At 38.5% G+C, this 115,343-nt stretch carries 85 protein-coding genes (2 of these 85 cut by a window edge); 43 read left to right on the top strand and 42 right to left on the bottom strand.

What is annotated here, in order from left to right:
* The 6 genes from B7C41_RS19210 to B7C41_RS19185 form a co-directional block, all read left to right on the top strand.
* On the top strand, positions 1-278 hold the 3' end of the coding sequence (locus B7C41_RS19210; RefSeq protein ID WP_085300590.1) for a sensor histidine kinase. The gene continues 1,003 nt to the left of window position 1, outside the view; the window shows 278 of its 1,281 coding nt (coding positions 1,004-1,281); its start codon lies off the left edge, out of view; the stop codon is at positions 276-278.
* Between the two features lie 278 nt (positions 279-556).
* Positions 557-1,804 carry an HlyD family secretion protein gene (locus tag B7C41_RS19205; protein WP_085300589.1) on the top strand — a complete coding sequence of 416 codons (1,248 nt, stop codon included), beginning with the start codon at positions 557-559 and terminating at the stop codon, positions 1,802-1,804.
* A 44-nt stretch (positions 1,805-1,848) separates the two neighbouring features.
* Positions 1,849-2,553 carry an ABC transporter ATP-binding protein gene (locus B7C41_RS19200; RefSeq protein WP_085300588.1) on the top strand — a complete coding sequence of 235 codons (705 nt, stop codon included), beginning with the start codon at positions 1,849-1,851 and terminating at the stop codon, positions 2,551-2,553.
* Between the two features lie 108 nt (positions 2,554-2,661).
* Positions 2,662-5,094 carry an ABC transporter permease gene (locus B7C41_RS19195; RefSeq protein WP_085300587.1) on the top strand — a complete coding sequence of 811 codons (2,433 nt, stop codon included), beginning with the start codon at positions 2,662-2,664 and terminating at the stop codon, positions 5,092-5,094.
* Positions 5,094-7,550 carry an ABC transporter permease gene (locus B7C41_RS19190; protein WP_085300586.1) on the top strand — a complete coding sequence of 819 codons (2,457 nt, stop codon included), beginning with the start codon at positions 5,094-5,096 and terminating at the stop codon, positions 7,548-7,550. The genes B7C41_RS19195 and B7C41_RS19190 overlap by 1 nt, the downstream gene beginning before the upstream one ends.
* Positions 7,550-9,967: an ABC transporter permease gene (locus B7C41_RS19185; RefSeq protein ID WP_085300585.1), complete on the top strand. Its 2,418-nt coding sequence runs from the start codon at positions 7,550-7,552 to the stop codon at positions 9,965-9,967. Before B7C41_RS19190 ends, B7C41_RS19185 begins: the two co-directional genes overlap by 1 nt.
* 84 nt (positions 9,968-10,051) lie before the next feature.
* On the opposite strand, the gene B7C41_RS19180 is transcribed toward B7C41_RS19185, so the two are convergent.
* From B7C41_RS19180 to B7C41_RS19160, 5 genes are all read right to left on the bottom strand, one after another.
* The gene (locus tag B7C41_RS19180; RefSeq protein WP_085300584.1) at positions 10,052-10,489 is read right to left on the bottom strand and encodes a hypothetical protein; all 438 of its coding nucleotides are present in this window, start codon (positions 10,487-10,489) and stop codon (positions 10,052-10,054) included.
* Between the two features lie 61 nt (positions 10,490-10,550).
* A complete protein-coding gene (locus B7C41_RS19175; RefSeq protein ID WP_085300583.1) occupies positions 10,551-10,760 on the bottom strand; it encodes a cysteine-rich CWC family protein in 210 nt (69 codons plus the stop codon).
* A gap of 22 nt (positions 10,761-10,782) precedes the next feature.
* Positions 10,783-11,787, bottom strand: coding sequence for a LacI family DNA-binding transcriptional regulator (locus B7C41_RS19170; RefSeq protein WP_085300582.1), 1,005 nt, complete (start codon positions 11,785-11,787; stop codon positions 10,783-10,785).
* A 93-nt stretch (positions 11,788-11,880) separates the two neighbouring features.
* Positions 11,881-13,416 (bottom strand): MFS transporter, encoded by a 1,536-nt coding sequence (locus B7C41_RS19165; RefSeq protein ID WP_085300581.1) that lies wholly within the window; start codon positions 13,414-13,416, stop codon positions 11,881-11,883.
* A 15-nt stretch (positions 13,417-13,431) separates the two neighbouring features.
* Positions 13,432-14,769 (bottom strand): GH1 family beta-glucosidase, encoded by a 1,338-nt coding sequence (locus B7C41_RS19160; RefSeq protein WP_211279556.1) that lies wholly within the window; start codon positions 14,767-14,769, stop codon positions 13,432-13,434.
* A 260-nt stretch (positions 14,770-15,029) separates the two neighbouring features.
* Between B7C41_RS19160 and B7C41_RS19155 the strand changes: the two genes are divergently transcribed.
* The 3 genes from B7C41_RS19155 (at position 15,030) to B7C41_RS19145 (ending at position 19,326) form a co-directional block, all read left to right on the top strand.
* A complete protein-coding gene (locus B7C41_RS19155; RefSeq protein ID WP_085300580.1) occupies positions 15,030-16,292 on the top strand; it encodes a sugar MFS transporter in 1,263 nt (420 codons plus the stop codon).
* A 115-nt stretch (positions 16,293-16,407) separates the two neighbouring features.
* Entirely contained in the window at positions 16,408-18,921 is a 2,514-nt protein-coding gene (locus tag B7C41_RS19150) for a glycoside hydrolase family 3 protein (RefSeq protein ID WP_085300608.1), read from the top strand.
* Between the two features lie 159 nt (positions 18,922-19,080).
* Complete coding sequence (locus tag B7C41_RS19145; protein WP_085300579.1) at positions 19,081-19,326, top strand: TIGR02922 family protein; 246 nt, start codon at positions 19,081-19,083, stop codon at positions 19,324-19,326.
* Positions 19,327-19,390: 64 nt separating this feature from the next.
* Here the strand turns inward: B7C41_RS19145 and B7C41_RS19140 are convergent, their stop codons facing one another.
* From B7C41_RS19140 to B7C41_RS19130, 3 genes are all read right to left on the bottom strand, one after another.
* Positions 19,391-20,875 carry a tryptophan halogenase family protein gene (locus B7C41_RS19140; protein ID WP_085300578.1) on the bottom strand — a complete coding sequence of 495 codons (1,485 nt, stop codon included), beginning with the start codon at positions 20,873-20,875 and terminating at the stop codon, positions 19,391-19,393.
* 13 nt (positions 20,876-20,888) lie between these two features.
* Positions 20,889-22,433 (bottom strand): tryptophan halogenase family protein, encoded by a 1,545-nt coding sequence (locus B7C41_RS19135; RefSeq protein ID WP_085300577.1) that lies wholly within the window; start codon positions 22,431-22,433, stop codon positions 20,889-20,891.
* Positions 22,434-22,569: 136 nt separating this feature from the next.
* Positions 22,570-25,557, bottom strand: a complete 2,988-nt coding sequence (locus tag B7C41_RS19130; protein ID WP_085300576.1) for a TonB-dependent receptor — start codon at positions 25,555-25,557, stop codon at positions 22,570-22,572.
* Between the two features lie 439 nt (positions 25,558-25,996).
* Here B7C41_RS19130 and B7C41_RS19125 point away from each other — a divergent pair, with 439 nt between their 5' ends.
* From B7C41_RS19125 to B7C41_RS19110, 4 genes are read left to right on the top strand one after another with little or no spacing between them, the layout of a single operon-like run.
* Complete coding sequence (locus B7C41_RS19125; protein ID WP_085300575.1) at positions 25,997-27,346, top strand: MFS transporter; 1,350 nt, start codon at positions 25,997-25,999, stop codon at positions 27,344-27,346.
* Complete coding sequence (locus tag B7C41_RS19120; RefSeq protein ID WP_143764489.1) at positions 27,347-29,755, top strand: GH36-type glycosyl hydrolase domain-containing protein; 2,409 nt, start codon at positions 27,347-27,349, stop codon at positions 29,753-29,755.
* A gap of 38 nt (positions 29,756-29,793) precedes the next feature.
* Positions 29,794-30,330 (top strand): gluconokinase, encoded by a 537-nt coding sequence (locus tag B7C41_RS19115; RefSeq protein ID WP_085300574.1) that lies wholly within the window; start codon positions 29,794-29,796, stop codon positions 30,328-30,330.
* A gap of 34 nt (positions 30,331-30,364) precedes the next feature.
* Positions 30,365-31,153, top strand: coding sequence for a sugar-binding protein (locus B7C41_RS19110; RefSeq protein ID WP_085300573.1), 789 nt, complete (start codon positions 30,365-30,367; stop codon positions 31,151-31,153).
* 38 nt (positions 31,154-31,191) lie between these two features.
* Here B7C41_RS19110 and B7C41_RS19105 read toward each other — a convergent pair whose 3' ends face one another.
* Positions 31,192-31,878, bottom strand: coding sequence for a transglycosylase domain-containing protein (locus B7C41_RS19105; RefSeq protein WP_143764487.1), 687 nt, complete (start codon positions 31,876-31,878; stop codon positions 31,192-31,194).
* Positions 31,857-32,348, bottom strand: coding sequence for a hypothetical protein (locus B7C41_RS19100; RefSeq protein ID WP_211279555.1), 492 nt, complete (start codon positions 32,346-32,348; stop codon positions 31,857-31,859). The genes B7C41_RS19105 and B7C41_RS19100 overlap by 22 nt, the downstream gene beginning before the upstream one ends.
* A gap of 360 nt (positions 32,349-32,708) precedes the next feature.
* Here B7C41_RS19100 and B7C41_RS19095 point away from each other — a divergent pair, with 360 nt between their 5' ends.
* From B7C41_RS19095 to B7C41_RS19070, 6 genes are all read left to right on the top strand, one after another.
* Positions 32,709-33,146: an SRPBCC family protein gene (locus B7C41_RS19095; protein WP_085300570.1), complete on the top strand. Its 438-nt coding sequence runs from the start codon at positions 32,709-32,711 to the stop codon at positions 33,144-33,146.
* Positions 33,147-33,159: 13 nt separating this feature from the next.
* The gene (gene glpK, locus B7C41_RS19090; RefSeq protein ID WP_085300569.1) at positions 33,160-34,644 is read left to right on the top strand and encodes a glycerol kinase GlpK; all 1,485 of its coding nucleotides are present in this window, start codon (positions 33,160-33,162) and stop codon (positions 34,642-34,644) included.
* 93 nt (positions 34,645-34,737) lie between these two features.
* Complete coding sequence (locus B7C41_RS19085; protein WP_085300568.1) at positions 34,738-36,693, top strand: DNA topoisomerase III; 1,956 nt, start codon at positions 34,738-34,740, stop codon at positions 36,691-36,693.
* A gap of 201 nt (positions 36,694-36,894) precedes the next feature.
* Positions 36,895-40,908: an ExeM/NucH family extracellular endonuclease gene (locus B7C41_RS19080; RefSeq protein ID WP_235839790.1), complete on the top strand. Its 4,014-nt coding sequence runs from the start codon at positions 36,895-36,897 to the stop codon at positions 40,906-40,908.
* 32 nt (positions 40,909-40,940) lie between these two features.
* Entirely contained in the window at positions 40,941-41,537 is a 597-nt protein-coding gene (locus tag B7C41_RS19075) for a PEP-CTERM sorting domain-containing protein (RefSeq protein ID WP_085300566.1), read from the top strand.
* A gap of 217 nt (positions 41,538-41,754) precedes the next feature.
* Positions 41,755-42,477, top strand: coding sequence for a substrate-binding periplasmic protein (locus tag B7C41_RS19070; protein ID WP_085300565.1), 723 nt, complete (start codon positions 41,755-41,757; stop codon positions 42,475-42,477).
* Between the two features lie 57 nt (positions 42,478-42,534).
* Here the strand turns inward: B7C41_RS19070 and B7C41_RS19065 are convergent, their stop codons facing one another.
* The 4 genes from B7C41_RS19065 to B7C41_RS19050 all read right to left on the bottom strand — a co-directional run bounded on the left by B7C41_RS19065 (position 42,535) and on the right by B7C41_RS19050 (position 48,326).
* The gene (locus B7C41_RS19065; RefSeq protein WP_085300564.1) at positions 42,535-43,161 is read right to left on the bottom strand and encodes a GNAT family N-acetyltransferase; all 627 of its coding nucleotides are present in this window, start codon (positions 43,159-43,161) and stop codon (positions 42,535-42,537) included.
* A gap of 183 nt (positions 43,162-43,344) precedes the next feature.
* The gene (locus B7C41_RS19060) at positions 43,345-44,400 is read right to left on the bottom strand and encodes an efflux RND transporter periplasmic adaptor subunit (protein ID WP_085300563.1); all 1,056 of its coding nucleotides are present in this window, start codon (positions 44,398-44,400) and stop codon (positions 43,345-43,347) included.
* 9 nt (positions 44,401-44,409) lie between these two features.
* On the bottom strand, positions 44,410-47,541 hold the full coding sequence (locus B7C41_RS19055; RefSeq protein WP_085300562.1) for an efflux RND transporter permease subunit: 3,132 nt from the start codon (positions 47,539-47,541) through the stop codon (positions 44,410-44,412).
* A 185-nt stretch (positions 47,542-47,726) separates the two neighbouring features.
* Positions 47,727-48,326 carry a short chain dehydrogenase gene (locus B7C41_RS19050; protein WP_085300561.1) on the bottom strand — a complete coding sequence of 200 codons (600 nt, stop codon included), beginning with the start codon at positions 48,324-48,326 and terminating at the stop codon, positions 47,727-47,729.
* A gap of 110 nt (positions 48,327-48,436) precedes the next feature.
* Here B7C41_RS19050 and B7C41_RS19045 point away from each other — a divergent pair, with 110 nt between their 5' ends.
* Entirely contained in the window at positions 48,437-49,330 is an 894-nt protein-coding gene (locus B7C41_RS19045) for a LysR family transcriptional regulator (protein ID WP_235839789.1), read from the top strand.
* 110 nt (positions 49,331-49,440) lie between these two features.
* Here B7C41_RS19045 and B7C41_RS19040 read toward each other — a convergent pair whose 3' ends face one another.
* Positions 49,441-49,995, bottom strand: coding sequence for an MBL fold metallo-hydrolase (locus B7C41_RS19040; protein WP_085300559.1), 555 nt, complete (start codon positions 49,993-49,995; stop codon positions 49,441-49,443).
* A gap of 26 nt (positions 49,996-50,021) precedes the next feature.
* On the opposite strand from B7C41_RS19040, the gene B7C41_RS20205 reads away from it, so the two are divergent.
* Both B7C41_RS20205 and B7C41_RS19030 read left to right on the top strand, forming a co-directional pair.
* On the top strand, positions 50,022-50,399 hold the full coding sequence (locus tag B7C41_RS20205; RefSeq protein ID WP_085300558.1) for a hypothetical protein: 378 nt from the start codon (positions 50,022-50,024) through the stop codon (positions 50,397-50,399).
* A gap of 257 nt (positions 50,400-50,656) precedes the next feature.
* Entirely contained in the window at positions 50,657-52,393 is a 1,737-nt protein-coding gene (locus B7C41_RS19030) for a formylglycine-generating enzyme family protein (protein ID WP_085300557.1), read from the top strand.
* Between the two features lie 29 nt (positions 52,394-52,422).
* Here the strand turns inward: B7C41_RS19030 and B7C41_RS19025 are convergent, their stop codons facing one another.
* Complete coding sequence (locus B7C41_RS19025) at positions 52,423-54,351, bottom strand: winged helix-turn-helix domain-containing protein (protein ID WP_085300556.1); 1,929 nt, start codon at positions 54,349-54,351, stop codon at positions 52,423-52,425.
* 3 nt (positions 54,352-54,354) lie between these two features.
* Positions 54,355-55,539 (bottom strand): BaiN/RdsA family NAD(P)/FAD-dependent oxidoreductase, encoded by a 1,185-nt coding sequence (locus B7C41_RS19020; protein WP_085300555.1) that lies wholly within the window; start codon positions 55,537-55,539, stop codon positions 54,355-54,357.
* A gap of 152 nt (positions 55,540-55,691) precedes the next feature.
* Between B7C41_RS19020 and B7C41_RS19015 the strand changes: the two genes are divergently transcribed.
* On the top strand, positions 55,692-56,240 hold the full coding sequence (locus tag B7C41_RS19015; protein WP_211279554.1) for a cytochrome b: 549 nt from the start codon (positions 55,692-55,694) through the stop codon (positions 56,238-56,240).
* Positions 56,241-56,645: 405 nt separating this feature from the next.
* On the top strand, positions 56,646-58,166 hold the full coding sequence (locus B7C41_RS19010; protein WP_085300554.1) for a DUF4397 domain-containing protein: 1,521 nt from the start codon (positions 56,646-56,648) through the stop codon (positions 58,164-58,166).
* Between the two features lie 149 nt (positions 58,167-58,315).
* Here B7C41_RS19010 and ftnA read toward each other — a convergent pair whose 3' ends face one another.
* From ftnA to prlC, 6 genes are all read right to left on the bottom strand, one after another.
* Positions 58,316-58,849 (bottom strand): non-heme ferritin, encoded by a 534-nt coding sequence (gene ftnA / locus B7C41_RS19005; RefSeq protein ID WP_085300553.1) that lies wholly within the window; start codon positions 58,847-58,849, stop codon positions 58,316-58,318.
* A 241-nt stretch (positions 58,850-59,090) separates the two neighbouring features.
* Positions 59,091-59,543, bottom strand: coding sequence for a peroxiredoxin (locus B7C41_RS19000; RefSeq protein WP_407919565.1), 453 nt, complete (start codon positions 59,541-59,543; stop codon positions 59,091-59,093).
* 274 nt (positions 59,544-59,817) lie between these two features.
* A complete protein-coding gene (locus B7C41_RS18995) occupies positions 59,818-61,752 on the bottom strand; it encodes a methyl-accepting chemotaxis protein (RefSeq protein ID WP_158089165.1) in 1,935 nt (644 codons plus the stop codon).
* Between the two features lie 136 nt (positions 61,753-61,888).
* Positions 61,889-62,680, bottom strand: a complete 792-nt coding sequence (locus B7C41_RS18990; protein ID WP_085300550.1) for a class I SAM-dependent methyltransferase — start codon at positions 62,678-62,680, stop codon at positions 61,889-61,891.
* Complete coding sequence (locus B7C41_RS18985; protein ID WP_085300549.1) at positions 62,670-63,383, bottom strand: DNA-3-methyladenine glycosylase I; 714 nt, start codon at positions 63,381-63,383, stop codon at positions 62,670-62,672. The genes B7C41_RS18990 and B7C41_RS18985 overlap by 11 nt, the downstream gene beginning before the upstream one ends.
* 5 nt (positions 63,384-63,388) lie before the next feature.
* A complete protein-coding gene (gene prlC / locus B7C41_RS18980) occupies positions 63,389-65,431 on the bottom strand; it encodes an oligopeptidase A (protein WP_085300548.1) in 2,043 nt (680 codons plus the stop codon).
* Between the two features lie 254 nt (positions 65,432-65,685).
* Here prlC and B7C41_RS18975 point away from each other — a divergent pair, with 254 nt between their 5' ends.
* The 4 genes from B7C41_RS18975 to B7C41_RS18960 all read left to right on the top strand — a co-directional run bounded on the left by B7C41_RS18975 (position 65,686) and on the right by B7C41_RS18960 (position 72,964).
* Positions 65,686-70,272: an EAL domain-containing protein gene (locus B7C41_RS18975; protein ID WP_085300547.1), complete on the top strand. Its 4,587-nt coding sequence runs from the start codon at positions 65,686-65,688 to the stop codon at positions 70,270-70,272.
* A gap of 96 nt (positions 70,273-70,368) precedes the next feature.
* Positions 70,369-71,721 carry a glutathione-disulfide reductase gene (gene gorA / locus B7C41_RS18970; protein ID WP_085300546.1) on the top strand — a complete coding sequence of 451 codons (1,353 nt, stop codon included), beginning with the start codon at positions 70,369-70,371 and terminating at the stop codon, positions 71,719-71,721.
* 83 nt (positions 71,722-71,804) lie between these two features.
* A complete protein-coding gene (locus B7C41_RS18965) occupies positions 71,805-72,272 on the top strand; it encodes a hypothetical protein (RefSeq protein ID WP_085300545.1) in 468 nt (155 codons plus the stop codon).
* 230 nt (positions 72,273-72,502) lie between these two features.
* Complete coding sequence (locus B7C41_RS18960) at positions 72,503-72,964, top strand: four-helix bundle copper-binding protein (protein WP_085300544.1); 462 nt, start codon at positions 72,503-72,505, stop codon at positions 72,962-72,964.
* Between the two features lie 113 nt (positions 72,965-73,077).
* Here the strand turns inward: B7C41_RS18960 and B7C41_RS18955 are convergent, their stop codons facing one another.
* Complete coding sequence (locus B7C41_RS18955) at positions 73,078-73,929, bottom strand: bile acid:sodium symporter family protein (RefSeq protein WP_085300543.1); 852 nt, start codon at positions 73,927-73,929, stop codon at positions 73,078-73,080.
* 82 nt (positions 73,930-74,011) lie between these two features.
* Here B7C41_RS18955 and menA point away from each other — a divergent pair, with 82 nt between their 5' ends.
* Positions 74,012-74,893: a 1,4-dihydroxy-2-naphthoate octaprenyltransferase gene (gene menA, locus B7C41_RS18950; protein ID WP_085300542.1), complete on the top strand. Its 882-nt coding sequence runs from the start codon at positions 74,012-74,014 to the stop codon at positions 74,891-74,893.
* 532 nt (positions 74,894-75,425) lie between these two features.
* Positions 75,426-78,176: a DNA polymerase I gene (gene polA / locus B7C41_RS18945; RefSeq protein ID WP_085300605.1), complete on the top strand. Its 2,751-nt coding sequence runs from the start codon at positions 75,426-75,428 to the stop codon at positions 78,174-78,176.
* 557 nt (positions 78,177-78,733) lie between these two features.
* Here the strand turns inward: polA and B7C41_RS18940 are convergent.
* Both B7C41_RS18940 and B7C41_RS18935 read right to left on the bottom strand, forming a co-directional pair.
* Positions 78,734-78,928 carry an Arc family DNA binding domain-containing protein gene (locus tag B7C41_RS18940; protein WP_143764481.1) on the bottom strand — a complete coding sequence of 65 codons (195 nt, stop codon included), beginning with the start codon at positions 78,926-78,928 and terminating at the stop codon, positions 78,734-78,736.
* An 84-nt stretch (positions 78,929-79,012) separates the two neighbouring features.
* Positions 79,013-79,876 (bottom strand): SPFH domain-containing protein, encoded by an 864-nt coding sequence (locus B7C41_RS18935; RefSeq protein WP_085300540.1) that lies wholly within the window; start codon positions 79,874-79,876, stop codon positions 79,013-79,015.
* 544 nt (positions 79,877-80,420) lie between these two features.
* Here B7C41_RS18935 and B7C41_RS18930 point away from each other — a divergent pair.
* Positions 80,421-83,270 carry a M16 family metallopeptidase gene (locus tag B7C41_RS18930; RefSeq protein WP_235839788.1) on the top strand — a complete coding sequence of 950 codons (2,850 nt, stop codon included), beginning with the start codon at positions 80,421-80,423 and terminating at the stop codon, positions 83,268-83,270.
* 213 nt (positions 83,271-83,483) lie between these two features.
* On the opposite strand, the gene B7C41_RS18925 is transcribed toward B7C41_RS18930, so the two are convergent.
* The 3 genes from B7C41_RS18925 to B7C41_RS18915 all read right to left on the bottom strand — a co-directional run bounded on the left by B7C41_RS18925 (position 83,484) and on the right by B7C41_RS18915 (position 86,335).
* Positions 83,484-83,861, bottom strand: coding sequence for a response regulator (locus B7C41_RS18925; RefSeq protein ID WP_085300538.1), 378 nt, complete (start codon positions 83,859-83,861; stop codon positions 83,484-83,486).
* Between the two features lie 195 nt (positions 83,862-84,056).
* Positions 84,057-85,580 carry a S10 family peptidase gene (locus B7C41_RS18920; RefSeq protein WP_085300537.1) on the bottom strand — a complete coding sequence of 508 codons (1,524 nt, stop codon included), beginning with the start codon at positions 85,578-85,580 and terminating at the stop codon, positions 84,057-84,059.
* 176 nt (positions 85,581-85,756) lie between these two features.
* On the bottom strand, positions 85,757-86,335 hold the full coding sequence (locus B7C41_RS18915; RefSeq protein ID WP_085300536.1) for a HutD/Ves family protein: 579 nt from the start codon (positions 86,333-86,335) through the stop codon (positions 85,757-85,759).
* 267 nt (positions 86,336-86,602) lie between these two features.
* Here B7C41_RS18915 and B7C41_RS18910 point away from each other — a divergent pair, with 267 nt between their 5' ends.
* The gene (locus B7C41_RS18910; RefSeq protein ID WP_158089164.1) at positions 86,603-87,136 is read left to right on the top strand and encodes an outer membrane beta-barrel protein; all 534 of its coding nucleotides are present in this window, start codon (positions 86,603-86,605) and stop codon (positions 87,134-87,136) included.
* 137 nt (positions 87,137-87,273) lie between these two features.
* Here the strand turns inward: B7C41_RS18910 and B7C41_RS18905 are convergent, their stop codons facing one another.
* From B7C41_RS18905 to B7C41_RS18895, 3 genes are all read right to left on the bottom strand, one after another.
* Positions 87,274-88,944 carry a M1 family metallopeptidase gene (locus B7C41_RS18905; protein WP_085300534.1) on the bottom strand — a complete coding sequence of 557 codons (1,671 nt, stop codon included), beginning with the start codon at positions 88,942-88,944 and terminating at the stop codon, positions 87,274-87,276.
* A gap of 563 nt (positions 88,945-89,507) precedes the next feature.
* Positions 89,508-90,128 (bottom strand): c-type cytochrome, encoded by a 621-nt coding sequence (locus B7C41_RS18900; protein ID WP_085300533.1) that lies wholly within the window; start codon positions 90,126-90,128, stop codon positions 89,508-89,510.
* A 229-nt stretch (positions 90,129-90,357) separates the two neighbouring features.
* Entirely contained in the window at positions 90,358-91,584 is a 1,227-nt protein-coding gene (locus tag B7C41_RS18895) for a c-type cytochrome (RefSeq protein ID WP_085300532.1), read from the bottom strand.
* A 197-nt stretch (positions 91,585-91,781) separates the two neighbouring features.
* On the opposite strand from B7C41_RS18895, the gene yihA reads away from it, so the two are divergent.
* On the top strand, positions 91,782-92,429 hold the full coding sequence (gene yihA / locus B7C41_RS18890; RefSeq protein WP_085300531.1) for a ribosome biogenesis GTP-binding protein YihA/YsxC: 648 nt from the start codon (positions 91,782-91,784) through the stop codon (positions 92,427-92,429).
* A 37-nt stretch (positions 92,430-92,466) separates the two neighbouring features.
* Here yihA and msrA read toward each other — a convergent pair whose 3' ends face one another.
* From msrA to B7C41_RS18875, 3 genes are all read right to left on the bottom strand, one after another.
* Positions 92,467-92,961, bottom strand: coding sequence for a peptide-methionine (S)-S-oxide reductase MsrA (msrA, locus tag B7C41_RS18885; protein ID WP_085300530.1), 495 nt, complete (start codon positions 92,959-92,961; stop codon positions 92,467-92,469).
* Positions 92,962-92,965: 4 nt separating this feature from the next.
* Positions 92,966-93,409 (bottom strand): peptide-methionine (R)-S-oxide reductase MsrB, encoded by a 444-nt coding sequence (gene msrB, locus B7C41_RS18880; RefSeq protein WP_085300529.1) that lies wholly within the window; start codon positions 93,407-93,409, stop codon positions 92,966-92,968.
* A 734-nt stretch (positions 93,410-94,143) separates the two neighbouring features.
* Positions 94,144-94,380, bottom strand: a complete 237-nt coding sequence (locus tag B7C41_RS18875; protein WP_085300528.1) for an RNA recognition motif domain-containing protein — start codon at positions 94,378-94,380, stop codon at positions 94,144-94,146.
* A 206-nt stretch (positions 94,381-94,586) separates the two neighbouring features.
* Between B7C41_RS18875 and B7C41_RS18870 the strand changes: the two genes are divergently transcribed.
* Positions 94,587-95,204: a MarC family protein gene (locus B7C41_RS18870; protein WP_085300527.1), complete on the top strand. Its 618-nt coding sequence runs from the start codon at positions 94,587-94,589 to the stop codon at positions 95,202-95,204.
* A gap of 40 nt (positions 95,205-95,244) precedes the next feature.
* Here B7C41_RS18870 and B7C41_RS18865 read toward each other — a convergent pair whose 3' ends face one another.
* The 3 genes from B7C41_RS18865 to B7C41_RS18855 form a co-directional block, all read right to left on the bottom strand.
* Positions 95,245-96,336 carry a hypothetical protein gene (locus B7C41_RS18865; protein ID WP_085300526.1) on the bottom strand — a complete coding sequence of 364 codons (1,092 nt, stop codon included), beginning with the start codon at positions 96,334-96,336 and terminating at the stop codon, positions 95,245-95,247.
* Positions 96,337-96,475: 139 nt separating this feature from the next.
* Positions 96,476-97,174, bottom strand: coding sequence for an exonuclease domain-containing protein (locus tag B7C41_RS18860; RefSeq protein WP_085300525.1), 699 nt, complete (start codon positions 97,172-97,174; stop codon positions 96,476-96,478).
* Positions 97,175-97,189: 15 nt separating this feature from the next.
* On the bottom strand, positions 97,190-99,031 hold the full coding sequence (locus B7C41_RS18855; RefSeq protein ID WP_085300524.1) for a putative nucleotidyltransferase substrate binding domain-containing protein: 1,842 nt from the start codon (positions 99,029-99,031) through the stop codon (positions 97,190-97,192).
* 316 nt (positions 99,032-99,347) lie between these two features.
* On the opposite strand from B7C41_RS18855, the gene B7C41_RS18850 reads away from it, so the two are divergent.
* The 5 genes from B7C41_RS18850 to B7C41_RS18830 all read left to right on the top strand — a co-directional run bounded on the left by B7C41_RS18850 (position 99,348) and on the right by B7C41_RS18830 (position 108,089).
* A complete protein-coding gene (locus B7C41_RS18850) occupies positions 99,348-99,599 on the top strand; it encodes a DUF4212 domain-containing protein (RefSeq protein WP_085300523.1) in 252 nt (83 codons plus the stop codon).
* Positions 99,599-101,335, top strand: a complete 1,737-nt coding sequence (locus tag B7C41_RS18845; protein ID WP_085300522.1) for a sodium:solute symporter family protein — start codon at positions 99,599-99,601, stop codon at positions 101,333-101,335. The genes B7C41_RS18850 and B7C41_RS18845 overlap by 1 nt, the downstream gene beginning before the upstream one ends.
* Positions 101,336-101,609: 274 nt before the next feature.
* A complete protein-coding gene (locus B7C41_RS18840; RefSeq protein WP_085300521.1) occupies positions 101,610-102,050 on the top strand; it encodes a hypothetical protein in 441 nt (146 codons plus the stop codon).
* Positions 102,051-102,481: 431 nt separating this feature from the next.
* Positions 102,482-104,407, top strand: a complete 1,926-nt coding sequence (locus tag B7C41_RS18835; RefSeq protein WP_085300520.1) for a methyl-accepting chemotaxis protein — start codon at positions 102,482-102,484, stop codon at positions 104,405-104,407.
* 235 nt (positions 104,408-104,642) lie between these two features.
* The gene (locus B7C41_RS18830) at positions 104,643-108,089 is read left to right on the top strand and encodes a hybrid sensor histidine kinase/response regulator (RefSeq protein ID WP_085300519.1); all 3,447 of its coding nucleotides are present in this window, start codon (positions 104,643-104,645) and stop codon (positions 108,087-108,089) included.
* 65 nt (positions 108,090-108,154) lie between these two features.
* On the opposite strand, the gene B7C41_RS18825 is transcribed toward B7C41_RS18830, so the two are convergent.
* The 4 genes from B7C41_RS18825 to coaBC all read right to left on the bottom strand — a co-directional run bounded on the left by B7C41_RS18825 (position 108,155) and on the right by coaBC (position 112,513).
* The gene (locus B7C41_RS18825) at positions 108,155-108,814 is read right to left on the bottom strand and encodes a response regulator transcription factor (RefSeq protein WP_085300518.1); all 660 of its coding nucleotides are present in this window, start codon (positions 108,812-108,814) and stop codon (positions 108,155-108,157) included.
* Positions 108,815-109,026: 212 nt separating this feature from the next.
* Positions 109,027-110,499 carry an aminoacyl-histidine dipeptidase gene (locus B7C41_RS18820; RefSeq protein WP_085300517.1) on the bottom strand — a complete coding sequence of 491 codons (1,473 nt, stop codon included), beginning with the start codon at positions 110,497-110,499 and terminating at the stop codon, positions 109,027-109,029.
* 71 nt (positions 110,500-110,570) lie between these two features.
* Positions 110,571-111,155 carry a nucleoid occlusion factor SlmA gene (gene slmA, locus B7C41_RS18815; RefSeq protein WP_085300516.1) on the bottom strand — a complete coding sequence of 195 codons (585 nt, stop codon included), beginning with the start codon at positions 111,153-111,155 and terminating at the stop codon, positions 110,571-110,573.
* A gap of 116 nt (positions 111,156-111,271) precedes the next feature.
* On the bottom strand, positions 111,272-112,513 hold the full coding sequence (coaBC, locus tag B7C41_RS18810) for a bifunctional phosphopantothenoylcysteine decarboxylase/phosphopantothenate--cysteine ligase CoaBC (protein ID WP_085300515.1): 1,242 nt from the start codon (positions 112,511-112,513) through the stop codon (positions 111,272-111,274).
* 85 nt (positions 112,514-112,598) lie between these two features.
* On the opposite strand from coaBC, the gene radC reads away from it, so the two are divergent.
* From radC to B7C41_RS18790, 4 genes are all read left to right on the top strand, one after another.
* A complete protein-coding gene (radC, locus tag B7C41_RS18805) occupies positions 112,599-113,276 on the top strand; it encodes a RadC family protein (protein ID WP_085300514.1) in 678 nt (225 codons plus the stop codon).
* Between the two features lie 464 nt (positions 113,277-113,740).
* Entirely contained in the window at positions 113,741-113,977 is a 237-nt protein-coding gene (gene rpmB, locus B7C41_RS18800) for a 50S ribosomal protein L28 (protein WP_077284236.1), read from the top strand.
* 9 nt (positions 113,978-113,986) lie between these two features.
* Entirely contained in the window at positions 113,987-114,142 is a 156-nt protein-coding gene (gene rpmG, locus B7C41_RS18795) for a 50S ribosomal protein L33 (RefSeq protein ID WP_070375415.1), read from the top strand.
* Between the two features lie 306 nt (positions 114,143-114,448).
* Positions 114,449-115,343, top strand: partial view of a metallophosphoesterase family protein gene (locus tag B7C41_RS18790; RefSeq protein ID WP_235839787.1) — the beginning only. Its footprint extends 917 nt past the window's final position; only the first 895 of its 1,812 coding nucleotides appear in the window; the start codon lies at positions 114,449-114,451; the stop codon falls past the right edge of the window.

Genomic DNA, 115,343 nt, shown 5'->3' with positions numbered 1-115,343 from the left:
TTAAAAATGCACAAGAGGCTGGCGCAAATAAAGTTGAGTTAAACTTCACTAAACAAGAACAATTTACCGTGATTGATATTGTTGATAATGGTCAAGGCTTTAGTCATTTAGAGAATCTTTTTGTCCCGCTATATACTACCAAGTTACAAGGACAAGGAATCGGACTTAGTTTTTGCCGTCGAGTTATTGAACAACATCATGGCATGTTGGAATTGCATAATAATGACGAGAAGGGTGTTACAGTGATGATTGTGTTACCTGTTCATGCGGAGAGCTAATGAGCTATTTTTCCGCTTTTTTTAGTAAAGAAAATAGCGATTAGTTGTAGAGAAAAAACAACTAGCCACTATATAAATGCACTCAATAAGAAGGCACTGTTTTCTTGTTTTGGTTGCTCCCAAAGTCCGATAACGAACTTTTTTGCAGTTCATTATCGGACTTTTTTGTTCTTTGAACTTAAGTTTTGTTTTATCTTTATGTTTTTTAATGTAATTATTTTTGGCATAAGAATAGCTATATAAAGCTGTGATGTAATTTAACAAAAGAAAATACGCATATGGACGTAGTTAAAACTAAAGCAAGAAAAAATCTAATTAATAAAAAAAATGTCAGTATTTTTAGTATTTCTTTAGTCATATTATTGCTTTTAATTTTTACTAAATCGACGCTCAATCAGGTGAGTATTGCAAAGAAAGAGCTATTGTTTGCCACGGTAAAAAATGGCGATATTGATGTTACTGTCGAAGGCTATGGCAAGCTAGCGTCTGAAAAACTACAACTGATCACGACATTAACCCGAGCTACAGTTAAAGAAATACGCTTAAAACCAGGGGCGAAAGTCTCGAAAGAAAGTGTCATTGTAAAGCTGGCTAACCCTGAGCTATTGCAGCAAGTTGAAAATGCTCAACAAGAGCTAGCACAAATAAATGCTAACTTACGGCAGCTAAAAGTTAACCAACAACGTGAGTTGCTTGATGAAGAAAGCCAATTGGCAGAATTAGAAGCATTGTTTGAAACGGCACTGTTAAGACGAAGCGCGGAAGAAAAGCTTGTCAGTGAAGGCATAGTTTCTCAACTTGCTTATAAAGAAAGTGTACTTAATGAGAAACAGCTTAGTAGGCGAATCGAGATATTACATAAAAGAGTTACGCAACTTTCAGTCGTACATAAGGAAGGCATTAATATTGTACTTGAACGCATTAAGCAGCAACAAGGTAAGTTGAATGTTGCCATTAATCGTATGGAAAAATTAGATGTTAAAGCCGGTTTTGAAGGTGTGCTACAAAAGCTATCTGTCACTTTAGGTCAAAGCTTATCACCGGGTCAAGAAGTTGCCTTAATTGGTAGTATGAAAGAACTTATTGCTTTAATACGTGTGCCACAGAGCCAAGTTCAGCATGTTGTGGTTGGGCAAAAAGTAGAAATTGACACCCGACAAGACAAAATAATGGGAATGGTTACTCGAATTGATCCTATCGTTGCAGACAACACGGTAGAAGTAGAAGTGTCACTACCAAAATCATTACCCAATAGTGCGAGACCACAACAAAACGTTGATGCTGTTATTACTGCAAAAACCCTACGCAATATCAAATATATCGCTCGTCCAGTAAATGCAGTAGCAAAAACTATTACTGAACTTTATCAAATTAATAATGCAGAAGACCAAGCGACTAAAGTGTCGATTGAGTTTGGTGAAAAAACAGGAAAGTTTATTGAAATTATACGAGGGGCTGATACCGATGACCGATTTGTTATTTCAGATCTAAGTAACTATTCCAACAAAGAAATTACGCTTAATTAAATTATTTAAGATGCGAATGTAAGCAATTAATAAAGGATGATGAAATGACAACAGCACTATTAACCATGAAGAAAATATCAAAAGTATTTGAAACTGAAGAGTTAGAAACCCATGCACTTAAAGATATCAGTTTTACTATCAATAAAGGCGACTACGTTTCGATATCAGGTCCGTCGGGTTGTGGAAAATCAACATTACTATCGATTATGGGCCTATTGGATGTATCGACAACCGGAGAATATTTTATTGAAGGAGTGAATGTTACCGACCTAACGCTTGATCAAGCAGCTGAAGTAAGAAATGCAAAAATTGGCTTTATATTTCAGTCATTTAATTTAATTGATGAATTATCAGTATTCGATAACGTTGCGCTTCCTCTGAGATATAGCAGTGAAAAACCTAATAGCAAAAAAATTAAACAGAGAGTTACACAATGTTTAGAGCAAGTGGGTTTATCACACCGTATTGCTCACAAGCCTAACCAACTTTCAGGTGGTCAGCAGCAACGCGTGGCAATAGCACGTGCGCTAGTTGCTGAACCGGCAATATTGCTAGTTGATGAGCCAACAGGAAACCTTGACTCTAAAAGTGGTGACTTAGTGATGGACGTACTAGAAAAACTTAATGAGTCAGGCACCACTATTTGCATGGTAACGCATGATCCTAGATATGCGGATATGGCAAAAACAAAAATTCAATTACTTGATGGCACTATTTTGCAAGCACCGCTAGTGAAAATAGCTAGCTAGTACTGACAACAATAGAATAAAACCATTAAATTTTAACGGGCTATCTCTAAGTGTTTACACTGACTTAGGAAGGCTCAGGAGCTAGGTTTTAATGCAGGGTAATGGAATATGAGTCTATATTTAATCAAACAAGCATATTTAAGTTTAAAAAATAAACCTGTTTTTATACTCGGTGTGGTTTCAACCATGGGTATTACATTAGGGGCTTTGCTGTGTGTATTAACATTGGCTTACGTGATGTTGTTAAAGCCGTTACCGTACCCTGAACAAGAACGACTTGTTAAAGTGATTTATTCACAATACGACGACCAGTTAATGGCAACAAACAATACTTTTATCCACCCTGCTGCAATCGAGCTTTACAATGAGTTTAATAAAAATAAAAGCATCATTAGCCATACTGCTATTTCATTTTATACCGAAGAAATAATAACCTCAGACCAAAGACAGCCGAAGGTGAATACACTTTATACGACACCTGAGTGGTTCAACTTATTAACACCGCCGATGGCTAAAGGACGATACTTTAGCCAAGAACATAGCTTGAATCATTATACTCCTGGTGCGGTCATTAGCTTTTTAATGTGGAAAAATTTATTCAATGGTCAAGACAATATTTTAAATGAAAGCGTCATTATTAATGGTGTTAGCCATCCGATAATAGGGGTCACCGCACCATCATTTTTTGAACCTCAACTATTTCAAGAGGGTCGTGCTAACCAGTTATGGCTCCCTTGGGATTATAATAATTCTGAATACCAACAATACTGGTTATTGCCAGATAAAAATATTGTTATGTTTGCAAAGCTGGCGCCAAAAACAAATATTAAACAAGCTGAACAGCTATATTCAAATATTGCGAATGACTATTATCATAGCCAAGTAAGCGGGCAGTCAGATGTCAAACACTGGACCATAAAGACTACTTTTACTCCATTGAAAGATGTGTTCATAAAAGATAATTATTATGTGCTCATGCTTTTATTGGCAGGAGCTATAGGCTTAGTGTTGATTGCAGCGAGTAACATTACCAATCTATTTATTGGTCGTACTGCCAGCTTGCATCGGTCTATAGCGATAAGCATGGCTATGGGGGCTAATAAACGGCAGATAAATGAAGCACTTTTTATTGAAGCTGTGTTATTGCTGCTTTTGTCGACTATTGCGGCATTAAGCTTATCAGAGCTTGGCTTTGAAGTTTTACGGTTAGCATTTACAGATCAGTTACCTAGGGTTCAAGAATTAAGTTTGCATGCCCTTGTAATTATTATTATCACTTTAATTGCTCTGTGTTTGGCTTACTTTTTTGTTAAATTAAGCATTAAAACCATTAATGCTACCTCTTTGTTGCAGGCGCTAACTTCTAGTGGCAAAGGGAACGCTAAGCAAATCCCTAGAGCTATAAGTTTTTGGTTGATGTGTAGTCAAATAATATTTTCAGTGGTATTGGTTTTTTCAAGTGGGGTCTTGATTAAAGACATTGTTCAACAATTAAGTAAACCTTTAGGCTTTAGTGCTAAAAATATTGTAGAAATGGAATTTTCTGTCGCGACTTTAGAACAGCTTGGTTGGGAGGAGTATGCAGATAAAGCAAAAGAGTTGGCTCAGCAGCTACGTTTATTACCTGAAATTGCAGAAGTAAGTTTTGCACGCACGCCATTAAATGACAATTTTAAATTTTCCGTGACCGATATTAAAACATCGAAAAAATACTATCCATTTCATCGTAATGTTGACCAGCATTATTTAGAAGTGGTGGAGCAACGCATACTTATCGGTACGGGGTTTAGTGAGCAAGATGTTAGTGACCAGACACCTGTTGCGTTGATCAATGAAGCATTTTCACAGCAACTAGCTTTGAACCATCTAGATGTTATTGGCCATAAATTATCTGTTGATGGCTCGCTGCCGTTTACTGTTATCGGCGTCATTAGCAATTTGCAATTGCCGACGAAACGGGAGGTTCCTGCTCGCTTTTATTTAACCAATTATGGTACGGCAACATACTTACTATTAAAACTTAAAGAAAATATGACGCTCAACCGAGCCCAAATAATAGAAACCTTGAATGATATTGATAGTCAATTTGCATTAACTAAGTTAGATAAGCTAAGTGATAGTATTAATGTCGTCAATATGAAGTATGTAGTGGTTATGACTACGGCTCTTATACTAGTTATTTTAACCTTAGTGCTCTCTGCTATCGGCCTTTATGGCATCTCAAGTTATTCAACTAGAATACGTCGTTTTGAGATTGGCACTCGTATAGCAATAGGTGCCAAAGGCAAAGATATTACTAATATGATATTTAAAGATAATATCGCTGCATTATCTATGGGGTTAATAATAAGTACGGTTATATTATTAGTTTTATATTTCAGCTTTAGTGACAACTTAACTGCTTATATCAGCATAGAATTACTGCCGTTGTTTCTTATGACACTCGCTGTCATTTCGTTATTTTCAATGCTTGCCTGTTATTTACCGCTACGACAATACATTAACCAACCAGTTATTCATGCTTTGAAGGGTAATGAATAATGAGCTTATTTACCTATCAACTAAAGCAGGCGTATTCAGGCCTGAAGCAAAAGCCGGGTTTTGTTTTCAGTGTTGTGTCCACTATGGGCATCACGCTTGGCGCATTGCTTTGTGTATTAACTTTAAACTATTTGTTATTGCTTGAGCCGTTACCTTACCCTGAGCAAGAGCGAATTTTTGTTGCGCAGCACCATATTATCGACGCTAAAAAGGAAACTCAAAAAGTTGCTTTTAGTTATCCAGGTTTGGTGGAATTATACAAAAGTAGAGTTGCATTTGAGCAGTCTGCAATGCTCTATTATAGCCAAGATGTGATCACTTCTCATCGTAATCAACCATTGGTTAATACGACCTATGTTACACCTGAGCTACATCAAATTTTAGCCTCGCCAATGGCGCTAGGTCGAATGTTTGAGGCGAGCGAGGCTTTAAACACCAATAGTCCTGTCGCTATGCTCAGTTATGTTACTTGGCAACAAGCATACGAAGGTCGTGCTGATATTCTGCATCTAAAAATAAATATTCGCGGTGTTAGTTACCAAGTTATTGGTGTGCTGGCTGAAAATTTTGTTGAACCGGAGTTGGCTGAAATTGGTCGTGAAACGCAGGTTTGGTTGCCTTGGGATTTCAATGTAGAGAGCGCCGAGAGTAGATATAACTTTGGTAATATTCAAAATAACTTTCACTTTATTGGCCAGCTAAAGAAAAGTGTTAATCAAAGCCAAGCGCAGCAACTAATAACTCCTTTGGTGAGTGAGCTATGGCAAGAAAAATTTGTTGCTAAGTTTGATTTTTTCCAAGGCTGGTCAGTTGATATGCGTGTTCGTTCGGTTAAGAACATAATGCTCGGCGAGAGTAAGTCTTTCGCGGTTATGTTACTTGCCGGTATTGTAGGTTTGGTATTGATCGCCTGTGCAAACATCGCTAATTTATTTATGTCACGTACTGCAGAAAAACACCGTCAAATGTCAATTCAAGCAGCAATTGGAGCCACTAAAAAACAATTGTTTAGCGCAATGTTGGCAGAAACCAGCCTATTAATGCTAATGGCTATTATATTTGCCTTGGTTATTGCCAAAACAGGTTTTTATCTGATGCAGCAATATTTGGGCGCGCTATTACCTAGAGTTAACGAGTTATCACTCAATCTAATCACGTTTGGTAGCGCTTTGCTGATTACTGCTATTTTGGCCTTATTTTTCGCTAAATTAACGACCAACATGATCAATTATCGCGGTTTAAATACTACGCTGCAAAGCAGTGGCAAGGGCAGTGGTTTACAGGTATCGAAAAAGACTCGCCAGATATTAATTGCTAGCCAAGTCGCCCTAGCGACATTATTGGTATTTGCCAACATCAGCTTACTTAAAAATGCTATGCGGACTATTAATGCACCGATAGGTTTTAGCACTAATAATATTTCGACTTTGGTTTTAAATTTATCTTCAACACAAGCCTATAGTCAGGAAGATGCAATACCTACTATGGCTGAGATTATGACAAAGTTGGAAGCCTTACCGCAAGTGGAATCCGTTGCACAAGGCAATTCACCTTTAGGTGGTTTTGGTATTAAAGCGCTTACCAAATCGACTGGTAATAAAAAATATACACCGTACTTTAAGAGGGTTGATCAACGATATTTCAATATGATTGAACAACCACTGTTACAAGGTGAAAATTTTACCATCATCGATCGCCGTGATAACAATAATAAGATGATTGTTAACCAAGCCTTTGCTCAACAATTAAAAGCTGATGGTGCTGTTATCGGTATGCTATTGCCATCAATAGGTGAGCCTGATTTTAAAATAGTTGGTATTGTTAAAGATATTACTATTCCCGGTGATACAGCTTTTGGCAGTGATGATACCGCTGCAAGTGTACCAAGAGTTTATGCTCCCAGTGGCCTTAGTGGCAGATCTTTTATGCTTAAATTTAAGCCAGGTCAGTCAGTCAGTCGGCAACAACTAGCCGCATTATTAGCTAAGATAGACTCAAGATACTCTGTTTTTAGTTTTAATAAAATCTCTGACAATCTTAATCAACGTTTATTTACTGAAATAACAACGGCCATTGCTACTGCAATGTTAGCGTTAATTACTTTTCTTCTTGCTGGTATAGGTTTGTACGGCATTTTAAGTTACAGCACACAAATGCGCCGTCTTGAATTAGGCACTCGTATGGCGGTTGGTGCAAAGCGGCACGATTTAACTTTAATGATCATAAAAGACAATGTGAACCCGATTGTTCTTGGTGTATTACTTAGCCTAATTACTTTGGTAAGCGGGTATTTTTTCTTTATTGATGCACTCTCGTTTTATATCACTTCGCAATTAATCCCAATGTTTGCTGTGACTATCTTTTTGATTTCCAGCCTTTCGCTTCTGGTTTGTTATTTACCGTTAAGAAAAATTATTAATTTACCTGCCATAAACAGTTTACGAGGAACTGAATAATGAATTCGTTTTTTTATCACATTAAACAAGCGTGGCTGAGTCTTAAGCAAAAGCCGGGCTTTGTATTCAGTGTTGTATCGACGATGGGTATCACCCTAGGTGCACTTATATGCGTATTAACATTGGCCTATGTCATGCTAATAAAGCCACTTCCTTACCCCGATCAAGATAGGCTCTTTCGGGTTGAACATCAGCTTATTAGCAATGAAGGGAAAGTAGATGGCGATGCGTACACGTACCCTAACTTAATGCATCTCTATAATAATCAAACGGTATTCTCTGAAAGCGTGTTGTCATATTTTGATGCAGCAGTGCTGACATCGATACCATCCGAGCCAATGATGACTATTTCGTTTGTTACACCACAATGGTTCGATCTTTTCGCGACTAAGCTAGCAAAAGGGCGAATATTTGAAGCAACAGAAAAGCTTAATAGTTATAGCCCTGTTGCCATTTTAAGCTATGAAACGTGGCAAAAAGAATTTGCCGGTAAAGACAATGTTTTGGGTGAAAAAATAACCTTTGGTGATAAAAGTTATCGTGTCGTCGGCGTAACTGCGCCTGATGATGTTGAATTGCCGTTAGCAGGACCTGGCTATAAAACTCAAATTTACCTGCCTTGGGATTTTAATCCCTTTACTGACGAACAGCGTAAATCTTGGGGGAATGATGATGGCAGTTTAACTTTCATTGGTAAACTTAAACCTGATTTAGTAGCTAACTTTTCAGCATCAAATATTAACCAAAAATTAACTCATCTGATTAACGAAAATTGGCAAAGTCATGTCTCAGACCGGCCGTTTTTTAAAGATTGGCGTATCAATATTGAAGTAAGCTTGGTTAAGTCTTATATCATCGGTGAGGGCAAACGTAGTGTTTACTTACTTATTATTGGCGCATTGGGGCTGGTACTTATTGCCTGTGCAAATATTGCTAATTTATTTGTCTCTCGCACGGCTGAACGTCAGCAACAATTGGCTATTAGAGCGGCAGTTGGAGCGTCTAAATCGCAATTATTTAAGACTATTATGGCGGAAATAGGCGTTGTTATGTTGCTATCGATGTTGCTAGCACAGGTATTCTCTTATGTCGGTTTTACTATATTGGCATACTCTCTTGGTGGTTTTCTTCCTCGACTAGGTGAATTATCACTAAATGCTTTCTCATTGTTAATATCAGTGAGCTTGTTAGTGCTATTAACGTTAATGTTTTCGCAGCTATGCAGAAGAATGATTAATTACCATGATTTGAATGCTACTTTACAAGCCAGTGGTAAAGGTAATGGTATTCAAGTATCCAAGCGAGTCAGAAATACCTTAATTAGTAGCCAAATAGCCATTGCGAGCGCACTAGTGTTTATCAATATCGTACTTTATATTGATGCCATGAAATTGGTGAAACAGCCATTAGGGTATGACACTGATAATAATATTGCTGTTGTACTGTCACTGACGAATATTGAACGTAGTTCACGTGCTGCTACCTTAACGAAATTAAAAACAGAGCTAAGAAATTTACCCCAAGCAGCAGCTGTTAGTCAGGCGATGAGGCCATCAATATTTGCTATTACAGCGTTGATGGGGGATGCAAATTCAGAGCGTTATACTGCCAAGCGAAAAGATGTAGACGAAAAATACTTCTCATTAATTAATCAGCGTCTAATTGCCGGTGAAAACTTCAGTGCCGCTGACATTAAAGATGATAATGACGTTATGATCATTAATGATACTTTCGCGCAGCGGCTTGCTCCTGACGGTAACGCTATAGGTATGACATTTAATAATGGCGTACGAATTATCGGGATAGTTAAGAGTATTAATGTCCCTGGTAGAATGCGCGCTGAGTCTCGATTTTATATGCCTGCAAGTCTTGCTCGTAATATGTTAATAATTAAAGTAAAAGCAGGACAAAAACTACATAGAGAAGAATTCATTAAGGTATTAAAGGGGGTTAATACTCAGTTGAGTTTATTTAGCTATGCAGCTTTAACAGACTATAAGAGTGAAAGATTGTTTGTACCGATAACAACATCGATTGCGACAGCAGTATTAGCAATTCTAACGCTACTTTTATCGGCATTAGGGCTGTTTGGTATATTAAGCTATTCTAGCCAAATGCGCCGTTTCGAAATTGGTACGCGTATGGCCATTGGTGCAAAAGGTCGTGATATTGTTCAGCTCGTTTTTCGAGATAATGCTGGCGCAATACTTTCGGGGATTTTGGTAAGTGCGATTTTACTTAGTACATTGTCTGTTTTGTTTAATGACAGCTTGATTCAATACATAACACTAACGCTAGTCCCCATTTTCATGGTGACATTAGGGGTAATTCTTAGCATTGCATTCTTTGCTTGTTATGTACCGCTAAGACAATATATTCGCAAACCGGCCATTCATTCATTACGAGGTAGCGATTAAGGAAATGCCGTAGTGGTAGCAATTGTATCGTATTATTACTCTACAATGGCTGCCGCTAAATGAGTAACCACTCATAAGTTGGTGTTAATTAAGGTTCACCATAATGCGCTTAATTAATTTGGTCATTAAGCTGGCTTGGGCTTGTTGCAATTCTGCTGCACTATAAGTTGTGTCTAACACTTTTATACGCATAGAATAGGTTGCACCATGTCCCCAAGGCCACCAAATAACAGCAAGTGTAGGTGTTTTATCAGAAGCAGGACGGGTGAAAATCAATTGTTCTTTATTTAGGCTGGCGAGCTCTCCAAGTTCTTCTTTTAATGTCTTAGGAGCTTTTTTAATGTTCTTTTTGTTCCATTCCTCACTGAATAACTCACGTAGCGTTGCTAATATACGATCTTTTTTTTCCCAAGAAAATTCAGCTAATAAAGCCGACATTTGCTCCTCCCAGCGCCACGTTAATTCATCGCCGAGCGGTGTCGTGATCGTGTTAAATGCTAAGTCTTGTTGAGTATATTGCACAAATCTTCCATGTTTTTAGTCATTTATTGAATTAACGATATTAACACTTTCACAGCACATGTTAAGACTTATTGACAATTTCCACGGCATTAAACTTATCAACACATTGTTGACAAATACATGATTTTCCAGATAACTCTTGCGGCACTTGTGCTAACAACTCACGTTTAATATCACTGCTAACACACCAACAAGCCGCTGCACCGTTAACGCCACATAAATTGTTTTGTTGACATAATGGGCATTGGCTCTGATCAACAGGTATATTCATAAGTAAAAGCTCAAAAGTACGTTTAGCGATGAATCAATTGCGTAGATTCACGCACAATGAGTGAAGGTTTAAATACTTGCTGAATTGTTTGTTCTTTGGTTTGGTATATCTGTTTTAATACCAACTTAGCTGCCATTCGACCCATTTCATTAACTGGATTTAATATGGTGGTTAATTTCGGATGAATATAGCGAGCAAAAATAACATCATCAAAACCAACAACAGAAAGATCTTCAGGTAAAGATAAACCGCGCTCACGGGCAAAGTTCATTGCACCAGAGGCCATTTCATCATTACCACATACTAAGCCGGTAAATTCTTGCTGTTGCGCCATTAAATGTGCGATACCTTCACTGCCACCGGTTTCTTTAAAGTCGGCGCTATAAAAAAGCTCTTCATTGAAAGTGATATTATATTCTGCCAATGCCCGTTTGTAGCCCTCAAATCTGGCTTTAGCATCAAACTTGTATTGTGGCCCGGCAATACAAGCAATGTCGGTGTGGCCTAGATCTAACAACGATTTTGTTGCTAAGTATCCGCCGAGTTCATTGTCTAAACTAATACATTGTTCGGCAAGGTTTTCGACATAGCGACTGATGATAAAAATGGGTGTTTTACCCTTACTTAATTCTTCTAAGTATTCATCTGAAACGGCTTCAACATGTAAGATAATAGCATCGCAATTTCTACTAATAAGAAATTCAATACCTTCTTTTTCTTTTTCTTCAATGCTGTGACCTGTAGTAACAATAATATGCTTGCCGGCAGACCTAAGTTCACTTTCAACTCCGGCCATCATTTCGCCAAAAAAAGCACCATGCAGCTCTGACACTAATAAGCCAATACTATTGCCTCGGCTAGACGCCAGTGACTGAGCAATTGAATTTGGCCGATAACCAAGTTCTTTCATTGCCAATAAAACTTTTTCTCGCGTTTTATCACTGACTTTCGCATTACCATTCATCACCCGTGAAACGGTGGCAAGTGATACCTTTGCTAATTCAGATACTTGGTAAATGGTCGCCATGATTTTCCTTTCGTTTCTCAGACTCAGTGTCAAAACTAAGCTTTGAATAATATCATATATAGTTGCACTTTAAATCGCTAGACCCGTTAATGATCAATTGTTTACTCGATTTTTCCGGCGTAATTCAAGCTCTTCACCGATTTGGCTATTTCTTTCACTACTCAGTGGGTAGAACAATATTAATAACGCGCTGAGTACAGCAAAAGCTGCGGGTATCCAGCTCATTAATAATTTCATCCCCTGTAGTGATGCTGATATGGTGCTCGAGTCCATGCCATCGTAGCCATAGCCAGCTAAGACCAATAATACTAAGGCTCCGGCAAAGCCACCACCAGTCTTTTGTACAAAGGTTCCTGCTGAATAAATTAACCCTGTAGCTCTGCGTTTATTTTTCCATTCAGAGTAATCAGCACAGTCACCCAACATAGTGAAATATAGCGTTGGAATCATAGCGGCAAAAAATTCTGCACAGCAGCCTAAAATGAAGATGGCAGTTATTTGATCGCTTGCTAACCAAAAGAAAGGAATGGTAAATAATGTACTGGTCAGCAAGGCGATAATTAATAGTTGGGGTTTACCCCAGCGCTTAGCAAGGTAATTAGTGCAAAGCGCACCTAAAATAGACACGAGCAATAACGCCACAAAATATTGTCCGGTCATCAATTCGTCGCCAATATAGTATTTGAAATAATACGCGATAACGCCGTATTTAATGCCGTTGAACATCATAGTGAGAAAACCAAGTGCTAACAGTATTAACCAAGGTTTATTAGTGAGTAAGTCAACCATATCAAGCTGAGTACTTGATAATTTCTCAGTTGGTGTTTTGATAAAACGTTTGATAATGAACCACATTGTTGCCATTACTAAAACGAAAAATGTCCCGCTGATCATATTGCGATAATAGAAAAACAAGCTCATGGCTAATAATGGCAAAATAATTAAAGGTAAGTTTTTCGTTAAGTCTTTGAGTTCTTGAGATAACCCTAAAGATTTTTGCTGTGGCGTAGTAATTCTTTCTTTTGTGCTGGTGAATGTAATTATCAACAAAAATACCAAAATGGCAGCAAACAAATACATAGTAGTTTGATAACCGACAGCATCATTACCTTGACCAAAATATGCAACTAATTTTGGTAAAAATCCCATAACTAATAAGCCACCAGCAAATGCTCCAGCAAAGCGAAAGCCAGATAAGCTGGTTCTTTCTGTATCAGAAGTGGTCATCACTCCCATTAATGCAGAATAAGGAACATTGTTGATGGTGTAGGCTAACGTTAGCCCAATATAAGTAAAATATGCGTAAGCAAGTTTGCCGTTTTCGCTAAAGTCTGGGGTGCTAAAACAAAGCACCATAAACAAACCTAAAACCGGGGCAGAGAACAAAATCCACGGACGAAACTTCCCCCATCGGGTTTGTGTTCTATCAGCAACCATACCCATAATAATATCGGTGACACCATCCGATAAACGCACAACTAAAAATAGCATCGCCGTTGCTGCTGCGGTTATGCCAAAAGTATCGGTATAGAAAACAGCTAAGTACGCAAGAGCACCACGCCACACTAAATTTGCAGCGGCATCTCCAACGGCATAACCAACTTTTTCAGAAAATGGGAGTTTAGTCATATTTTATTCTTATTATTAGTCTGCTCTTGAGGCTATCAAATTACGAAAGGCTAAACCACTGGCTTTAATAGTTCGAATTTGGGTTTTATAATCAACATGCACAATACCAAAGCGTTTTAAATAACCTTCAGCCCACTCAAAATTATCCATTAAACTCCAAGCAAAGTATCCTCGCACATCAACACCCTGAGAAATTGCACTGGCGACCGCATTAAGGTGTTGATTGTAATAATCGACTCGTCCTTGGTCGTTAACCTCACCGTTTATGCAGTGATCATCCATCGCCGCACCATTTTCTGTTATGTAAATTGGCGGCAGGGTATAGCGAGTGTTTAATGATATCAGTAACTCGGTAAATGCTTGTGGGTAGATTTCCCAACCAATATCGGTACGCGCAACATTAGGTAGTTGTACTTCTTCAAATCTATTGTCTAAGTTATGTCGATATACTGCTCGGGTGTAAAAATTTATACCTAAAAAGTCGAGCTCTTGCGAAATGATTTCCATATCACCGAGTAAAATATCAGGTTGCTGTTGCTTAGGTAATTGTTGATTAATGGCTGGATATGTACCATCCATGATTGGTTTTATGTACCACTGGTTAAAATAGTCATCGGCGTATTCAGCCGCAATTTTGTCTTTAATTGAGTCTGTTTCTGGGTAAGCTGGCGTAAAATTTAGCACTATGCCATTTTGTGTATTAGGACTGTGTTTTTTTAGTGTTTCTATCGCTAAACCATGTGCTAGCAATAAATGGTGTGCGGCTTTTTTACCATAGTTGATATCGGCGTGACCTGGTGCATGAATACCGGCTTCATAACCAAGGTAAGCGCTACAAAAAGGTTCATTTAGTGTTGCGTAAGAGTGCACTCTGTCACCGAATGCTACGACTGTTTTTTTCACATAATCTTGAAATTTATAAGCAGTATTACGATTAAGCCAGCCACCTTCATCTTCTATGTGCTGTGGTAAATCCCAATGATAAAGTGTGACATAGGCTTTAATGCCTTTCGCTTTTAGTCGGTCTAAAATGGCAATGTAATAGTTAATACCCGTTTGGTTTACGCTACCATCTTTTTTAATAATTCTTGGCCATGACAATGACAAACGGTAGGCGTCAACACCTAGTGAAGTAATAAGCTCGATATCATCTTGCCAGCGATTGTAATGATCACAGGCAACATCACCATTTGAATTATCAACAACTTTGCCGGGCGTTGCACAAAAAGTATCCCAAATACAAGGCAGTCTGTCAGCGACACCGCCTTCAATTTGAAAAGCAGCTGTTGCTACGCCGTAGGTAAAATTTTTACTGAGCATTGGCGAATTTACGGGGAGAGATAAGTTCATCATTTTTACATTGTCTTCTTTTAGTAAAATCAACACATTGATAATTAGCGTCGCTAAATCATTTTCTTAACGAGCAACTCTTTTCTGTAAGCGCTTACATTTCACTTGAAAAAATTTTAGGCTTCTGTAAGAATGAAATTCAAATGAAAGCGCTTACATTTGAAATGTTAGTGGCTAATAACTAAAAGGTCAACTGGTTTTTATTTAATCATTCTTATTTAAAGCTATGACCAAAATCAGCAGGTATCAGCTAAGGGGGCATGATGGTAAATCAATCAACACCATCGACAACACTAAATAATGGTAGTGATGAAAAAGATAAAGATTACCGTTTTGCGTTGACATCATTAACGACGCTATTTTTTCTTTGGGGCTTTATAACCTGCCTGAACGACATATTGATCCCGCATTTAAAGGCGGTGTTTAACTTATCTTATGGTCAAGCGATGTTAATCCAATTTTGCTTTTTTGGTGCGTATTTTCTCGTGTCAATTCCTGCTAGCAAAATTGTCTCAAAGCATGGTTTTCAAAAAGGTATTGTGATTGGACTTGTTGTCGCCGCTATAGGTTGTGCAATGTTTTACCCTGCGGCCACATCCCATAGCTATCCGGTATTTTTAGCTGCTTTATTCACTTTGGCAAGTGGTATTACTATTTTGCAAGTTTCTGCCAATCCTTACGTAAGTACGCTTGGCCCAACAGAAACTGCCTCTTCTCGTTTAACTATGACACAAGCATTTAATTCGCTAGGCACAACGGTTGCCCCTTTCTTTGGCGCCTATTTAATTTTAGATCAAGCTGCTAGTGCTATGTCGGCGGCAGAGTCTGCGCAATCAGTACAATTACCTTATTTATTATTAGCTGCGCTTTTGTTGCTGTTAGCGGCAATATTTTCATGGTTGAAACTACCAGCAGTTGAACAAGTAGACCTTGCTGATGCAACCGAAGAAAAAGTAAAAGGCAGCGCTTGGCAACATCGACATTTGTCTTTAGGGGCATTAGCTATTTTTGTTTATGTTGGTGCTGAAGTGGCAATTGGCAGCTTTTTAGTAAGCTTCTTGTCGCTAGAGAATATTGCTGGCTTAGTAGAATCTGAGGGAGCTAAGTATATTGCGTATTACTGGGGCGGCGCACTGGTTGGCCGTTTTGCTGGCGCAATTGTTATGCAAAAAATAGCGGCCGGTAAGGTACTAGCCTTTAATGCATTTGTTGCGGTTTTCTTATTGGCAATTGTTATTTGCAGTAATGGTGATATTGCCATGGTAGCTATTTTGTTAATTGGTTTATGCAACTCAATTATGTTTCCAACAATCTTCAGTTTAAGCTTAAGTAGTTTGGGAAGGTTGACTAGTCAAGGTTCTGGCATTTTGTGTTTGGCAATTGTTGGCGGCGCCATAGTGCCTTTAGCGCAAGGGTTTCTAGCTGATGAAATTGGTGTTCATACCGCATTTATTCTGCCGATGTTCTGCTATCTCTATATAGCTTATTACGGCGTTACTGGTCACAAAATCAATATACAAAAATAAAATTTCTATCATTTATTTCGGGAAAGTAATGACGATGAAAATTAATAAAAAACATGCTGTTAATAGTAAAGCATTTAAAAATAACAAGTTTCAAAGTGTAGTGGTGAAGCTTACTATGAGCTTGATTTTAGCGGGTGCGCTGGGGTGTGCTGATAATGAAAAAAAACTTGAAAAAAATAACATTCAAGCTGTTGATGAAGTTGCAGAGTTTTGGCCGAAATTGCCGCAAGCATTACCCTATGATGAAGCACTTGAGTTCAAGGTTAAGAACTTAGTTGCTGAAATGACCTTAGCGCAAAAAGTTGCGCAAATGATCCAGCCTGAAATAAGAGATATCACCGTTGAAGACATGCGAAAGTATGGCTTTGGCTCATACTTAAATGGTGGCGGGTCGTTTCCTAACAATAACAAACAGGCAACACCACAAGACTGGATAAAACTTGCAGAAGATATGTACCAAGCGTCTATTGATAGCAGTATTGATGGTTCAGCTATTCCAACTATGTGGGGTACCGATGCGGTTCATGGTCATAACAATGTTATTGGCGCGACGCTATTTCCTCATAATATTGGTTTAGGTGCAGCTAATAATCCTGACTTAATAGAAAAAATTGCTGCTATCACCGCGGCAGAGGTTATGGTGACCGGGATAGATTGGGTTTTCGCTCCAACCGTTGCTGTAGTGCAAGATGACCGCTGGGGAAGAACATATGAAGGTTATTCAGAAGACCCCGCTATAGTGAGAAATTATGCCAGTGCAGTGGTTAAAGGTTTACAAGGTTCACCAGATAAAGACTTTTTATCTAACGACCGTGTTATCAGTACCGTAAAACATTTTCTAGGTGACGGTGGCACAGTTGCTGGCGATGACCAAGGAGATAATATTTCAACCGAAAAGCAACTATTTGAACTTCATGCTCAAGGTTATATTGGCGGCTTAAATGCTGGCGCACAGTCAGTTATGGCGTCATTTAACAGCTGGCATGGCAAGAAAAATCATGGTAATAAATATTTACTTACTGACATTCTAAAAGATCGCATGGGCTTTGATGGTTTTGTGGTTGGAGATTGGAATGGTCACGGGCAAGTTAAAGGCTGTACTAATGAAAGCTGCCCACAGTCAGTCAATGCTGGCCTTGATATTTTTATGGTACCAACCGATGCATGGAAGCTGCTTTATGAAAATACTATTGCGCAAGTTAAGTCCGGTGAAATTGCGCAAAGCCGAATTGATGATGCAGTAAGTCGAATTTTACGAGTGAAATTACGTGCGGGCTTATTTGAAAAACCAAGTCCCGCAACTCGTAAGTTATCAGGTAAAACGGAATTGATTGGCCAAAAAAGTCATCGTGATGTTGCTCGTCAAGCCGTGCGAGAATCACTGGTTTTATTGAAAAACAATCACAATATTTTACCTATCTCGCCAAAGAGTCATATTTTGGTTGCTGGTGATGCGGCAAATAATATTGGCAAACAATCAGGTGGTTGGTCGGTTACATGGCAAGGTACAGGTAATAAAAATTCTGATTTTCCTGGTGCTCAGTCTATTTTTGACGGTATTAATCAACAAATATCTTTAACTGGCGGAAATGCGACACTGAGCGTTGATGGTAGTTTCGTTAAAAAGCCTGACGTTGCAATTGTCGTCTTTGGCGAAGAACCTTATGCCGAAGGTCATGGCGACCGAGATAATTTAGAGTTTCAACGTGGCAATAAGAAAGACTTAGCGCTTTTGAAGCGTCTTAAGCAACAAGGCATACCCGTTGTAGCCGTATTTATTAGTGGTCGACCTATGTGGGTAAATGCTGAGCTGAATGCTTCTGATGCTTTTGTCGCAGCATGGTTACCAGGTACAGAAGGTCATGGTATTGCAGAAGTATTGCTTAAAAATAGTGAAAATGAAGTGAACCATGACTTTTTAGGTCGCTTATCTTTTTCTTGGCCAGCAACGGCTGATCAAACGGCAACTAATCATTATGATGTGAATTATCAGCCGCTATTTAAATTTGGTTATGGTTTGAGTTATCAAGATAGGGTGATGGTAAGCAATGATTTTGATGAAACATCACAAGTTTCTCATGATCAATTACCAAATTTAGCCTTGTTTGTTGGTGCAGCAAAAATGCCATGGAAAATGCAATTAAAGTCAGGGGATGAAAGTGCTGACATCACTTCTAGCGTGCAGTCGCTCGGCGCGGTTACATTACAGACATTAGATAAAACGGTGCAAGAAGATGCTAGATCAGTATCTTTTGACGGTAGTAAACAGGCTAGCGTGGTGTTAACGAGCAACTTTCCTGAAGATTTACGCGCATATAAAGAAGCTAATGCGACATTAACATTATCGATGAAAGTCAATTCTGTGAGTAATGAGCAAATTTTGTTGTCTATGGCTTGTGAGCAGCAATGCCCAGGCTCAGTAAATCTGACAAAAGTGCTGCATTCTATGACGTTAGATAGCTGGGAAAACATCTCCATTGATTTGCAATGTTTTGAAGATGCTGGCGTAGACTTTTCACAGGTAACTAGTCCATTTCAGATAAGTACTACTGGGGTGGTGAGTTTGAGTTTTGCTGATATTATTATTGAGCCTAACTCCGCTGAAACCGCGACTATAAGTTGTCAATAGTTGCGAAAAATTAAGGTTAGTGTGTATCGGGTTTCAGCTAATATTATCTGTAACCCGATTACAATTTGTTGCAGTATCTGTTTATTTTTACAACAGTTTGCTTTTCTGGTTTAGTTAAAATAGCGCTATTATTTATGCTTAACTATACAGGGAATAGCCATGTTGACTTCTGTACCAGCAGACTCAAGCGCTAGAGAGGTAACTATTATTTACTATGGCGAACAGTCACTTGAACTGCAGCATAGTGTTGAGGTTTTCCCACTGCTTAATAATGGTCGTGTAGTTATTCCAGAAAGTTACAAAGAAGGTAAGTCTATTATCGCAGTCTGTAACGGGCGAGTAGAGATATTAAATAAATTTGGTGAACGTATTGAGTTTCCATCAAAAAACTCTCAAGCAATGTAATAATTTTTATCATTAAAAAAGCAACCATCGGGTTGCTTTTTGTGTCTTAAATCTGCGCTAAAAATCAGTTTGAAGGGCAGTAATGCTTAATGAAGTCATCATGTTCAGGCAATTTCTCAACAGCTTGAGTAATGGCTAATTTCATACTTGCTAAAAACTTATGAAGTTCATCATCGCTCATAACATTGGCTATTTGGTGATACTGCGTAGGTATTAAACCTTGGCCAAACATCACTTGTGTCCAAGAATCAACGCGGAAAATATCACCGTCATCTAGAAATACACGTCCTGTTTCTTTAAATAGAGCTATTTTATGCGCAAGTGATTCTGGTATTTCCATTTGCTGGCAGTGTTGCCAAAATTCACTGTCTTGGCGTTGGTTAACCTTATAGTGCAATACAATAAAGTCGCGTACAGCATTTAATTCTGAATCTAATTTACTATTGTATTCCTTAACGCCTGATTCTGTAACGCCGTTGTATGGAAATAAGCGTAGCAAACGTACAATCGCGGTCATGATCAGGTGAATACTGGTTGATTCCAATGGCTCAATAAAGCCGCTAGACAAACCAATAGCAACACAGTTTTTATGCCAGCCTTTTCTGCGGCGTCCGGTTTTGAATTTTATTACCCTAGGTTCAGTGATCGTTTCACCGTCAATATTATCAAGTAATAAGGTTCTCGCATCATCATCAGACAGATATTTACTGCAAAAAACTAAACCGTTACCGACCCTATGTTGCAGTGGAATTTGCCACTGCCAGCCCGCTTTGTGAGCGATAGAACGAGTATAAGGTTTAGGTTTTGACACTGACTTCGTTTGTACGGCAATAGCGCTGTCACAAGGCAACCAGTGTGACCAATCGTCATAACCGGTATGCAATGCTTGCTCTATTAAAAGGCCTCTAAACCCCGTGCAATCAATAAATAAGTCAGCTGATATGGTTTTACCTGAAGCTAAAGTGATTGCGCTAATATTACCTGTTGCTGGGCATTTATCGACTTGAGAAATTTTCCCTTCAACACGCTCTGTGCCTAACTTCTCGCTAAATTTACGCAAGTATTGTGCATAAAGTGTCGCATCTAAGTGATAGGCATAATTAATCGGCATATCTTTGCTAAGTGCGAATTTATTCTGCTTAGCAGCTTGTAATTCATAACAATATTCACCAAATTCATCTTTATGGCCACGCATTTTTCCATCGAGCCAAAAGTGGTGAAACTCACCTGCCCAGCACTCTTTACCCGTAACGCCAAATGAATGAATATATTCATCGTCCACTTGCCCCCAGTTTTCAAAACTAATGCCTAGCTTAAAGGTTGCATGTGTTGCTTTCATGACTTCTTGTTCATTAATACCGAGCAATTTATGAAAGTTTTTGATCGGTGGTATGGTTGCTTCTCCCACACCTACGGTACCAATCTCGTCAGATTCAACTAAGGTGACTTTAATGTTATTGCCAAGTAGCTTTGAAAAGGCGGCGGCTGTCATCCAACCTGCGGTACCTCCACCGGTAATGACAACATGTTTTATTGCAGTATCACTCATGCTTTATCTCTTACTATTGTTGTTGGCAGTAATGGTTTATTAATGCGCGGTTCGTTGGTAGACCTTGTTGAAATTGTTGTTTTTGTAATTGTACTTTTGCAAACAGTTGTTCTGCTATTTTGTTATTTTCAAATAAGGTTTGATGCTGATGTGACTGAGTATGGTAGCCCATGCCGTACAGTACATATTGGTAACTTGCTGATGGAAACACTTCTTCATTTTCAATAAAGTCATAACGACTAGGGGGCTGATATTTCCACAATTCTATTAATTCAGCGAGTCGATCGGGAATACTTACTGTCTGTTGATTATCACGCCAATAATCACTATCCCGCCTTTGGCTAAGCACATAATGCAATTTAAGGAATTCGATCACACGCTGCCAGCGGTAACTAAAACGACTGTTGAAGCGTTTAGCGGTAATATCCATTTGCTGGCGGGTTTGCGGTAATTGTTCGCTGATCATGGTGATTGATAGCTCAATCATTGCTAGTGCCGAAGCTTCTAGTGGTTCAATAAAGCCAGCTGACATACCAACGGCAACACAGTTCTTATGCCAGAACTTTTCTCGATAGCCAGGCATAAATGCCAGTTTTCGTACGCTAAGCTTTTCACTCTCTTCATCACCTATTGAGCTGGCGATATATTGGCGAAGCTGCTGCTCTGCCTCTGCATCACTAATATGAGCGCTAGAGTATGTGTGACCAACGCCTCGACGAGAAGGTAAGCCAATATCCCAAATCCAACCACTAGTTTGCGCAGTAGATAATGTTGCAGAAGCGATATTGTTTTGCTGAAAATAGGGGACTTGTGTCGCTAATGCACAATCATTAAACAGTATATTGTCTTGCTTGATGAGTGGGATATTAAAATGTTTATTAATCAATAAGCCCACGCTACCAGAACAGTCGATAAATAAATCACCTTCAATCGTTTGGCCATCTTGTGTGGCCAACTTCTCAATATCGCCTGATGGAGAAGAAACTATCCTTTCTATATGGGCAACTAGGTGTTTAACAGCTAACTTTTTGGTGCAATGCTTTTGTAAAAGGGTGGCAAACTTTCCTGCATTGAGATGATAGCCATAGTTAGTAACTGCGGCATAAGGTGGTGTAGCAATTTGTTTTGGCGCTAAGCCCATTTCACAGGTGTGATATTGAGCATTAATGGTGTCGGCAAAGGCTTGTTGGGAATGTGTTGCTTGCCAGTGCTTTTGTAAATCGATTTGGCTATAGCCTTCAGGCGTCATAAAGGGATGATAGTAAAACTCACCATCTTTCCCTGTTTGCCAATTGATAAACTTTGAGCCTTGCTTAAATGAAGCATCACATTGTTGAATAAATTCGAGTTCAGTAATGCCTATTTTGTCTAACGTGTTGCGCATTGACGGCCAAGTGCCTTCACCTACACCGATGGTTTTGACATTAGGCGATTCAACCAGTGTGATTTCAAGTGATTGCTGCTGAGCAACTTTGTGCTCTGCCGCAAGAACTCCAGCGGTTAACCAACCGGCACTCCCGCCACCAACAATGACTATTTTTTTAATGGGCTTATCCATCGTTATTACCTAGTGTGAATACTAATGCCAGTAAATATGTCTTTGATGCTATTTTTATAACCGCTAATCACGCATTTAATACTGTCATTAAAAATAAAAAGCCGCAATCATGCGGCTTTTTCATTTTTACTTTAGGTTAGAAAGTATAGCGAGCACCAATTGCATAGCGTGCACCTAAATCTTCCAAGCGCCAAAGTTGGGCTTGCGTTCGGCCATGAGTTCGAGAAGACTCTTCTGTAATGTTAATCCCTTCAAAGAATACTGATAACTCGTCATTTATTTCATAAGCAACGTTAAAGTCGATTTGAGAATAAGACTCAGTGTAACCCGGTTCATTAATATACTGTGCTTGGGTATTTAAGAACTTATCGCGCCAGTTGTAGGCAATACGTGCTTGAAAGCCACCTTTTTCATACATAGCCACAAGGTTAGCAGTATCACTTAAGCCTACCAAGGCAAACTGTGTAACGGTTGGGTCACCATTGTTATCAAAGCCGATATCGCCATTAACTGTAGTGTAGTTTGCTTGAATGCCGAAGCCACTATCACCAAAGAAATGTTGAATAGCGAATTCCATACCATAAATGTTAGCTTCTTTATTATTAACATATTTTGATACGGTAAAGTCCATTAATGGATCATCAGAGTTTGGCATAATATCATAAGTTTGCTCAAATTCTTCTGCGGTCATTGAATCAAAATCAACGCCATTTTCCATCGCAGCAACCATAGAGAATAGGTTGGTATCTGTTACTTGTAGGCCACGAGCTTCTAATGCAGCTTGCGCTGCTAAAGCGCGAGGGCCGGCAGTAGCATCACGTAATCCGTAAACATTTTCAGTGACTGGTTGGCGGCCGGTAAAGTTACTGACGCGTTTATCGTAAAAACCAATTGAAACATAACTCGTATCTTCAAAATACCATTCGGCAGAAATATCTATGTTATCTGACTCAAGCGGCACTAAGCCTGGGTCACCACTTGAGGCAGTACCTAGCTGGGCACCAGATAAAATGGTTGGGTTACTTGGACCACCAACACCACCAGGAGCTGCACTCAGTTGGTCATAACGTGGGCGGGCAATAGTTTTACTGTAAGAAAAACGAGCCTTAACATCATCGACTACTTCGATATCAAAGTCGAAGCTAGGGAGCAGGTGATCATAGCTTGCAGACCCTGAAAAGTTTTCCATGCTACCGCCATTCCTAACATTAAAATCGTTGTTACCTTCCCAAACAACAGCCGTCGGTAGTGCAATGTTGTCAGTAGACGTTACATCAGTACTGGCGTAACGTAAACCTGCGCTCAAGTTATACGGCATACCGCTAAGTTCACCAGCAAGTTCAAATTGAAAAAACACTGCGGTAACATCTTCTTCAATTTTACGATTAGTGTTGTATGGGTCATGTGATAAAAAATCAAAACCATAGTTATCACCAGCCCATGCACCAATGCGTGAAGCACTTCCGGTAACACCGCTAGAATATGCACCAGCACTGCTGTAATCATCAATCAAGCTTGGAATATTCACTGGTGTTAAGAAATCATCAGGCAACTCACCTGGATTTTCAACACCCCAGTTACCCATAGTATGACGAGTATTTGATTGTAAAGCGTGGCTTTCCATCGAGCGAGACTCGATACCAAACTCGATACTGCCTTCATCAAACTCATAAAGACCACTTAAACGAATTTGATCAATTTCGGTTTTTTGTGAAGCACGAGTTTTATCTAAAATAGAGGTACCAATGTCAGCATTGTCTAATTGGTTATTACAGTTTAAGCCTCTGCTTGCCGCGCAATCGTCAAAAGTCATTAGTAATTCAGGCAAACCATTGTTGAAGTTTACACCTTGAGCTGATGAAACATTGGCACCTAAGCCGGCATTTACCCAACTACCGTATTGAGCTCCAGGGCGGCTATCGGCAGAAGAGCTATGACCATCAAATATCATAGTGAATTGATCATTCACTTCGTATTCTAAATTTAAGCCAATAGATTTATTTTCATTGATTTGATTAAGCTCTTGTTGAGCTAAGCCAAGATCTCGAGGCGCTTGGTCTCGGCGTTCTTCGCTATAACCAATTGGCGTTTTAACGGTATTATCATCAAAAGTTAATGCTGATTTGTAAGTATCCATCCAAATAGATTGTTCTGCACGGTTAGCGTGAATATCTTGCTTTGAATAAGTGTAATCAAGTGTTGCTGTTAAGCTGTCAACAGGATGATACTGTAAAGTTACTTGGGCATTGGTACGTTCACGTTCATTGTCTTGAACAAAATAGCGTAAATCAGAAGGTAAAGAGAATAATTGCCCCGCAGCAGGCGCATTAGTTAGCACCGCAGGGGTTCCGTCTTGTTGCTGTGGAATGCTTGAAATATCGTCATATACATTAGTACGCCATTGATTTACAAAGGCGCCAGCGGCTGAACTATCGCGGCGTTGAAAATTAGCTGAGATAGAAGCACCAAAGCGCTCATCTTCATCAGTCCAGCTGAGTAACCCAGAAAGCTCAGGCGTAACATCACTACCCACACGATTCGTTGAGTCATGCATTGCTTTGGCACCAAAGCTTGCTTGCATGCCAGGGTTATCTAATGGCTTACCCGTCACAATATCAATGGTTGCGCCGATGCCACCCGTTGCAGTATCCGCTCGGCCAGTTTTATAAACTGAAACTGACTTTATAGCATCTGAGGAAAGGTTAGCAAAGTCAAAGGCACGCGTACTGTTATCACCTAATGACGCACCCGGCATAGTACGGCCATTTAGTGTGATCATATTGTAGTCTGGACCAAAACCACGTACGGTAACTTTACTGCCTTCGCCGTTAGAACGGTCAATTGACACACCCGTAATACGTTGTAGTGATTCTGCGAGGTTAGTATCAGGAAATTTACCAATATCTTCTGCTGATATTGCATCAACAACACCACTAGCATCACGTTTTAGTCTTGTCGACTCTTTGATACTTGAACGCATTCCTGTTACTTGAATGACTTCAATTTCTTTTTCTGCGTTACTCGCTTCTTCAGCATATATTGGTGCAACAGTGCTAACGCCTAATATTAGCGATAAGCTTGTTGCTATGCGTGACTTTTTATATGTTTTGTTATTCACTTGCATCTCCCCTCGAGACATTTAATCACATTCAACCTAGTTATTCATAAGTAATTTTGTAAGCGCTTACATTATGGGTTTTTTTAAAAAGGCTACTGATAGTTAACTTGCCTTTGTAAGCGCTTACATAAAGTTAGATGAAAAAAATATTAACGTCAATATTTTTTTGTTTATAAAATGAACTTTATTATTTATCTTGTTGATTATTATTGTATTAAATCTTCATTCATTGTAACTGAAATGTACAATTCATAAGCTTTACTTTGCCAAATCAAGGTGATTTCAAGTGTAACTTAAAATTTAAAATGAAAGCGCTTTCATTTTTTCCTATTATGTGACTAAACTAAAAAGCATAGTCAGTTCTCTTGTCGCATTGATACCCATGTGGCCGAGATTCACCTAGAAAATAGTTAGCTATTATTTATTAGTTATCAGGAATGTAGCAATGCAAGTCATTAAATTAAAAGAAAAAATATCATATGCCTGTGGTGATGTAGCGTCCAATTTTTATTGGCGAGTTTTTGACGTATTTCTATTCATTTTCTATACCGATGTTTTTGGTCTACATCCAGCTGCTGTTGGCACCATGATGTTAGTTACACGTTTAATTGATGCTTTTTCAGATCCGATTATGGGCGCATTAGCCGATCGTACACAGACACGTTTTGGCAAATTTAGACCGTATCTACTTTGGGGGATAATCCCGTTAGTGGCAGCTGGCGTATTAGTGTTTACCGTGCCTGATTTAGACAGTGACGGTAAGCTAATTTGGGCTTATGCCACCTATATTTTTATGATGCTTGCGTACACTTTTATCAACGTCCCATACGGTGCGCTACTTGGCGTGATGACGGGCGTAAGCCAAGAACGAACAACACTGACTAGCTTTCGTTTTATTGGTGCATTTTCAGGTGGTAGCTTAGTGGCTTACTTCACGCCAACGTTGGTGAATCAATTAGGCCAAGGTGATCAGGCGTTTGGTTGGCAATTAACCATGGGACTGTACGGTATTATTGCGGCAATTTTGTTTGCGATTAGTTTTTACAATACCCGCGAACGTATTGCGCCACCGCAAACGAAACCAACACCTATTCGCACCGATCTCAAAGATTTACTCAATAACAAACCTTGGCTGATTTTATTCAGCTTGGCGCTAATCGTGATGATGACAATTACGCTCAGAGCAAGCTCTGGCACCTTTTATTTTAAATACTATGTTGGCCGAGAAGACCTTATTGGTAGCTTCTCATTTGTTTACATGATAGCTCTGGCGGTAGGCGCTGCGTGTACGCCATTAATGACCAAGTTTTTTGATAAACGAACCTTGCTAACGATCCTGATGATTATTGTTGCCGTGCTTTCCAGTGCATTTTATTTTGTGGATAAAAGCCAGATAAATTTGATGTTTGCTTTGCAAATAATGATTGGCTTTTGTTTGGGACCCAAATCCCCACTGGTTTTTTCTATGTATGCGGATACTGCTGACTATTCTCAATGGAAAAATGGCCGCAGGGCAACTGCAATGATTTTTTCTGCCGCAGCTTTTGCTCAAAAACTTGGCGGTGCTTTTGCTGGAGCGATGATGGGCTGGCTATTGGCGTCATTAGGCTACGTGGCAAATCAGGTGCAATCGCTTGAATCATCCCATGGCATTGTTTTGTTAATGACCTTAATCCCAGGCTTTTTTGCTGTCATTTCAGTGTTAATTATTCGTTTTTATTCCTTATCAGATACCGAAGTAATCAAGCTACAAGAAGACTTAAAGCAACGAACGTCATTCGGGGAGTCAAATTAAATGATGAACAGTAAGCAAGAAATAGTGACACCGGTGCTGCCTTATCAGCATGATGTTGTTACTAAAAGAATAAATTGTTTTGACCCTGTAGCGATGAAATTTGCCAGTGGTTTTTTATGGAATAAAACCATGATGGTGCACATGAATTGTCGAGGCTATGCCGTTAGTCAATTTATGCAGCCTGAGCCTAGTAAATATTCGGGGGCACCGAATATGGAAGCAAAAACTTTTATGCAACCTGAACAAGGTTACTTTGCTCATCATCCCGGTCGATTTTTTTATGTGAAATGTCATGATACTGACGAAGTATTTTCAATACCTTACGAGCCTATGCGTAAGCCGCTAGATAAGTTTACCTTTTCTGTTGGGCTAGCTGACATTGTTTGGCGTATCGAACACCTTGCCATTGAATTTATTTTAACCTTGTCTTTACCGGTAGAAGGTTGCCATGAGTTATGGCAATTAGAGATTAAAAACCTCACTAATGATGTTAAAAATATCAGTATTTATCCGTGCTTTTCGATTGGCTATAAATCTTGGATGAATCAATCGGCCACATATTATCCTGACAGTAATGCCATTATTGCTAGCAGTGTTACGCCTTATCAAAAGCTTGAAGATTACGATAAATATCAGCAATTAAAAGATGATACCTTTTTACTTGCTGAGCGTAAGCCTGACAGTTGGACAACCAGCCAGCAATTATTCGAAGGTGAAGGGTCGATACAATTTCCTGTTGGCATCAAGGCGAAAAAGCTAACGCGCGACGAAGCCTGTTACGAAACCCCTATTGCTGTAATGCAATACGACGTTGAATTATCAGCACAAGAAAATCAGCAATTTAAGTTTGTGTTTGGTGCCTGTAAAAGTGAGCAAGAAGTCGGGGATATTAGACAACGCTATTTTGACAGCGAACAAGCATTTGAAGTAAGTCAGGGACATTATCAAGATTATATTCAGCAGTCACAGCAAAGTTTTAGTCTTGAAAGTGAAGATAAAGCATTTGATCAGTTTGTTAATCACTGGCTGCCTCGGCAAGTGTTTTATCATGGTGATAGCAATAGACTGACCACTGACCCACAAACGCGAAATTATTTACAAGATGCGATGGGCATATGTTTTATTGCGCCAGAGAAAACTAAGCAGGCTTTGCTAACTACGTTATCTCAGCAAAAGTTTGATGGCTGTTTGCCTGACGGTATTCTTTTACACCCTGATGCAGAAATTAAATATATCAATTTAATTCCCCACAGCGACCACTGTGTATGGCTGCCGCTTTGTTTAAAGGTATATTTAGATGAAACTAATGACGTTAGTATTTTGCGAGAAAAAATTGCCTTTAATGATAACACAACATTTCGTACTGTCGCTGAGCATGTTGAGCTTGCGCTTGATTATCTGCTTAATGCCACTGACGAGCGAGGTTTAAGTTTTATTGAACAGGGTGACTGGTGTGATCCACTCAATATGGTTGGCCATAAAGGTAAGGGTGTATCCAGTTGGCTATCACTAGCTACGGCTTATGCATTAAAGCAGTGGTGTAGCATTAAAGAAAACTATGGTTTACCTCAAGATGAAAAATTAGCTGAATATCAATATGCCGCACAGGCGTTGAATGACGCCGTCAACAAACATTTATGGGATGGCAGCTGGTACGCTAGAGGCATTACTGATGATAATAATTGTTTTGGTATTGCTGACGATGTAGAAGGGCGAATTTTCCTTAACCCACAAAGTTGGGCAATGTTAAGTGGTGCCGCCGACCAAATAAAAACTGATAACTTGTTACATGAAATTGATCAGCAACTATCGACGCCTTTTGGCCCAATGATGCTGGCGCCAAGTTACACAAAAATGCGTGAGGATGTTGGTCGTTTAACGCAAAAATATCCCGGTACGGCAGAAAATGGCTCAGTCTATAATCATGCCAGTGCTTTCTATGCTTACAGCTTGTTTCAAATTGGCCAAACAGACAAAGCGTTAGAAATTCTTCAACAAATGCTAAGCAGTGAAAAAGATGTTTTAGTTCGTCGACAACTACCAGGTTTTATTCCTAATTATTATCGTGGTGCCTATCAGCAATTTCCTGAAATGGCAGGGCGCTCAAGTCAGTTGTTTAATACCGGTACGGTAGCTTGGGTCTATCGTTGTATTATTGAAGAATTGTGTGGTTTAAAGGGCGAAGCTGGTTGTTTGATTATTACGCCTAAAATGCCTTCTCATTGGCAAAAAATGACAGTAAAACGCAAGTTTTTAAGTGCTGATTTTACCGTAAAAATAAGCCGTGATGAAAAAACTGAACAGCAAGTCACTCTTGTTGATGGCGTGCATGTTATGGAGAACAAAGTTGAAAATATTCAGTCAGGAAAACACTACTCATTAGTGGTGACTTTACCTCAGGTTAATTAATTTCACCGTTTAAATTATGGACTTTCTAGAGTAGTAATATGGCAAATTTATTTATTATTATGGGCGTCAGTGGCAGTGGTAAATCAACACTTGCTGAGCAGCTGGCAGACAAAATCGGTTATAGCTTTGTTGACGCCGACGATTTTCATAGCGATAACGCAAAAGAAAAAATGGCAGCTGGTGAAGCGCTCACCGATGAACTTAGGTCACAATGGATGCAGCATCTACAGCGTTTTTTAACCATTAAAGCTAGGCAAGAAACATCTGTTGTTTTAGCGCACTCAGGCTTGAAGAAAGTGCATCGCGATATGCTAAGAGTGTTAGGCTTTAAACCGCACTTTTTCTTCTTAGAGGGCAGTGAAAGTTTAATTGCTGAGCGTATGCAAAAACGTTCAGAGCACTTTTTTCCTGTGAACTTGTTACATAGCCAGTTTCAAACGCTTGAACACCCGAAACTATCACAAGAAAAAGGTGAAGAGCTAGATGTTAATATTATTAGCATTGAGCAAAGTATTAATGTGATAGTGACGCAAGTTGAACATGCCGCGATAAAGTTTATTACAAGTAGCACATAGCATTAATGATGCAGGTGAAATTCAGGATTTTAGTATGAAAACAAACAAAGTTAGTCGTTTAACTAAAGCGTTATTACTCAGTGGTTTGTCAATATTCGCAACAACAAGCCAAGCACTTGAAGCTAAGCAAACCCATGTGGCGCCTGCTATTGATGGCGTAATGGACTCATTATGGAAAACCGCAACATGGCAACCACTTAATCACCATATTTTAGGGGATATGCCCAGTGCTGAAGACTTTTCAGGGCGCTTTAAAGTGATGTGGGATAAAAACAAAATTTACCTTTTAGCGGAAATTCAGGACGATGTACTTTTTGATAATCACCCTGACCCATTAAATGCCTATTGGGATGACGATTGCTTAGAAATTTTTATTGATGAAGACAGATCAGGTGGCGAACACCAATTTAACTTCAATGCCTTTGCCTACCATGTGGCACTCGACAACCAAGCGGTTGATATTGGTTATAAAACTAAAGATGGCCAGCCTGATTTTATGTTGCTCAATGACCACCTTAAAAGTGCATGGAAGCGCCAAGCCACAGAACCTCATAAACTTATTTGGGAAGTGGCATTAGATGTTTACGATGACAGCTTTGATTACGTAACCACTAAAGCGGGAACTAAAAAATTTAATGACGCTAAACCAGTGACATTAACCAACAATAAAGAACTTGGTTTTATGCTTGCCTATTGCGATAACGACGGTAGTGCTAGTCGAGAACACTTTATCGGTTCAGTGGCTATAGAGCCTAAAAATGGTGATAAAAACTTGGGTTATAAAGATGCGGGTGTTTTTGCCCCGTTAACTTTGGTTGAGTGATTTGGAATAAAAGCGCTATATGAAGGTAATATAGCGCTCTAATAATTGGCAAAAAACTGATGGCTAAAATGTTGAGGAATGAAAATAGTTAATTGTCTTTTTTTCTTATTTACTTTCTGGATTAGATGTTTATTACGATTATCAAATTTTTCTAACCACTGATTGTTTTTTATAATAGGTTCCGGATATTTCAATCGAGCAATAATTGAAATAGCATCAGGATATTTGAGTTCATTAAATACTATATCGGTTGTATTCTTTAACCTTAAAACTCCTTGAGAATCCTGACCATAATAAGCAATACAGAGGTAAGCTGTAGCGATAGATTCTTTTTTTAACAAAGAAGATACATATACAGCAAGTAGTTGCTCAAACAGCTTTCGTTTTACGGTTCGCTGGTATTTACTAATAACTACACGAACAAATTGCTGCTCAATTGTACTAGCACCTTGAACTGAACCATTCAAAGTTTTTAATATTGCTCTGAAAAGGGCTATTTGATCTATTCCAAAATGTAAATTATGACGATGATCTTCAGCTAGCGTTAATGTAAGCAATAATTTTTTAGGAAGTTTAACATCATTATATTTAGAGGCTACTTCCAAGCATTTTATTACATCGTTTTTAAAGTCCCACCAATTAAACATATAAATTATCTTTGAGATAATGAGTATTGGCAGAGTCGCTAAAAAGTAACTTAATTTTAAAATAGCTCTCTTTGCCACTTAGATAGTCCATCTTGGTTTGCTACAAAAGAATTAAAGGCACCTTTAAGAGAGTTGCTGTTAGTTCTGATAAGTTCAAAGTAATTAGTCGATTCTCTTCCATTTCCTTGTTCCTTTATGTGGATATATATTTTATCTTTTGATAAGTAATTCAATTCATAATAACCGTCTAAATGACCGCGAGATCTTTTATCTCCAACATACTCACGCTCGCCGGTAGAGGAATTTTCATATACTTTCTCCACAGTACCTGAGAGTTTATTTCCTTCTCTCCAAACAATGGCTATATAGCGAAGAATCATTCCTTTATATGGGTTGTAATCACTGTTTACTGTGGTCATTTCAAAATACCATTTACCAGTGATATCAGGTATTCCAAAAAGTTTCTCTTTTAGTATAAAGAAAAACAACGCTAATATAGGGGCACTAATTAATGCGGCTATAACACCAGCGATAATATTTTCAATCAAGGCCAAATCTCCTTATACGGCTAATAGATTATTATGAAAACTTCGTAGTAACATTAGTCTCATATAATAATTATTAATATCACATAAATTCAAAGCTTTATGAACTATAAAAAATAAATTAATTCCTATCTTTAAATATTACAGAGAAGCTTTAGTAATATTAAACATGGGACTTAGCAATATTACCTTTATTATCAATACACTAAAGTACGTTGAATATGTTTAAGTTGATTCGCAACTCTTAACCTAGAATTAGCAATTAATTTCTCGATTACTCAACGTCAAACACGCATCTTGACCCTAAGTACTTAAATCCGCTACTGTTACTGGCAATTATCTTTATACGAATGCAGGAACATTATGGTTAATGTTGATGTGGTACAAACAATCGCCGCAGTGCCAAGTGAAGTGAGTAAAATATTACTCGATCATCAAAATGCAGGGCAGTTTTTTGATGCCAAATTTTCAATGGCAAAAACTGCTGATGAAGGTGAAGTTTTTGGCGGCAAAGGCGCTATTCGTAATTTAAACGTTGCCGGTGTTAAGTTTTCTGAACAAATATTGATCGCTAACGATAATCACATTCGCTACGCCATTGTTGGTGACCGACCATTGCGTGGTCATCAAGGTAACATCTATCTTGAGGAACAAAGCTCTTCCTCTACTTTGGTTCGCTATACTATTGTATGTGAAGCGCCTAAATGGCTGCCTGATAAATTGGTTGAGTTTTTATTGTCACAAGCGATGAAAAAAGCCTTAGTTAAAATCAATAAACATTTTCTAGCGCTGGCGAATTAAGAGAAAACTTGTAATGAAAACATCCTACCTGCTAGCAATCGACCAAGGCACAACCAGCAGTCGCGCTATTATTTTTAATGCTGCTGGCGACTTAATTGCCAGTGCCTCAGAAGAATTTGAGCAAATATTTCCTGACGATGGCTGGGTTGAACATCAGCCAGAAGCCATTTGGCAGACTACGCTTGCAACCTGTCAAAAAGTGATAGAAAAAAGCGCTTTACAGGTTGAAGACATTCTGGCAATTGGCATTACTAATCAACGTGAAACTACCTTAGTGTGGGATAAAGCCACGGGCGAACCAATTTACAATGCCATTGTTTGGCAAGATAGACGCACCGCTGAACGTTGTAAAAATCTAAAGAAAAACTCTGACATTGTTGAGCAAGTAAAAGCTAAAACAGGGCTACTGATTGATCCTTACTTTTCAGCCAGCAAAGTTGAATGGTTGTTAGATAATGTCGATGGCGCTCGTGAAAAAGCAGAAGCTGGACAGCTATGTTTCGGCACAGTGGATACCTTTTTACTGTGGCATTTAACCAAGGGAAAAACCTTCGCTACTGATGCCACTAATGCCTCTCGTACTATGCTGTTTAATATTATTGATAATTGTTGGGACGATGAGCTTCTAGCAATATTTAATATTCCTAAAACCATGTTGCCAGAAGTAAAAAACAGTGCTGATGACTTTGGTGTTACCGCAACTGAACACTTTGGTCAGCCAATCGCGATTAGCGCAATGATTGGCGATCAACAAGCGGCGTTAGTTGGTCAGGCTTGTTTTGACAAAGGCATGATGAAAAGTACCTACGGCACGGGCTGTTTCGTGATGGTTAACACAGGTAAACAAGCGCAATACTCGCAACATAAGATGTTAACTACTATTGCTTATCGCTTAGCTGGAGAAATAACTTACGCGCTTGAAGGCAGTATTTTTATGGCTGGCGCTACCATGCAATGGATACGCGATGGTATAAAACTGATTGATAATGTTGAGCAAAGCCAAGCCATTGCCGAGTCGATGACGGCTGAAAACCATGTTTATCTTGTGCCTGCATTTACCGGTTTAGGCGCGCCACATTGGCAACCTGATGCGCGTGGTGCCATTGTTGGGCTAACACGGGATTCTGGTATTACCGAAATTGTAACAGCGGCTTTGGCTTCTGTGGCCTATCAAACCCGTGATTTGCTAGGGGCGCTGCAGCAAGATGGTATCGATACCACGCAATTACGTGTTGACGGTGGCATGGTGATGAATGATTGGCTGCTACAGTTTCTTGCCGACATTTTAAACTTAGTAATTGAGCGACCGAAAGTAACGGAAACCACGGCATTAGGCGCGGCACTGCTTGCTAGCTTACAGCAAGGCTTGTTTGAAAATGTTGAGCAGGCGGCTAAATATTGGCAAGTTGAAAGTAAATACTCGTCACAAATGAGCGCTGAAAGTCGCGCTCGTCATTATCAAGGTTGGTTAGCTGCTTTAGATAAAGTGTTAGATTAGCGATTAGCTTATCGGTTAACTGTATAAATAAACAGTTTTAGGTGCTAAGCTTAAACGAGTCACTCATTTAACTCGCTAGAAAACGTATTTGCTTTGAAACTATATATTGCTGAAAAACCTAGTTTAGGCCGAGCTATTGCCGCGGCATTACCAAAACCACAGAAAAACCAAAAAGGCTATATTGAGCTAAGTAATGGTGATGTGGTGAGTTGGTGTATTGGCCATGTGTTAGAGCAAGCTGACCCTGAGCAATACGATGCTGATTATAAAAAATGGCAAATGCAGCATTTACCAATTATACCCACGCAATGGCAGTTAAAACCTAAAACGCAAACCCGCTCGCAGCTAACCGTATTGCGAAAACTGGTTAAGCAAGCGGATGAAATTATTCATGCCGGTGATCCTGACCGTGAAGGGCAATTGCTTGTTGATGAAGTAATTGATTTCTTAAAAGTATCTAAGGCTAAAAAACAACAAGTTAAACGTTTGTTAATTAATGATCTCAATCTACCTGCGGTTAAAAAATCTTTAGCCAATTTACGCAGTAATCAAGATTTTATGCCTTTATCAATTTCTGCGCTAGCGCGTTCTCGGGCTGATTGGTTATACGGTTTAAACTTAACTCGCGCCTATACTTTGCAAGGCCAAAAAGCGGGCTTTAATGGCGTACTTTCCGTTGGCCGAGTACAAACACCCATTTTGGGTTTAGTGGTTAGGCGTCAGCAAGAAATCGAAAACTTTGTCGCAAAAGACTTTTATGACGTTCATGCTCACTTAAAAACAGCTAATCACCAGCAATTTATCGCTAAATGGCAACCGAGTGAAGCGTGTCAGCCGCATATGGATGAAGAAGGGCGAGTGCTTAACCGTGCACTGGCTGAGAATGTTGTTAGCAGAATAACGAGTAAAAGTGCAGAAGTGACTTCGGTTAGTGAGCAAGAGAAGAAACAAGCCGCGCCATTACCTTATAGTTTATCTAGCTTACAAATTGATGCCGCGAAAATTTATTCGCTAAATGCGAAATTGGTATTAGATGTTTGTCAGTCATTGTATGAAAAACATAAATTAATTACTTACCCGCGTTCTGATTGTCGTTATTTACCTACTGAACACCATAGTCAGGCGAAAAGTATTATTACTATGTTGGCTAGTTCTAATGAAAGCTATGGAGAATTTGCCAAAAATGCTAATACAGCGTTGAAAAGTAAAGCATGGAATAACGCTAAAGTGAGCGCTCATCACGCGATAATACCTACTGAAAAATCAGCCGCTAATATTTCCTTAAACCCCTTTGAGAAGAATATTTATTTTCTGATTGTTCGACAATATATAGCTCAGTTTTATCCTGCCTATGTTTACAACCAGTCGAAAGTAGAGGTGTTAATTGCTGGTGGAACATTTCTAGCGAACGCGAAAACCCCGATAGCGCAGGGCTGGAAAGTGTTGTTTCAACGAGCAAAAAGTAAAACACGCAAAGCAGATGGTTCTGACCATAGTGCAGAGCAACAATTAACCGAGCAATCGCTACCTAAATTAACGAAAGGTGAACAACTGCATTGTAGTCACGGCGAATTAATTTCCCGTATGACACAAGCGCCAAAGCATTTTACTGACGCCAGTGTACTAGCGGCAATGACAGGTATTGCTCGTTATGTTAGTGATAGTACGATCAAAAAAATGCTACGTGAAACTGATGGTTTAGGTACTGAAGCAACACGAGCAGGTATTATTGACTTATTATTCAAGCGTGGATATTTGGAGCGAAAAGGTAAGAGTATTCATGCAACAGCGATCGGTAAGTCGCTGATTAATGCGTTACCTATTGCCGCGACATTGCCAGATATGACTGCTCATTGGGAAGCAACGCTGACCAATATCAGTGAAAAAACCAGCCGCTACGATGATTTAATTACTCCACTTACCGAAACATTACATGCCATGATCGCCCAATCAGAGCAGCAATCTTTTGCTGGTCTACCCAAAGTGCCCTTTAAGCGTAAATCAAAAGCAAAAAAGCGTGTGACTCGCTCAAAGCCTAGTGCAAAATAGCACTAGTTATTTTACGAATAAGCGAACTAAAAATATACATTTTCTAACTCATTGTTAGTAACAATAAACCTATTTTTAAATTTACTTACCAGTTGGTCAGTGATTAAAAAACCTTCATTTTTTCGTAACAATAACTTAACATTAGATAGACAGAATACCGATAGGTAATTTTGAATAATAATAATGTTTGGAGAGTATGTGGTGGATATTTTTTTACGGAAAAATTTCAGCAGTATTAAGTCGAATCTAGCTAGCAAAGCGGTATGTACTATTTTTACCGGTAGTGTTTTAGCTTCTTCTGTGGTTAATGCGGATGAAATATGGAGTGAAAACTTCGATGCGGCGAATATAGATGGTAAAGGCGCTGTTTTTAATCAAATAGATTTGAGTAATGTAACCAAGTGGTCAATTGATGTTAGTTCAGCGCAACTTACAGCAACGTCAGATTGGTTTAAAGTAAAAAGTGGTAAATTTGAAGGACGAGATCTAGACGGAGTTGCTATTTGGCAGTCTGAAGAGATTAATATTAGTGATATGGCTGATATTAAGCTGGCAGTAAGTCTGGCCGAAAGAGGTAACCATGAAGGTACTGATTTTGTTGATGTCGCTTACGCGATTGATGGCGGTGCTTTTGAAACAATTACTGATTGGCAAGGTAAAGGTAGTGCAGAGCATACTTTAGTTGATGACTTTACAAGTGAAGTTGTTTCAGCTGTTATTGCAGCAGGAAATTCATTGGTTATTCGCGTTAGTATGAAGAACAATGCTGGTTCTGAATATATTACGCTAGACGATGTTGTGGTTACTAGTGGTGCAGGTACTGTTGAGCCACCACCGATAGATCCGCCGCCAATTGATCCGCCGCCAGTCGAGCCTCCTGCAACAGGGACCATTGTAGATGCTTGTTTTAACTGCCCTGATTTAAGCAAAGTTGCGTCAGCTAGTGACTTTGTTGATAGCATTTATTATGCAGATGTTAATGCCGCGTTAGCAAATCAAGCAACAGCATCTAATTTACGCAGCGCAATTAATGGTGCGATTAGTATTAACCATAATGTATTGTCTTATTCGCAAGTATGGACAGCATTAACTCAGACTGATGAAGATCCACTTAATAGTGACAATGTTATTTTGTTGTATAGAGGTATTTCATTAGCAAAATTTTCTAACGGTAGTGGCCCACAATCATCGAATCCTGATAATTGGAATCGTGAGCATGTATGGGCAAAAAGCCATGGCTTTCCAAGCTCAAGCGCTGCTGCTTATACTGATATTCATCACTTAAGACCAACCGATATTTCAGTTAACTCTTCACGTGGTAATTTAGATTTCGATTACAGTGATAATAATCTACCTGAAGCCCCGCTGAATAAAGTTGACAGTAACTCTTTTGAACCTCGTGATGTGGTTAAAGGTGATGTTGCGCGTATGACTTTTTATATGGATGTGCGCTATGAAGGTGCTGATCCTCAAACACCTGATTTAACTTTAGTTGATATGCTAACTAGTACAGGCCAAGCAAGATTAGGTAAATTATGTGCACTGCTCGCATGGCACGAGGCTGATCCGGTTGATACTTTTGAGCAAGAGCGTAATAACCGTATTTATGAATTTCAAGGTAACCGTAACCCGTTTATCGATCACCCTGAATGGGTAACGCAAGTATTCACTAATGCTTGTGACGGTACTACGCCGCCAGATCCAGTTGATCCGGTTGACCCAACACCTCCAGACCCTGTTGATCCTACGCCGCCATCAAGTAATTCAGCATTGTTTATTTCAGAATATGTTGAAGGCAGTAGTTTTAATAAGGCGATAGAAATATTTAACCCAACTAATAGTGTTGTTTCGTTATCGGGCTATCAACTAAAACTTTATGGTAATGGTAATGACTCAGCAACCGTTACAGCGGACCTTTCTGGAGAAATTTTGGCGAGTGATGTTATTGTTGTTGGTTCTACGCAAATAGCAGATGACAGTGCCTTAAAACCATTAGTAGATATCACTAATAGCGCAGTTAACTTTAATGGTGATGATTATATTGAGCTAGTTAAAGATGGTGCAATAGTAGACTCATTTGGCATTAAAGGTGTTAGAACTACTTGGGGTTCTAATACCACATTAGTGAGAAAATCTTCCGTTAGTACAGGCGATACTAACGCCACGGATGACTTCATTGTTGCTACTCAGTGGGATAGTTATCCATCGAATACCTTCAGCTTTTTGGGCTCGCATAGCTTTGATGGTGTAATTATTGATCCAAACCCTAATCCAGATCCTGAGCCGGAACCTTCACTAATTGGCATGTGTGGCGATAGCGCTGAACTTATCAGTGGCATTCAAGGTAACGGTAATGCATCAACTATGGTTGGAAGCAATAAAGTTATTGAAGGTGTTGTGACCTCTGCAGTTGATAGTTTATCTGGCTTTTTCATACAAGAAGAAGCGACAGATACTGATACAGATACTGCAACATCAGAAGCTATATTTGTTTTCTTAAATGACCAAGGGGCTATGCCAATTGAAGGTTCACTTGTTCGCGCTAAAGGTGACGTAAAAGAGTTTTTTAACCGTACACAACTTGCTTTGACAGAAGGCCTTGTAGATTGTGGTGTGGGTCCCGCTATAACGGCAACTAATATCATTATGCCGATTGCTAATATTAATGACTGGGAATCATTAGAAGGTATGAAAGTTACGTTTGATCAAAAACTACATGTTACAGATACGTTTAACTTGGCAAGATTTGGTCAACTGAGTTTATCTAAAGGGCGCTTACTTATTCCAACGAACATTTATGCCCCTGGTTCTGAACAAGCTATTGCATTGGCTGAAAGAAATAGCCGTAATATTATTGTACTTGATGATAAAAATAACAGTCAAAACCCTGATTTTATTCCTTTTCCTAATGGCGGTCTAGATTACAATAATGGTGTTAGATTAGGCGATACAGTTGATAATATTGAAGGTATTCTTGATTACAGCTTCAATACCTATCGTATTTTACCTATTCAGACTCCAACGTTTTTTGCTAATAACGCACGAAAGGCATCACCTACCATTGGTTCGGCAAGCGAAATTAAAGTCGCTAGCTTTAACGTATTGAATTACTTTAATGGTGATGGCCAAGGTGGTGGTTTTCCAACAGCACGTGGCGCGCATACGTTTACTGAATTTACTCGTCAAAGTGATAAAGTAGTTGCTGCAGTTGCTGCCATTAATGCTGACGTTGTTGGTTTAATGGAAATTGAAAATGATGGTTATGGTGAGCTTTCTGCCATTGCGGATTTAACGACTAAATTGAACAGTGTGATGGGTGAAAATACTTATCAATACGTCAGTATAGATGCCGCTGGATTAGGTGGTGATGCTATTGCTGTTGGGATATTGTATAAGCCTGCGACAGTAACTATGGCTGGAAATACGGCAACAACCAATGAAGTGCCATTTGATTTTGGTAACCGTCAACCACTTGTACAGTCATTCACGTCAAAAAGCAGCGGTGAAGCATTCACTGTGGCTGTTAACCATTTTAAATCTAAAGGAAGTTGTGGTAGCGCTTCAGGTGCGAATGCTGATCAAAATGACGGACAAGCTTGTTGGAATGAGCTTCGAACTCAAGCGGCGACTAAACTTGTATCTTGGTTAAATTCGAAACCAACTAGCGTTGATACTGATAATGTTCTGATTATGGGTGATTTGAATGCTTACGGAAAAGAAGATCCTATCCGTAAGATTACAGATAGTGGATACCGCAACCTAATGGCTGAAAAACTAGGCCGTGGAGCATATTCTTATACTTTTGGCGGTAAAACGGGTTATTTAGATCATGCGTTAGCGTCAAATGCACTTACAGCGCTAATCGATTCTGTTGATGCTTGGCATATAAACGCTGACGAACCAAGAGCATTTGATTATAACACTGAGCGTAAGTCTGATAGCCAATTAGCTTCATATTATGGTAGTGATGCTTATCGAGCGTCTGATCATGACCCTGTTATCGTATCATTCACTTTTAGTACTCCAGAAGTATTGGTTGGAGATTTTGATAATGATAATGATATTGATATTGCTGATATTAGAATATTTGTTGGCATGCTAAGAGCTGGTGAAAGCTTTGATTTAAGCTACGACTTTAACAATGACGGTCAAATTAATGCACTTGATGCTCGTGGACTAATGCAGCGTTGTACCCGCAATCGCTGTGCGATGTAAGAACAATAATAATTACAAAAATAGGAAAAAAAATGAAAAAATTACTAATACTTTTAGCATTATGGTTTACCACAATATCAGCGAATGCTTCTTTAATTACTATTGATATCGAAGATAAGGCTTATGGTATTAATGATAGCTTAACGGCCAATATATATATTTCAGAACTTGAAGATAGTTTAGGTATTCAAGCACTAGTTTCAGGGTTCACGTTTGATTTTAGCTTTCAAGAAAGCTTGCTGAACTTTGAGCGAGTGATGTTTGGTAGCAATATTGATGTAGACCCAACCTTGCCTAGCTTTCGAACTGATGCATATATCTCTGGTCAACCTTTTACGGTAGCTGAAACATCATTTGCATTCTTCTCTGATTTAGACCTTGCACAAAGTGGATTAAATCGCTTTTTGCTAGCATCAGTTGATTTTACTGTTTTAGGCAATGGTTTAGCCAATTTTGCATTGAATAACGCTAATGCTTTTGATAACTTTGCTTTGCCGCATAGTGTTGTTGACACTAGAGGTGCGAGCGTACAGTTGGGCAACCAAGTGAGTGTACCTGAGCCAAGCTCAATGGCCATTTTTGCTTTAGCAATGATGCTGTTAGTATCTAGAAAATTACGTAGAAGTTAGAAAGTATACTTGTTAGCTAATTTATAAAGCCCCTTATTTTAGGGGCTTTTTTACATGCCGCACTTTCATTGTCGAATTATTTAGATTCAAATATTAGCAGTGTGCTTAATATTTAATCACTCCTTATGTTGTTTCACATCAATATCAATGCCGAACTTATTAGCAGTTTTCTATATATGCCATATTATTAAAATAGAACTAACTTTTTAAGGACATTATGCGTGCTATTCTGCTGAGAATTTTAGTTATATTTTTTTTCTTTATGAATTCTAATGAGGCTAGAGGTGAAAATAGGTTTTCATTTTGTTTTGAAGTTTGGCAGCCTTTTTCTTCTGTCGATGAGCATGGTTTGGCAAATGGCCGAGATATCGACTTTTTAAAAAGTGCATTAGAACCATTTGATTATCAATTAACGTTTATTGAGTTGCCTTTCAAACGTTGTTTGAAAGAAGTTCAACAAGGTAATATCGACTTTGCATTACATGTTGATGAAACTGATGGAATAAAGTTAATCGATTACCCGATGGGAAGTTGGGATTTGCTTTTTGCTTATAAGAATGAAAAAACAGCAAGTTTACCTTTTAATAGCAATAATAAGCAGAGTAAAATTTTGATTGCCCGTGATTATACTTATCCGAAAGAAGTGATAGATAAGCTGATGGCTATGTCAGTTGAAATTCTCAATGGATCTTTTTATACCAGTACTTCAAATGAAGTAAAAAACTTATTTAAATTAGTCGAATCTGGGATGGTGGACGCTATATTAGTTGATAAAGCTTGGGCAGAATATGAACTATTGAGGCAAAACATTAAGATCACACTTGCAGATACCTTATTATATTCTGAACCACAGTTTATCGGTTATAGAAAAGGTAACGAAATTAATGCACAACTGCTAATACAAGCTTTGAAAGGTAAAGCTATAAGGGAAAGTAGGTAAGCACACTAGCGCTTTACTAATGTGCAGAATTTATTACCTATCCAGAATTGAGGTTACTTATAAAATAGTTTGCGGACTAGCAATGAATACTTTAAATAGTAAAGGCTCTTCAAGCGCGCTGTCATCAATGGCGACATTGGTAAAGCCTGACTTCGTTAAAAAGCTTGTTAACGCTTCTTGATTAGCATCACTTTCCGATAAATTGAGCGCTTGGTAATAAGCCTTGTTTTCTTCTGTTTCACAATCATCAGCGTCAACAAATAAATGCATCGGCATACTTAATATAGAAATAGATTGAGCTTTCGAATAGTGCTGTGCAATTTCATTAAGCAAAAACTTTGCTACACCTTTTTGGCGGAATTCAGGCAAAACACTAATGGCTTCAATCAGGATATGATTTTTCGCTTTTGTATCTGTTTTTACTTGTAGCTGTTCTGCTAAGTCGGCGGCGATGTTTTGCTTTTTAAAATAAACATTGAGCGGCACTTCCCAGTCAGTTCCTCCTTCCTGAGCGAGCAATTCATAACTTTCATCAGCACCGCGGTGCTTATTTAATGTGATGATATCAACTTCTGCTTTGGCAATTATTTGGCCGTCATTATTTTTGACATTGATTTCTTGCATCAATTGCCAGTCGAATGCGCTTTTTATTTCTGCTTTGTTAAATTCTATTGTTAAATTCATTATCTTTCAGTGCTCTACTTCACGGTGAAATATCACGTGGTAAAGCAGCTACCTTTAGTTTATTGGAGTAGAAAGGTAATTTTTCTACTTATTCAAATATTATGGCGGCGTTTATACCATTACTCTGCCTTCGACGCCATAAATTGATGTTAAATTAAGCAAGGTAAAGTCGATTTGATAAGCTTACTGCACTAAAACTTTCTGCCCTTGAGTTAATCGTTCAGCGCCACGAATGGCAACTTTGTCGCCATGCTTTAATTCACCCTCAATACTCACACGCTCAAATGTGCCGTTACCAACAACTACAGGTAAGCGATGTACAGTATTTTCCATATCAATCTTTACCACGTACGTGCCATCTTTACGTAAAATGAGTGCATCGCGATGTACGGTTAAACTTCGGCTACTTGCTTGAATGGGAACGGTAACTTTCACTAACTGTCCGCTTGCCCAAGATTTATTTAAGTGTGATGGAATATTAATTCTCACTTCAAAAGTTTGCGATTTCGGATCGGCACTAGGAATGAGCGAGGTGACTTCTGTATTAATCAATTGCCCGTTTGCACTGATATCTAAACCATGACCTTTACGCACATAAGCGAGGTATTTAATCGGCACATATAAGCGAACTTCTAACTGTTCTGTGTCTAATATTTTTAGTAATAAATCACTGCGATTTACATCGCTACCTGCGCGAACAAGACGTTCGGTGATCACACCTGAAAAGGGTGCTGCTACGGTGGCACGTTGAATTTGGTCTTCTATTTGTTGTAACTTTAAATCAGCAATTTCAATATCTGTTTGTGCTAAATCGTATTGAGATTGGGTTTGATCTAATTGAAACTGTGATGCTGAATTACTTAGCTTCAATTTTTGTAAACGCTGTACTTCGTTCTCTAAATATCGAACATTAATTTTTGCGCGTTTTAGTTGTGCTTTTTGCTCAAGCTGCATTAATTTTAATGGTAATAAATCCATTTTTACCAATGCATCACCTTTTTGAACTAGGGTCCCCGGTTCGGCAAGCCATTCAATACGGCCGTTAACGCCTGCGGTTATTTGAATATGTGAGCGGCTGTAAACGGTTGCCATTAAATCTGTCGATGCTGATAAATTCATCTCGGTTACTTGATCAACTTTGACAGGCTTCGGTGGTGGGCTTTCGGCGGCCACACAACTACCCGCAAGAAAGACAGTGGCACTAAGTAAGTTGGTAAGTCTTTTTGTTATGGTAAGCATGGTTTTTCCTTAGTGATTACTTGCTAATGGCGTAGGGTCAGCGTTAAGTTTAGCGACATTGTCGTTACTATTTGGTTGCGCATTACTTTGTTGGGTATTGCTTTCACTTAATCGTAATAAACATGGAAATAGCACTAAAGTAAAAATGGCGCTGATGGTCATGCCGCCAACAATTACCGCTGCTAAACCGCGATAAATTTCACTACCTACCCCTGGCATTAGCATTAGCGGCAACATACCAAATAAACTGGTTAATGTGCTCATGTAAACCGGCCTTGCGCGAATTCGTACGGCTTGCGCAACGGCTCTGCGCGTAGGTAAGCCTTGGCGTTCACCTTCGCGAGTTTGGTCAACTAATAAAATGGCGTTGTTGACCACTAAACCAAGTAAAATAATAAAGCCAATCATAGTCATTAAATCGAGTGATTGGAATGTAAAAAGGTTGAGCGCATTCAATGCTAATACGCCCCCCGCGACAGCCATTGGCATCACTAGCAATACTAACAGGCTGTCTTTTGCTGACTTAAATAACGCTGTCATCAATAGAAAAAGTATAACCAAAGCTAGAATGAAGTTTTTTAACATATCATTAATGGCTGCGGCCATTTCATTAGCGTTACCACTTAATAAAATGGAAGAATCTTCAGGTAATAATGCGTTCATTGATGGCATAACATTTTCTTGAATAGCACTTAGTGCTTCTTCAAGTGACATATTGGCCGGCGGCGATACTTGTAAACTAATCGTGCGCTTGCCATCAACACGACGCAATTGTGTTGGGCCGGCAGTACGGGTAATTTCTGTTAATTCACCAATAGTTTGTACACCAGCAAGAGGAGAATGAATGGGTAGTGAAGCTAACTCGTCAGGCGTTTTCCATTGCTCTCCACGTAAAATAACGTTAACTCGCTCGTTACCATCAAAATATTCACTAATAAATAAACCGCTAGTATAGGCGCGAATAGCGTTTGCGACATCTCGACGTGTTAAGCCTGCTTGAGAAATTCGCTGATCATTAGGCACTAGTTTTAATTCAGGCTCTGACAAGCTTAGCCCTGGATTAGGAAATGCCGTTGTATCAGGCATATTTTTATTTACTGCATCTATGCCTGCTTGTGCTACAGCCATCAAGCTTTCAATATTCGGCCCTTTAATATCAATATCAATAGTACGACCGTTACCGCCACCTGAAACATTGATCATTGAACCTCGGAATAAGAAAACTTGTGTATCAGGTAAGTTAGAAAAAACATTGGTCTTTATTTCTTGCATTAACTCTTCAACACGCGTTGGGTCGTCGGAATAAACAAAACCGCCTGTTGCACCTGAGCCGAAAGAGTAGAAGTTATAGCTTTTAATTTTTGGCATTTTCTCGCCTGATAAATAAGGTGCTAAGCGTTCTTTAACTAAGCTGGCGAATTCATGCTCGATAAAGTTAACGTTTCCGCCTGGGGGCATATTCAAACTATAGAAAAAACCATCAGTTGGCGCCCTAGGCATAAAATCTGTTTTTGGCATCATTAATATGGTCACCAATATTGAGCCGCCTAACAATGCTGCTATCCATGTGAAACGCTTGATAGTTGAATTGGTTAAACGCATCACTAAATTAGTTAACTTTTCCCAGTAATGCGCGTAAGGGTCGAGAGTTTTGTCAGTTTTAAGCCAATACTTACTGGCAATAGGAATAATAGTAATAGCGGAAACTAATGAGGCAATAACCGCGATAGAAAGCGTTAATGCTAAATCAGAAAATAGCTGTCCTTCAATACCTTTCATAAAAAGAATGGGCAGAAATATTGCGACACTTGTTGCTGTTGAAGCAAACAAAGCGCCCGTTACTTGCAAGGCACCGCGCATAACTGCCTTACCGCTATCCATACCTAGGCTGCGTAATCTAACAATGTTTTCTTGGACGATGATGGCGGCATCGAGCACTAAACCAACAGAGAAAGCTAAACCCGCTAGAGAAATAACATTTAAGCTGCGATCAAATGCTGCGAGGGCAATGAACGACACCATTAAAGACACAGGAATAGTGGCAGCAATAATCAATGTATTACGTATACCGCGTAAAAATAACCACAGAATAATTAATGCTAGCAATACGCCCAATCCCAAATTGTTTTGCACCAGTTCTAGGGCGTTTCGAATATGTACTGAAGCATCGAAACTCAGATCAATAACTAAGCCTGCTACTTTCATTGGGCCAGCATTAAGCTCTTTAATGGCGATATTTATTTCATCGAGCAGGGCAACAGTATTCGCGTCGTTTTGTCGTTTTAAGGTGAAATAATATGATGGCTGACCACTGCGTAAGTTAAAACCAAAACGATCTACTAAGGTATTCTCTACTGTGGCAATGTCTTTTAAGTAAATAGGGCGGTCACCACTAAAACTGATGATCATTTCTGATAAATTTTCAACACTGTACTGACCCGAAAAACGAACGGTATATTGACGTCGGCCAACATCTGCTACACCGGCAGAAACATCGCTAGCGCGAGAAATGGTTGCACTAATGTCGGCGATTGATAAGCCTAATGAAGCAGCGCGTAATGGGTCAAATGTAATACGTAACTCTCTTGGGCGAGAACTATTTAAATTGACTTGTCCCATGCCAGGAATACGTGCAAAACGTGGTTTAACCACGTCCTCAATCAACTTTTGATACATACCTAAATCTGAATTTGGATTGTCAGGTAAGGTTTTAATCATTAAAGAGGCAGTATTTGGGCCGCCTCTGCCGCCGCCTGCTGAAACAACGGGTTCAATGGCGTCTAGCGGTAATGGTGGTGCTTGGTTGAGATTATTAATTACATCGAGCATGGCGCGTTGCATATCAGCACCAACATCGAACGTTAAGGTAATATTGCCGAAACCACGTTGAATGCTAGTGGTGACTTTAGTTACACCTTGAGTGTTTTTTACAACATTCTCAATCGGTTCAATAATGACCGACTCCATTTCTGCAGGTGCTGCACTACGCCAGCCAGTCGAAATAGTAATTTGTGGTTGTTCAATATCAGGCGTTAATTGGATCGGAAGCTTAAAAACACTCATTAAGCCAAATACCAGTACCAACGCGACTATCACGATAATGGCAGCTGGATTTTTTAAAGCGTTACGCGTTAAATTCATTCTACGATCTCAATAAACTACATTAGCGAGATTATAAAATATCCGTGCTGTTTTGCGTCTTATATTAGGCTAAAGTGCAGATTTTTTGCGATAAAAAGCACTTTAGATACATTTATTTACATTCGTATATTTTTCACCGTAGCAATGTACGAACTAGAAAATTTTTCTAATCTGTACGGGATAAATTATACGTAGTCTGTAACGGCAAGTGTTGTACCGCTCATAGTACCTGTGACAGCTGCAACATAAGCTTTGGCTGTGTCTTTTGCAGATAAGCCGTCTTGTGTATCCATACCCATCATTGCCATAGTTTCTTTAACAAAAATAGGCGCTACGGCGTTTATGCGCATGTTTTCTAATTCTAAATTGGCCGCTTTAATAAAGCTTTCTAAAGCACCGTTGGCCATGCTGATAACGCTACTACCTTGCATCGGCTCTTGAGATAAAACACCAGAAGTAAGGGTAACTGAGCCATTGTCATTCAGGTAATTTTTACCTAAACGCATTAAGTTAATTTGTCCCATCAATTTATTATTCAGTGCAAGGTCGTAGTCTGCGTCAGTTAATTCAGCTAAGGCAGAAAAGTTTGCTAAGCCAGCGGTAGAAACAATAGCGTCAACATTTCCTACTTGTTCAAACATTGCTTTGATAGAGGCTTGATTGCCGATATCAACACTAACATCACCACCAGAATAATTTGCTGCTATAACGTCGTGTTGGTTTGCTAATGCTGTCGTTACTGCTTTGCCGATAGTACCGCTTGCGCCAATAAGTAAAATTTTCATCTTTATCTCCAAGTGTTTTAAGGAATTAGGTTTTCAATAATTAAGCTTGAAACAAGTATATTTAAGATGTTTAATGAGATAAATAATGATAAAAAGAAATGATTGTTCTCATGAAGAGAAAGATAGACTTACTTAAAGCCATGAATACTTTTGTTATGGTGGCTGAAAAAGGCAGTTTTAGTGCTGTTTCAAGAGAACTTGATATTGTCACCTCTGCGATCAGCCGTCAGGTTTCAGATCTTGAAGCGCACTTTTCATGTCAATTTTTATATCGTACCACCAGAGCTATGCACTTAACGGCCGAAGGGAATCGTTACTTAGAAGAGTTTAAAGAAGTGTTAGGCCGAATATCTACTCTTGAAAATAGTACCCAACAGTCAGATGCTGAATTATCTGGACAACTTACTATTTCAGCGCCACGAGGCTCAGTGTCACTTGGTTTTTTAAAAGTAGCCAGTGAGTTTATGGCAATACATCCAGAAGTTAAAATATCTTGGTTGTTTCTCAATCGCTTTGTCAACATGGTGGAAGAGGGCGTTGACTTAAGCGTCAGAATTGGCGAATTGCCAGATTCAAGTTATATCGCTAGACGATACGGTGATATCAAAGTAAATTTTGTTGCTAGTCCTGATTATTTAGCGCGCTATGGTGAACCCATACATCCAAAGGAACTTGTAGAGCATAGGTGTATTACCGACAGTTCAAATCGCTTACCCAAACGCTGGCGATACCAAGAAAATGGTAAAGAAGCGAATGTAGCGGTAACGAGTCATAATGAAGCGAATGATGGTGACATTGTCGCCCAATTGGCAGCATATGGTAACGGCATTGCCTATTTACCCACGTTTTTAACCCAAAGTTATTTAGATTCTGGGCAGTTAATACCGATACTTAAAAACTATGAGTTTGATAGAGTGCCAGTGTCGCTGGTTTATCCTGCAAATCTTATGATGAACCGAGCGTTAAAGAGCTTTGTGAATTATTTGCTTGAGAATAAAATATAACTGAGTTCGCTTTTGAAATGCTTCGAAAACCATGCTGCATTTTAAATACAACACGGTTTGACGTAATTAAATTAATAACAAAGGAAGTTTTTAATCTAAATTGCTCAATTTTACTGTTCGGTATTGCCAGAAAATAACCGTTTTATTAGCTGGTCTTTAGAAGGGCGGCTTAACACCAACGCTTTATCTATCTCTGCTTGGTTCAATACTCTGGCGTGGTGGGATGATACATATTGATCTACTTTAATATCCAACTGATTGATTTTATTTACTAACACATCCAATCGATGATAAGTGTCAACACTTGGCCAGCCATTGGGAGAATGTAATTCAGTTTGAAAACTACTGCCAAACATATCTTCCGTAAAAATTAACTTATGGTCAGGTAGATAGAGCGCTAAATTATGCTTAGCGTGACTATTCGGCACATCAAATAGCATAACTTTGCCGTCGGCCAAGTAGCTCGCCTCTTTTATTCGCACAAATCGATTGTCAGCTAGAGGCTCTTGCAAGTGCTTTCGCACAGCGATTATGTTAGTTGGGTGAATGACTAAATTTGCCCCCTGTTTTACTACATCGTTAAGTCCCATCATATGGTCAGTATGGTGATGAGTAACAATGTGTTGCGCTATTGGCTTATCATTACCGGTAGTTTTTCTCAGCAAGGCTAAATGATCCTCAGCCTGGAGGTTTGTATCGCTTTGATTTTCAGAAGAAAACGTTACGCCCATTTGGAATCAATCAAGTTGAAGGAGCTTGGGTTTATCATAACCAGCTAATTTATAGCAATGTTTACGGTGAAGTCTTTACTCGTTCATTAGATGAAAATGATACTGAAATAAAGCGATTAGCAAAGCTAAATGGAAAAGCTTTATTAATTCATGAGTCGTTTATTTATAGTGTTAATCCGGACAGCTTTATATTGAACCAGTACAATTTAACTGGCCAATTTATAAAGCCAATAACCCACCTAAATGCATCTTCATGGAGAATTACTGACTTAAAAGCTGATCAACTACTGCTGAGTCAGTTCATTGCAATTAATCATGACATAGTGATGTTACCGTAGTGACGCCAGTGAAAAATTGTGTTTCGCTTTAATTTAATCTCCTACACTGTCGATTTTTATCTTTGATCTTGGCAAGTTACGGACTTCAATCATTATCTAGTCATCACAGATTCTATGATACTAGCACTTTAAAACAAGTAACCACCTGAAAAATATACTTAAAACTTTTTTAGAGAAACAATAGATAAATTTTAAGATGAAGAAAGTTAACTCTCTTAGCCTATAGCCAATTAAAACTAAAAGCTTAGAGGAAACAGATGTTAAAAAAATCATTTTATGAGATTGCGTTAAATGCAACCGTTAAAACCCTGCTTATTGGCATGGGTTCAATTTCGACTACTTGGGCACAAGACTACATTGCTCCATCTATGGTGAATATTCCAGCTGGTAGCTTTATGATGGGTAATGATTTAGGAAAGAAAAACGAGAAGCCTCGACATTCTGTATCTTTGACAGCCTTTCAAATGGGAAAATATCCAGTAACAGTCATTGAGTTCGAGAAATTTGCTCATGATACAGGGTTTCGTCCTAAAAAAAATTGTAATGATACACTTAGTGAAAACTGGATGGGGGCCGCCGAGGAAGGTATCACGGCTACTTGGGATAACCATCGTTATACTAATAATGAATACCAGCCTGTCACGTGTGTTACCTGGCAAGATGCTAATGACTATGCAAAATGGTTGAGTAATAAAACAGGCGTGCAATATCGTTTACCAACAGAGCAGGAGTGGGAATACTCTGTTAGAGCCAATACTTCGAGTAAATTTTTCTGGGGAGATGACCCTAATAATACTCAGGCGTGCTCATACGGGAATTTTGGCGATCAATCGAGTGAGTATTTTGCCTCTAGACAATACGGCGCGAGTTACGTGGGCTTTATCGGTCATGCAAACTGCGATGACGGCGAACCATACAACGCTATTGTTGGTTTATATAGACCTAATCCTTTTGGTCTATATGATATGGTGGGCAATACCCTTCAAATATTAGGACAATGTTACTACCCCGGTTATCAAGCACATTCTGATAAAGAGATGAGAGTTGATAAATGTAAAGATGTATCTATGCGGGGTACAATTTGGCATTTTGTTCCTGACCGACATACTTTACGATCTGCCTATAGAAAAACACGGAAACCAAGTGCTGCAATTGGATTTCGTCTAGCCTCTGATGGTCATAAGGAAGAAACAGAAAAATCAGCTGTAACATTTGAAGCACGCTTAAAGAGTGCACAAAAAAAACACTTAGTAAGTAGAACAAAGCTACTGCCAATACCTAATGTCACTGAGCTAATAAAAAATAAAAATGCACCTAACAATCATACATTTGAGCTCAACTGGAATGTGAGTAAAGATCTACGAATAACGAGTTTTGATATATATAAATCTGCCAATTCATTTGGACACTTACTGGGAGGATTCTACCAACAGTATTACGATAAAGTTGCGACCGTACCAGCCTCAAGTACTAGCACTTTAGTTGACTTACCTGAGTCAGGCGGAAGTTTTCGAATTGTTGCAGTAGCGGATAATTTAACGAGTTTACCTAGTACGCCTGCTGTATTCGTTAAGTCGAAAAGTCTAGATATTCCAGGGCGTATTAACATGTTTGAGACTTCGAATTTAGAGAATCTGCATCTTAAACACAGAAAAGCAAAAGGTGATAAGCCGGAGTTATATTATTTAGTGAAATATACTGGGGCGGAGCAATTAGTATCGAAAGCTGAATTCAATATTGATGTCAAAAAGTCAGCTTGGTACAACTTAAATTATCGTGGAAAAATTGGCTCGAAAGGTGAGTTTTTTAAACTATGGCGAGATAACCAGCTTATAGGGAAAGTAAGTTATGACCCTAAAATTGACGATAAAATATCTAAACGCCATAAGGTATTCTTAGAAAAAGGTAATTATACAATTGAAATGAATGTGGTTCGTGAAACTCCGGATCGTTGGTATATGGATTGGCTTGAATTTACAGAAATAAAAGGCTAGTTATCAGCTAACTTAAAGGTGTCACAGAATTAAAAGATCGCAACACCTTTTAGTAATTTTAACCTTTTAAGCGCAAATTGGTTATCTCTAAGCCATCGGTGGTTAGCATTTTGCTTAATATAACTAACGTATTGCGGCGGATTAGTAATATTGGAATTTTGCTCTGAAAGCGTTAATAGTAGCAGTGCGGCATTAAGCGCGTCTTGCACGTCATAGTCAATTTGGGCGCGCCTAAATGCTTGAATAGCAGCTTTTACTCCTGTCGCACTATCTTGTTGAGCAAATGCTATATGGGCTTGTGTCAGGGAAATAAAAGAACGACGTTGCCACGGCTTAATCGTTGTTTTGGCTTTATCCCATTGTTGCTGTGCAATATGAGCATCGCGTAAGGCTTCAGCAGCATAATAAAATTTGTCACTATATAGAGGAGAAAAAGGTTGTTGTAAAACAGCGCCATATTGTAAAAGTCTTTCTTCTAGCGAATTAGCTGCAGCAGCCAACGTATAAAACATGGGAACTTGATGCTCATTACCCAGCTGGTGCAGCGCAAATAATTGTTTGGCCGAATCAAGTTCATTACGCATTAAGGCTAGCTGATTATTTTTTGATGCTAACGATGATTGAACAAGATGTGCCAGCATTTCCTGCAACGGTTCATTGCTTATTCTCGCTTTATTAATCGCTAAATTTAGCGATTTACGAATCTGGGGATAATTGTTGTTATGCACTTCATACCAGGCCTGCTCTATTCGAGTTAAGGACTCAAGGTGTGGTAGGTTTAACTTATTGAAAGCATTAATTGCCGTAGTAATGTGTGGTAATGCGCTTTGCCAGTCAGTATTTCTTAATGCAACTTTAATTTTTAACAGGTTTAACAAACCGATATTTAATTCATTGGGTTCAGACTCAAGCATGGTATTAGCCAATGCTGCAGCGCGGTCTAGAAAACCTAGTTGGTAGTTTTTGTTCGCCAATTGAGACATTACCAGTAAATTTTCATGTGCTTTATTATGTAATGCAGTTAATTTTGATAGCGCCATATGTTCAGATTTAACTGAAAAATACTCGCTATCAGCAACTAGAGTGATTAATTGATTGAGCTGCTTAACGCGATCGATTTGACTGACAGCATAAATGTAGCCTTGCCAGCCTCGATATTTCCCCTGTAGATAAAATCTTAATACACCACAGGTGCCCACATCGTAAAAGCGTGTTGCCAAAATTAGCGTATTGGGTGTTTTGGCTTGGGCTTGCCAAGTGTTAAATGGTGAATCAAACAAAATCTGATTGCTTGGTCCATGTAAAGGAAATCGAATTTCTAATTGCGGATTATTTGCGATGACATTCTTTATATGGCCTGCCTTTGCAGTGTCTTTATATTCAAATGGCAAGACAATAAGAGAGGCTTTCGTTTCGAATTTTTCTTGCTGAGGATTTAGCCAAAAGACGTAAGTCACGATAGCCACAAGCAATAAACTAAGCAATAATCTTTTATTGCTCCAAGGTGACGTAGTCTTATGCTCATCTTTCATAGAGCTGTCGGAAAGTGGATGATCTAAATTGACTATTGGTCGTGATGTAGCACTTAAGTTATCGTCAGATACAAGGTCTTGGATTTGTTCTGTTTGACATATTGCTCTGATACCTTGACCCGGATCATCGGCAGCAACTGTTAACGGTAGTTGCCATTGGTAGCCTTTTTTAACAAAGGTTTTAATTGCGTCGTTACCAAAAAGTACCCGCAAATAACTAATGTTTTGAAAGACAACTTGCTCAGTAACTACTCTGTCAGGCCATACGTATTCTAAAATTTCAGCTTTATTATGAATCTTATTAGGTTCAGATAAAAATAATGTTAATAAGCGCGCAGGCTTTTCATTGAAGGAGCGTGTACTGCCATCTTTTGTTAAGATTTGCTGCTCGGAATCAAATTGAAATTTTTTAAAGCTGAATATCATAAACTAACATGCCTGCCCGCACGCAGCACCTGAGCTCCAAGCGAATTGGAAGTTATAGCCGCCAAGCCAACCTGTCACGTCAATCACTTCACCGATGAAAAATAAGCCCTTGGATTTTTTTGCTTCAAAAGTTTTGGAAGATAATTCATCAGTATTAACGCCGCCTAAAGTCACTTCTGCTGTACGGTAGCCTTCGGTGCCATTGGGTTTTATTTGCCAATTATGCAGATATTGACCTAAGTAAGTAATTTCGTCGTTGCTGATCTGGTTAATAGCTTTATCTGAAATATCTTTTTGTTTTACTAATGCTTCAATAAAGCGTTTAGGCAATACGGTACTTAATAGATTTTTTAGTGATTTTTGTGGGCTAGTTTCACGCCATTCAGTTATCAAACTGTCAATAGATGATTCTGGTAATAGGTTTATGGTTACCGCTTGGCCCGCTTGCCAGAAAGAAGATATTTGTAGTACGGCTGGGCCTGATAAGCCGCGATGAGTAAACAGTATATTCTCTTTAAATGTAGTACCATCTTCACTGAATATTTCAGTAAAGATGCTAATGCCAGATAAGCCATCAAACTTTTGTTTATCGTGTTCATGCAAAGTAAAAGGCACTAGTGCAGCGGTTGTTGGCAGAACACTTAAGCCAAATTTTTCAGCAATTTTATAACCCATAGGACTAGCGCCAAGTTTTGGCATAGTTAAACCACCAGAGGCAACAACTAAAGATTCACATTGATAACTTTCGCCACTGGTTTGCACTATATAACCTGTTTCATTTTTACTGATGGCAATCACTTCGCTACGCATGGCGATATTGACACCAGCCCATTCACATTCGGTCAGCAAAATATCAACGATGTCTTGCGCGCTATCATCACAAAATAATTGGCCTAAGGTTTTGTGGTGATAATTAAGGCCGTGACGGTCGACAAGCTCAATAAAGTCTTGTGCGCTATAACGGCTAAGCGCCGATTTAGTAAAGTGAGGATTTTGGCAAAGGTAGTTTTCTGGGCCAGCGTTTTCGTTGGTAAAGTTACAACGCCCGCCACCTGAAATTAATATTTTACGGCCAGGTTTTTTCCCCATATCAACGACTGTGACACTACGCCCTCTATAGCCTGCAGTGGCAGCTGCCATTAAGCCTGCTGCGCCTGCACCAATAATAACCACATCAGAAAATATCAAGGGAATAACCTAATTTATACGTTGAAAAGGCGGCATTATACGTGAGAAGGCTGATGAGCGCGAGCAAGGTTAAGTCGCTAACTTTTTTAACCTGAACTTAACCTTTATCTTGTTATAATGGCTTTAAATTAGAATTCTGGAGGGAATTTACCGTGAACGATACACATGCAACCTTGTCGGGTACAACTAAACTACTACACATTATCATTGCCTTGGGTATGATTTCATTACTAGCCGTTGGTATCATCATGAGTGAATTTGAAATATTTGCTTTGTATGATCTACATAAGTCGTTTGGTGCTATTATATTTGTATTAGCACTGGTACGCGTTTTATGGCGAGTTAAGAAAGGCTGGCCAAGCGCTGTTGGCGCAATGAACAAAGCACAGCACACTATTGCCAAAGCTATTCACTGGATACTCATTATTTCTACGGTACTTTACCCGTTGTCAGGTTTGATGATGTCGATTGGTGGTGGTCATGGTTTAAGTCTTTTCGGTTTAGAGCTGATTACTGAAACACTAGACGCTGCTGGTGAAACTGTTGCATTAAATGGTGCTGTTGGCGGTTTAGGGCACGAAATTCACGGCTTAATTACCTATTTTGTAATCGCTGCGATCGTTTTACATATTGTTGGCGCATTAAAACATCATTTAATTGATAAAGATGAAACCATTACTCGTATGTTTTCTTTGAAGTAATTAAATATTAACAACTCCTAAGTAAACTCTGGTAATGAGTGGCAGAAAGAAATTTTTTTGCCACTCATTTTTCATTTTAATACATCCACAAAACCTTATTTTTGTTTTTAAACTCAACTCTTCATGGCTAACTCTTTTGCATTAAAACTTCTGATATTATCTTTCGCCTTTTTCACAACGTGTTATCTACATTATTTTATATGTTTTCTTAATCCCTTTATTAATGAGTTCTGTCAGGAAAAGTATAATTAAGTAAAGAAGTGCAAAGATGAGAACAATAGGAGAACTTATCCATAAAACTCTGCTCTACAACATGCTAATTCGGCCATATTATTGGCCGGGAGCATTGGTTAGCTGCCAGTATACTCTGTGCAGTGATGGCAATTAATTTTAATGGAAAAAAATATGAGCTCTAAATCCTGCGTATTTTCATACATATCTTCTTCAAAAGTACTTTTACTTGCATCTGCTATTGGGCTAATTAGCTGTGGTGGAAGCGATGACAGCTCGAATGTTGGTTATGTGAAGTTTTACAATAGTTCGAAAAATGCCCCTGAAATAATTCTCACCATTGATGAAGACCTTGAGTCAGACGATAACGACGACGATGAAAATTTTGAAGTTACGTTTAACGGTGTTGAATATACAAAGTCGTTGAGTAATTTTGAAATTGATACTGATAGCTATTTTTATGAAATGGGCTGGCAAGATGAAGATAGTGCTGACCGTGATGACTTAGAGCTTATTGCCGAAGGGGAAATTAACGTATCGACAGATACCATTCAACTTTTAGTGTTAATTGATGATGTAACGTCACCACAAGTTGAAACTTACAGTATTGCAGTATTAGATGATGATGAAGACGAAGATAACGACTTATTTAACTTACGAGTGTTAAATTTACATCCTGATTCAGAGGGTGTTGATGTTTATATGTCGGAGTCAGATGAAACTTTTAATGAAGCATTATTAGTTGGTAACTACAGCTATAAGCAATTATCTGACAATCAAAAATTTGATCAAGATAACTATATTTTCTATATCACCAAATCAGGTACAGAAGAGGTGCTATTTACTTCAGATGATATTGATTACGCCTACCCGTCACAGTATGTGATGATAGTACGTGAAAATACTGGCTCAGGCACTTCAGCTTATGCAATGGATCAAATGTCGAACTCGTCAATTACCGAATATTTAGATACAGATTCTGAAGCAAAGTTTCGTGCTTACAATGCAATTAAAGCGCATGAATTAATTCCTAACTATACAGGTACTTTTGACGTGTATATTAATGGTGTTGATGAAGAATCAGAGATTAGCAATTTAGAACGTGGTACTTATAGTGCAACACAAGAAATGGAAAAAGGAGACTATAGTTTAGACTTATTAATTCCTAATACGTCTGAGCCGTTGCTAAGTAACCATCTATTAGGTTTGGCAGAGAATACTAACAAAACGATATTTTTCTACTTAAATGAAGAAGACGTTGACCATGATGGCGATGGTGACGTTGATGAAAACGATGACGGTATTGTTGATGAAATTGAAGTGACAATTCATTCACTAGTTGTTGATAACAGCACCCGTGAAAGTATTTATGATCATCAAATCACTATGGTTAACTTAGTTGATAATGATGATTTTAATCTAGTAACGTTTTACTTCGTACGTAGCGACGAAACCATAGAAACGGCTTTATATAATCGTAATGCGGTGTATACCCAGCCTGAGTCTCTTAATTTGCAGAACAATACTTATCGAGTCTTTGCTATTGCAGAAGTTGATAGCAGTGAAATTATATTATCAAGTTTTGAAATGATTCTGGACGAAGAGTCAGATGAACTGTTTTTAGTGGTCGAAGATGATGCCGACTCGCCAACAGGCTATCGCATTGAGATGATTAAACAAACAGAAGATGAGTAAATATTAAGCGCTAATTATCAGCGTTAACTTTTTGGTAGAAATGAAAAAGGCTTGCAGCTGATCCCGGCAAGCCTTTTTTATGTTCAGGATGAACGGTATGACGCGATCACATGGATGTGACAAAGCGTTGATGTTCAACAGAACGAATTTTATTGAGCTGCTACATCGGTCATAATGCTGCCACCGCTACCGACTTTTGCCATTTCTGCTAAATCTTTATCAACAAAAAATAGCGCATGGCCATCGTGTCCAACCAAGTTGATTTTATCTAGAACACTCTTAAACAAGGTTTCTTCTTCGTGCTGTTCAGCAACATACCATTGTAAAAAGTTAAAAGTAGAATAGTCCTGATTAGTAAATGCTTGGTGTGCCAAGCTATTAATGTGCTCAGTTATTTCACACTCATGCTGATAGGTTTTCTCAAATACATCAGCTAATGATTCAAACTCATGTGGTGGCGCATCAATGCTACCTAGAATTGGTAGTGCACCAGTTTCACTCACGTAAGTAAATAGACGTGTCATGTGATCCATTTCTTCTGCAGCATGCTTACGCATGAACATAGCTGCACCTTCAAAACCTTTTTCTTCACACCATGCACTCATTTGTAAGTACAAGTTAGAAGAATAAAACTCTAAGTTAATTTGTTTGTTTAATTGCTTAACCATTTCAGGTTTTAACATTGTGCTGCTCCGTTGTGCGTTTTATCACATAAATTATTTGCGCAGTATGCGTGATTATTTATCCATATTCAAATCATAAATTACAAAATCCCTTATAAAACAAGGGCTGCGAGAAAACGCGAATTGTTTTTATTTATATTTTTTTAACTATTTAATTGCCTGTGAGTGATTAAACATGGCTATGAAATGAGCGTAATAATCAAAAGGGAGCATATACTCCCTAGATAGCTTTAACAAAAATTTATAACTGATTTAGTATCGTTTCAGCTTTACTGACTTCAAACTCTTTAGGCTTTTCAACGTTCAAATTGGTAACGACACCATTGTCGATGATCATGGAATAACGCTGTGAGCGCAGGCCACCAAATGCAGCCGTTTCCATTTCTAAGCCGAGTGCTTTGGTATAGCTGCCATCGCCATCAGCTAACATCATTAAGTTTTCAGCATTTTGTGCTTCGCCCCATGCTGCCATTACAAAAGCATCGTTAACCGATAAACAAATGATAGCATCTATACCTTTTGCTTTTAGCTCGTCAGCTGACACGACATATCCAGGTAAATGGGCTGCTGAACACGTTGGTGTGAAAGCACCGGGAACGGCAAACATAACAACTTTCTTATTAGCAAAAAACTCAGCGGTATTGTGGGTGATCATTTCACCGTTTTTTAATTCTTGCAGCTGTCCAACAGGCATTGCCACGTTTTCTTGGATCATAATATTTCCGTTTTAGTTGTGTTAGTTAGTACGGGGTAAACAAGAAAAGGCTTTGACGGCGTTACATAAGCCATTACAGCATGAGCACAACCTTTACAAGTAGCTCTTGGTCTATCGATAATATGGATAAATTCACGCATACCCCCGTTAGTTTCACCAAAGATTCTGCCATATTGATACTAGCCTAACAACTTTTCTATTAATTATATCGTGATGAATTCAGTTGAACGTATGGATGACCCAGTGTGAAAAACTAACTAGCGTGCTTAAGTGTTTCACTAATACCTGAAACATGATTGTTGACATCGTATGCGATGGTTTCTGCTAACTTTTGTGATTGACTTACTTCTTGGTCGACATTAGTCATTGCGGTTTCAAAGGTAATGAAATGTTTTCGCTGTAAAGTGATTTGTTCTAAAGTATTTAATGCCACTTCAGCTGAAACTTTGGCTTGCCCAGTCACTTCAATCGCTGTTTTTTGCAGCTCATCAGCAATACTTCGTTGATTTGTCGATGCGGTCTCTATATCAAAAATTGTCGTTTGTATAGAGTTAGTCGCATTTTGTAATTGCTCAAGTTTGGCGGAGATTTGTTGTAGCGATTGCTGAGTTTTACCTGCTAGTTGTCTGACTTCATCAGCCACTACCGAAAAGCCTCGGCCATGCTCACCTGCTCGTGCTGCTTCAATGGCTGCATTTAACGCTAATAAGTTTGTTTGATCAGCAATAGCCGCAATAACGTCGACAATAGTAGTAACGCTATTTACCGATTGTGATAGTGAGGTAATTGCCGTTTTACTTTGCTGTGCAGCGATATTGGTCGATTCACTCGCTTCAAGCACTTGTACAACACGACTTTGACTGGCTTCCATCGCCTGTTGGGTCGCTTGCGCATTGCCAACCACTTGGCTTGATAAGTCATTCACCGTTTCCGTTGCTTGCCCTAGCGCTGACATAATACCTCGTGCACCTTGTACATGCTCACTGGTACTTGTTGAGGATTGATAGATATTTTTTACTTGGCTATCCATGGCTTTTAATGCTTTGGCAACCAAATCTAATTGATGTGACTTTTGACGATCATCGTTGGCTAATTTATTGACCATTTGATTAAAGCTAGAGGAAATTTCACCTAGTTCTGTTTTTACTGAAATGCCTTCAATGTTATCTACTTTTCCTTGTTCAACCAAAGCAACGAAGCTGTCACGCAGCTTACGTAAAGGATTTAAAATAACCGATCTTTGTAGCCAGTAATTAGCGACTAGGAAGACGATTAAAAATGTTGTTAATGCGCTAACAACCTGCATTAATTGCTGATTTAAGGCTTCTTGTTCTTCGATGACATGAGTTTCACCTGTGAGAATGATTTGTTCAAGTTCAGCGACATCATTGATTAACTGTTTGATGCCAGCTTTGTTGCTATCACCAAGTGCTAAGGTATTCTCTAGTTCGTTAATATAACGGCCGGCTAGAGAATTAATTTCGCTAATTTCCTCATCAGCAAGGTCTTCGCTATCTTCTTCGTCAGCAAAAAAATCATCCTCATCTACTTCCGCATAAATGGCTAAACTTGGCAGTCGGCTTAGTTGTTGTGTCAAGGTGTTTAGTTCGTTAGATATGGTATTGATGCGGCCTTTATTGTTTAGGTTGCCTGAGAAATACTTTTCTCGGGCGCTAATTAATTCATTCAAGCTCGCTGAAATTTTATGTACTAAGACTAGGTAAGTAATTTTTTCTTCGCTAGTGATTTTTACGCTTTGTTGAGCGTACTGTGCAATGGCGTGGTTAACGGACAGCATGCTTTGTTCAGCATTGTGAATGAGTGCTAACGGATCACCACTGAGTTTACCTAAGGCACGATATTTCGTCTTAATATCATTTTTTAGTTTTGCAGTTTTTTGCGCAATATCTTTACTCAATTTTTGCAAATTTAATTGTTTAGCGAGCTCATCAATATCGGTTAATTGTTGTTGGGCAGGGGTGAGTAACCCGGCATCACCAGATTGTAAATACTGCGAAATCGTGCGGTAGAAGTTTACCGTGGTTGCTGACTTAAGTTTTTGATAACTAGATAGGTGCGCTTTGCTTGCCGTTAAAGAATTGCCAACATGATACATAGTCGTCAAAAAAACGATAGCAAATAGGCTGATCGCTACCACGGATATTTTTGAAAAACTTGAAACTCGCACTGGCATCCAACCCTGTCACTAACGCATTCAAAAGATGCTGAATTTTCACGTTTTTATGTGACAGTTAGGTTACGGTTGCATGACACTAATATGACAACTTTATTGCCAGTGCTAATAAAGTAATACAGGTAAGTGATTAACTTTTCTTTGGGATCGCTTGATTAACATAAACATCAAAACGGTTCTTTTTCATGTTAATACTGGTTGATGGTTTCTTGCCGTCTAAAGGTGGGGCATAACTTGGGCGTTTTACGACTACGCGATACTTGGCTAATGCTATAGCTGGCGCGAGTAAGTTATCGGCATCAAGATCCTCACCGACAAGCGATTGAAATACGCGCATTTCTTTTTTAACTGCGGCAGATTTTTCTCGGTGTGGATACATAGGGTCGAGGTAAATAACGTCAGGCGCTATTGCTAAATTCATATTCTCGATAGAAGAAGAATTAATTAAACTCATTCTGTCGGTAATATCATTAATTTCTGTGCTTAGCTTTGCTCTTGCTAAGCCATCTTCAAGCAATGCCGCGACAATGGGCATACGTTCCATCATGGTGACATTACAGCCTAAAGTGGCCAATACAAACGCGTCTCGCCCTAAGCCTGCGGTGGCATCGAGCACGTTAGGGGTGAAACCATGTTTTAAGCCGACAGCTTTGGCAATGTCTTGACCACGGCCACCACCAAATTTGCGACGATGGGCGGTTGCTCCATCAACAAAATCTACACAAATTGCGCCTAATTTTGGCTCGTCTAGTTTACTTAGTTCTAAGCGTTGCATATTCACTTGCAAAGCAAACAACAGCTCGGGATGATTTTTGATTGCTGCAATATCGCCGATATAGTTTAGTTGCCATTGTTTGGCTATTTTTTTAGCTTTTTCCGTATCAACGGAATCAACATAGGCAACGGCAATATTATTTATCATTAGCAATTTCTTCTACATGAACATAGTTATCACCAGTAGCATAGGCAATAAGGCGGCTTAACTGTCCGAGTGACAGGTCACATTGCTGTTGCCAGCTATTAAAACTATTTTGAATAGCTGATAAGCTAGATTTAGTTTGAATACCACCGCTGATAGTATCATGGGCACGGAAGTAGGCTTCAACATCGCGGCTTAAAATAAAGGTGTCTTTACCCAAAGTTCTTAAGGCATAAGGGCCAGTATTACCGCCAAGGCGTTGTCCGTGCTTTTTCAAGTGCGCCCATAAACCAATAATGTTATCGCTTGGCCATTGGGCAATAAATTCAGCAAAGCTATGACCATTCTGGCTTTCCTCAAATATCATTTGGCCGTTAGCTTTAATGGTTTTTACTTTATTAAAGTTACGAATTATTGCCGGATCGCTAGCTTTACGTTCCATCATTTCTTCTGGCATCATTAATATTTTTTCAATATTGAAATTGAAAAAGCTGTCTTCAAAGTTAGGCCATTTATTTTCTACCACGCGCCACACAAAACCAGACTGGAATATTTTTTTAGTGAATTCCGCTAATATTCTATCGTCGCCAAGTTCGGGCAACAAATGATCTTGTTTGCCTTCACCCAGTAACAAGTTGAGTTTCGCTACGCCACCTTTACGAGCAGCGGCGCGTTGATAAATGTCATCAACCTTTTCTAAAGCCATCAATATTATCCTGTGATACCGCTGTGGCGTAATAATGCATCAATTTCTGGTTCGCGGCCTCTAAAGGCTTTGAAAAGTTCGCTTGGCTCTTTTGAACCACCCATTTCTAACACGTTAGTTAAAAAGTCGTTGCCAACTTGTTGATTGAATATACCTTCGTCTTCAAAGCGAGAAAAAGCATCACTTGATAACACTTCAGCCCATTTGTAGCTGTAGTAACCAGCTGAATAACCGCCACCAAATATATGGCCAAAGCTATGCTGAAAGCGGTTAAATTCTGGCGCTTTTACTACTGAATAATCATCGCGTACTTGGTTGAGTACTTGTTGAATTTCGTCGCCTTTTTCTGGTGAATATTGCGCATGCATTTTGAAATCAAATAAGCTGAATTCAAGTTGACGGATCATTTGCATGGCAGATTGGAAATTTTTCGCCGCTAACATTTTGTCTAGCATGGCTTGCGGTAATGCTTCACCTGTTTGGTAATGACCAGAAATAAAAGCCAGTGCTTCTGGCTGCCAGCACCAATTTTCTAAAAATTGGCTTGGTAATTCAACAGCGTCCCATGGCACGCCGTTAATACCCGAAACACCCGCAGCGTTTATTTGCGTTAGCATGTGGTGAATACCATGACCAAATTCATGAAATAGGGTAACGACTTCATCGTGAGTGAATAATGCCGGTTTATCACCAACAGGGCCGTTAAAGTTACAGGTTAAGTAGGCAACAGGATATTGAATGTCGCCATTGCTTAGCTCGCGTCGGCCAACACAATCATCCATCCATGCACCGCCACGTTTCTTTGAACGAGCGTATAAATCTAGATAAAAGCTACCGCGCAATTGCTGGTTTTTATCAAAAACATCAAAGAATTTTACATCTTTATGCCAGGTGTCTATGTCTTGTCGTTCGGTAATATTTAAGCCGAATAAACGATGTACAACTTCAAGTAAGCCCGCCACAACTTTGTTTTCTGGGAAGTAAGGGCGTAGTTCTTCATCAGAAATAGCGTAGCGTTCTTGCTTTAATTTTTCGCTGAAATAAGGTAAATCCCAGGCTTGTAAATCACTTTGCTGAAACTTCTCTTCAGCAAAAGCTCGTACTTCAGCTAAATCTTGCTGGCCTTGTGATTTAGACTTTACGGCAAGGTTTTCTAAAAAGCCGATAACCTCACTAGTATTGTTGGCCATTTTTGTTGCTAATGACTTTTCTGCAAAGTTATCAAAACCTAGCAGTTGAGCAAGCTCATGACGTAGTGACAATAGCTCAGCCATAATTGGGCTATTGTCGTATTCACCACCATTTGGACCAATATCTGAAGCACGTGAAACAAAGGCGCGATACATTTTTTCACGTAATTCGCTATTGTCGCTATAAGTCATTACCGGTAAGTAGCTTGGAATATCTAAGGTAAATAACCAGCCTGATTTCTCTTGTGATTGTGCCAATGCTTTTGCTGCTTCTTTAGCGCTTTCTGGCAAGCCAGATAATTCAGCTTCATCTGTTACATTGACGCTAAAGGCTTCAGTGGCATCAAGTAAGTTATTACCAAATGTAGAGCTTAAATCGGATAAGCGTGTGGCAATTTCACCGTAACGTTTTTGGTCTTGCTCGTTAAGTGCAATACCTGATAATTTGAAATCTCTTAAGGCGTTGGTGATAACTTTTTGTTGAGCAGTCGTTAATTCTTTAAATTCATTACTTTCACTCAATTGTTGGTAGGCAGCAAATAACCCGGAATGCTGACCAACAAAAGTACCGTATTCAGATAAAAGTGGTAAACATGATTCATAAGCTTCACGCAGCTCATCACTATTGACCACTGAATTCATATGTGAAACCGGAGACCAAAGTTTACCTAATACGTCATCAACTTCATCAATAGGTGTAACTAAGTTTTCCCAAGTAAACTGAATGTTGCTAGCAAGCACATCAGCAATAGCTGTTTTACAGTTTGCTATAGCTTCTTCAACTGCAGGCTTAATATGTTCTGGTTTGATTTTAGAAAATTGCGGAAGTTGGGTGTTTTGTAACAATGGATTTGTCATAGTTGGTACAACTGAGTCAGTAATTATAAAACATAGATTTGGGCAGAATTATTAAATTCAAGTGACGATGTAAGACTCTATTGCGGTTAGCTAAATTATAAAGTTTATGCTGACACTAAAATAACTGTAAATATTGTCACTTTTCTTGTTTAAATTATTTTTTTTAATATTTTAAGTGCCATACTAAATTTATTATGTATTTGTTACATATAAGTTTGTAGTTTAGTTGTTACTAAGTTGAGTTTTTAAAAAGTATGCTGTGTATCCTACGATTCCCTTTCATCACTTTAATCTGTTTATGCTGCTTTACTTTTGCGGTAAGCGCCAAGATTAACAACATTGTTTTAGATCACATTACTGTTGAAGATGGCTTATCTCAAGCAAGTGTTATGGCGTTAGCACAAGATAAACAAGGTTATCTTTGGTTCGGTACTGAAAATGGTATTAATATTTATGATGGCTATACCTTTTCTACCTTATTAGGCCCAAACGAAGATTTTCATAAATATAGTGTTAATCATCTTTATGTTGCTAGTGATGGTGTAGTCTGGATAGCGCTGTTTGATAAGGGACTGTATACCTATGACCCTGAAAGTAGTGAATATGACTTAATTATTGACTCATCTTCAGACAGTAAAGGGCTTAATGTTTGGCGGGTTGTTGAGGATAGGAAAAACAATGATTTTTGGTTTGTTACTGAAAACACAGCATTACATTATGACTCGGTGTCCAAATCCATAAAACGGCGTATTGATTTTTCTGATTATTTTAGCAATGTCGATACTTTATATAGCGTGAGTGTTGTTAATGAGCAGGTCTTATTTGCTAGTCGAGCAGGATTATTTGTTTATGATTTGGCACTAGAGAAGTTAAAGAAATTTCCAAATATTGAACATAGTAATCTTTCAGGAACTAGTTTTAATCAGGCTGAAAGCGGCAAGGTATTTAGTGCTACGTTTATAAACGGGCGCTATTATCTTGGTACCAATGATGGCGTATTTAGTGTTTCTAATGAGGATGTTGTTGCATTTTTACAGGGTAAAACGTCTGATCTTTCTTATTATATAGAAATTGAAAACATTTCAGTTTGGCAACTACTCACTTTTGAAAATATTATATATATTGCAACAACTTCAGGGCTATATCGTCTGGGGCCTCGCAATCAAGAGAGTGAGTTCTTATTTAAATTCAGTGAATATTTTCAGTCAGTCGCTGATGATAATATTATTAGTTTGTTAGTTGATGATAATGGTCAATTATGGATGGGTTCGCAAAGTTCAGGGGCATATAAATGGGATCCTAAAACAGAAATAGTAACAACCTATGTGCATGATAATTCAAATGAAAACAGTTTATCCAATGGTAATATTAATGCTATCGCATTAGCCGAAGATCAAAAGTTATGGGTAGGTACAGATGCGGGCCTTAATTTAATCGATGTAGAAAAAAATCTTATTACACGATATATAGAGGATAAGCAGAAAAAATCGGCTTTTACGAAAAGTAATATCTATGAAATTGAAAAAGACTATTTGGGAAGACTCTGGCTGTCGACAGCAAGCGGTATTAAAATTTTTGATGGTGATAAGAAAAAAATAATCAACCCGAAGTTCCCTCAAAAGACCGAAGAACTGCTGGAAGTAAAAGATGGCTGGGCAACAATAGAAAGCTTAGGTGAGTATATTTGGGTAATATCAGATCTAGGTATTCATAAGGTTCATGCAAGAACGGGAGCAATGGAAAAAATAGCAGGCCTGCCAGACTATTTTAACAGTGAATATGTTTGGCATATTATGGCGTCGTTTTCAAAAAATCCCAATGATGTTTTGATCTCTACAACCGATACATTATGGCAGTATAACCACGTAAGTCAGCAACTAACTCAAGTATATCATCATGAAAATATTTCTAAGGCAGGTTATAGCTATATTGACCGCTGGGCTCAAGATAGCAATGGATTAATTTGGCTTTCATATTCACAGGTTGGATTATTAGCGATAACTCCCGATGACTATCAGGTGAAATATTTTTTCAATGAGCACAATAGTATACTTGATGTGAACGTATACGGCGTGCAAGTCGATAGCGCTGACAATGTATGGGTTTCAAGTCATGGAGGGCTCTTTCGCTTACGCGCTGCTGATAAAAATATACGCCGTTTTACTAAATTAGATGGTTTAGCGAGCTCGGAGTTTAATGCCGGAGCTTTTTATCAGTTGCAAGATGGTCGATTTGCTTATGGCGGTATTTCTGGCGTAAGTTTTTTTGATCCCATCGCCCTTGATAATAAAAACAATGCTGTTAACAATACTGTCAGTATAGTAAATGTGGATACGTTATCTCGCCCTCTTAATACTCCACATACTTTTCCAAATAATTATCAAATAAACTTAGCGCATGATGATTTTGGTATTCGTATTGATTTCAGTAGCTTTTCTTATGGGCATATTGAAAGCCCTATATTTAAATATGGCTTTATTGATGGGGTATCTTTCCCTGAAACTCTGCACAATTTTGTTACTTTTCCGCGTTTAGATTCTGGTGAGCACACGTTTAAAGTGCAAGTTAAATCAGTCGTCACTGGGCAATATTCTCCTCCGGCTCTTATTCGACTTAATGTTAACTATGCCCCTTGGCGATCGCCATTAGCGTATAGCTTCTATGTTGTTATATTTATTATCGCAATAACATTATGGTTTAGAAGTCGGCAATTGAGACAAAATGAACTTGTTGAAGCCCATAAAGAAGTTAAGTATAGAGAGAATCGTTTGCAGCTCGCCTTATCAGCGAGTAATAGTGATGTTTGGGATTGGACAGCGAATACTGATATTATTTTTGCTAAGCGTTTTGTAGATGAGCTTGGCTATCAAAGAGAAAATTACGCTATTAGTTTTGCGCATCATGTCGAATTTATTCACCCTGAAGATCAGGATGAGTTTGTCGCCAAATGGCAAGTCTTTATTGCTAACGCTGATCCTGAAGGCTTTTTTGAATGTGTATATCGATTAAAGTGTGCTAATGCCCATTGGACGTGGTATCGAGATGTTGGCAAAATTGTTGCTTTTGATAAGTCCGGATTACCTTCTCGTGTAACAGGTTCATATAGCAATATAACGGAGTCAAAAGTTATTCAAGAGCGGGCTCAATATTATGGCGCTGCATTTGAGCAAACACGAGATTGGGTGTTAATTTTTGATGAAACGTTCGAAGTTGGTCGCGCAAACAAGTCAATGTCTGATGTTTTCGGTTGGACGAATGAGGAGTTAGCCTTATCTAAGGGAATACCTGGTATTTCAAGGAGTCGAATTGAACACTATCGTAAATTGCTGCCTGTAGTATTAAAGCAAGGCTATTGGCGTGGTGAAGAATTAGTTAAAGCCCCTAATGGTAGAGAATATCATGTCATTATTAATATCAGTGTTAGTACTAGTATAGAGCACCAAAAGACACTTTTTATTTGCGTTTATACGGACATCTCGGCGCAAAAAACTGCTGAAAATGAACTACGTATTATGGCTAATTACGACCACCTAACGGGTTTGCCTAATCGAAGTTTGTTACTTGACCGTATTGAACATGCGACTGCGTCTTCACGCCGAAGTAAAGAACCGATTGCATTGTTTTTTATCGATCTTGATCGATTTAAGCAAGTAAATGATTCGTTAGGACATGAATGTGGTGATTTATTGCTAAAAGAAGTGTCTAAACGTTTATCAACATCGTTACGAGCCGACGACACTCTCGCTCGAATTGGTGGTGATGAATTTGTTGCACTACTTGAACGTTTTCGTAGTGCAAATGAACTTGCAGGTATAGCGCAAAAGTTTATTAATTTAGTTCAGCAACCTTTTAAACTAAATAATAATGTTGTCAGCATTGGTGCTAGCATTGGAATTTCGTTATATCCGAATGATGCAGATGATTCAGAAGAACTGTTTAGAAACTCTGATGTTGCGATGTACCATGCAAAGCAATTAGGGCGTAATAATTACCAATTCTTTACAGAGCATATGAACAAAGAAGCAAAGCAGCGCCTTGCGAAGGAAACAAACTTAAAACTCGCTTTTACCAATGAAGAATTTTTTAATGTTTATCAACCAATTATTGATGCATACACAGGAAAATCAGTTGGCGCTGAACTTTTAATGCGTTGGAGTCATGATAATACCGTGGTATCTCCTATAGAATTTATTGGCCTTGCGGAAGAGTTGGGCCTTATTATTCCGATGACCGAACAAGCGATCATACGGGGTTTCAAACAGTTGAAATTATGGCGTGCTGAAAGGCCTAATTTCTATTTGTCCGTTAACTTTTCAGCAAAACACTTTAGTGATAAAAATTTAATCTCTTCTATAAAAAAACAGCTCGATTACTTTGAATTACCCGCGAACGCATTGAAAATAGAAATAACGGAAAGTGCTTTTATTTTTGAACCAGAAAAAGCGATTAAAACCATGAATGAATTACATGAAATGGGAGTTTTACTTTCACTTGATGATTTTGGGACAGGTTTTTCATCATTGAGTTATCTGAAACAGCTGCCGTTGGATATTATTAAAATTGATCGAAGCTTTGTTAGTGGCATCGGTATTGAAAAAACAGATGAAGCAATCGTTGATGCAACACTCGTATTAGCTAAAAGTCTAAATAAGTATTGTATTGCTGAAGGTGTCGAAACAAAAGAGCAATTAAATTATCTAGTTGACCGACAGTGTCATTATATTCAAGGCTACTTTTACTATAAGCCTTTATTGGCTGATGAATTTTTAGAAAAATTAAAAGAAAATACTGATGAAATTAAAGCCGTAATGCTTAGGTCTGACTCTAAAGCTAATTTATAATTAAATTTTTATCATACAAGCTGTTGGTTTTTTATATTTTGCACTCATCTATATTTAACAGATACATCGACATTACAAGAACATAAGGTAATAAGCATGACACAACATTTTGACTATATTTCAATTGGTGCGGGTAGTGGTGGCATTGCTTCTGCAAATAGAGCGGCTCGTTTAGGTAAAAAAGCTGCTGTTATTGAAGCTAAACACATTGGTGGTACTTGTGTAAATGTTGGTTGTGTACCTAAAAAAGCTATGTGGTATGCCGGGCAAATTGCTGATGCTTTGCATTACGCTAATGACTATGGTTTTAAAGCGCGATTACAAGGTTTTGATTGGGGGACACTAGTCAAAAACCGTGAAGCCTATATTGAACGTATTCATGCTGCTTATGCGCGTGGCTTTGCCAGTAATGATGTTACTGTGATCAATGGTTTTGCTAAATTTGTTAATAAAAATACCGTGGAAGTTGATGGTGTTTTATATACCGCAGATCATATTACCATTGCTACCGGAGGGCGTCCGAGCCGGCCTAATATTGAAGGTGCAGAGCACGGTATTGATTCTGATGGCTTTTTTGCATTAACTGAGCAACCAGAGAAGGTTGCCGTTGTTGGTGCGGGTTATATCGCTGTGGAGCTTGCTGGCGTTATGCACGCATTAGGTAGTGAGTCACATTTACTCGTGCGCAAAGAGAAACCATTACGTGGCTTTGACGATATTCTTAGTGATACTTTGGTAGAGCAAATGGCCAAGCATGGCCCAACATTACATACTATGAGTGTACCAATACGTGTTGAAAAGCATGCTGACGGTAAGCTAACGATTCATTTAGAAAACGGTAAATCGATTGGGCCTGTTGATACTTTAATTTGGGCAATTGGCCGTGAACCAGCAACTGATAACATTAATATCGAGGCTACTGGCATTGAACTTAATGAACGTGGCTTTATTCCAACTGATAAGTATCAAAATACCAATGTAGATGGCATTTATGCGGTAGGTGATAACACCGGACGCGCACAACTAACACCTGTTGCTGTAGCGGCGGGTCGTCGTTTGTGTGAACGTTTATTTAACAATAAACCTTACGAACATTTAGATTATTCGAACATCGCAACCGTTGTATTTAGTCATCCAGTAATTGGTACAGTCGGTTTATCAGAGAAAGAAGCGATTGCCGAATATGGTGAAGAGCAAGTGACTGTCTATAAATCTCAATTTACTGCTTTATACCAAGCAATCACTGAAGATTACCGTGATCCAACTCGTATGAAGTTAGTGTGTGTTGGTAAAGAAGAAAAAATTGTTGGCATACATAGTATTGGTTTTGGTAGTGATGAATTACTACAAGGTTTTGCTGTGGCAATGAAAATGGGCGCTACTAAGGCTGATTTTGATAATACTGTTGCCATTCACCCTACATCGGCGGAAGAATTCGTTACTATGTAATTCTGAAGTTGTTAGGATTATGTCGATGACGCTGTGTTTTAGTAAAACACAGCGTTTTTAATTTCTGAAAAGGGTGTTCAAACATGAGTGCAAGAAAATACTTATTGATAACGATGCTAATGCTTAATGGGATGTTAAGCACACTTGTATCAGCAGAGGAACATCAGCACCATGCAATGAATAAGCAAACATTACAATTGGATCATGGGAAAAAGTGGTCAATTGATGAAAGTTTGCACAAGGGGATGTCGAATATTCGCCAAATGTTAATGCTTAACCTTGATGATATTCATTATGACAAATTCTCGAAGCAACAATTCTTAATGTTAGCAAATAAAGTTGATCAGCAATTAAGCTACTTGTTTGAGCACTGTAAATTACCAGCGCAGGCTGACGCACAGTTACATCTGTTACTTGCTAAAATTATGAAAGGTAGTGGTTTAATGAAAGGTAGCGAAAATCCAAAGTATGGAGCAATTCTACTCATTCAGGCATTACAAGATTATCCTGTGTACTTTGATGATATAAATTGGCAAAAAATTACTCATTAATTTAATGCTCTCTATCACTAGAGTGCTTTTGGAGATATTAATATTTATTATCAATATAAGTAATAAGTGCTCATATTATGTGCTTAACATAATATGATAAGCATCATTTTTGTATTGTACTGCCAATAATGTAATTTTATATTGTTAGGCTTATCTCAGTAATATCACAACGAAAAATTAATCATTGATTGTTAGTACGCGGTAATGATGCTTTAAGAGTGGAGTAATTTATGACAGTTAAGAACACACGGAAATCAGTTTCACGACGCAATCTATTAAAAGGTCTAGCAGCGACAACAGCGGTATTAGCTGCTTCACCCGTACTTGCAGGCAAAAACCATAGTCACCATCATCATGTTTCAAAAATTAACAAGACAATTATCAGTATTGCAAATGAATGTGCGCAACATGGTGATGAATGTGTAGCTCACTGCATAGAATTATTTAAAACGGGTGATACATCATTAGCGAAATGTGCTGATACGGTTAATGAAATGATAGTGATGTGCCGAGCATTAGCGAAAATGGCGACTTATGAATCACCGCAACTTGTTGCTGTGGCTAAAATTTGTATTGATGTGTGCCAAGTGTGTGCCGATGAATGTAATAAACACGCTGATACCCACGAAAATTGCAAGGCTTGCGCGGAATCGTGTGAAGCTTGTATTAAAGAATGCAAAAAAATAATTTAAGGCCAAAATCTCTTAACAAAGAGGAGTTTGATGCTCTTCTTTGTTATGTACCCATGTTATTTGAGGCTGTATTTTCAAATGATCTAGATACATAGTTAAATTGAACCACTTTTTTATTTTCTCTGTACCCACCATACAAAGATAAATACAGGAATATTCATTAATAGACCATACATTAACGGTATAACGGCAAGTTGTGGTTGATTTATAATTGTAAAGGCAACCATCATTGCGGTGCCTGCATTTTGTACGCCCACTTCGATAGCAATTGTTTTTATATCCTTAGCGCTAGTTAATATCATTGTACTAATACCATAAGTAATAAGTAGCGAAAAGCAACATAGAGATAGGACAGCAATACCATTAACTGTTGCCATTTCTAATACTACTTTCATATTGGTTAACAGTAATAAAATGACAATGGTCAGCATCGTGCCTGCTGCCACTCGTTTTATTATTTTTTCATAATTTAGAACCGTTTTTTTAAAGCGATAACGTAATAACATTCCAGCAAGTATAGGCATTACCGTAACGACAAAAAGCTTCTTAATAACAATCACGAGTGGGAGTACAAAAACTTGTTGATCACGGCCTAAAAATTCAACATATATTGAAAAAATGATTGGTAAGCTAAAAGGGATAAAAATGCTAGTAATGGCTGTTAAAGTTACACTTAACGCTACATTGCCTTTGGCTAAATAGCTAAATAAATTTGAAGTCGCTCCGCCTGGGCATAATGCGAGCAGTAATAAGCCAGAACTTGCTATGGGAGATAAAGAAAGGCTATAAGCAATAATAAGAGCAATAGCTGGCAATAATACTAATTGTAATATTAACCCTAGCAGGGTCACTTTAGGGTGAAGGAAAACACGTTTGAAATCATTGAGCGACAAGCTTAATCCCATCGCTAACATAATCGCGGCGAGTACAACGGGTAGTAATACCTGAGATATAACTTCTTGCATAAAAACCTATTTGATATTTAATGTCAACGTAAGATAACCTTAATAACGTTAAGGCCTCAATAGTAAATAAAACATAAGTACAATGAAATATTATCTCAATAACTGGTGGCTAGCTATTCGTCCCAAAACCTTACTGGCATCAATTGGCCCTATTTTATTAGGCACATCATTGGCAACAAGTGAAACTCAAATACACTTTGGTATATTTGCTGCGGCGTTGATTTGCGCTATATCGCTACAAGTTTCAGTTAACCTTGCTAATGATCTTTTTGATAGTTTGTCTGGTGTAGATAATGAGCAAAGGCTAGGCCCAATAAGAGCAGTGCAATCAGGTTTAATTTCAGCATCAGCGATAAAGCTTGCATTAGCATTGGTATGCGCGATTGCTGTCGTATCGGGACTATACCTCATCGCCATGGGAGGTTATTGGATATTATTACTGGGTATATTGTCATTTTTAGGGGTTTTTGCTTATAGCGCAGGACCATTTCCACTGGCATCGAATGCTTTAGGTGAAGTTACCGTATTGATTTTCTTTGGCTGGGTGGCTGTACTTGGGAGCTTTTACTTGCAAACGGGCACCATTTCAATAATAGCTTTTGGTTTAGCAACGAGTGCAGGTTTGTATAGCTGTGCCATTATGTTAGTCAATAACATTAGAGATATTACTACAGATTGGCGAGCAGAAAAGCACACCTTAGCTGTTGTTGTAGGAAATAGAAGGGCAAGAACTTTACTTGCAGTACTAATTGTGGGGGCACTCGTTGTTCATTCAGTCGTTGCCATGCAGGTGTCAAAAATGCTGTTATTGACAACCATTTTGTTGGTATTACCAAGCTATCAGTCGATTAAAATGGGTTTTTATTTACAAAAGCAAAGTTTGAATCAATTACTCACTAATATTGCAAAATTAGGTTTTTCATATTGTGTTTCTGTTGCACTTATTTGGATTGTTTTTATGTAACTGGTTCCCCTAATTGTGGCAATTAACTTAATTAATAAAAATCTTTATTTTTGCTCTATAATTTTTTTGATAAATAAAAAAAGCAACTAAATTTTGATTACTATAATTGTGCTAGCCCTTGCTAAATCTTGCTTATGTTTTTTTGTTATTTAAAGGTGTTATAAAACTGTAAAAATAATTTAATAATTGTCTGGTAATAGCACTGTTTTCTGTTAATCTCTTAGCTCGCTAAATTTTATTGTTCGTTAATTGAACAGATAAAATTACGCACAGATATTTATTTATCCACATAATAAAAAAATAATAATAAATATATAAAAACAATTCTCTAGGTATATTTTTTTAACTATTACAATGCTTTGTAGCTAGGTTGACGTAAAGTTCAGCAGTTCTTTATAGTCTTTATTCGCGCTTTTCAACACACTTATCCACAATTTTCGTCATTTGATGTGACTAAATATAATGAAGTGCTAGAGAGAATTTGCCGATTATGGCATGCTTAGCCAATCTTTCTTCTAGTCAAAAAATTATCATGCCAACTTCTGACCAATCACCGCTAATTTTAGTCGATGGTTCATCCTACTTATTTCGTGCATATCATGTGCCTTATTTGCAAGCTTTGTCGACATCTGACGGGCAACCTACTGGCGCTATAACTGGCGTATTGAATATGCTAAAAAGTCTAAAAAAAGACTATCCCAATGGTAATGTTGTGGTGATTTTTGATGCTAAAGGAAAAACCTTTCGCAATGATATGTACCCAGAATATAAAGCTAACCGTCCGCCAATGCCGGATGATTTGCGTAGTCAGATTGCGCCACTACATGAAATTATTACTGCAATGGGTTTGCCACTTTTAGTTATTGGCGGTGTAGAGGCCGATGATGTGATTGGCACTTTATCTAATCAAGCGACCGCATTAGGTATGGAAACGGTTATTTCAACCGGTGATAAAGATATGGCGCAGTTGGTTAACCAACACGTGCGTTTGATTAATACCATGACTAATGTCGAAATGGATGAAGCGGGCGTTGTAGAAAAATTCGGCGTTCGTCCTGATCAAATTATTGATTACTTAGCCTTAATGGGTGACAAGGTTGATAATATTCCAGGGGTAGAAAAATGTGGTCCTAAAACTGCGGTTAAATGGCTAACCGCCTACCCTACGTTAAAAGAAGTGATGGCTAATGCTGATCAAATTAAAGGTAAAGTAGGTGAGAATCTGCGTTCAGCTTTAACGCAATTACCGCTGTCGTTTGAATTGGCAACGATTAAGCTTGATGTTGATCTTGAGCAATCGGTAGAAGAAATAAAGCCTGTTGGCGCCGATTTAGAAACTTTGAAAGCATTATATGAAAAATATGAACTAAGACGATTGCTCGCTGACTTAAATAATGGCGATAAAGCTGAGAAAAGCGATAGCGCGGAAGTTGAAGATAGTAGCGATGATGAAGTCGCTGAAAGTAATATTGATGTTGAGTACGACATTGTACTCAACAAAGCTGATTTTCAAGGCTGGTTAGATAAGCTGACTAATTCAGAGGTGTTCGCCTTTGATACTGAAACAACCAGTGTAGATTACCAAAAAGCTGAATTGGTAGGTTTATCATTTTCAGTTGAAGTAGGTAAAGCGGCTTATGTACCCGTTGCACATGATTATGAAGACGCACCAGAGCAACTAGACAGAGACTGGGTGTTGGCCCAGCTTAAGCCTTTACTAGAAAGTGAAACACAAAATAAAGTCGGACAAAATTTAAAGTACGACGCTAATGTTTTATCTCATTATGATATTGCGATGAAAGGCATTACTTTCGATACCATGATTGAGTCGTACTGTTTAAACAGTGTTGCTACTCGCCATAATATGGATGCTTTGGCAGATAAGTACCTTGGTTATAAAACTGTGCATTTTGAAGATATTGCCGGCAAAGGCGCGAAACAGCTAACTTTTAATCAAATTGAAATTGAAAAGGCAGGGCATTATGCCGCTGAAGACGCTGATATTACGCTAAGGTTGCATCAAGCAATAATGCCAAAACTAGCCAAAAGCAGTAGTCAACTTTCAGTATTTAACGAGATAGAAATGCCATTACTACCTGTTTTGGCTCGCATGGAACAATATGGCGTTTTGATTGACTGCGATATGTTAGATCAGCAAAGTCATACTATTGGTACTCGCTTATCTGAACTAGAAATTGAAGCGCATAATATTGCCGGAAAAAGCTTTAACCTTAGCTCTCCTAAACAGCTACAAACTATTTTATTTGAAGAGTTAAAAATTCCAGTATTGAAGAAAACCCCGAAAGGCGCGCCTTCGACAGCAGAAGAAGTGTTGCAAGAGTTAGCACTTGATTACCCGTTACCGAAAGTGATTTTAGAAAATCGAGGCTTAAGTAAATTAAAATCTACTTATACTGATAAACTGCCTTTACTGGTTGACCCTAAAACGAATCGAGTACATACCTCATATCACCAAGCGGTAACAGCAACAGGGCGTTTATCTTCGACCGATCCTAACTTACAAAATATTCCAATCAGAAGTGAAGAAGGGCGTAAAATTCGTCTTGCCTTTATTGCACCAACAGATCATAAAATTGTTGCGATAGATTATTCACAAATTGAATTAAGAATAATGGCACACTTGTCTGATGACCCAGGCTTAGTTAAAGCGTTCTCTGAAGGTAAAGATGTTCATAAGGCTACAGCAGCGGAAATATTTGCTGTGCCATTAGATGAAGTGACTAGCGATCAACGTCGTAGTGCGAAAGCGGTTAATTTTGGCTTGATTTACGGCATGTCAGCATTTGGCTTGGCTAAACAGTTAAATGTTTCGCGTCATACCGCACAAGAGTACATGGATAAGTATTTTGAGCGTTATCCAAATGTTTCGCAATACATGGAAGATACTCGCCAGCAAGCTAGCGACACTGGCTATGTTGAAACGTTATTTGGTCGCCGACTTTATTTACCTGACATTAAATCTAAAAATGGTATGCGCAAAAAGGCGGCAGAACGTGCCGCGATTAACGCGCCAATGCAAGGCACAGCTGCCGATATCATTAAAAAGGCAATGTTGTCGGTTGATGCATGGATACTGGAACAAAATGATCCTCGTATCAAAATGACTATGCAAGTTCACGATGAATTGGTTTTTGAAATACATCAAGACATTGTGGAAGAAACTACCGCTAAATTAGTAGATATAATGAATAATGCGGTTGAAATGAGTGTGCCACTGATTGCAGAAGCTGGTATAGGTGAAAATTGGGAGCAAGCACATTAACGTTTAAGAAAACTTTAAGGGGTTATTAAGTGCCACTTGAAATTTATTTAGGGCTTATACGTTCTAATATTTAGCACCAATTGACCCCTTCATGGTGTGATTTTTTATAGGCCTCTAGATTGAGGCCTTTTTTTATCACAAATTATTGCCTTCAAACTCAGTGTTTCCTTATCTATAAATTGAGTTCAATATTAATACCGCACTATAACTCCATATACAGAATTTTCTTTTATCAGAAAGCTGGAAAAATATAACAAAAAAATATGATGTAAAAAAACTACAGAATTACCTTTACAAACTTAGAGTTCTTACTCTATAATCGTTTTGTTCCTAACACGAACGCTTGTTGTAATAATTTGTATATTTTAGCTTTCCTCATAGCTTATAAGCCGAGAACACTAGTTCTCGGTTTTTTTTTATCTATGAAAAAGTAAATTCTTAGTGCCTGTTACTACTGAGTTACAAAAATAAGAGCATCCTCAAAAACCTAGGATGTAATAAAATTACATTATGCTGCTCGGCCTGAGAGTTGATGAAGTATCTTGTCACGATTACTTTTACTCTGCCTTATCGATTGGATCTATAATAGCTTCTATTTTCATGGGCTTACTACGTCCTGATTTACGCAAAGCGTCTCGTAAGACATATTCTATTTGGGCATTTAAACTACGTAATTCATCGTCAGACCAACGTTGCATAGCTGCCAATATTTCTTCGTTTATACGTAATGGGTATGCTTTCTTTGCCACGATGAACCTCTAATTAATGGTATACCAAGTAGTATTTGGGCTCGCACAAAACGAGCTCCATATATTCTCAAATGGTTTGAGTATATTTTAATACAAACTACCAGCATTAACGATAGGTTGTGCAGCTTCATCAGAGCAAAGTACGACAAGTAAGTTGCTCACCATTGCGGCTTTTCGTTCAGCATCAAGCTCCACTATATTCCGTTCGTCTAAACTATGTAGCGCCATTTCTACCATGCCGACAGCACCTTCAACAATTTTTGTGCGAGCAGCGATAATAGCCATTGCTTGTTGCCTACGTAGCATAGCATTGGCTATTTCAGGTGCGTAAGCCAGATGGCTAATTCTTGCTTCAATCACTCTAACACCGGCCTTGCCTAGACGGTCTTGTACTTCGCCTTTTAATGCATCAGAAATTTCAATAGGGTTACTACGTAAAGAAATACCTTCTTCTTCATGATGATCATAGGCATAGCTAGTGGCTAGGTTTCGCAATGCGGACTCACTTTGAATGGATACATAGTCTTCGTAATCATCAACTTGAAAAATAGCTTCAGCAGTATCAACGACCTCCCAAACAATTACGGCGGCAATTTCAATTGGATTACCGCTTTTGTCATTCACTTTCAATTTACTACTTTCGAAGTTTCTGACTCTAAGAGATACGCGCATTTTGGTATTAAATGGATTAGCCCAGCGCAAACCTGATGAATGCACCGTGCCCGAATATTTGCCAAAAAGTTGTAAAACACGACCTTCTTTTGGATTAACCATAAAAAAACCAAACCATCCAATAAAAATCACAATGTTAGCTATTAAACCCAGTATTGTTAGGGCTGGGTTATTGGGTAAAGAATAGATCGTTAGGCTTAAAGCGCTAAGTTGTACTAGAAATAGGACAACAATAAAGCCAATGCCGTTTGGTGCTTTTACTTCTTTTTCTGTAAACATATCGTTTTCCAGTAATTTGTTTTTAGTGATATCATTTTGATATCACTTTGGTGTTTTTGCAAGTTTATTTTTCAATGAGGTCATTAAGTCAATAAATTTGAATATTTAACTCTTTATTAATCAATAGGTAATATAAGTGAATTTCATTTAGGTGATTTTGATCAATAACTGGGTTTTTTCAACTGATATTATCATCGTAGGTTTAAACAACGGAGAATGATTATGGGATGTTGTGGTGGATGTGGTGGCGAAGGTCACGAACCAGTAGCAGAGCAAAAAGAAACTGAAGAAGCAGTAGAAACAACTGAAGAAGATTGATTTTTCAGCGTATCGATAAAAGAAGCAGCATTGGCTGCTTTTTTATTGCCCAAAATTTATGTTATTGGAAAGCCATCGTCATAAATTCCGGTAAAATGTCATGAAATTTTACATAAAAATGTAAAGCTCTAGCTCAATTGCAGAACTAAGCTATTGTGCTTGTAATCAATATAGATATTATTATGACAACTTAAAGTAGTAGTACGATTAAATTGAGGAAAGTGTTTTGAAAAAATGGACGTTACCGCTGTTACTAACTTGCTTAGTAGCCTGTGAAAATACTGAAATTGGAAAAATAAATACGCCTAAGGCGCCTGTTGCTGGTATGACTTTTGTGGAGGAAGTGGCATCAGAAGCAGGAAAAACGGTGATTCCATATCAAAAATATGTGTTGGACAACGGCTTAACGCTAATTTTACATCAAGACAATTCAGACCCTTTAGTGCATGTTGATATGACTTATCACGTTGGCTCTGGTCGTGAAGAAATCGGTAAATCAGGCTTTGCACATTTCTTTGAACATATGATGTTTCAGGGCTCTGAACATGTTGGTGATGATCAGCATTTTAAAATGGTTACTGAGTCGGGCGGTACTATGAATGGCACGACGAATAGTGATCGTACAAACTATTTTCAAACCGTACCTGCTAGCCAATTAGAAAAAATGCTTTGGCTTGAAGCTGACCGTATGGGATTTTTGGTAGATGCAGTTACACGAGAAAAATTCGAAGTACAGCGTGAAACAGTAAAAAATGAACGTGGTCAAAGTTATGATAATCGTCCATACGGCCTATTACGAGAGCGTGTTTCACAAGCGATGTACCCTGTTGGACATCCGTACTCTTGGCAAACAATTGGCTATATTGATGACCTAAATCGCGTTAATGTTAATGATTTGAAAGCATTTTTCTTACGTTGGTATGGCCCTAACAATGCCACTTTGACTATTGGTGGTGATATCAATGTTGAAAAAACCTTGGTAATGGTAAATAAGTACTTCGGTAGTATTCCACGTGGCCCAGAAGTCAAACTGCCTGAAAAACCAAGCTTTACTATTGCTGCCGATCGCTATATTTCACTAGAAGACAATGTTCATTTGCCGTTAATTTATATGTCTTACCCAACGGTCAGTGTTCGAGATGAAGATGAAGCACCGCTTGATTTGCTTTCAAGTATTCTAGGGGGGGGGAAAACATCGCTGCTTTATAAAAATTTAGTGAAAAATCAATTAGCAGTGCAAGCCTCTGTCAGTCACCCTTGTGCTGAATTGGCCTGTACTTTTAACCTGTTAGCGCTGCCCAATCCAGCTTCTGGCAAAACCTTGGCCGATATGGAAAAAGTTATTCGTGATACTTTGATTGAGTTTGAAGCGCGCGGCGTTGAAGACGATGATTTAATTAAAGCGAAGGCCGAAATGGAAGCGGGTTTTATTTTTGGTTTACAAAGTGTTGCTGGCAAAGTGAGTCAACTCGCCGCCAATGAAACTTTCAAAGGTAATCCAAATTATATTGAGCAAGATATCACGCGTTATGCCAATGTCACGAAAGCCGATGTTATGCGAGTTTTTCAAAAGTATATCAAAAATAAGCATGGCGTTATTATGAGCATTGTGCCGAAAGGCAAGCCAGAGCTTGTGGCAGCGAAAGACAATTTTAGTCCACAAGAGCGTATAATTCCTGAGCAAAAAATCACATCAGATGCTGATTTACAAGTCCGTAAAGCGAATGATAATTTTGACCGTAGCATAGTGCCAATAGCGGGGAAAAATAAAGCCGTTGAAATACCTAAAATGTGGCAGGAAAGCTTTGCGAACGGTATGGAAATTCTTGCTACCCAAAGCTTGGAAACACCAACAACATCTCTGCTAATAAAAATTCCTGCTGGCCATTACTATGAAAGTAAAGAAAAAGCCGGTACAGCATCACTACTAGCGGCTTTGTTGAATGAGTCTACCCGTAAGCGTAGTGCTGAGGATATGAGTAAGGCGCTACAAAAATTAGGTGCTTCTGTTGGAGTTTATGCCGGTAATCGTTATTTAACAGTTAACGTAAATACCTTAACTAAACACTTGGATGCAACATTAGCGTTGGTTTATGAAAAACTTACTGCTCCGGCATTTTTGGCAAGTGAATTTGATCGTAATAAAAACAATGCCATTCAAGGTGCTATTAATAGTAAAAAAGATGCAGGTTATTTAGCCTCTACCGCTTATCGCCAATTGCTTCATGCAGATAATATTGCCGCTACATCAGGTCAAGGTTCGGAGTTGTCACTAGCTAATATTGAGTTGGCTGATATTAAAGCGCTTTATCAGCAGCAAGTGGTCGCGAACGACAGCGAAATCATCTTGGTGTCAGATCTAGACAAAACCCAAGTAATAAAATCGTTAGCTATCTTCAAGTCGCTCAGTGGTGAAGGGAAAAAGCTTGAGCTCACGTTGCCTGCCTCAACAGCTAAAATGGGTGTTATTTATTTAGTGAATAAAGACAATGCTGCGCAATCAGCTATTCGTATTGGTAAGCGAGCGCTCACTCAAGATATTATTGGTGAATACTATAGAACTTACTTGATGAACTTCCCTTTAGGAGGTGCTTTTAATAGCCGTATTAACTTAAATTTACGTGAAGACAAGGGTTACACTTATGGTGCACGCTCTTATTTCTATGGTGATAAATTTTCTGGTGCATTTACCGCCAGTGCCGAAGTTAGAGCGGATGTGACTGATAAGTCAATTGTTGAATTTGTTCAAGAAATTCAAAATTATGCTGATAAAGGCATTAGTGATGAAGAGCTAGCATTTATGCGTAATGCGATTAATCAAAAAGATGCCTTAAAGTATGAAACGCCAGGAAGTAAACTCGGCTTTCTAGCGCAAATTTTAGAGCATGACTTAACAGCTAATTTTGTTGAAAAGCGTAATAATATAGTCGCAAATATAAGCAAAGAAGAGATTAACGCCTTAGCGAAAAAACACTTAGATCTAAGTCAAATGCTAATGGTAGTCGTTGGTGATGCAAAAACGTTAAGACCGCAGTTAGAAGCATTAGGCTATCAAGTGATAAACTATGAAATCTAAATAACTTGAACGATAAAGGCCGCTAATTAGCGGCCTTTTTTATGTACAGGATGTACGGTCAGTTTTTATGTTCCCGACAAAAACTAAGTACCTATATCCATGTAGACAGTAGCGCAGGTGAATGGAAGCCCTTTACCGTCTATGGCACCACAACATTAATATATCGCTATACATGAATGTATATTTTAGTGGGTTTTGAATAAACAAAAAATTTTATGCGAAACGTTTAACTACACTGATTAATTCATCCGCACAAAACGGCTTAGTTAAATACGCACTAGCCCCTAAATCAGATGCTTGCAACTGATCTGCTTCATCGTGAGAGCCGGAAAGAAATACAATGGGAATATCGGTGCGACTTGCGACGGACTTAATGCGTTTACAGCATTCAAAGCCATTCATTTCAGGCATTTGAATATCTAAAATAATGAGGGATGGTTTAAAGGATGTGAGTAAACTTAATGCTTGTGGACCTGATTTAGCGGCAAAAATTTTGCAGCCCAATGGCTGAATAATATTCGAAACAACACGAATATTGGTTGCACTATCGTCTATGATAAGTATATCGGTGTCTAAGTCATTAACTTCCATGAATTCATCATCTTAATTCCTTTAATAATAATAATATAGGTACAATTTGTATTTAGCAACACCGATTAGTTGATAAAGTCGAAGATAAAAAATTAATCACCTTCAATGTGTCAGTTAAAGGTGGCTTTAAGAAGTATGTGAATAAGGTTACTGCAATTTTTTAGTACGATAACCTTATATAAGTAAGAAGTTTGACTATTTTTTGCTTGGGTATTTTGCTGGCGTTTTTTTATCAGGTAACGTTGCTTGCATAAACTGACGAATGTCTTGATTTGCTGCTTCTAAATCTTGATAACGTAAATACATCATATGGCCACTTCTATAACCCTTAAAGGATAATCTATCTTGCATTTTACCGCTTGGATCGAGCTGCCATAAGGTATATTTAGCGTCGAAGTAATTGGTTGCCCCATCATAATAACCAGATTGAATCATGACATTTAAGTATGGATTTTGTGCCATTGCTAGACGTAAGTTTTCACCAGTTTTATTCTTGCTTCTGTCCCAAGGATGAACATTGCCAAACATGTTATATTTAATGTCAGTCTTATAATTTAGCTCTTCACGTAAATAGTAATTAATTGCGGGTGTGAAGCTATGTAGCCATGAGGTTAATTCTGCATTGTAATCTGGGCGACTGCCCGTTGCTTTTTCATCGATACCTAAATAACGAGAGTCTAATCGCCCAACTGTTTGCTCGCGATTCCGTAATAGTTCTTTCCAAAAGTATGAAGCTTCAATATCTAAATTGTTACGTAAAACTTCTTGAACTGATAGGCCAGAATATTTTGCAACTTGCTCAGCAATTGCTTGTTTGTCTGGTGCAGAAATAAATCCACCTTTGGCTAAAGCGGGTAAATATTTTTCAACAGTAAACTGCTCAACTTCGGGCAATATATCGAGTAAATCTTGATTTTGTAGATTCTTAGCTAGCGCTTTATGGTACCAGGCGGTTGCTGTGAAATAGGGTAAGCGATTCGCTGCTTTTACTGGTCCATCACGTTTAATTCCAATATCAGTTGGCGACACTAATATGACTCCGTTTAAATACATCCACTGACGCGATTGTAGTTCTAAAGCTAAGCCCGAAACACGTGTAGTGCCGTAACTCTCGCCAATAAGGTATTTCGGTGATTGCCAACGATTGTTGCGAGTGACAAAGGTGTTTATCCATTCGGCTAAATATTTTACGTCGGCATTAACACCAAAAAACATTTTCTTTTGTTCTGCTTTTGTTGGCATTTTGCCATCTTTTTTCGGCAAAATACGCGAATAGCCAGTATTAACAGGGTTCACAAAAACAATATCAGCAGTGTCTAAAATAGAAAAATCATTAGCTTTCACGCCATATGGCTGCAATGGGAAACCTTCACTGTCAACATTAAGTACTTTAGGGCCAGTGTAAGCAACATGCATCCAAACTGATGCAGAACCAGGGCCACCATTGAATGAAATAAGTAGTGGTCGTGCTGCTCTATTTTTTACTTTTGAGCGTTGATAATAGGTATAAAAAAGTGTGGCGGTTGCGTTGCCTTCTTCGTCCCAAACAGGCTGAGTGCCTGTTGTTGCACTGTACTCGAATGATTTCCCATTAATCTTAGTTTTATGACTACTGGTACTACTTTCATCAATAGCAACCTTGCGTTCAAATTCGGCATTGGCAAGTGGAGACAAAATTAATAACAGGCTAAATACGGGTATCAAACGGCTAATTTTCATAGCATTATCCTTAATAAAAGATTTTAAACTGTACGTCAGCCTACGTTAACGTGAATAAAAAATCATAATTAAAAGTTAGAAGGGCTATTTATAGCGATTAATAACCCTACTTTTATGCTGTGGTGATAGTCTGAGGCGCTTTACGTGTATGAGAAGTATGCAATGAGTTGAAAGGATTACCTGCAACGATTCAGGTAAACGATAATAATACTTTCACCACTGACATGTGTAGATTGACTTTTTAGGTCACTGATTTTCATCAAATGCCCTGCAGGTAACGTTTTATTCTCTGCGATGTCAGAAAAGCTAAGTTCTGCAGCTTTGTATAAGCTATAAATAAAGCAAAGGTCGCTTTTCTCAAGTGTAATATTTTCAGCTTTTTTCTGACAATCTACGATGGTACGATAATCTGAAGTACGGGCAATAACATTAAAATCAGTTATTTCGTTAGTATGTAAGTTGCCTACTGTTTTGTCACCACCATCAAATGTCGCGTAATCGAGCAAGTTAGTTAACTTATCGATTTTGCTATCATTGTGCTGTAAGTTTATGCCATCACCTGCAACTAAAATTAGATTGCGGGTATAGCCAGAAAAATTAGAAAATATCCCATCCTCAACTACACTTGCCATGCTTAAACGCCAGCTAAAGTCATCTAACGTACCACCTGAGTTGATGGCCATTTCTATGGTTTCTCCCTTACCATTTTTCCATGCTACGGTTCTAAATTTTTCTGGCTCAATAACTTCTATCATTGGTAAGGACCTTAACTATTTCTGTTGATTTGATTCAATTCTATATCTCAAGATCATAGCCTGAATAGCAGTCGACTGTCAGCGCTTAGTTGGACTATTTATTTCTCATCATGTTGCTTGAATTTTATTAAGTGTAATGCAACTTAGTGACGAATTAATATTTTGTTACGCTTATTCCGCTGTAACCTCTCTCTGATTATTGATTAGCCAAATGTGGTTTGTTAGCATGCGAGCTTTCTTATGCTCGAGAATCAATCAAAGGATATTATGGTGTTTAAAAAGTTTCTATTTGCATTACCGCTATTAACTTTACCGTTAACTGTTTCTGCTAATTGGTCTACTGGTGCAGGTTACCTTAGCTTTTCCGACGAAGAAGATGGAACAGAACTTTCTCTTGCTGCAATGTATGGCTCCCTCGCTTATGAATTTTATCTAGAAGACAGCTCTCTTTCACTTGTACCTGAATTACGAATAGGCACGGGTATTTCTGATGATGATGTGAAAATTGATTTTGGCCCGCTCAATGGCACAATTAATGTGGAAATGAAGAGCTTTTACAGCTTTTCTGTTCGTGCTCAGTATAACTATGACAATGGTGTTTACTTATATGTGGTGCCTTCATATGCCAGCGTTGATCTAGAGTTTAGTGCTTTTGGTGAGTCAGCAAGTGATGACGACGGTGAAGTCGGTTTTGGTGGAGGTTTTGGTAAAAAAATCAATGACAACACTAGTGTTCAGTTGTCTTATGAAATTTATGATGAAATTGAAGTGTTCACAGTTGGTTTTAACTATCAATTTTAATTAACCCGCGTTTACTTAATTGCTATAACGAAAGGGAAGCATAAGCTTCCCTTTTTCAGTTCAGGACGAAGGGCATATCCTTATATGACAATGCATAAGCGTGTATATGTTCAAGCTTAACGCTCATTTTTTTGTTACTAATTACCTAGCAAATTAAGCGTATTTACATAAAAGTTTGCATCGACTTTAACTTGGCTATTTTTAACTTCCAAGCTCATTTTTTCCCATTGACTAGTAGGTGACAACCATTGAGTTTTACCTGCAATGGTTATCTTAATCGGCATATCAAAACCATCAATAGCATTACCCCAGCGATATTGCATTTCATTATTCTTAACAAAGTATTCTAACGTCGGAATACGAATATCTCGTAAGTATTGGTCGAATATTTTACTAAAATCTTTACTTGCTTGTTCGCTAATATAACTTTCAACTTGTGCAGAATCGGTAATGCTGTGGTAAAACTTTTCGTTTAAGCCACGCAAAATTTCACGCCAGGTCTCGTCGTTATCAATAATTTGGCGAATGGTATGTAACATGTTGCCGCCTTTATCGTACATGTCACTAGAGCCTTCCTGATGAACGCCATATTTACCGATAATAGGGCTTTTGTTTTGAATGTTTAAACGCTGACCACGAATGTATTCAAATGCTTTTTCTTGATCAAAGTGATACTCCAAAAATAAGCTCTCGGAATAGTTAGTAAAGCTTTCGTGGATCCATAAATCAGCAACGTCATTATGGGTTATGTTGTTAGCAAACCATTCATGACCTGACTCGTGCACAATAATAAAATCGAATAGCATACCAGGGCCAGCTTGGCTTCGGTCTTTGCCTAAATAACCATTTTGATAACCGTTACCATAAGTAACCGAGCTTTGGTGTTCCATGCCTAAATACGGTGCTTCAACAAGTTTAAAGCTGTCCTGATAAAATGGGTATGGGCCGAACCAATGCTCAAATGCTTCTATGGTACGTTTTGCGTCTTTGAATTGTGTTTTGGCTTTTTCTAGATTATCGCGTAGGACATAATAATCCATATCAAGTTGGCCTGATTCACCGGCATATTTCTCGCCAAAATGCACATAGTCACCAATATTGATATTGATACCATAATTGTTAATTGGGTTAACCACTTGCCAATGATAGGTTTTGGTTTTTGCTTGTTTATTATGATCAACCTTAATTAAACGGCCATTAGAAACATCCATTAAGTGCTCAGGTACTTCAACGCTAATCAAAGCGCCATTATTTGGCTCGTCGTAAGCGTGATCTTTATTTGGCCACCAAATACTGGCACCCAAGCCTTGGCAAGTTGAGGCAATAAAGTCTATGCCATTATCATCTTTTGCCCAAGTGATACCGCCGTCCCATGGCGCACGAATTGCTTCATGAGGAATACCGGAAAAATGCATGCTCAGTTGATATTCTTGACCAATTTCTTGCTCTGCTTCTAACTTAATAAAATAAGAATAGCCTAATTGTTCAACAGCAAGCATTTTGCCGTTTTGTTCAACTTTAGTGAGTTGCATCGGTGGCTGTAATTCAATTTGTAGACGTTTACTCTCAGACAACACTTTGTATTTCATGGTGTTGGTGCCAGCAATACTTTTACTTTGTGGGTCAACAGCAATATCAAGGTTGTAGTGAGTTAAATCCCACCATGCGCGCTCTGGCGTTATTGTGCCTCTAAATATATTTTGCTGATGATCATCTATAGCACGTTTAGGGAATAGCTCTGCGCTAGCACTATTGGTGCTAAGCAGGCTAGAGATGATAATTATTGAAGAAAGTAATGTCTGTTTCATTTGAGCAGTACTACCCTAATGGCATAATAAAATTTGCCTCTGATAGTAGCAATGATCAAATACTTAGCACAATGGTATATTGTATTTAATTTGTACTTGTTTAAATAAATATAATGAAATTGAAAGGAACTTGTACATGAATGTAAGCACTTAGTTTTTCAGGAACCAAAAGCTGACCGTGCTTCGACGTGCATGTTCTTACAGGATGTAAGTTATTAGAGTAATGCAGGAGCAATTACCGAGATGTACTAATACCTTGAAAGACAGGAAGTCTGGGAGAGGCCTGAACATCGTCACTCTTTCACATCGACATAAATGGATGTATTAATGCCATGGAGTCATAGATGACTATGAGTGGCCCTGTGATCGTGTTATTGCCTACATGGATGTAGGTACTTAGTTTTTGTCAGGAACCAAAAAACTGACCTTTTATCCTGAACATATACGCTCTTGTACATCCATGTACTCGCGTTATACCGTTCATCCTGAACATAAAAAAGCAGCGATAAACGCTGCTCATTCCGAATAACTTTGCTAAAACGCTAATCGATTAGCGCTAGTTATTATTTTAGTGAAGACATATATTGCGAAAGTGCGGCAATTTCTGCATCGGTTAAGTTTGCCGCAACACCTTGCATCATACCATTCATGTCGTTATTGCGAGAACCATTACGGAATTTTTCTAACTGACTTTTTAAGTAGTCGGCGTTTTGGCTAGCAAGAGCAGGGAAACCTGCGCTAGACATGCCGTTGCCGTTAATGCCGTGACATGCAACACAAGCAGTTACTTCCATTTCAGCGTTACCACCTAAGTAAAGTTTCTTACCATGTGCATTATCGCTACCGTCACCAGTAGTTGATTTTTGGCTTGCGTAAAAAGCGGCTACGTCAGCCATGTCTTGCTCGCTAAGTGTCATTGCCATGCCACCCATTACTGGGTCAACACGACCCGATGCACCGCCAGATGTCATACCTAATTTAAAATCAGCAAGTTGCTTAACCAAATAGCTAGCGCTTTGTCCTGCTAATTTTGGATACATTGGCACTAAACTATTGCCGTCAGTACCATGACAAGCAGCACACATAGCTGTTTTGCTTTTACCAGCTTCGGCATCGCCTTGGGCTGCATTGGCAGTAACTACTGCACTTAATCCTAATAAAACAGTAATGATAAGTTTTTTCATGGGTTAGTCTCTGCTTGTCGTTATACGATAAATTGTTTGCTATAAAAAATAGCTAGATACATTACTTTTGTATTCTACACGAATTTCATGATTGTGAAATATTGGTGTTAAAAAAGCCAGTTAAATGTTTAATAACACGTGCATAGATCAATAGTAGTTGTAGTAACAAAAAAGCAGCGATATTCGCTGCTTTTTCTAATGTTGACTAAATCGGTAATTTTTCACTAAATTACTTCATTGCTGCCATGTATTTCGCTAATTCGTCAATATCGCTTGCTGAAAGCTTAGAAGCAACACTTTGCATCATGGTGTTGTAATCATTATTACGCTCACCATTTTTGAATTTCATCAATTGTGCTTTTAAGTATGCTTCGTTTTGCCCTGCAATAGTTGGGAAACCTGCTTTATTCATGCCTTTACCATTCGCACCATGACAAGCAGCACAAGCAGTAATTTTGCGTTTAACATGACCACCAAAATAAAGTTTCTGACCAATATCAGAACCGGCTAAATCTGCAACGACAACTTTTTGCGCGGCAAAGTAGCTAGCGATTTCTAGCATGTCTTGCTCGCTTAATGCTGCAGCCATAGGCGCCATCACTGGGTCTTTACGTGTACCAGCTTTAAACTCTTGCAATTGCTTAACAATATAGCCAACGCTTTGACCCGCAAGTTTCGGATAAATAGCAACTGGGCTGTTACCGTCTGTACCATGACAAGCTGCACATACCGCCGCTTTAGTTTGACCTGCAATAACTTCTGCAGTTACTGCTGCTACTGGCATTACTTTGCGTGAAACCACGTTAGCAACGGCAGCGGGGTCAGCAAAATAGGCAGCCATATCAGCAATATCGTCTTCAGTCATGCCACCAGCAAATTGATTCATTGCGTAGTTAACACGGTCTTTGTTTTTGAAGTTATTCAACTGCTTAGCAATGTATTCAGGATGTTGGTTAGCTAAGTTAGGGTAAATTAATACATCGCTGTTACCTTCACTACCATGACAACCAATACAAGCACCAATGCTACGAGAAGCATCGCCTAATTCATATAAGCTTTTACCAGCTGCTGGGTTAGGTACGTAAGCAACAGGTGCGGCACTAGCGGTTGCACCTGTATCTGCGGCACCACTATCAGCAGTAGCAACACTGCGTGGTAAGCCTGCAAAATATGCCGCAACGTCAGCCATATCTTGTTCAGATAATGGCGCAGCCATTGAGCCCATTAAAGGATCTTTACGGTCACCCGCTTTGAACGCTTTTAATTGCTTAACAATATAGTCAGAATGTTGACCCGCTAAGTTAGGATAAGTATCAGTAGAGCCAATACCATTTGAACCATGACATGCAGCACAAGCGGCTGCCTTAACTTTACCTGCGTCAGCATCACCCGATGCAGCCACAGCAATATTAATGCTTAATAGTGTTAAAATTATCGAAGTTAAAATCTGTTTCATAACAAAACTCTCAACATGCTTTAGTATTTTTTATTGAATGTATTCAATAAGCCGAAAAAATTGGCGACATCATACACTATTCACACACTTTATAGGGGGTTTTAGCGAAAAAAATTGCCTAAAGTCTAATACAATTGCATCTTTAGTGAGAAAAAGCGATATAATACGTTTTTTATTATTATAGTTGGACCTTAACCTTGTCATCTACAGCCATTCATCTGACCAAAGCGACTTTTACCATTAGCGCACCCGATATTCGTCGTTTACCAGCAGATAGCGGCATTGAAGTGGCATTTGCCGGTCGTTCTAACGCTGGTAAGTCGAGCGCATTAAATACGCTTACTAACCAAAGAGGCCTTGCACGTACCAGTAAAACTCCTGGACGTACACAGCTTATTAATATTTTCGAAATTGCTGAAAACAAACGCTTAGTCGATTTACCCGGCTACGGTTTTGCTAAAGTGCCAATGGAAATGAAGAAAAAATGGCAGAAAGCTTTAGGCGAATACTTAGAAAAACGTGAATGTTTGAAAGGTTTAGTGGTACTGATGGATATCAGACATCCATTAAAAGACCTTGATATGGACCTTATCAAATGGGCTGCAGAAGGTGACTTACCAATTTTAGCCCTACTAACTAAAAGTGATAAACTTTCTCAAGGTAAAGTAAGCGCGCAAGTATTAGCTGTTAAAAAGCAACTAGCAGACTTAAATGCCAACATTAAAGTACAAGCATTCTCGTCATTAAAACGCACAGGCTCAGACCAAGCCAATGCAGTTATTTGTGACTGGTTTCATGATGAAAACATTGAACCATTAAACGAAGAAGTAATTATTGAAGAATAGTCGCTAAATTAACGACTACTCTTCGAACAATAGTTTATTATTCTGGTAATACCCAATCAGGTCTTGGGAAATGGCACGTGTAACCATAAGGCACGTGCTGTAAATAATCTTGATGCTCTGTCTCAGCTTGCCAAAACTCTCCCGTCGGAGCAATTTCTGTTACCACTTTACCTGGCCACAACCCTGAAGCATCTATATCAACAATAGTTTTTTCAGCGATAGTTCTTTGCTCGGCACTTGTATAGTAAATAGCGGAACGATATTTACTTCCCCTATCATTGCCTTGCTGATTTTTTGTAGTTGGATCATGTATTTGAAAAAAGAATGCTAAAATTTTTCGATACCCGATCATTGTATTTTCAAAGAGAATTTCTATGCCTTCTGCGTGATCGCCTTGATTATGGTAATTAGCATTTTCAACACTGCCACCGGTATAACCAACACGTGTTTCTATAACGCCAGGTAGCTTGCGAATCAAATCTTGCATGCCCCAGAAACAACCGCCTGCTAAAACTGCTCGTTCGATAGCCATAACTTTATCCTTCCACTTGTGATAAATAGGCTGCGTAACCTGCAGCAATCATATCATTGCGATCAATAAACTTTAGTGAAGCAGAATTAATACAATAGCGTAATCCGCCTTGTGCAACAGGGCCATCTGTAAATACATGGCCTAAGTGACTATCACCATGAACAGAGCGAACTTCAGTGCGCACCATGCCGTGAGTTTCATCGGTGATCTCATTAATGTTAATGGTTTCAATAGGCTTACTAAAGCTAGGCCAACCACAACCAGAATCAAATTTATCAGCTGAAGCGAATAAAGGTTCACCTGAAACAATATCAACATAAATGCCAATAGCAGTATTTTCTAATAATTCGCCAGTCCAAGGGCGTTCAGTGCCGCTTTCTTGTGTAACGCGATATTGTTCAGCCGTTAAGGCAGCAATAGCTTGGCTTGATTTTTTATATGATGACATAAATTACCCTTAGTGCTCATTGGACATTTAACAGACCGTACAGACAATGAAAGAAATATTAGCGTTAATCATTGTTGCCTAACAATAGACCGGAAAAGTAATGAATAATTCTCGAATATGAAAATGTCACTATATTTGAATACGGCTAGGGAATACATAGTAGCTAAAGTATATTTAAGGCATAAAAAAACCGATGGCAAAAGTGGCCATCGGCATAGTCAGCTTGGGGAAGCTAGAATACAAAATTAATACAACAAGGTGCTCTAACGAGAACAAATTTAGTATAGAGCAACAACTCTATAAAAGTAAAGCCTTTGCTCTAAAATAATTTATTGTATAAACAATACAACTATTTGGTTATATGTGAAATATCAGAAATAATGAGAATGTTGTGTGACTGCGCATAACGGTTGATATTAATCTCGTTTACGGTTGAGCGTTTTTAAAGAGATACAATCAAGGTGGCATTTTTGAAAATACGACTTTTCAATCATAATACTTGATACTCAATAGGTAATATTTAGAATCACATTGGGCAAAAGTGATCATTAGAAGCCAATCTCATTCAGTAATTAGTAGTCTAAAATATGATGTGCAGCCACAGTTGTTATGCCCTGAGAAAATTGTAAATAAGCACATCAATGTGAAAATAGATTTCACGACGCAATTTTATTAAACAAAGAACCAACGTCATAAAAACGCTGGCTTTTCTTTATACAATAATTTGAATAATATTACTGTGCTATTTTTACGCGAATTTTATTATTAGAAACTTTTGTTTCATGTAGTTTAGATAACGCTAATTTTGCTTCTTTTTCATCCGGCATTTCAACGAATGCAAAGCCCTTTGATTTTCCCGTCTCTTGATCTAAAACTAAAGTACATTCCTTAACAGTGCCGTGCTCCGAAAATAAAGTACGGAGTTCTTGTTCAGTTGTTGAGCGTGAAAGGTTACGAGCTAAAAGTTTCATGTTGGCGCCATTAATATGTGATTGCAGATTGTAATTGTCTCATAGATTTGCTGCAGACAAAGTAATTTTGTGCATTTAACTAAAATAACTTATGGTGACGCTAGTGCTATAACGTAGAAAATTAGCTGTATCGTAATAATTAAGTTGAGTTAACAACGGCTAGATTTTGCGCTCTTTATCAACCTAATATTAGGAATTGTTATTTTATGAATGACTTGTACACGCAAGCAATGACGGTATTTCTAGGTTTTTTTGCCATTATGAACCCTATTGCTAACACTGCTGTTTTTGCTGGTCTTGTCGGTGATAAAACTAGAGCAGAACAAGTTAAAATTGCTGCGAAAGCGTTGGTTATTACTTTTTGTGTGATCCTATGTTTTTCGGTGCTCGGTAAAGCTATTTTTCAATTATTTGGTATTACGTTGTCAGCTCTAAGAGTTACCGGTGGTATATTGGTTTTCTTAGTTGGTTACCATATGCTTAACGGTCAAGGTTCTAAATTGCACTCGTCAGAAAGTCATGATGATTCTGATGTTGCTGTTTCACCGTTAGCCGTACCTTTACTCGCAGGGCCTGGCACTATTGCAACGGCGATGAATTATTCTTCTTCAGGGGAAATGTCCGGTATACTAATCACCATTTTTGTTTTTGCCTTGCTATGTTTTATTACCTTTTTTTGTTTTATTTTTAGCGCTAATATTTTAAAAGTTATTGGTAAAGCAGGGCTTAGCATTGTGACTCGTTTAATGGGGCTTATTCTTGCGGTTATAGGCACACAAATGATTATTATTGGCGTAACCGCGGTAGCTAATGGCCTCGCTTAATTAGCCAAGATTTTTTAACAGTTTACTCTGTGTTTGTTATTTATAACAGTAATGCTTTGTCTTCTTTTAACTTGTCGGTAAGTCTCATAAGTTGAGGCAGCTTTTGGCTTAAAGCTGTTTGATTTTCAAAGCTATCGGTTAGTGAAGGGATACTGATGTTGCTCTTGTTTAAGTAACTATCAAGTTGCTTAGCTCTTTTTTTACTCTCTGCAGGATAATGTTCAAATTCACCTTTAGGCGCTAACGTTGCTTTTTCAATGCTGTGCCAGTTTTCATACCAACTAATGTGTATGTCTTTCTTACTTAAGTTTTCCGCTAAAGAAATATTGGCGATTAGGTTTTGAAACGGAGCATATTGGTTATTTGCTTGTTGAAAAGCTTTACTCATAGACTCTTGTGCAAATTTAGGCCGAACGAGAGATAGTAATTTTTTGCTTTCAGCGCTAAGCGCTTGATTTAAATTAGCCAATTCGTTAGCGCTGCGATAACGCGCTAAATTGGCAAAATAATTTCGGGTTTGCACAACCACCATTAATTGGCTTTCCATGGTATTTTGCCATAGTGAAATCTCAGGTATTTCAGTATTTTTCGCCTCACCTGCAATCAAACTAAGCGCCTTATCTAGCTCAATAACCGCTCTACTTAGCTGTTCTACGGTATTATTTACCTTGATTAAATCCCAATGCGTGATTGGTAATTGGCTATAGGCTTCAAATAATGTCGTTAGCTTTTTAGGACGATACTGAAATGATTTATCTATGGCTAACTGAGTTTTTAGTATCGGTAATAATTCTTTACCTGAACTAATGAGAATTTTTTTACTGTCGTTACTAGGAACACTTCGATAAGAATTATGACTAGCAAGGTAAGCCTCATAATCATTGCCTTGAGTTTGAGCGTGCTGTGCTTGCTCAAGTTGCTTTTTGGCCTTTGCCACTTTAGTAAATTCGGCCTGATATTCTTCAGGTGACAATTTCGTTAGCGTACTTAATGCGGTAGTTAACTGATGAATGTTGTTATTTGCCTTGGCTATTTCGTATAACCGCAGGGCTTCTTGATGTTCTGCCGACGAACACGATGTTAGTAGTAATAGTGAAATGACCAGTAAAAAGCTTTTATAACGAGTTAACATGGCCAATATACCTTTACTTTAATTGCTTGATATAACATTAAAAAATTTAATTTCAAGGTAACTTAAGTGTTTAAAGCGGCAAAAGCAAATGAATGTTCTTGATTTTTTCTCTGTATTTATAGTGTGTTAAAGGGTTAATTTATAAAATTAGTTGTCGTAATGTCATGTTTTCGCCACGTTCATTTACTTGTGCTAGTAGTAACTCAGCGGTTGCAATGGCGTCGTTAAGTGCATTGTGAGCATAGTGATCAGGAAAGCCGTAGTTGGCTCTTAATGCTGACAGCCTTAATTCGGAAGGATCATAAGCGACATCTCTTTTATCGAGCCTTTTTTTCGCCACAACTAGCGTATCGATCATCGGTAATGGTGGTGCCATGCCATAAAGCTCTAAGCAAGCTTGTCGTAAAAACTGCCGTTCGATACGAGAAAAATGCACTAACATCACTTTGCCAGCTAAGCGCTTAAGTAACTGTTCTATCACTTCAGCTAAAGGTTTTCCTTGGTCTTTTTGATCATCAGTGATTTGATGGATGGTGACGTTATCTGCTTTTAACCGACCTTTTGAATTAATAATTTCATGGTAACTACTGCCAAGCTTTATTTGATGATGAAAAAGATCGACGCAGCCAACGCTGAGCAATTTATCAGCGATAGCATCTAAACCCGTAGTTTCAAAATCTACCGCCAAAATAGGTATTTGCTCAAATGGTGTATTGAGTGCAGGAAAAGGCACAGCAAGGAAATCACGTAAAGGGCCGTGCGATGCCTTTTTTAACATGCGTTTGCGTTGTGCTTCATAGCCGAGTATCCAGCGAGTTAGGGGATGATGATTAAGCATAATTATGGTCTATTGCTACAAAGTTGACTGACGGCTGTCTTGCATGGTTTTTATCACTTTAAAGGCGTCTTTTAGGTGTTCACGTTCAAGCTTAGAGATTTCTTTCGGCGGTAAGTAGTTATTCGGTTGCTCTCCTTGCTGCAGTTTTTTTGCTTGATGTTCCATGCGCAGCATACTTAAAAATTCATAAGCGTCGATAAGGTTTGCCGCTGATGCCTTAGTTAAAGATGGTGTGCCTGCTGCTTGTTGCAAACGTTCAATGGTATTCACTGATGCTATACCTTCTGACAGTGCATAAATGCGTGCTAAATCGACTATCGGTGCAATGCCGTTGTGTTTTAAATCTAAAGTCGCCTTGTTTTCGCCGTCTTGAATTAAGACAAAGTCGCGAAAAAAACCTAAAGGAGGCCTTAAATTTAGTGCGTTACGCGATAAATGCGCAATAAATAGTGTGCTACGTTGTGTTGTTTGCAGCATTTTCATTCGTACTTCGTCAAGTAAGCGGCTATCACCATAAACTGTGCTTAAATCAAAAAAAACACTGCAATGTAATAGTGCTTTTGGATCAGGAGTATTGATCCACTTGGCAAAATACTTCGACCACTGTGATTGTGTTTGACACCATTTTTCATTAGTTGCCATAACTTCGCCTGGGCAGTAGATAAAGCCACAAGACGCTAGACCATCAGAAACAAAAGTGGCTAAATCTTTAAACCAGTAGCTATGCTGCGGCTGCATATTGTTTGAAATGATCAGCGCATTGTCTTGGTCGGAGTGAGCGAATTGTTCTTGTCTTGCTTGTGAGCCTGCTGCTAACCATGCATAGGGAACAGGCGCTGGTCCTAACAGTTTTTCTGCCATTTCAATTAGTCGGATGGTAAAAGCCATAGTGATAGCGCTAATACTTTTACCTACGTGATCGGCTGTAGTGCCTAACTTAGCCATGCGAATTTGCAATTTAGGTATCATTTTACTGATTTCGCATAATTCGCTAACCGATTTTGCTTTATGAATGACACTGGTAATATTAACGGCATTTTGACCTTCGTTATTCATTAGATCTGTTACTGTGACCATGCCCTTTAGCTGGTTATTGGCGGTAACAGGTAAGTGATGGATATGCTTTTGGGTCATCATCATTAAAGCGTCATAGGCGTTATTTTTAATGTCGATGGTGGTCATGTCGCTGGTCATGATTTTACTAACTGGTTGAGAAATATCGAGTCCTTGTGCAACGCAGCGACGACGAATATCCTTGTCAGTGACAATGCCTAGCGGGTTATTATTCTGCGCAATGACTAAGCAAGAGAATCCTCGTTCGGTCATCAAAATTGCTGCTTGTTGGATGCTAGTTTCAGGGGCAACAGTTACTACTGGGCTATGGTAAAAGTTAGCGATAGAGCTATTTAATAGTGAGGAATTTAGAATGGCATCTTCATTAACTTGCAGCATTTTTTTATTAAGTCGCTGCTCAGACGTTTGATGAAAGAAGGCAATAACATCAGGATGTTCGTTTACTAACTGCGCAAAAATTTTATAACAAATGCTATACAGCAAAGTATCTTCATCGGTTGAAACTTTTATATGCTCATCATTACCGAGACAGAAAACCGTACAAATATCGCCTTCACCGTATTTACCTAATAGCTCGTTGTCATTAGTGGCATAGCTTAAAGCACCTTTGCGTAAAATATAGATATTTTCATCGCTGATCCCCTGTGGTGGCAACAGCTGCCCTCTACGCACATAACAAATATTGATTTCTTTGACTATTTGTTCAATGAGTTTGCTTGGTAATAAATCCAATGGCGGTATCGCTTGTACAAATTCGCTAATTTCGGTGAGTGCTGAGTCCATTACAATATCTCAAATAAATATTCCGCCAGTGACGGTTATAGAATAAGTTTGTTGCTTGTATTTAGGGCAATTGTCACGGTTAAGTCAACTGTTTCACATAACTCCTAGACTAAAGTTTAATAGGAGCGTCTAAAAAAGGTTGCTAGTGTGGTACCTAGAGTAGGTTAAGTATTTATTTACCATATGTTGGTAAAACTAACAGGTCTAATTAATAGTCAACCTCTCTTTAAACAACAGGTGAAAGCGTATAAAAATCATAAAACGCTATGCCTAATTAAGCAAAAAGCTTATTAGGAACAATTGCTAGGAGAGAATGATGGAAGGTAATGCAACATATTGGTCAGAAAATCTGCGCCTAATATTTATATGTCTTGCTGTCTGGTTCGTGGTTTCATTTGGTTTTGGTTTACTGCTTGTAGAACCATTAAATGCGATACGTCTCGGAGGCTACAAACTAGGTTTCTGGTTTGCACAACAAGGCTCAATTTATACATTTGTTGGTTTAGTTTTTTGGTATACCAAAAAGATGAACGAACTTGATCAAAAATACGATGTGGAGGAATCATAATGGATGAGTTAAAACTCTATACATACATTGCGGTATTTGGTTCTTTTGCCGTTTATTTCGGCATTGCCTGGTGGGCAAGAGCCGGTTCTACCAGTGACTTCTATGTTGCAGGTGGCGGTGTAACGCCAATGCAAAATGGTATGGCAATTGGTGCCGATTGGATGAGTGCTGCTTCATTTATTTCAATGGCCGGGATGATTTCATTTTTAGGTTACGGTGGCTCAGTATTCTTGATGGGTTGGACGGGCGGTTATGTATTACTCGCCATGTTACTTGCTCCTTACATGCGTAAGCATGGTAAATTTACGGTACCTGAATTTATTTTTGACCGCTATTATTCTAAAACAGCACGTGTAGTCGCCGTTATTTGTTTAATCATAGCGTCATTAACTTATATCATTGGTCAAATGAAAGGCGTAGGTGTTGCCTTCTCTCGCTTCTTAGAAGTTGATTATGATTTAGGCCTTTATATCGGTATGTTCGTGGTATGGGTATATGCGGTATTGGGTGGTATGAAGGGTATTACTTACACGCAAATTGCTCAGTATTGTGTATTGATCTTTGCTTATACAATTCCAGCTGTGTTTATTTCTCTACAATTAACGGGTAACCCAATTCCACAACTAGGCTTAGGCTCTACATTAGCCGATGGTAGCGGTGTTTACTTGCTTGATAAGCTAGATATGGTAGTAACAGATCTTGGCTTTAAAGAGTACACCACTGATAACATGGGCGGCACAGTAAATATGTTTGCTTATACCATGTCTCTGATGATTGGTACTGCAGGTTTACCACACGTTATTATGCGCTTCTTCACTGTACCTTCAGTAAAAGCAGCACGTCAGTCAGCAGGTTACGCTTTAGTTTTCATCGCATTGCTATATACGGTTGCTCCGGCAGTTGGCGCAATGGCACGCTTGAACTTAATGAATACTATTGAACCTGCAGCAGGTCAGAATATGGAATATTCTGAACGTCCACAATGGTTTAAAGACTGGGAAAAAACCGGTTTATTGAAATATGAAGAAAAGAATGGTGATGGCAAAGTTCAATACACTGCAGACAAAGCTACCAATGAAATGGTTAAAGTTGACCGTGACATTATGGTACTAGCTAACCCGGCGATTGCGAACCTACCTAACTGGGTAATTGCACTTGTTGCCGCCGGTGGTTTAGCTGCTGCGTTGTCAACGGCAGCCGGTTTACTATTAGCTATTTCGTCCTCTATTTCTCATGATTTGATGAAAGGTATATTAACGCCAGACATGTCAGAGAAAAATGAATTGCTTGCCGGACGAGTAGTAATGACATTATCCATCATAGTTGCAGGTTGGCTTGGTTTAAATCCGCCTGGCTTTGCTGCAGGGACGGTGGCGCTAGCATTTGGTTTAGCTGCATCATCAATATTCCCAGCGCTAATGATGGGGATATTCTCTAAGAAAATGAGTGGTAAAGCTGCCGTTGCAGGTATGATCTCAGGTATCGGTGTAACTATGCTGTATGTGTTCCAACACAAAGGTATTATGTTTTATGCACCTAGCTCATTTCTAGGCGATATGGAGCCTAACTGGTTCTTTGGAATTTCACCAAATGCCTTTGGTTCAGTTGGTGCTTTGGTTAACTTTGCAGTAGCGTTTACTGTATTGAAATCAACAGGACCAGCGCCAGCTCATATTCAACAAATGGTTGATAATATGCGCATTCCTCACGGCGCAGGTGCAGCACACGATCACTAGTATACTGTGATAATGTTTGCACCACATGGAAGAAAGGCTCCCTTTGTGGAGCCTTTATTTTTTCTTTAAGTAGTAAGTTCTTAGTTGGCGCTAATGGGTATTAGCTCAATTAAATTGGTATAAATTTGGCTCGTAACAACAATAGTCAATCGATGTAGTGTTGTAGAATGATTTTCAATTATCATAGTAAATATACTCAAACTCTTTCTCGGCTTGCTGAATTTTGCATTTCCAAGTGGCTTGGGCATAATATTAAAAAATAATAAGGATGATTATGAACCGTCATACAAAAATGGCCTTAATGGTGGCACCGTTTCTTATCTTAGGTGGTTACATAGCGTCAGATTTTTATATTGAAAATGAAGCACAGCAACAACGTATTTTTAATATGGTACCGTTTGGGCACTGTGATGTAATCAATCAAAAATGTGTGCTGAAGTCGGGTGATTTTGAAATTAATATTTATGATAAAGAAGGTAGCACAACCCTCAATTCAACTTTTCCACTTGATAGTGCTACGCTTTTTCTTGTAGAAGGTGAAAACCAAGCTAGTGCTTACCCTCTGGGTATGAGCGATAGTCCATACTATTGGCAGAGCCCTACGCCGTTGCGAAATAAAATAAGTATGAAAGGTGATAAATATAAGTTGCGTGTAATTGCTAATATCAAAGGTGGGCAATATATTGCGGAATTCTATACTCAAACCACTAAGTAGCCCCATCAGCACAAACTAACCTTTCATTTGGCCAACGTGAGCATTTTTACTCTGTTGGCCATTATAAATAACCTGAACTCGGGATAAGCAAAATGCTACAGCAGAGCTATTAAAGCCTATTTTTACGTTGTTTAAGTTGCCAATAACGCGTTATTGGGCACACTTAAACGCCTTGAACTAGACATAAATATCACTACTGTGGATTGAGGTTTTGTAATAATTTTAAATAGTTATGTTTTTCATTCACATTATCCCGAGCTTAAGTTAAATAAGAGTTTTCAAATTTTTAGTTCGTCCTGAGTCATGTGTTCGCGGTTAGTGCCACGTAATATAATTTTAAATTGGTAGTACGGTTTATATTCTCTATCTATAAATTAATTTTTTATTTAGAATAATGGTCTACTCCCAATGTTTTCACCTGACTTTTAACCATGCCGAACTTATCGATTAAACAAAAAGTAACACTCGCATTCATTCTATTCGTTTTATTAACCGCCACATTAGTTGGTGTTTTGAGTCAATGGAGTGCTAGAAGTATTATTGAAGATCGGATGCTCAAGCAAGAATTACCGAATACTATTAAGCAAATTAATGGTGAGATAGATAAAGAAATTTCGATGATGCGGGTTATCGCTCAACAAATCGCGACTGACCCATTTATAAAAAACTGGTTTGTACAAGGGCAGTCGAAACAAGGAGAGGAGCATTTATTAAAAAAATTAACAGGGATAGCAAATCAACACAATTTGAGTAAAACCTCTTTTGCCGATCGCGAATCTGGTCATTACTGGAACCAAGATGGCTATCTTCGTCAGTTGAAAAATGATGAGGTCGATGGTTGGTTTTATGCTTATCGTGATAGTGGCAAAGATAGCTCAGTAAGTATTTATGCTTACCCTGATTCTGATCAAATAGATCTTTTTGTAAATTATCAAGAGGTTAATGGTGAAGGGTTAGCTGGTATCGCAAAATCATTTGAAGATATTGTGAACCTGTTAAGTAGTTTTAAATTGGAAAAAACAGGCTTTGTCTATTTAGTGAATGATAAAGGCATTATTCAGCTGCATAAAGATAAAGCACTTGTTGGTCAGTCTATTGATACAATCTACTCACAAAATATTGCCGCTAAAATATTGAGTAAATCAGCATTTAGTCTTGGTGATGTACAAGAAAAGAAAGAAGATATATTGGTTGCAGCAAGTTTTATCCCAAGCGCGCAATGGTATGTGGTAGTGCAAGTGCCAAAAGACGAAGTTTTTTCTTCACTAAATGAGACTAATACACAAATGATTACTTGGTCTTTAATTGTGGTAATTATTGCTATTTTTGTAGCGCTGCTAATTGCTAAATCAATTACCAGGCCAATTAACTTATTAGCGGAGTTATTTTTACAGCTTGGGCAAGGAAAGGCCGATATTTCTTATCGGATTCCTGAAAGCGGTCAACAAGAACTAGTAAATGTTGCGCTTGGTTACAATCAGTTTATTACTAAGCTAGAGGGCGTGTTTTCTCAAGTATCTCACACAACATTAGCTTTGAGAGAAACAGCAGATGCTTTACAAACTAAGGCTAATGAAACAATAACGAGCTCAGAGAGTAATGACGAAAATTCTCATCATATTTCTAATGCGCTCAGTCAAATCAGTGAAACTGTAGCTGATGTGGCGAAGAATGCTATTCAAGCATCTGATATTGCAGAAAATATTAAAGGGAATAGTGACTCAATAAGTCTCGTTATCCATTCAGCAAAATCAGAAGTTGAAGAGCTTGGTCAGAAAATTAATGATGTTTCTAATGTCATTAATACCCTCGCGACAAATAGTGAAATGATAGCTGGCGCATTAGGCGTTATTCAAACAATTTCAGATCAAACTAATTTACTGGCATTAAATGCCGCGATTGAAGCAGCACGAGCAGGTGAACATGGACGCGGATTTTCAGTGGTTGCGGATGAAGTCAGAACGCTAGCAAGTAAAACAGTGGAATCAACGGCTGAAATCCAAGCTATCATGAAAACCTTGAAAGAGACCTCGGCGGTTGCCTCAAAAGAGATAACGCAGATTATTGAGCAGTCTGAAAATACCACACAATCGATTGCCAAAGCAGAAGATATTTTACAAACCAGTATGGAACTGACGGACCAAATCTTGGATTCAAACCATTTAGTGGCTTCGGCAACTGAAGAACAAGCGCTAACGATTAGTGATATTAACAACAATATGACGGATCTGACCCACGTATCTAAAGAAAATATGAGCAATGTACAGGCAATTGTGGGCAATGCTGAAAGTTTAAATAAGCTAGCGGAAAGCTTAGAAGGCTTAGTTATTCAATTCAAAGGTGAGCATCATAGCTAGTACTTATTTACACATAAAGTGTTGAACCTGGTATTTTCGAGTGGCTTGAGTGTAACTGATGAAAAATGCTTCCAATGAAAACAATAACTTCAGTTTAAGCTAATTAAATAGTATTAGCTTAAATGTCCTACGACTAAAGTCTAAATGAGGAGAGTTTCATTCGTCTTACGAGCTTGTTATCGTAGTATTGATCATAGTGACAAATATTACTCAGAATAATAAATAGAGAGCTCTTATGTTTCCAAATTGGCAGTTAGCGGGCTTAAGTTTTGCCTATATAGGTTTGCTTTTTTTTATTGCTTATATTGGAGATAAGTATCGCCACAAATTGGTGCGTAGAAGTCAGGCCGTCATTTATGCGTTAACTTTAGGAGTGTATTGTACGTCTTGGAGTTTTTTAGGCACAACAGGCCAAGCTTCAAGTAACTTTCTTTCTCATTTGCCTATATATCTGGGACCAATCTTACTATTTACCTTTGCTTGGCCTTTTATTCAACGGATTATACGCGTTAGCTTAAAATTAAATTTGACCTCAATTGCAGATTTATTAGCTGCACGTTTTGGAAAGTCACACAAGCTGGCTATTTTAGTCACTATCGTCGCGTTAATCGGTACTATGCCGTATATCGCATTACAGTTAAAAGCGATCGTTTACTCGTTTCAGCAACTTCAAGCAGAACAAAGCTTACCTAATTGGCACTTTGGTCTTATTGTTAGTTTAGTGCTAGCTGGCTTTACTGTTGTTTTTGGTATACGAAATATTGATGTTACTGAGCGTCACCCTGGAGTGATGCTAGCGATTGCTTTTGAGTCATTAGTAAAACTGTTTTCCTTTCTGGCTGTTGGTATTTTTGTTACCTATGTTTTATTTGATTCACCGATGGAAATTTGGCGTCGTTCCTCAGCTAATATTCAGCTTGATGAACAATTAAATTTTCCTAATATTATGTCAATGTTTGCTATGTTGGTGATTACTATGGCAGCTTTTCTGTCTTTACCTCGCCAATTTCAAGTGATGGTTGTTGAACTTAAAGATGAAAAAGATACTTGGCTAAGTCGCCGTATTTTTCCACTTTATTTACTAGTGTTTGCAATTTTTGCTGTGCCTCTAGGTTTAGCAGGGCACTTATTGCTTGGTGACTCAGTACCATCGGATGCTTATGTTTTGTTTTTACCTTGGTACCAGCAACAACCTTGGCTGACTTTGCTGACATTTTTGGGGGCTATTTCAGCTGCGAGTTCTATGGTGATTATTTCATCTATTGCTTTGAGTACCATGCTGAGTAATGAAATTGTTTTTCCTTGGCTTTATCGTGCGAAGAAGCATAACCATTCTGACTATGATAACTTTCGTTTACGGTTATTGACTATTCGTAAAGTTTTAGTTTTATTTGTTATATTACTTGGTTATAGCGTGTTCTTAATGGCATCACCTGATACCTTAAGTTCATTAGGTGAAATAGCTTTTGGTGCTTTTGCTCAGTTATCACCTGCGTTAGTCGCTGCATTTTATTGGCGAAGAGCTTCTCTAACTGCGGTTTATGGCGGTATTGTTATTGGGTTTTCTGCTTGGTTATTCTTAAATTTCATTCCTCAGTTTGGTGTTTACCCTCATCCTTTTCGTGATGGCTTTTTACCTGCTAATTCATTAGCTAGTCTGTTGTCGTTATCAGTCAATATCATATCGATGTGGCTTATTTCTCATGTCAGTCGTCAAAGTGTGCTAGAGCGTATGCAGGCATCTTTATTTCTAGAATATCGCGCACCAAAAGCACTGCAATTACAACAGCATAAACAAATAAACCATCAAGAACTTGAGTTACTCGTTTCACGTTTTGTTGGTGAAGAAAAATCAGCTATTAGCTCAGCCCAATTTCAACGTTCAGCCGATAAAGACAAAATGAGTAATGTGGCTTATAACCAAAAACTATTACAGCACACAGAGAATACATTAGCGAGTGTGATGGGGGCTTCATCTGCACGTCTAGTGTTATCTTCTGCGTTAGAGGGGCGAGATATTGCCTTAGACGAAATTGCAATGTTAGTGGAAGAAGCATCAAATCAGCGACAGCAATATAGCCAAGATTTACTACAAAGTGCAATAGAAAATGCCAGTGAGGGGATCTCTATTGTTGATAGTGATCTTAATCTTGTGGCATGGAATAAGAAGTATGTAGATTTATTTGATTATCCAAGTAAGTTGATATACCAAGGTAGTCCGGTGTCGGGATTAATTCGATACAATGTTCATCGCGGCCTATGTGGCTTGAGTGGTATCGATGAAATTGATGAACAAGTTAATAAACGTTTAGCCCACCTGCGCAATGGTAGCTCACACAGTTCAGAACGAGAACATAGTGATGGCAGAGTGATCCGTATTGAAGGCAACCCGTTGCCGGGTGGTGGCTTTGTCATGCTATTTTCAGATATTACCGCCTATCGCCAAGCTGAACGAGGCCTAATAGAGGCTAACGTCGACTTAGAAACACGAGTGCAAGAGCGTACACAAAAACTAGAGCAAACTAATGATGCACTGGCGTTGGCAAGAGAAAAAGCAGAACAAGCACATGTTAAAAAAAGCCTTTATTTGAAAGCTTGTAGCCATGATTTAATGCAGCCATTAGAAGCTGCACGATTATTTACTGCAGCGTTAGCTAGTCAGGGAAGCTTAACTGACAGTCAACAACGACAAGTCGATAATATTGATCACTCTTTAAAAGTAGCTAATGATTTAGTTGCTGATTTAGCTGAAATTGCCCGTATTGAAAGTGGAAATATCAAACCTAACATTAGCTCATTTTCGGTTAAATCTTTATTTGATGATTTGGCAAAGGAATTCTCTGCTAGTGCTATTGATTTGAATGTTGAATTTCGTGTGCGCGGTAGTTCGCTGTGGCTGCGCTCGGATCGAAATTTACTACGTCGTATATTGCAAAATTTGGTTGGTAACGCCTTTCGCTATGCTAGCCCAGGTAAAGTACTTCTAGGTGCTAGAGCCAGAAGTGAAGGTATTTATATTCAGGTGCTTGATAACGGTCCTGGTATCCCATTAGATAAACAAGCCATGGTTTTTGAACAGTTTACTCAATTGGACAATCAACAAAGCTCATCAGCAGGTGGTTTGGGCTTAGGCCTTAATATTACTCAAAGTTTGGCGCAGTTATTAGGGCACTCTTTGGCGCTACAATCTGAAGTGGGCATGGGCTGTAAGTTTACTGTTGGTGTTGAGCAAACTCAGGCAAGAGCAGAAGCTGCCGTGGTTAAACCAGCCACTAATATTGGTTTGAAAGGTGTTACGGTAATGTGTATTGATAACGACCCAGATGTGCTTAATGGCATGATTGAGTTGCTGTCAGCATGGGATTGTAATGTGTTAGCTGCTGGCTCATTCAAGCAGGCAATACTGCTCTATAAAGAGCATAAAAACGATATTGAGATTTTACTAGTCGATTATCAACTTGATGGTGACTTTAACGGTATTTCACTCATTGCTGAGTTAAGAAGACTAAGCCATCAGTATGTACCAGCTATTTTAATTACCGCAACAACGGATAGTGATCTAGAGGAAAAAACTTTAGCTGCTGATATTGGTTTTATGCGTAAATTAGTTAAACCTGCAGCGTTGAGGGCAATGATGAGTGCGATGCTGACAAAGAAACTTCAAGCTAAATATTTAGAATAGTATCACCACTCACTAAATTAGTGGCGATACTTGGCGTTTGACCGTATTCACTTTAGCGCTGGAATTTAGCTGTTTTGAAGTTGTACATCAGCAATATCAAGTTGTGCGATAGCAATAACAGCTTGCGTACGGTTACGAACATCAAGTTTACGAAAAATTGCTGTGGCGTGAGCTTTAATCGTTGCTTCGGATACATGTAAGTCATAGGCTATTTGCTTATTGAGCATGCCTTGGGCAAACATCATAAGAATACGATACTGTTGTTGGGTGAGGCTAGCAACGCGTTCAGCAATATCATTATTGTCTTGCATCGGTGCTGACTCACTGTATGCCTCAGGTGTCCATATATTACCTAATAACACATGCTGAATAGCATTATAAATATCGTCTACCGGTGTTGATTTTGGGATAAAACCAGATGCACCATAACCCATAGATTTATTTATTGTTTCGTGGTCTTCATGCGCCGAAACGATGACAACAGGTATTTGTGGGAAGTGATTACGCACATGGATTAACGTGTTAAAGCCATGTGCGCCGGGAATATGTAAATCTAGTAACACGAGATCACTATCATTATGAGTGCTAAGTTGTTGTTCTAATTCTGCAATTGTTTGTGCTTCCAACCATTTTGTTTGCGTTAATTTTAATTTTAATGTGCCTAATAACGCTTGTCTAAATAATGGGTGATCGTCAGCTATTATAATTTTTTCTGGCTGAATCATGTTATTTTTCCTTTAGAAACCCCGTCTTCAGTGTAGAAGGTATAAGCATAATTGTTTATTAGACTTTAGACTAACTGACACTAAGTTGATCTAGTCGACCTTTTTAACTCCAAGTGATTTTTAATGTGAGCAGGAGAAAATTAAGAGAATACAGCGCGGGATTGCAATACCGTGCTGCATTTACTCAAGCCTATTATCTAATGAAACAGTAGTTATACTTTTTCTGGAATGTTGGCTAGTACTGCGACCAATAACTGCCAATACTGCTCAACAGTGGCAATTTGAATTTTTTCATTTGGAGAATGTGGGAATTTGATTGTTGGACCAAATGACACCATATCCCAGTGTGGATATGCGGTTTTAAACAAGCCACATTCAAGACCTGCATGGATAACCATAATTTCCGGTACTTTATCAAATAGCGATTGATAGGTATCACGTACCGTTTTCATTAGCGCTGAACTAGTATCTGGTTTCCAGCCTGGGTATGCACCTGAAAAGGCAATGTTAGCGCCTGATAAATCAAATACAGATTGCACCATGGTTTGTGCATCTAAGCGACCATCGTCATGTAAGCTGCGAATTAATGTCATGGCAACAAATTTGTTACCTTTACTACGCATAACACCTAAGTTTAACGAGGTTTCTACGATACCTTCAATATCATCACTCATACGCAACACGCCGTTAGGGCAGGCGTTAAGGGCACGTAAAATTGTGCTTTGAGTTTCGATAGTCCAACATTCATCAAAAGTTTCTGGTGAAATTAGCAACATTTCGATATCAGTTTCGATTGAACCTAAAGATTGACGCATTGTGGCTAAAGATTCTGCCAACTTAGCCTTGAACGCTTCAACTTGCGTAGCAGCAATAACAAAACTTGCATCAGCCTCGCGTGGAATAGCGTTACGTAAGCTACCGCCATTTAATTCTGTTAAACGTAAATCAAATTCATTGCTGGCATCAAGTAAGAATCTAACTAAAAGTTTGTTAGCATTGGCACGACCGGTGTGAATATCAACACCAGAATGGCCGCCTTTTAAACCTGAAATTGAGAGGTTGAATGATTCAACATCAGCAGGTGCGTCTTCGTTGGTAATCGCGAATGTTGCTTCACCGTCGATACCACCCGCACAACCCATGTACACTTCACCTTCTTGCTCAGAGTCAGTATTGATCAGTAAATCACCTTCTAACCAACCTGCTTCAAGACCAAAAGCGCCTGTCATGCCAGCTTCTTCATCAATAGTTACTAAAACTTCTAGTGGACCATGAGGAATGTCATCACTTGCTAAAACGGCTAATGCTGACGATAAACCAACGCCATTATCAGCCCCTAAAGTTGTGCCTTCTGCCGTGACCCAATCACCGTCAGCCTCAGTAATAATGTATGGTTTAATCGGATCAACAAGAAAGTCATGATCGGTATCAGAGTTTTTCTGCGGCACCATATCCATATGAGCTTGTAAAATAACGCCCTTTCTTTTTTCCATGCCCGCAGTGGCTGGCTTTTTAATGATTAAGTTGCCAACAGCATCTTCCTTAACAATTAATCCTAACTCAGTAGCCCAAGACTGGATCCAAAGCGATATCTTCTGTTCATGTTTAGAAGGATGCGGAATACTACAAATTGTTTCAAAAATTTGCCATAATTTACTTGGTTTTAGCTGTGCTAACTTGCTCAAAGTTTTTCCTTAAATATCTCAATTGCCAATGTAGCTTGGCGTATAGTCGACAATGTTCTTTTCAAATAAGGCTATTTATCAGCCATTAAAAATTGCCATTGTTCATTAAAATCATTACTCGGCTTCTTGGTAAAATCAGAGCGAACATATTGGTTTATTTTACCTTCAGCGAAGGCCATTAAAATATTTGCTAACGCTTGTTCGGAAACTGTGAAACCTTTGCCTTCACGTAACTTTCGTTCACGTAATACTTGCTTAAATTGTGATTCTAGTTTTTCAAAGAACTGGTTTACACGAGTACGTAAACGCTCGTTTTCACCCATTAAAGCATCCCCAGCAAGAATTCGACACATACCTGGATTGCGCTCAGCAAAAATTAATAAGACATGCAGAATATGGTGGCAACGAACTAAGGCTTCTTTATGATCAGTTAAAATTAGATTCACTCGAGAGAAAATGGATTCTTCGATAAATTCGATTAACCCTTCAAACATACGTGCTTTAGAAGGAAAGTGGCGATAGAGTGCCGCTTCGGAAACACCCACCTCAGCGGCAAGCTTTGCTGTTGTTATCCGTTGTCCGGCACTAGTTTGCAACATATGTGCAAGACATTCTAAAATTTGTTGTTTGCGATTGGGTTTTTGAGTCGCCGGCATAAAACTAATTCTCTTATTTTTATTTTTTTTCAGTGTTTGCTACTGAAAAGTTAACATGATTGTATAGCGTTATTTAGTTGGTATTCAATATCGAATGTTGCTTTTTGTACGCTAGATTAACTTTTTAATGAATTTTCAAATTTTTGTTGGATATGTAGTACTAACTGTTTAGCAAGTTCACTTTTACTAGCTAGAGGTAAAACCTTTTCGTCATCAGTAGTGAATACCGTTAAGGCATTGTTATCACTATTGAAACCTTGCCCAGCGGATGCGACATTATTGGCAGCAATCATATCAAGATTCTTACGCGCTAATTTACCACGTGCATAGTGCTCGACATCTTGTGTTTCCGCAGCAAAACCAACAGTAAATGGCTTATTTGACAGGGCCGCAATATCAGCAACAATATCAGGGTTCTTGATCAGATTTAATTGCATAGTGTTGTGAGATTTCTTTATCTTTTCACTGGCAATATTATCAATACGGTAGTCAGCCACAGCGGCACAAGCAACAAAAATATTGGCTTCAGGGGCTAAATCCATAGCTTGCTGATGCATATCAGTAGCGCTGATTATGGAAACTTTACGACAATGGCTTGGCGTTGTTATGCTGACTGGCCCAGAGATAATGGTGACATCTGCGCCCAATTGTTGTGCTGCACTAGCAATAGCAAAGCCCATCTTACCAGAACTGTGATTAGATATATAACGAACAGGATCAATAGCTTCGCGCGTAGGGCCAGCGGTAATTAGCCATTTCTGGCCTTTCAAAGGTTGTTCTGTAAGTGTATTAGGTTCGTTATTGTCAAATGTTGATATTTTCTGACAAGTTAAATCTACCAATTCATCCACATCAAGCATACGACCTAAACCAACATCGCCACAGGCTTGTTCACCGGTGCCGGGGCCAAAAAATGTATAGCCCCATGTTGATAACGTGTTGAAATTATTTTGAGTTGCAGAGTTATGCCACATTTGCTGATTCATCGCCGGTGCAATGGCGATAGGTGCTGCTGTCGCTAAACATAGAGTGGTTAATAGATCGTTGGCCAAACCCGCAGCAATTTTAGCCATAATGTCGGCCGTTGCCGGAGCAATTAAAATAAAGTCCGCCCATTTGGCAAGCTCAATATGGCCCATAGCTAGTTCTGCTTGGGTATCGAGTAAACTATCTGAAACAGCATTAGCTGAAACCGCTTGTAAGGTTAAAGGTGTAATAAAAGCTTTTGCGCCTTCAGTCATGACTACACGAACATCGGCACCTTTATCTTTCAAACGACGAACCAACTCTGGTGTTTTATAGGCAGCAATACCACCACTAATACCCAAGAGAATTTTTTTACCCTGAAGAATCTGCATAAACTGCTAATCTTAATAACGACAATTGCCGATAAGATAGCATTATTCTCGGATTTTTTAAAATCACTTTGCAAGGATGCAACCTATGTTAAAAGACTGGCCTGCTGATGAAAAACCTCGAGAAAAATTATTACGATTTGGTGCCAAGAGCTTAAGTGATGCTGAATTGTTGGCTATATTTTTACGTACTGGTGTTAAAGGTTGTCATGTTGTTGATCTCGCAAGAAGATTATTGAAAAGCTTTGGTAGTATTTCGAAAATATATCAAGCTGAGCAGAATGAGTTTTGTCAGTACCATGGCTTAGGCGTTGCAAAATACGTGCAGTTACAAGCATGTTTAGAAATGTCTAAACGTTATTTAGCTGAAGAGATGCAAGAAGGGCATACGTTAACGTCATCAATGGCTACACAAAAATTTTTAACAGCTGAACTTCGTTATGAAACTCGAGAAGTATTTGCAGTACTTTTTTTAAATACCCAGCATCAAGTCATAAAATTTGAACGGTTATTTCACGGTACTATTAATGCTGCAGCAGTTTACCCACGCATTGTAGTAGAAGCGGCGTTAAAATATCAGGCTGGCGCTATTATTTTAGCTCATAATCATCCTTCAGGTATAGCAGAGCCCAGTATTGCTGATAATCAAATTACAGAGCGTTTAGAGCAAGCTCTTGCTTTAATCGATGTGAAAGTTCTTGATCATATTATCGTCGCAGGTTGTCATTGCTACTCGTATGCCGAGCATGGCAAAGTGAATGGATGATAACTTGCAACTTAATGTGACAATGGATTATTGATATTTTTTCGGCATAATAGTGTTTGTAATAATTAGTCGAAAAACTACATGTTGAGCGAATTAACTACCGCAATAATTTGATATTGAATTGCAATCATTCAAAACAGGTATTCCCCTATTTTTGTTTGATGCACCGTGCAAGTAAGATCAAAATAAAAAATTATCTAAATTATTGGACTCTAAAATATACGGATAGTGCTCAATTATCGTGCTACTCGGATGATAATATAGCATAAAAGCGCTTGTTTTTGCTTTGATTTGCAACTTAAGTCTTTGAAATTTAATTGTTTTAAAAACTATGCGCTTAAAGTGCTATTAATGCTAGCATTCGTTTTTCACTTTCACTATAATATGCCACCTTTTTCAGGATCCCGAGGCGACGGTCTTGGGGAAATATAGCACGACCTGAAATTAATTTTGGAGTACTCAATATGTCAAAAGTCTGCCAAGTAACAGGCAAAAAGCCAATGGTTGGTAACAACCGTTCGCACGCAAGAAACGCGACTCGTCGTCGTTTTTTACCTAACCTTCAAACTCACCGTTTTTGGGTTGAGAGTGAAAATAGTTTCGTTAAATTACGTTTAACTCCGAAAGGAATGCGTATTATCGATAAAAAAGGTATTGATGCAGTTTTAACTGATATCCGTGCCCGTGGCGAAAAAGTTTAAGGAATTACAATGCGCGATAAAATCCGTTTAGTTTCTAGTGCTGGCACTGGCCATTTTTACACTACTGACAAAAACAAAAAAACAATGCCTGAAAAAATGGAGATCAAAAAGTTTGATCCTCGCATTCGTCAGCATGTTATGTATAAAGAAGCTAAAATCAAGTAATTGATTTTTCTTTGTTAAAAACCCGGTTTATACCGGGTTTTTTATTGCCTAAATAAAATGATTTAGCTCATCTCCTTCATCTTGCTAGCTTAGCTCTTAAATTGCATTTTGAAGTAGTACAGGTATAAACTAATAGCAAAAAGCTTTCACACAACTTGAAATCGTGCGTTAAAGTCAATATAAGTTTATTTTGGAGTTATTATCAGTACTTGCCATTCTATTCCAGCGATTATAGCGGGGCCTCTTGTTAGGCACGTTAGTCAACATCAACTGACCTTTTGGTTAGTCACCAGTCAAGTTTATGATTTGCAGTTTCAGTTATATGCTGGAGAAGAAAGTACGTTAATAACTGAAATAGCGCTAAATTGTAAGCAAAATCAACAAGTGCGCATTGGCAAGCAAGCTTTCGTAAATTTAGTATCGATAAACTTCCCTGACGCATTACCTCTTGATACGCTACTCGCTTATAATTTTGTTTTGATGGCTGATGAACAGCAACATTCGCTAGTCGAATGTATGCCCGAGATTTTATATCCAGAGCAAAAGTATCCAAATTTTTCGATAAAATCAGACATTAAGCAAATGTTGCATGGTTCGTGTCGAAAACCTCATTTTGATAGTGGTGATGGCTTGGTACAGGTTGACCATGTGATTGCAGAATCGGTTAATGATGTAACTGCACGTCCGGCAATGTTGATGATGTCGGGTGACCAAATATACGCTGATGATGTTGCTGGCCCAATGTTAGTGGCAATACATCAGGTTATTGAATTACTCGGCTTGTATGATGAGCAATGGCAAGGAACAATAGTTAATTCAAGTGAAGAACTGTTTTCTAGCCCATTTTGTTATTACCAACGAGACCAGCTGTTACCACATGATTCAGCCAATAAAGCGGTTTATGACAAAATATTTGCTGCCAGTAAAAAACCAATATTTACTTCGGTTAATTCAAAAAACCATCTAGTTACTTTAGCTGAAGTTTTTGCGATGTATTTATTAACGTGGTCCCCTATCATGTGGCGCTTTGTTGATTTGAAAGCTGATAAAGTTGCAGCGGAATATTTAGCAACATTTCAAACCGAAGTAAAAATCATTGAACGATTTATTAACGGTTTACAGCCCGTTTCAAGAGCATTAGCACATATACCTAGCTATATGATATTCGATGATCATGATATAACTGATGATTGGAATTTAA

Source organism: Cognaticolwellia mytili (assembly GCF_002104475.1).
In the GTDB taxonomy this organism is placed as follows: Bacteria; Pseudomonadota; Gammaproteobacteria; order Enterobacterales; family Alteromonadaceae; genus Cognaticolwellia; species Cognaticolwellia mytili.
Note: the sequence above shows the minus strand (reverse complement) of the source record. Positions and strands in the feature narration are given on the sequence as shown.

What these genes read in the sequence shown, in the direction of transcription:
- B7C41_RS19205 (WP_085300589.1), top strand. Translation starts at nt 557, where the DNA reads ATGGACGTAGTTAAAACTAAAGCAAGAAAAAATCTAATTAATAAAAAA.
- B7C41_RS19200 (WP_085300588.1), top strand. Translation starts at nt 1,849, where the DNA reads ATGACAACAGCACTATTAACCATGAAGAAAATATCAAAAGTATTTGAA.
- B7C41_RS19195 (WP_085300587.1), top strand. Translation starts at nt 2,662, where the DNA reads ATGAGTCTATATTTAATCAAACAAGCATATTTAAGTTTAAAAAATAAA.
- B7C41_RS19190 (WP_085300586.1), top strand. Translation starts at nt 5,094, where the DNA reads ATGAGCTTATTTACCTATCAACTAAAGCAGGCGTATTCAGGCCTGAAG.
- B7C41_RS19185 (WP_085300585.1), top strand. Translation starts at nt 7,550, where the DNA reads ATGAATTCGTTTTTTTATCACATTAAACAAGCGTGGCTGAGTCTTAAG.
- B7C41_RS19175 (WP_085300583.1), bottom strand. Translation starts at nt 10,760, where the DNA reads ATGAATATACCTGTTGATCAGAGCCAATGCCCATTATGTCAACAAAAC.
- B7C41_RS19170 (WP_085300582.1), bottom strand. Translation starts at nt 11,787, where the DNA reads ATGGCGACCATTTACCAAGTATCTGAATTAGCAAAGGTATCACTTGCC.
- B7C41_RS19165 (WP_085300581.1), bottom strand. Translation starts at nt 13,416, where the DNA reads ATGACTAAACTCCCATTTTCTGAAAAAGTTGGTTATGCCGTTGGAGAT.
- B7C41_RS19160 (WP_211279556.1), bottom strand. Translation starts at nt 14,769, where the DNA reads ATGATGAACTTATCTCTCCCCGTAAATTCGCCAATGCTCAGTAAAAAT.
- B7C41_RS19155 (WP_085300580.1), top strand. Translation starts at nt 15,030, where the DNA reads ATGGTAAATCAATCAACACCATCGACAACACTAAATAATGGTAGTGAT.
- B7C41_RS19150 (WP_085300608.1), top strand. Translation starts at nt 16,408, where the DNA reads ATGAGCTTGATTTTAGCGGGTGCGCTGGGGTGTGCTGATAATGAAAAA.
- B7C41_RS19145 (WP_085300579.1), top strand. Translation starts at nt 19,081, where the DNA reads ATGTTGACTTCTGTACCAGCAGACTCAAGCGCTAGAGAGGTAACTATT.
- B7C41_RS19140 (WP_085300578.1), bottom strand. Translation starts at nt 20,875, where the DNA reads ATGAGTGATACTGCAATAAAACATGTTGTCATTACCGGTGGAGGTACC.
- B7C41_RS19135 (WP_085300577.1), bottom strand. Translation starts at nt 22,433, where the DNA reads ATGGATAAGCCCATTAAAAAAATAGTCATTGTTGGTGGCGGGAGTGCC.
- B7C41_RS19130 (WP_085300576.1), bottom strand. Translation starts at nt 25,557, where the DNA reads ATGCAAGTGAATAACAAAACATATAAAAAGTCACGCATAGCAACAAGC.
- B7C41_RS19125 (WP_085300575.1), top strand. Translation starts at nt 25,997, where the DNA reads ATGCAAGTCATTAAATTAAAAGAAAAAATATCATATGCCTGTGGTGAT.
- B7C41_RS19120 (WP_143764489.1), top strand. Translation starts at nt 27,347, where the DNA reads ATGATGAACAGTAAGCAAGAAATAGTGACACCGGTGCTGCCTTATCAG.
- B7C41_RS19115 (WP_085300574.1), top strand. Translation starts at nt 29,794, where the DNA reads ATGGCAAATTTATTTATTATTATGGGCGTCAGTGGCAGTGGTAAATCA.
- B7C41_RS19110 (WP_085300573.1), top strand. Translation starts at nt 30,365, where the DNA reads ATGAAAACAAACAAAGTTAGTCGTTTAACTAAAGCGTTATTACTCAGT.
- B7C41_RS19095 (WP_085300570.1), top strand. Translation starts at nt 32,709, where the DNA reads ATGGTTAATGTTGATGTGGTACAAACAATCGCCGCAGTGCCAAGTGAA.
- glpK (WP_085300569.1), top strand. Translation starts at nt 33,160, where the DNA reads ATGAAAACATCCTACCTGCTAGCAATCGACCAAGGCACAACCAGCAGT.
- B7C41_RS19075 (WP_085300566.1), top strand. Translation starts at nt 40,941, where the DNA reads ATGAAAAAATTACTAATACTTTTAGCATTATGGTTTACCACAATATCA.
- B7C41_RS19070 (WP_085300565.1), top strand. Translation starts at nt 41,755, where the DNA reads ATGCGTGCTATTCTGCTGAGAATTTTAGTTATATTTTTTTTCTTTATG.
- B7C41_RS19065 (WP_085300564.1), bottom strand. Translation starts at nt 43,161, where the DNA reads ATGAATTTAACAATAGAATTTAACAAAGCAGAAATAAAAAGCGCATTC.
- B7C41_RS19060 (WP_085300563.1), bottom strand. Translation starts at nt 44,400, where the DNA reads ATGCTTACCATAACAAAAAGACTTACCAACTTACTTAGTGCCACTGTC.
- B7C41_RS19055 (WP_085300562.1), bottom strand. Translation starts at nt 47,541, where the DNA reads ATGAATTTAACGCGTAACGCTTTAAAAAATCCAGCTGCCATTATCGTG.
- B7C41_RS19050 (WP_085300561.1), bottom strand. Translation starts at nt 48,326, where the DNA reads ATGAAAATTTTACTTATTGGCGCAAGCGGTACTATCGGCAAAGCAGTA.
- B7C41_RS19045 (WP_235839789.1), top strand. Translation starts at nt 48,437, where the DNA reads ATGAAGAGAAAGATAGACTTACTTAAAGCCATGAATACTTTTGTTATG.
- B7C41_RS19030 (WP_085300557.1), top strand. Translation starts at nt 50,657, where the DNA reads ATGTTAAAAAAATCATTTTATGAGATTGCGTTAAATGCAACCGTTAAA.
- B7C41_RS19025 (WP_085300556.1), bottom strand. Translation starts at nt 54,351, where the DNA reads ATGATATTCAGCTTTAAAAAATTTCAATTTGATTCCGAGCAGCAAATC.
- B7C41_RS19010 (WP_085300554.1), top strand. Translation starts at nt 56,646, where the DNA reads ATGAGCTCTAAATCCTGCGTATTTTCATACATATCTTCTTCAAAAGTA.
- ftnA (WP_085300553.1), bottom strand. Translation starts at nt 58,849, where the DNA reads ATGTTAAAACCTGAAATGGTTAAGCAATTAAACAAACAAATTAACTTA.
- B7C41_RS19000 (WP_407919565.1), bottom strand. Translation starts at nt 59,543, where the DNA reads ATGCCTGTTGGACAGCTGCAAGAATTAAAAAACGGTGAAATGATCACC.
- B7C41_RS18990 (WP_085300550.1), bottom strand. Translation starts at nt 62,680, where the DNA reads ATGATAAATAATATTGCCGTTGCCTATGTTGATTCCGTTGATACGGAA.
- B7C41_RS18985 (WP_085300549.1), bottom strand. Translation starts at nt 63,383, where the DNA reads ATGGCTTTAGAAAAGGTTGATGACATTTATCAACGCGCCGCTGCTCGT.
- prlC (WP_085300548.1), bottom strand. Translation starts at nt 65,431, where the DNA reads ATGACAAATCCATTGTTACAAAACACCCAACTTCCGCAATTTTCTAAA.
- B7C41_RS18975 (WP_085300547.1), top strand. Translation starts at nt 65,686, where the DNA reads ATGCTGTGTATCCTACGATTCCCTTTCATCACTTTAATCTGTTTATGC.
- gorA (WP_085300546.1), top strand. Translation starts at nt 70,369, where the DNA reads ATGACACAACATTTTGACTATATTTCAATTGGTGCGGGTAGTGGTGGC.
- B7C41_RS18965 (WP_085300545.1), top strand. Translation starts at nt 71,805, where the DNA reads ATGAGTGCAAGAAAATACTTATTGATAACGATGCTAATGCTTAATGGG.
- B7C41_RS18960 (WP_085300544.1), top strand. Translation starts at nt 72,503, where the DNA reads ATGACAGTTAAGAACACACGGAAATCAGTTTCACGACGCAATCTATTA.
- B7C41_RS18955 (WP_085300543.1), bottom strand. Translation starts at nt 73,929, where the DNA reads ATGCAAGAAGTTATATCTCAGGTATTACTACCCGTTGTACTCGCCGCG.
- menA (WP_085300542.1), top strand. Translation starts at nt 74,012, where the DNA reads ATGAAATATTATCTCAATAACTGGTGGCTAGCTATTCGTCCCAAAACC.
- polA (WP_085300605.1), top strand. Translation starts at nt 75,426, where the DNA reads ATGCCAACTTCTGACCAATCACCGCTAATTTTAGTCGATGGTTCATCC.
- B7C41_RS18935 (WP_085300540.1), bottom strand. Translation starts at nt 79,876, where the DNA reads ATGTTTACAGAAAAAGAAGTAAAAGCACCAAACGGCATTGGCTTTATT.
- B7C41_RS18925 (WP_085300538.1), bottom strand. Translation starts at nt 83,861, where the DNA reads ATGGAAGTTAATGACTTAGACACCGATATACTTATCATAGACGATAGT.
- B7C41_RS18920 (WP_085300537.1), bottom strand. Translation starts at nt 85,580, where the DNA reads ATGAAAATTAGCCGTTTGATACCCGTATTTAGCCTGTTATTAATTTTG.
- B7C41_RS18915 (WP_085300536.1), bottom strand. Translation starts at nt 86,335, where the DNA reads ATGATAGAAGTTATTGAGCCAGAAAAATTTAGAACCGTAGCATGGAAA.
- B7C41_RS18910 (WP_158089164.1), top strand. Translation starts at nt 86,603, where the DNA reads ATGGTGTTTAAAAAGTTTCTATTTGCATTACCGCTATTAACTTTACCG.
- B7C41_RS18905 (WP_085300534.1), bottom strand. Translation starts at nt 88,944, where the DNA reads ATGAAACAGACATTACTTTCTTCAATAATTATCATCTCTAGCCTGCTT.
- B7C41_RS18900 (WP_085300533.1), bottom strand. Translation starts at nt 90,128, where the DNA reads ATGAAAAAACTTATCATTACTGTTTTATTAGGATTAAGTGCAGTAGTT.
- B7C41_RS18895 (WP_085300532.1), bottom strand. Translation starts at nt 91,584, where the DNA reads ATGAAACAGATTTTAACTTCGATAATTTTAACACTATTAAGCATTAAT.
- msrA (WP_085300530.1), bottom strand. Translation starts at nt 92,961, where the DNA reads ATGGCTATCGAACGAGCAGTTTTAGCAGGCGGTTGTTTCTGGGGCATG.
- msrB (WP_085300529.1), bottom strand. Translation starts at nt 93,409, where the DNA reads ATGTCATCATATAAAAAATCAAGCCAAGCTATTGCTGCCTTAACGGCT.
- B7C41_RS18875 (WP_085300528.1), bottom strand. Translation starts at nt 94,380, where the DNA reads ATGAAACTTTTAGCTCGTAACCTTTCACGCTCAACAACTGAACAAGAA.
- B7C41_RS18870 (WP_085300527.1), top strand. Translation starts at nt 94,587, where the DNA reads ATGAATGACTTGTACACGCAAGCAATGACGGTATTTCTAGGTTTTTTT.
- B7C41_RS18865 (WP_085300526.1), bottom strand. Translation starts at nt 96,336, where the DNA reads ATGTTAACTCGTTATAAAAGCTTTTTACTGGTCATTTCACTATTACTA.
- B7C41_RS18860 (WP_085300525.1), bottom strand. Translation starts at nt 97,174, where the DNA reads ATGCTTAATCATCATCCCCTAACTCGCTGGATACTCGGCTATGAAGCA.
- B7C41_RS18855 (WP_085300524.1), bottom strand. Translation starts at nt 99,031, where the DNA reads ATGGACTCAGCACTCACCGAAATTAGCGAATTTGTACAAGCGATACCG.
- B7C41_RS18850 (WP_085300523.1), top strand. Translation starts at nt 99,348, where the DNA reads ATGGAAGGTAATGCAACATATTGGTCAGAAAATCTGCGCCTAATATTT.
- B7C41_RS18845 (WP_085300522.1), top strand. Translation starts at nt 99,599, where the DNA reads ATGGATGAGTTAAAACTCTATACATACATTGCGGTATTTGGTTCTTTT.
- B7C41_RS18840 (WP_085300521.1), top strand. Translation starts at nt 101,610, where the DNA reads ATGAACCGTCATACAAAAATGGCCTTAATGGTGGCACCGTTTCTTATC.
- B7C41_RS18835 (WP_085300520.1), top strand. Translation starts at nt 102,482, where the DNA reads ATGCCGAACTTATCGATTAAACAAAAAGTAACACTCGCATTCATTCTA.
- B7C41_RS18830 (WP_085300519.1), top strand. Translation starts at nt 104,643, where the DNA reads ATGTTTCCAAATTGGCAGTTAGCGGGCTTAAGTTTTGCCTATATAGGT.
- B7C41_RS18825 (WP_085300518.1), bottom strand. Translation starts at nt 108,814, where the DNA reads ATGATTCAGCCAGAAAAAATTATAATAGCTGACGATCACCCATTATTT.
- slmA (WP_085300516.1), bottom strand. Translation starts at nt 111,155, where the DNA reads ATGCCGGCGACTCAAAAACCCAATCGCAAACAACAAATTTTAGAATGT.
- coaBC (WP_085300515.1), bottom strand. Translation starts at nt 112,513, where the DNA reads ATGCAGATTCTTCAGGGTAAAAAAATTCTCTTGGGTATTAGTGGTGGT.
- radC (WP_085300514.1), top strand. Translation starts at nt 112,599, where the DNA reads ATGTTAAAAGACTGGCCTGCTGATGAAAAACCTCGAGAAAAATTATTA.
- rpmB (WP_077284236.1), top strand. Translation starts at nt 113,741, where the DNA reads ATGTCAAAAGTCTGCCAAGTAACAGGCAAAAAGCCAATGGTTGGTAAC.
- rpmG (WP_070375415.1), top strand. Translation starts at nt 113,987, where the DNA reads ATGCGCGATAAAATCCGTTTAGTTTCTAGTGCTGGCACTGGCCATTTT.